Source organism: Ruminococcus sp. (assembly GCF_016287535.1).
Taxonomy (GTDB): Bacteria; Bacillota; Clostridia; order Oscillospirales; family Ruminococcaceae; genus Ruminococcus.
Map to the genome: position 1 here is coordinate 1 of NZ_JAEFAJ010000007.1, position 94755 is coordinate 94755.

Annotated in this window: 91 protein-coding genes, 1 tRNA gene, 1 pseudogene and 1 riboswitch; of the genes and pseudogenes, 27 read left to right on the forward strand and 66 right to left on the reverse strand. The window is 46.0% G+C overall.

The window, feature by feature from the left end; translation table 11 throughout:
• Nucleotides 1-18 precede the first annotated feature (18 nt).
• From QZZ36_RS04545 to QZZ36_RS04560, 4 genes are all read right to left on the reverse strand, one after another.
• Nucleotides 19-1077, reverse strand: coding sequence for a Tex-like N-terminal domain-containing protein (locus QZZ36_RS04545; RefSeq protein WP_295077523.1), 1059 nt, complete (start codon nt 1075-1077; stop codon nt 19-21).
• 50 nt (nt 1078-1127) lie between these two features.
• Nucleotides 1128-2135: an alpha/beta fold hydrolase gene (locus tag QZZ36_RS04550; RefSeq protein ID WP_295077526.1), complete on the reverse strand. Its 1008-nt coding sequence runs from the start codon at nt 2133-2135 to the stop codon at nt 1128-1130.
• 91 nt (nt 2136-2226) lie between these two features.
• On the reverse strand, nt 2227-2994 hold the full coding sequence (locus QZZ36_RS04555) for an MmcQ/YjbR family DNA-binding protein (RefSeq protein ID WP_295077529.1): 768 nt from the start codon (nt 2992-2994) through the stop codon (nt 2227-2229).
• A gap of 3 nt (nt 2995-2997) precedes the next feature.
• Entirely contained in the window at nt 2998-3564 is a 567-nt protein-coding gene (locus tag QZZ36_RS04560) for a 3'-5' exonuclease (RefSeq protein ID WP_295077532.1), read from the reverse strand.
• A gap of 264 nt (nt 3565-3828) precedes the next feature.
• On the opposite strand from QZZ36_RS04560, the gene QZZ36_RS04565 reads away from it, so the two are divergent.
• A complete protein-coding gene (locus tag QZZ36_RS04565) occupies nt 3829-5346 on the forward strand; it encodes a hypothetical protein (protein WP_295077535.1) in 1518 nt (505 codons plus the stop codon).
• 48 nt (nt 5347-5394) lie between these two features.
• Here the strand turns inward: QZZ36_RS04565 and QZZ36_RS04570 are convergent, their stop codons facing one another.
• Entirely contained in the window at nt 5395-8040 is a 2646-nt protein-coding gene (locus QZZ36_RS04570) for a GDSL-type esterase/lipase family protein (protein WP_295077538.1), read from the reverse strand.
• 543 nt (nt 8041-8583) lie between these two features.
• Nucleotides 8584-8655 (reverse strand) — tRNA-Arg (locus QZZ36_RS04575).
• A 92-nt stretch (nt 8656-8747) separates the two neighbouring features.
• On the opposite strand from QZZ36_RS04575, the gene QZZ36_RS04580 reads away from it, so the two are divergent.
• Nucleotides 8748-9299, forward strand: coding sequence for a hypothetical protein (locus QZZ36_RS04580; protein ID WP_295077540.1), 552 nt, complete (start codon nt 8748-8750; stop codon nt 9297-9299).
• Between the two features lie 289 nt (nt 9300-9588).
• Here the strand turns inward: QZZ36_RS04580 and QZZ36_RS04585 are convergent, their stop codons facing one another.
• Nucleotides 9589-10755 carry a stage II sporulation protein P gene (locus QZZ36_RS04585; protein WP_295077543.1) on the reverse strand — a complete coding sequence of 389 codons (1167 nt, stop codon included), beginning with the start codon at nt 10753-10755 and terminating at the stop codon, nt 9589-9591.
• Between the two features lie 113 nt (nt 10756-10868).
• Between QZZ36_RS04585 and QZZ36_RS04590 the strand changes: the two genes are divergently transcribed.
• Complete coding sequence (locus QZZ36_RS04590) at nt 10869-11747, forward strand: polysaccharide deacetylase family protein (RefSeq protein ID WP_295077546.1); 879 nt, start codon at nt 10869-10871, stop codon at nt 11745-11747.
• 38 nt (nt 11748-11785) lie between these two features.
• On the opposite strand, the gene QZZ36_RS04595 is transcribed toward QZZ36_RS04590, so the two are convergent.
• The 11 genes from QZZ36_RS04595 to QZZ36_RS04645 are packed head-to-tail and all read right to left on the reverse strand — an operon-like array spanning nt 11786 to nt 19932.
• Nucleotides 11786-12418 (reverse strand): hypothetical protein, encoded by a 633-nt coding sequence (locus tag QZZ36_RS04595; protein ID WP_295077549.1) that lies wholly within the window; start codon nt 12416-12418, stop codon nt 11786-11788.
• Between the two features lie 17 nt (nt 12419-12435).
• Entirely contained in the window at nt 12436-13383 is a 948-nt protein-coding gene (metA, locus tag QZZ36_RS04600) for a homoserine O-succinyltransferase (protein WP_295077553.1), read from the reverse strand.
• A 21-nt stretch (nt 13384-13404) separates the two neighbouring features.
• Entirely contained in the window at nt 13405-13785 is a 381-nt protein-coding gene (locus tag QZZ36_RS04605) for a hypothetical protein (protein WP_295077556.1), read from the reverse strand.
• A gap of 1 nt (nt 13786) precedes the next feature.
• A complete protein-coding gene (locus QZZ36_RS04610; protein ID WP_295077559.1) occupies nt 13787-14518 on the reverse strand; it encodes a pseudouridine synthase in 732 nt (243 codons plus the stop codon).
• A gap of 13 nt (nt 14519-14531) precedes the next feature.
• A complete protein-coding gene (locus QZZ36_RS04615; RefSeq protein ID WP_295077563.1) occupies nt 14532-15701 on the reverse strand; it encodes a D-alanyl-D-alanine carboxypeptidase family protein in 1170 nt (389 codons plus the stop codon).
• Between the two features lie 59 nt (nt 15702-15760).
• Nucleotides 15761-16195, reverse strand: coding sequence for a spore germination protein GerW family protein (locus QZZ36_RS04620; RefSeq protein ID WP_295077566.1), 435 nt, complete (start codon nt 16193-16195; stop codon nt 15761-15763).
• An 11-nt stretch (nt 16196-16206) separates the two neighbouring features.
• On the reverse strand, nt 16207-17124 hold the full coding sequence (locus QZZ36_RS04625) for a hypothetical protein (RefSeq protein ID WP_295077568.1): 918 nt from the start codon (nt 17122-17124) through the stop codon (nt 16207-16209).
• Between the two features lie 21 nt (nt 17125-17145).
• The gene (gene scpB / locus QZZ36_RS04630) at nt 17146-17727 is read right to left on the reverse strand and encodes an SMC-Scp complex subunit ScpB (protein WP_295077571.1); all 582 of its coding nucleotides are present in this window, start codon (nt 17725-17727) and stop codon (nt 17146-17148) included.
• Nucleotides 17697-18452 (reverse strand): segregation/condensation protein A, encoded by a 756-nt coding sequence (locus QZZ36_RS04635; RefSeq protein WP_295077573.1) that lies wholly within the window; start codon nt 18450-18452, stop codon nt 17697-17699. The genes scpB and QZZ36_RS04635 overlap by 31 nt, the downstream gene beginning before the upstream one ends.
• 33 nt (nt 18453-18485) lie before the next feature.
• Nucleotides 18486-19202 (reverse strand): site-2 protease family protein, encoded by a 717-nt coding sequence (locus tag QZZ36_RS04640; protein ID WP_295077576.1) that lies wholly within the window; start codon nt 19200-19202, stop codon nt 18486-18488.
• A gap of 22 nt (nt 19203-19224) precedes the next feature.
• Nucleotides 19225-19932 (reverse strand): site-2 protease family protein, encoded by a 708-nt coding sequence (locus QZZ36_RS04645; RefSeq protein ID WP_295077579.1) that lies wholly within the window; start codon nt 19930-19932, stop codon nt 19225-19227.
• Nucleotides 19933-20155: 223 nt separating this feature from the next.
• On the opposite strand from QZZ36_RS04645, the gene rpmB reads away from it, so the two are divergent.
• Both rpmB and QZZ36_RS04655 read left to right on the forward strand, forming a co-directional pair.
• Complete coding sequence (gene rpmB / locus QZZ36_RS04650) at nt 20156-20341, forward strand: 50S ribosomal protein L28 (RefSeq protein WP_019678047.1); 186 nt, start codon at nt 20156-20158, stop codon at nt 20339-20341.
• Between the two features lie 346 nt (nt 20342-20687).
• Nucleotides 20688-22028: an MATE family efflux transporter gene (locus QZZ36_RS04655; protein ID WP_295077582.1), complete on the forward strand. Its 1341-nt coding sequence runs from the start codon at nt 20688-20690 to the stop codon at nt 22026-22028.
• A 37-nt stretch (nt 22029-22065) separates the two neighbouring features.
• On the opposite strand, the gene QZZ36_RS04660 is transcribed toward QZZ36_RS04655, so the two are convergent.
• From QZZ36_RS04660 to QZZ36_RS04715, 12 genes are all read right to left on the reverse strand, one after another.
• Nucleotides 22066-22713, reverse strand: coding sequence for a CatA-like O-acetyltransferase, family 3 (locus tag QZZ36_RS04660; protein ID WP_295077585.1), 648 nt, complete (start codon nt 22711-22713; stop codon nt 22066-22068).
• An 87-nt stretch (nt 22714-22800) separates the two neighbouring features.
• Nucleotides 22801-23196 carry a pyridoxamine 5'-phosphate oxidase family protein gene (locus tag QZZ36_RS04665; protein ID WP_295077588.1) on the reverse strand — a complete coding sequence of 132 codons (396 nt, stop codon included), beginning with the start codon at nt 23194-23196 and terminating at the stop codon, nt 22801-22803.
• A gap of 43 nt (nt 23197-23239) precedes the next feature.
• Nucleotides 23240-24169, reverse strand: coding sequence for a cysteine synthase A (gene cysK / locus QZZ36_RS04670; protein WP_295077591.1), 930 nt, complete (start codon nt 24167-24169; stop codon nt 23240-23242).
• A 78-nt stretch (nt 24170-24247) separates the two neighbouring features.
• Complete coding sequence (locus tag QZZ36_RS04675) at nt 24248-24523, reverse strand: hypothetical protein (RefSeq protein WP_295077594.1); 276 nt, start codon at nt 24521-24523, stop codon at nt 24248-24250.
• A 21-nt stretch (nt 24524-24544) separates the two neighbouring features.
• A complete protein-coding gene (locus tag QZZ36_RS04680; RefSeq protein ID WP_295077597.1) occupies nt 24545-26554 on the reverse strand; it encodes a class I tRNA ligase family protein in 2010 nt (669 codons plus the stop codon).
• 136 nt (nt 26555-26690) lie between these two features.
• Nucleotides 26691-28325 (reverse strand): glutamate--tRNA ligase, encoded by a 1635-nt coding sequence (locus QZZ36_RS04685; protein ID WP_295077600.1) that lies wholly within the window; start codon nt 28323-28325, stop codon nt 26691-26693.
• An 866-nt stretch (nt 28326-29191) separates the two neighbouring features.
• Complete coding sequence (locus QZZ36_RS04690; RefSeq protein WP_295077604.1) at nt 29192-29467, reverse strand: hypothetical protein; 276 nt, start codon at nt 29465-29467, stop codon at nt 29192-29194.
• Between the two features lie 90 nt (nt 29468-29557).
• Nucleotides 29558-29821, reverse strand: a complete 264-nt coding sequence (locus tag QZZ36_RS04695) for a hypothetical protein (protein ID WP_295077607.1) — start codon at nt 29819-29821, stop codon at nt 29558-29560.
• A gap of 356 nt (nt 29822-30177) precedes the next feature.
• Nucleotides 30178-30390: a hypothetical protein gene (locus QZZ36_RS04700; RefSeq protein ID WP_295077610.1), complete on the reverse strand. Its 213-nt coding sequence runs from the start codon at nt 30388-30390 to the stop codon at nt 30178-30180.
• A 219-nt stretch (nt 30391-30609) separates the two neighbouring features.
• Nucleotides 30610-31116 carry a peptidoglycan-binding protein gene (locus tag QZZ36_RS04705; protein WP_295077613.1) on the reverse strand — a complete coding sequence of 169 codons (507 nt, stop codon included), beginning with the start codon at nt 31114-31116 and terminating at the stop codon, nt 30610-30612.
• 139 nt (nt 31117-31255) lie between these two features.
• On the reverse strand, nt 31256-32647 hold the full coding sequence (locus QZZ36_RS04710) for a peptidoglycan-binding protein (RefSeq protein WP_295077618.1): 1392 nt from the start codon (nt 32645-32647) through the stop codon (nt 31256-31258).
• A 3-nt stretch (nt 32648-32650) separates the two neighbouring features.
• The gene (locus tag QZZ36_RS04715) at nt 32651-33331 is read right to left on the reverse strand and encodes a carboxypeptidase regulatory-like domain-containing protein (RefSeq protein ID WP_295077621.1); all 681 of its coding nucleotides are present in this window, start codon (nt 33329-33331) and stop codon (nt 32651-32653) included.
• A gap of 141 nt (nt 33332-33472) precedes the next feature.
• Here QZZ36_RS04715 and QZZ36_RS04720 point away from each other — a divergent pair, with 141 nt between their 5' ends.
• The 4 genes from QZZ36_RS04720 to QZZ36_RS04735 all read left to right on the forward strand — a co-directional run bounded on the left by QZZ36_RS04720 (nt 33473) and on the right by QZZ36_RS04735 (nt 37357).
• Nucleotides 33473-35089 carry a fused MFS/spermidine synthase gene (locus QZZ36_RS04720; RefSeq protein WP_295077625.1) on the forward strand — a complete coding sequence of 539 codons (1617 nt, stop codon included), beginning with the start codon at nt 33473-33475 and terminating at the stop codon, nt 35087-35089.
• A gap of 22 nt (nt 35090-35111) precedes the next feature.
• On the forward strand, nt 35112-36242 hold the full coding sequence (locus QZZ36_RS04725; protein WP_295077627.1) for a hypothetical protein: 1131 nt from the start codon (nt 35112-35114) through the stop codon (nt 36240-36242).
• A 130-nt stretch (nt 36243-36372) separates the two neighbouring features.
• Nucleotides 36373-36867, forward strand: a complete 495-nt coding sequence (locus tag QZZ36_RS04730; protein ID WP_295077630.1) for a hypothetical protein — start codon at nt 36373-36375, stop codon at nt 36865-36867.
• Nucleotides 36868-36886: 19 nt separating this feature from the next.
• A complete protein-coding gene (locus QZZ36_RS04735) occupies nt 36887-37357 on the forward strand; it encodes a peptidylprolyl isomerase (protein WP_295077633.1) in 471 nt (156 codons plus the stop codon).
• A 62-nt stretch (nt 37358-37419) separates the two neighbouring features.
• On the opposite strand, the gene QZZ36_RS04740 is transcribed toward QZZ36_RS04735, so the two are convergent.
• Together QZZ36_RS04740 and QZZ36_RS04745 are read right to left on the reverse strand one after the other, a co-directional pair.
• Nucleotides 37420-38463, reverse strand: a complete 1044-nt coding sequence (locus QZZ36_RS04740) for an alpha/beta hydrolase (RefSeq protein ID WP_295077636.1) — start codon at nt 38461-38463, stop codon at nt 37420-37422.
• A 147-nt stretch (nt 38464-38610) separates the two neighbouring features.
• Complete coding sequence (locus QZZ36_RS04745; protein ID WP_295077639.1) at nt 38611-41754, reverse strand: GDSL-type esterase/lipase family protein; 3144 nt, start codon at nt 41752-41754, stop codon at nt 38611-38613.
• Nucleotides 41755-42059: 305 nt separating this feature from the next.
• Between QZZ36_RS04745 and QZZ36_RS04750 the strand changes: the two genes are divergently transcribed.
• Genes QZZ36_RS04750 through QZZ36_RS04760 form a run of 3 tightly spaced genes read left to right on the forward strand, consistent with a single transcriptional unit; the run spans nt 42060 to nt 43728 of the window.
• The gene (locus QZZ36_RS04750; protein WP_295077642.1) at nt 42060-42287 is read left to right on the forward strand and encodes a helix-turn-helix transcriptional regulator; all 228 of its coding nucleotides are present in this window, start codon (nt 42060-42062) and stop codon (nt 42285-42287) included.
• Between the two features lie 25 nt (nt 42288-42312).
• The gene (locus QZZ36_RS04755) at nt 42313-42996 is read left to right on the forward strand and encodes a JAB domain-containing protein (RefSeq protein WP_295077645.1); all 684 of its coding nucleotides are present in this window, start codon (nt 42313-42315) and stop codon (nt 42994-42996) included.
• A gap of 3 nt (nt 42997-42999) precedes the next feature.
• Nucleotides 43000-43728, forward strand: coding sequence for a JAB domain-containing protein (locus QZZ36_RS04760; RefSeq protein WP_295077648.1), 729 nt, complete (start codon nt 43000-43002; stop codon nt 43726-43728).
• Between the two features lie 30 nt (nt 43729-43758).
• Here the strand turns inward: QZZ36_RS04760 and QZZ36_RS04765 are convergent, their stop codons facing one another.
• The 4 genes from QZZ36_RS04765 to QZZ36_RS04780 all read right to left on the reverse strand — a co-directional run bounded on the left by QZZ36_RS04765 (nt 43759) and on the right by QZZ36_RS04780 (nt 48182).
• Nucleotides 43759-44190: a hypothetical protein gene (locus tag QZZ36_RS04765; RefSeq protein WP_295077651.1), complete on the reverse strand. Its 432-nt coding sequence runs from the start codon at nt 44188-44190 to the stop codon at nt 43759-43761.
• A 9-nt stretch (nt 44191-44199) separates the two neighbouring features.
• Nucleotides 44200-45384 (reverse strand): methionine adenosyltransferase, encoded by a 1185-nt coding sequence (gene metK, locus QZZ36_RS04770; RefSeq protein ID WP_295077654.1) that lies wholly within the window; start codon nt 45382-45384, stop codon nt 44200-44202.
• 60 nt (nt 45385-45444) lie between these two features.
• Nucleotides 45445-45549, reverse strand: a riboswitch (SAM riboswitch).
• Nucleotides 45550-46054: 505 nt separating this feature from the next.
• Complete coding sequence (locus QZZ36_RS04775; RefSeq protein ID WP_295077658.1) at nt 46055-47518, reverse strand: HAMP domain-containing sensor histidine kinase; 1464 nt, start codon at nt 47516-47518, stop codon at nt 46055-46057.
• A complete protein-coding gene (locus tag QZZ36_RS04780; protein WP_295077660.1) occupies nt 47505-48182 on the reverse strand; it encodes a response regulator transcription factor in 678 nt (225 codons plus the stop codon). Before QZZ36_RS04780 ends, QZZ36_RS04775 begins: the two co-directional genes overlap by 14 nt.
• 243 nt (nt 48183-48425) lie before the next feature.
• Here QZZ36_RS04780 and QZZ36_RS04785 point away from each other — a divergent pair, with 243 nt between their 5' ends.
• The 15 genes from QZZ36_RS04785 (at nt 48426) to QZZ36_RS04855 (ending at nt 67406) form a co-directional block, all read left to right on the forward strand.
• Nucleotides 48426-50708 carry a GGDEF domain-containing phosphodiesterase gene (locus tag QZZ36_RS04785; RefSeq protein ID WP_295077663.1) on the forward strand — a complete coding sequence of 761 codons (2283 nt, stop codon included), beginning with the start codon at nt 48426-48428 and terminating at the stop codon, nt 50706-50708.
• 30 nt (nt 50709-50738) lie between these two features.
• Entirely contained in the window at nt 50739-51821 is a 1083-nt protein-coding gene (locus QZZ36_RS04790; RefSeq protein WP_295077665.1) for an ATP-dependent 6-phosphofructokinase, read from the forward strand.
• Between the two features lie 278 nt (nt 51822-52099).
• A complete protein-coding gene (locus QZZ36_RS04795; RefSeq protein ID WP_295077668.1) occupies nt 52100-53815 on the forward strand; it encodes a phospho-sugar mutase in 1716 nt (571 codons plus the stop codon).
• 78 nt (nt 53816-53893) lie between these two features.
• Nucleotides 53894-55591, forward strand: a complete 1698-nt coding sequence (locus QZZ36_RS04800; RefSeq protein ID WP_295077671.1) for a DUF6311 domain-containing protein — start codon at nt 53894-53896, stop codon at nt 55589-55591.
• Between the two features lie 138 nt (nt 55592-55729).
• Entirely contained in the window at nt 55730-55933 is a 204-nt protein-coding gene (gene rpmE, locus QZZ36_RS04805) for a 50S ribosomal protein L31 (RefSeq protein WP_019678077.1), read from the forward strand.
• Nucleotides 55934-55984: 51 nt separating this feature from the next.
• Nucleotides 55985-56623 carry a YigZ family protein gene (locus tag QZZ36_RS04810; protein WP_295077674.1) on the forward strand — a complete coding sequence of 213 codons (639 nt, stop codon included), beginning with the start codon at nt 55985-55987 and terminating at the stop codon, nt 56621-56623.
• 98 nt (nt 56624-56721) lie between these two features.
• A complete protein-coding gene (locus tag QZZ36_RS04815; RefSeq protein WP_295077676.1) occupies nt 56722-57717 on the forward strand; it encodes a deoxyguanosinetriphosphate triphosphohydrolase in 996 nt (331 codons plus the stop codon).
• Nucleotides 57718-57726: 9 nt separating this feature from the next.
• The gene (gene dnaG, locus QZZ36_RS04820; RefSeq protein ID WP_295077680.1) at nt 57727-59463 is read left to right on the forward strand and encodes a DNA primase; all 1737 of its coding nucleotides are present in this window, start codon (nt 57727-57729) and stop codon (nt 59461-59463) included.
• 13 nt (nt 59464-59476) lie between these two features.
• Nucleotides 59477-60556, forward strand: a complete 1080-nt coding sequence (rpoD, locus tag QZZ36_RS04825; RefSeq protein ID WP_295077683.1) for an RNA polymerase sigma factor RpoD — start codon at nt 59477-59479, stop codon at nt 60554-60556.
• A 185-nt stretch (nt 60557-60741) separates the two neighbouring features.
• A complete protein-coding gene (locus tag QZZ36_RS04830; protein WP_295077686.1) occupies nt 60742-63480 on the forward strand; it encodes an EAL domain-containing protein in 2739 nt (912 codons plus the stop codon).
• Nucleotides 63481-63537: 57 nt separating this feature from the next.
• Nucleotides 63538-64632, forward strand: coding sequence for a redox-regulated ATPase YchF (gene ychF, locus QZZ36_RS04835; RefSeq protein WP_295077689.1), 1095 nt, complete (start codon nt 63538-63540; stop codon nt 64630-64632).
• 3 nt (nt 64633-64635) lie between these two features.
• On the forward strand, nt 64636-65001 hold the full coding sequence (locus QZZ36_RS04840) for a nuclear transport factor 2 family protein (RefSeq protein WP_295077692.1): 366 nt from the start codon (nt 64636-64638) through the stop codon (nt 64999-65001).
• 18 nt (nt 65002-65019) lie between these two features.
• Nucleotides 65020-65484: a GNAT family N-acetyltransferase gene (locus QZZ36_RS04845; protein WP_295077695.1), complete on the forward strand. Its 465-nt coding sequence runs from the start codon at nt 65020-65022 to the stop codon at nt 65482-65484.
• Between the two features lie 48 nt (nt 65485-65532).
• Nucleotides 65533-66828, forward strand: a complete 1296-nt coding sequence (locus tag QZZ36_RS04850; RefSeq protein ID WP_295077699.1) for a glutamine synthetase family protein — start codon at nt 65533-65535, stop codon at nt 66826-66828.
• Nucleotides 66829-66836: 8 nt separating this feature from the next.
• Entirely contained in the window at nt 66837-67406 is a 570-nt protein-coding gene (locus QZZ36_RS04855; RefSeq protein ID WP_295077702.1) for an ANTAR domain-containing protein, read from the forward strand.
• A 44-nt stretch (nt 67407-67450) separates the two neighbouring features.
• Here the strand turns inward: QZZ36_RS04855 and QZZ36_RS04860 are convergent, their stop codons facing one another.
• The 30 genes and pseudogenes from QZZ36_RS04860 to infC all read right to left on the reverse strand — a co-directional run.
• The gene (locus QZZ36_RS04860) at nt 67451-67732 is read right to left on the reverse strand and encodes a hypothetical protein (RefSeq protein WP_295077705.1); all 282 of its coding nucleotides are present in this window, start codon (nt 67730-67732) and stop codon (nt 67451-67453) included.
• Nucleotides 67725-68387 carry a zf-HC2 domain-containing protein gene (locus QZZ36_RS04865; protein WP_295077708.1) on the reverse strand — a complete coding sequence of 221 codons (663 nt, stop codon included), beginning with the start codon at nt 68385-68387 and terminating at the stop codon, nt 67725-67727. Before QZZ36_RS04865 ends, QZZ36_RS04860 begins: the two co-directional genes overlap by 8 nt.
• Nucleotides 68388-68415: 28 nt before the next feature.
• The gene (locus QZZ36_RS04870) at nt 68416-68871 is read right to left on the reverse strand and encodes a sigma-70 family RNA polymerase sigma factor (RefSeq protein WP_365685686.1); all 456 of its coding nucleotides are present in this window, start codon (nt 68869-68871) and stop codon (nt 68416-68418) included.
• A 115-nt stretch (nt 68872-68986) separates the two neighbouring features.
• On the reverse strand, nt 68987-69466 hold the full coding sequence (locus tag QZZ36_RS04875; RefSeq protein ID WP_295077711.1) for a CD1247 N-terminal domain-containing protein: 480 nt from the start codon (nt 69464-69466) through the stop codon (nt 68987-68989).
• Nucleotides 69467-69505: 39 nt separating this feature from the next.
• Nucleotides 69506-70063 carry an elongation factor P gene (efp, locus tag QZZ36_RS04880; protein ID WP_295077714.1) on the reverse strand — a complete coding sequence of 186 codons (558 nt, stop codon included), beginning with the start codon at nt 70061-70063 and terminating at the stop codon, nt 69506-69508.
• An 86-nt stretch (nt 70064-70149) separates the two neighbouring features.
• Nucleotides 70150-71214 carry an aminopeptidase P family protein gene (locus QZZ36_RS04885; protein WP_295077717.1) on the reverse strand — a complete coding sequence of 355 codons (1065 nt, stop codon included), beginning with the start codon at nt 71212-71214 and terminating at the stop codon, nt 70150-70152.
• A 10-nt stretch (nt 71215-71224) separates the two neighbouring features.
• Nucleotides 71225-71656 (reverse strand): type II 3-dehydroquinate dehydratase, encoded by a 432-nt coding sequence (gene aroQ / locus QZZ36_RS04890; protein ID WP_295077720.1) that lies wholly within the window; start codon nt 71654-71656, stop codon nt 71225-71227.
• A gap of 2 nt (nt 71657-71658) precedes the next feature.
• Nucleotides 71659-72186: a YqeG family HAD IIIA-type phosphatase gene (locus QZZ36_RS04895; protein ID WP_295077723.1), complete on the reverse strand. Its 528-nt coding sequence runs from the start codon at nt 72184-72186 to the stop codon at nt 71659-71661.
• A 78-nt stretch (nt 72187-72264) separates the two neighbouring features.
• Nucleotides 72265-72438, reverse strand: a complete 174-nt coding sequence (rpsU, locus tag QZZ36_RS04900) for a 30S ribosomal protein S21 (protein ID WP_009984057.1) — start codon at nt 72436-72438, stop codon at nt 72265-72267.
• 194 nt (nt 72439-72632) lie between these two features.
• Complete coding sequence (leuS, locus tag QZZ36_RS04905) at nt 72633-75065, reverse strand: leucine--tRNA ligase (RefSeq protein WP_295077726.1); 2433 nt, start codon at nt 75063-75065, stop codon at nt 72633-72635.
• Between the two features lie 23 nt (nt 75066-75088).
• Entirely contained in the window at nt 75089-75439 is a 351-nt protein-coding gene (locus tag QZZ36_RS04910; RefSeq protein WP_295077729.1) for a hypothetical protein, read from the reverse strand.
• A 3-nt stretch (nt 75440-75442) separates the two neighbouring features.
• Nucleotides 75443-75802, reverse strand: a complete 360-nt coding sequence (gene rsfS / locus QZZ36_RS04915) for a ribosome silencing factor (RefSeq protein WP_295077732.1) — start codon at nt 75800-75802, stop codon at nt 75443-75445.
• 21 nt (nt 75803-75823) lie between these two features.
• A complete protein-coding gene (locus QZZ36_RS04920) occupies nt 75824-77272 on the reverse strand; it encodes an LCP family protein (protein WP_295077735.1) in 1449 nt (482 codons plus the stop codon).
• A gap of 24 nt (nt 77273-77296) precedes the next feature.
• Nucleotides 77297-78490 carry a nicotinate-nucleotide adenylyltransferase gene (locus tag QZZ36_RS04925; protein ID WP_295077738.1) on the reverse strand — a complete coding sequence of 398 codons (1194 nt, stop codon included), beginning with the start codon at nt 78488-78490 and terminating at the stop codon, nt 77297-77299.
• 28 nt (nt 78491-78518) lie between these two features.
• A complete protein-coding gene (locus QZZ36_RS04930) occupies nt 78519-79214 on the reverse strand; it encodes an NAD(P)H-dependent oxidoreductase (protein ID WP_295077741.1) in 696 nt (231 codons plus the stop codon).
• Nucleotides 79215-79239: 25 nt separating this feature from the next.
• Nucleotides 79240-79542: a ribosome assembly RNA-binding protein YhbY gene (gene yhbY, locus QZZ36_RS04935; RefSeq protein ID WP_295077744.1), complete on the reverse strand. Its 303-nt coding sequence runs from the start codon at nt 79540-79542 to the stop codon at nt 79240-79242.
• A 1-nt stretch (nt 79543) separates the two neighbouring features.
• On the reverse strand, nt 79544-80125 hold the full coding sequence (gene rdgB, locus QZZ36_RS04940) for an RdgB/HAM1 family non-canonical purine NTP pyrophosphatase (protein WP_295077747.1): 582 nt from the start codon (nt 80123-80125) through the stop codon (nt 79544-79546).
• A gap of 427 nt (nt 80126-80552) precedes the next feature.
• Nucleotides 80553-81452 (reverse strand): annotated as a pseudogene (gene ftsY / locus QZZ36_RS04945) (signal recognition particle-docking protein FtsY); the annotation flags it as partial.
• A gap of 62 nt (nt 81453-81514) precedes the next feature.
• Nucleotides 81515-85087 carry a chromosome segregation protein SMC gene (gene smc / locus QZZ36_RS04950; RefSeq protein ID WP_295077750.1) on the reverse strand — a complete coding sequence of 1191 codons (3573 nt, stop codon included), beginning with the start codon at nt 85085-85087 and terminating at the stop codon, nt 81515-81517.
• Nucleotides 85088-85091: 4 nt separating this feature from the next.
• A complete protein-coding gene (locus QZZ36_RS04955; RefSeq protein ID WP_295077753.1) occupies nt 85092-86087 on the reverse strand; it encodes a radical SAM protein in 996 nt (331 codons plus the stop codon).
• Nucleotides 86074-86763 (reverse strand): ribonuclease III, encoded by a 690-nt coding sequence (gene rnc, locus QZZ36_RS04960; protein WP_295077756.1) that lies wholly within the window; start codon nt 86761-86763, stop codon nt 86074-86076. The genes QZZ36_RS04955 and rnc overlap by 14 nt, the downstream gene beginning before the upstream one ends.
• 4 nt (nt 86764-86767) lie before the next feature.
• A complete protein-coding gene (gene plsX / locus QZZ36_RS04965) occupies nt 86768-87775 on the reverse strand; it encodes a phosphate acyltransferase PlsX (RefSeq protein WP_295077759.1) in 1008 nt (335 codons plus the stop codon).
• Nucleotides 87753-89081, reverse strand: a complete 1329-nt coding sequence (gene trmFO, locus QZZ36_RS04970) for a methylenetetrahydrofolate--tRNA-(uracil(54)-C(5))-methyltransferase (FADH(2)-oxidizing) TrmFO (protein WP_295077762.1) — start codon at nt 89079-89081, stop codon at nt 87753-87755. Before trmFO ends, plsX begins: the two co-directional genes overlap by 23 nt.
• Nucleotides 89078-91159, reverse strand: coding sequence for a type I DNA topoisomerase (topA, locus tag QZZ36_RS04975; protein WP_295077765.1), 2082 nt, complete (start codon nt 91157-91159; stop codon nt 89078-89080). Before topA ends, trmFO begins: the two co-directional genes overlap by 4 nt.
• A 12-nt stretch (nt 91160-91171) precedes the next feature.
• A complete protein-coding gene (gene dprA / locus QZZ36_RS04980; RefSeq protein ID WP_295077768.1) occupies nt 91172-92383 on the reverse strand; it encodes a DNA-processing protein DprA in 1212 nt (403 codons plus the stop codon).
• A gap of 39 nt (nt 92384-92422) precedes the next feature.
• The gene (locus tag QZZ36_RS04985; RefSeq protein ID WP_295077771.1) at nt 92423-92914 is read right to left on the reverse strand and encodes a deaminase; all 492 of its coding nucleotides are present in this window, start codon (nt 92912-92914) and stop codon (nt 92423-92425) included.
• A 30-nt stretch (nt 92915-92944) separates the two neighbouring features.
• Nucleotides 92945-93733, reverse strand: a complete 789-nt coding sequence (locus tag QZZ36_RS04990; protein WP_295077773.1) for an RNA methyltransferase — start codon at nt 93731-93733, stop codon at nt 92945-92947.
• Between the two features lie 129 nt (nt 93734-93862).
• Complete coding sequence (gene rplT, locus QZZ36_RS04995; protein WP_019678114.1) at nt 93863-94216, reverse strand: 50S ribosomal protein L20; 354 nt, start codon at nt 94214-94216, stop codon at nt 93863-93865.
• 70 nt (nt 94217-94286) lie between these two features.
• Nucleotides 94287-94490: a 50S ribosomal protein L35 gene (gene rpmI / locus QZZ36_RS05000; protein WP_019678115.1), complete on the reverse strand. Its 204-nt coding sequence runs from the start codon at nt 94488-94490 to the stop codon at nt 94287-94289.
• A 13-nt stretch (nt 94491-94503) separates the two neighbouring features.
• The coding region (gene infC / locus QZZ36_RS05005) for a translation initiation factor IF-3 (RefSeq protein WP_295077776.1) at nt 94504-94755 on the reverse strand (252 nt) is incomplete at its 5' end.

The following is a 94755-nucleotide window of genomic DNA, read 5'->3' on the forward strand; positions in this document are numbered from 1 at the left end:
TACCTTTTTCTTTGCAGCCTAAACTGCGCCAGCTGAGCCCACCGGATATATTATAGCCGTATCGAGGCCCTTACCCGTACCATCTATTACTGCAGTCTTACAGCCGTGTGCGTATCCAGGGTCAAGACCGAGGATAATACTGCTTTTTAGTGGTGGCTGAAGAAGCATCTGTCTAAGATTAGCAGCAAATACTTTTATTGACTCCTCCGCCGCCTTTGCACTCATTTCTGAGCGTATTTCACGCTCGATTGATGGGAAAATAAGTCTCTTATAGCTGTCTGCGGCAGCCGCTCTTACAAGCTCACCGCACGAATTGTTAGCCTTGATATACTTGCCGAAAATAATATCTGTAGCAAGAGTCTCATCAAGAGTTACAGAAACCTTGAGGAAGTTCTCCTTTTCGCCTCTGTCAAGGGCAAGAACTCTGTGATTTGCTACCTTCGGGATAGCTTCAGCGTACTCATAATAATTCATATATACGCTCTCTGCCTCTGGATCTGCTGCCTTTGAGACAAGTTCACCCTTTTCACCTGCAAGGGCACGGAGTTTCTTTCTTATATCCGCATCATCGGAGATATCCTCAGCAATGATGTCCATTGCACCCTGCAAAGCAGTTTGAACATCTGTTATCTTCTTCTCCTCATCAATGTATGCTTCAGCTTCCTTCTCAGGTTCGGTTGAATTCTCCTGAGCCATTATCAATACTGCAAGTGGCTCGAGACCGTTTTCACGTGCTATGCTTGCACGAGTACGACGCTTCGGCTTGAAAGGACGATAAATATCCTCCACCTCAACAAGAGTTACAGCAGCACTTATAGCTGCCTCAATCTCTGGAGTCATCTTCTCCTGCTCAGTTATAGCAGCAGTTACCTCTTCCTTGCGCTTTTCAAGGTTACGGAGATACATGAGTCTGTCATAAAGCTCACGGAGAATCTGATCATCAAGAGAGCCAGTAAGTTCCTTACGGTAACGGGCTATGAAAGGGATAGTCTTATCATCATCGATAAGGGCTACGGTATTGTCAATCTGTTCCTGTCTGAGCCCAAATTCCTTTGCAAGTGTTTTATTGATATCCATAATATTTCCTTTCACCGTGCGTCAATTCCGCACTCTGTTGTTATACTTGATTATTCCTGAACCTCTTCTTCAATCTGCGGAGGCACTTCCTCAGTTGCAGTAGCTTCAACTTCTGCTTGTTTGTCGTTCCAACGGTCAAGCCATGAAAATAGAGTCTTTGCTATGTCTTTGTAGACATTGATATTATTCTTCTCCATCAGCAAATCATGACGCATACCGTCAAAAAGTCTGTGAGAAATGCTCTCATATCCGTTTTTTTCAAGCTTTTCCACCGTTTTCATGAACCTTTTCTCCGATATCATAGCAGAATCATCCTTACCCGATATAAAGCGTATGGGAAGAGTAGGATTATTAACATTCCACCCCTTTGATGAATCAGCCTGCTTTATCAGCCAAAGAAGCTCTTCATAACAGTTGAGGGTAGGCTTGAAGTTACAGAGAGGATCTTCGTTGAATGCAAGCACAGTGTCTGCATCGCTGCACCTCCACGAATTTATAGGGTCCTCAAAGAACTGTCCAAAGCCATGGTCAATGGCATCAAATATTTTTTCACTCCTGAATCGGCTTCCGGGACGTTTCGAAGAAACAGAGCGTATAGTTCTAACTACAGACGAAAACGGACTGTAGCAGATATTTCCCAGAAGAACCACACCGTCAACTGCGCCATCATGCTCCTTAAGGAAACACTTGGCGCCTGCCGCTCCGAGGCCACTGCCTATCATAAAAACAGGGACATTGGGATACGCTTCTCTTATTCTTTTGTTGAACTGAGCGATATCACTTACAAAGCCCTCTCCGCCGTTTCTGAACATAAATCCGAGATCATCGGATTCAACTATACTTTTGCCGTGGCCGCGGTTATCATGTATGACCGTGATAAATCCCTGCTCGGCAAGATAATCCATAAACGGATAATAGCGCTCCTTATGTTCATTCATGCCGTGGACCAACTGAACAATACCGTTAATCTCTCCCGACGGTACTGCAAGGACAGCTGAGATAACAAGCTCGTCGAAGTCAGAGATGAACTCAAATTCCTTCAGATCAGCATTTAACATATACTTCCTCCTGTCAAAAGCGGAAAATAATAACGTTACAAAGCATATTATATCACAAAGCATCCAAAAATGCAACCTTGCTTTGCTTCCCTTATTCCTTTGCGCATAGGTCTCTGAGCCTACAGCTCAAAGTATTTGGAACTCCCCTAGGGCCACGCACAGCCGATACGCCTAGCTCTCTCATAGCCGAAAGAGGCATATCATCTTCCGAAAAGCGGTGCAAGAGCTTAAGCTTTACCGCTTTTCTAATATGATAGCTACCGTTATCATACTTAAAAGGGATATTCACTTCAATTGCCATACATTTGTAAAGTATAGCGGAAACCGGAGCTGCCATATAAATGTATATGGTGTCTCCAACAATGTAGTTTGCAGTCTGTTTCCATATTATGGTTCCGTCACGCTTAAAATCCTGTTCCACATCATACATGGCAGGCGCAGCCGGAATAAGCCATTCTTTCGGTCCTGTTCGCATACGCTTGCCGCTTCCTGCCTGACACGAAAGCTCGTGACTCATCTCAAGCAGTGCTTTCAGTTGCTCCATATCCACACTGCCGTTAAGGAGCACCGATATCCAACTATCCTTGTTCATGTGGTAGGCAGGGAATATCCCATCCATAGCAAGAAGAGAACCTGTCATCATCGGACTGCACTTAACATTGACAATATCCACTTTTCCAAGATCAGGGCGTCCCAGCTTCGAACCGTCAACGTCCATAACTATGGCATACCATTTATCATTATTGCTACACCTCAGCACAGCACAGTCGGGGGTTCTGCTCCAAAGGTATTCCGGCTTAGTACCGAATCGTTCAGCTGCAAAGGCAAACAGCATATCTCTAATTTTTATAGATGCCACAACTCACTCTCCGTTCTGTTTTTTCATATCATCCCTTAGACGGATATAGCAAGCATTACATATCTCGCAGTCCTTTTCAGCACGGTGAGCTCCCAAAATGGATATACCATAATAATTGGCAACTGTGGTCTGCTTCCTATCTGGGAGTAATGGCAACACCTTTCTTGCAAAGCGAAGTACATCAACAAAATCATTGTCAAATATTATACCATGACATTGCAAAAGATTATCATATAAAAAGTTTATATCGAAATTCACATTATAGCCCATGATCATATCATTCCCTGCGAACTCATAAAAATCCATTATCGCCTGGGAAATATTAGGCGCGTCCTGCACCATGCTGTCGTTGATCCCTGTGAGCCCTGTAATGAAGGAACTTATATGATAATTAGGTTTTATGAGTGTAGAAAATACTGCCAATTTTTTGCAATTGCGATAGCGGACCGCTGCAATTTCGATTATCTCACTTTCTGAAGGGTCAAGCCCAGTAGTTTCAATATCTACGACACAGTAATCCTCAGGGAATGCTATTCTACTCTTTCCCTTTCTGCGCTTTACCTCACTCACCTGAATGCCCCCTCCAATATAATACGGTCAAATCATACACCTCATTATAATATACCTGACGATAATTGTCAAATCAGCAGGTGAAGCATGTTAATATGTAATTTATATACAGGCAATTCAACAACATAGTTAAATTATAATAATTTATAGCATTTAGACAAAATCTATTGATTTTTTGTTATAATTGCTGTATAATATAATTGTAAGATTGTACGTCCACATTAATCTGTATTTTATTATGAAAGTATGAAAGGGGCACCCGCCATGAAGAAGTTAATCGCGGCTGCAGCAGCTCTCACAACTGCTGTAAATGCCGCAGCATTATCAGCAAACGCAATGTTTGAAAACGTTCCCGCAGGAAGAATATGGGATGAGGAAATAGAAATGTTCCCTATGATGGAAAACGGTAACCTTGTTATCGACATCAATGGGGACGGCTCTTTCGGTCTCAAGGACTGCGCACTGTTCTACGGATATACACATTCGTATGACACAGATGCAGCGCTGGCTAAGCGCATTGAAAGCATAGGCGACTACGATGCGGATGGCAAGGTTGACGCCCTCGATGCCGAGCACCTTACCAGATTCTATCTCCTTAAGAACGGAATTTCCTCAAGCGATACCGATAGTGAGACATACAGCGATATTGACCTAGTTAAGGAAGATACATCAGGGTACTTCAGCTGGACATCCAGACTCTCCGATATGTTCATACAGGAGCTCAAGACTCAGTCTTTGTACCTGATGGCAGGATACACACTATTCAAGGAAACTGTTGAGAATGGCACTGTCAGCTGCGACGTAAACGATGACGGAGTCTATGATTATACAGACCTTGATTATCTCTGGGTATTCGGCTATAATTCGTACTTCTTTATGTACGATAATGTACCGGACAGCGATAAGCCTGTTATCTCAGACGAGATAAATATACGTTGTCAGGAACTCATAAATAATTTTGCAGAAGGTTCTGATACCAACTGGTTCTATGAGTATGCAGAAATGTACTGTATCGAGCAAAACGGTATCACTGACGAGCAGTTCAGCGAAGACTATTACGACAACCTTATAGAAGGCTCGGGCAAACTATTGCTTGCAAGATGTCTGAAGTATAATTACAGCGAGTGGATGCCAAACGACGAGTATCTCGAGTACAACGGCGCAATGTTCAACAGAGAATTCACTTCTTTCTGGGAACAGCTCAGTGCAGGCAAGGTTGAGCTCCCAGATACTAACGGCGATGGTACCATCAACAGCTCTGATGTTTTCAATGCCATGATATTTAAAGAAGACCTTCAGAATCGTGCAACTGCGCAGGATTCAGTGCTTCCCGCAAACGTATGGAGTTTCTTCACTGAAAACTGCGATATCAATGACAACGGCCTAAGCGGAGACATCCGAGATCTGGATATTATCAATCTCGGTTATTTGCTGTATATGCCCGAATGTGAAATTGAAAACATATACGACAATTTCAACGAAAGCTTAAACGATTATATAAACCAGCTCTCAGCTGTAAACGGTATTTCTGCCGTTAAGTACAGCTCCATGAGCATTGCCGCACCTGAGTTCAGCGAAGTCGACATAGAGCGTTCAGGCGACGCTAACGGCGACGGAAACGTCGATCTTTCTGACGCTGTTAAGATAATGCAGGCACTGGCTAACCCAAATAAGTATCAAATCTCATTTGCCGGCAGATTCAACGGTGACGTCTACAATACAGGTGACGGTATCACATTAGGCGACGCACAGGAAATACAATCAAGGCTCCTTAATTCTTGATTTAACAGTAACAGCCGATGTTCATAATGAACATCGGCTGTTTTCGTTTTATTCAGTTGCCTGGAATATTCCTCTTACGAAGCAATAGATGTGTGAGTGAATAGAGTCATCGCCGTGGTGTCCGTTATTTACAACATGCCATACATGAGGTACGTTGTTCTTTGTGAAGTTATTATGATAGCCCTCAGGTGTATTCAGACCTACTACGTCGTCCTGTGTACCGCCTGTTATCATTACAAGATATGGAGTTTCGTCAGGATTGCTCCACTTCCATGAGCCCGAAGCACCTGGTGCTGGACATATAGCGCCTACATAACCGAACTTGTCGCCATGCTTCATGCCTATCTGAAGTGATTCACGACCGCCCATTGAGAAACCTGTTACAGCTGTGTTCTCTCTGCCTGTAGCAACGCTATACTTGCTCTCGATATGCGGCATAAGGCTGTCAACGATATCATCAACGAAGTTATCGTATCCTTCATTTGATCCCTGATCTGCAAAACCTGTAGCATCATTCATAGTTGCACTCGTGAATACGAACGGAACAACTACGATCATGTCCTTAGCAGCACCCTCGGCAATAGCGTTACCGATTATCTGCTGAGTATACATCTGTCCGTTGCCCTGTGTTATCATACGGTTCTCATTCTCGAAGAAGCCGTGAAGCAGATAAAGCACAGGATACTTCTTGCTCTCATCATAGTTTGCAGGAAGAAGTATATTATATGGCTTATTCTTGTTAGCCTTCTTTGAGAAGTACGTCTCCCTCTTTAGCGTACCATACTGAACGCCCTGTTTCTTCATGTGTGAATCATTAGGTTCATTGTTTACCAGGGAATCTTGAACTTTTTTGGTAAGCTCCTCCATAGTGTATACCTGTGATGAAGATGAAACAACTGGCTCAGGCACCATTCCATTTCCGCCTGTTACAACTGCTGACTTCGTTCCTTCGGCGGCAATCATTACATCGTCAATATAGAAATTCATAAGATTGCCAGATTTCTCGATAGTCTCAACATAGAGCACTATATCACCTGAATTTTCAGGTATAGTGAATGATGTATTTTCTATCTTTGTCCATACGCCACTATCACATGATGCTTTGGCAATAGCCGTGTATGAAGCGCTGTTTCCATCACCCTGCTGAAGTGAAACCTGTATATCAACTGCCCCTCGTGAAAGCTGAAGAGCGGCCATACTTATACTGTATGTTTGACCGGCTTTAAATTCAGAACCAAGTGTAAGAGCAGCTCCGTTCCACTCAGAAGTTCTGCCTGTGACAGCAAGAGATTTACCTGAAGAACCGTAATAAGCATCGCTTGAAGCCTCAACAGAAGCAGCGCCTCTGCCAGACCAGTTTCCTATACCTGAATCGAAGTTATCATTTAAAGAAGCACTAATCACAGATTCAGTCGTAGTTGTAACGATTTCAGGAACAGTAGTTGTTGTATTGGTTGTAGTATTTGCTACTGTATCTAACTTATCAGAATAGCTCTCAGGAAGAGTTTTGATAAGACCTAAGAGATACTTCTGAATGACAAATGCGTCATTAGTTGTAATACCGCTGCCTGCCTCATATACGTCCGCATTGAAAGTTCCCTGATTTGTGAGGGTGTACTTGTTTGGATTAGCGAGAGCCTGCATGATAGCTACAGCGTCGCTCATATCAATAGAACCATCACAATTCGCGTCGCCCCATTTTGATACCTTACTTCCAAGTTCTTCCTTTGAATCAACCTGCTTTACAGATGTTGTAGTTGCAATCTGTGTAGTAGTCTTTGTTGTAGTTGTAGTCGTAGTTACAGCAGCGCTTGATGACTTAAGATAATCATCAACAATGCCAGCCCAGTATTTTCCCATTTTCTCATAGCCAGTAGCATTTGGATGAACACCATCACCCAAATCAGCAGTGCCATTGAGACAACCATGAATATCGGCAAATGTTACGCGCTTTCCGTTGCCATTATATTCGTTTGCAACCTTCTTTACAGCAGCATTATAATCTGCAATCTGAGCAGATTTGTTTCCGCCGCCAAACATACCGCCGCCAAGCTCGGGAATAGTTGAAACGAAAAGCATCGCATCTGAAGACAGCTCTTCAAGGAAGTAATCAATGAGATCACGAAGATCCTGTTCACAAGCACTTGTCGCGCGGTTACCATTCATATCGTTTGTACCGATAATAAGAAGAACGATATCTGGATTTGCCTGCTTAATAGCATTCTTCTGCTTGAGTACATCATATAAGCTACCAAAGCCAGAATTTTGTTTGATCGTGTATCCACTGTAACCAGCATGATTATCATCGTATGTAACGCTTTTGCCATTATAATTGAATGTTGCAGCGTTGTTACCCTCAGGACCTACAAAATCAATATTGTCATAGCCCTTTTCTTTAAGAAAGTAATCGAGATACTTTCGGTATCCGCCAGTATCTCCCATACCAAAAGTAATTGAGTCTCCAGCAGGCATAATCCTTATCATGTTCTCATTCTGTGAACTGTTAATAACATTGTTGTTATCAGGGACCGACTGACCACCGTTGAAATTACCAGTGTCACCGAAGCCACCCCAGTTCATACCACCACCAAAGCCTCCGAAGCCGCCTGCCGAAGTTGAGAGAGGTACGCTTGCTGTGAGCATCATTGCAGATATGATTCCACAAATGACTTTTTTGAAATTTGCAATTTTCACTAAAAATCACTCCTTTAAATTACTGCATAAGCAGCTTAAATTAGATTAAAATTTAGTAATCCTCCAATTTATCTATCTTTATATTTTAATTATACTATCTTAATATAAAAAAACAAGCTATTTATTGCTATTTTTCTTCTAATAATTGTTGTATATTTATGACCACCCCCCATTTTTCCATCAATATCTGTAACGCAATATAACCATTTAATTATTGAGGATTAATTTATTTTTATGCAATAGCAGCAATTCGTTATAATATTTCACATTTTTAAATTAATTTGGTAAAGTACTGTAGACTGATAATTTAATTAAGCCATTAACTTCTATTATACCTGAATTTATATTCTTTCTACCTTAATTACCGAATTGAACACACGCACTGCCTGAATGACAGTATTTCTTTTCAAAGCATAAAAAACGATATTCGTACTACACTTTTATTACACAAAACAACAAAAAAGTGATTATCCAATAAGATCAAGTACAAATCAGATAATCACTCTTTTAGTATTACGAGGCTTAATTCAGCCATTGATGGTATACGCCTGACTGGAATCGAACCAGCGCACACCGCGTCGGAGGCGGATGCTCTATCCACTGAGCTACAGGCGCTTTTTATAAGTACCATATAATTATAGCAAAAACTCTTGAAATTTGCAAGCTTTTATGATATAATTATAAAAAATATATTAGGAGGGAACGTTTTGAGGGACTATATCTACTTAATAGTTGCACAAACAGGTACCAGACCTGCGCGGTTCTTCAAGTTCTGTACTAAAAAACCGTTCAATCACGTTTCTCTTTCAGGGGATGTTGATCTTTCTGAAATGTACAGTTTCTGCCGTACATATAAACCTTTTCCGTTACCTGCCACATTTAATAAGGAGATAGTCGGACAGGGTACTCTCGGTCAGTATCACAATATACCGTGTGAAATATACCAGATAAGCGTAACTCTTGAGCAAAAGGAAGCCTATAACAAGCTTATTTCCCACTTTGCCCAACATCGCAAGGTCTATTCATATAACCTTCTTGGACTGCTTGCAGTATATTTTAATATCGAGTGGAAGAGAGAACGAAGTTTCGTCTGTTCACAGTTTGTCGCGTACATTATGGATAAAATAGGCATTCCTCTTGATAAAGCCTTCTCGCTTTATACTCCTGATGATTTCAGGAATTTCCCAGGTGCCAGTCTTATTTACGCAGGCGAGCTCAATACCTTCTATTACACAAGGAAATCCCAGCTATATACATAACGATATTATATACGTCGCAGTCCTTACCTCATCAGGTGCAAGTATATATATTCCGCAGTACGCTTTGCTATCAGGAGCTATCAGCGATATATCAAAATTATTACTGTGACCTAGCAGTTTCACTGACAGTTCCTCGTCTCTTAGTATAATTCCTGCAGGAGTTATGCTTTTTTGGCTTAGCATATTATATGAATTAGCATATGAATTTATAAACATCCATGAGCCGCCGCTCAAAAGCAGATACAGAAAAACTGCTTTCAGGGCGGTTTTTTTCTTTTTATAACGCATTTTATTTTCCTTTCATTGAATTCAGTAACTCCCCCAACGATCGCCCAAAAAGCTGCCCAGCAAACTGAACCTGCCCTAGAGTATTGCAGTGTGATCCGACCTCGATAAGCAGGCTTCCGTTGGTAAGATCCTGATTATAGTGCCTGTAATCAAAAAGAATAGGACGCGTAAATCCCTCATGGTCGGATTCAAGCTTATTTTGCAGAGTACATGCGAAATGAAAATTCTGAATATAATTCGGCATTCCTAAAGTTCCGTCATCGCACCCCGAAATTATCATTATCTGAGCCGCTTCCCTACCATCAACTTCAATAAACGGCTGATAAGCATATCCATCTCCTGAAATAGCATCTCTGTGGACATCAAGTACTACCTTTATACTTGGATATTTTTCAAGTATGGGAGTTATCGTTTCACGGCTTCTGCCATATGAACCGTTATACGAGGGATAATCATGTATCTCCTTAGCATGTATTACACCTATACCAAGTGATTCAAGCTCAGCCTGTATTGCATTCCCTACCATTACAACATTTTTTGTTTCATCAGTAGTCCTGTAATTAAATGTCGTGTCATAACTTTCACGTACAAAAGGCTCAAAACTCTCAGTTGTGTGTGTATGATAGATTAGCACAAGTGGATCGTCCGTATCATCTACTGTAAAATTTGGATAATATCCACTTTCGCAGAAAAGCTCCTCATTCGGGATATCTGTCTTGTTGTTGACTTGCCCACCACCATAAAGGTCAAAAAATGAATTCCCACTATATTGTCCGTAGGTAGTTCGAATTATCATGCCTCCATCACTCCATGACTCTGGATATGGCTTTGATCCTGCGTTATCACTTTTCATATCGAGAGGATCAGGCAACCTTACATATTCCCTATTCCTGTCATCTTCATCTACATAACCATAGCCCACTGACATTGTATTGGCTCCTGCAAGCATTTCATCTTCATGCTTTATACGCTTTATAACTTCTACGTTGGCATTTATATGATCTGCCGACGCTTTTTCCGTTATTTTCAACTTATAGCTGTTAGTTTCGTCAAAAGGCCATTTTATTACTGTTATTCCCTTTAATCCGAAAGCCACAGTTGCAGGCACAAGCACGATTGCAATACACCTTATCAAACCACATGTTTTTTTACGTTTATGGCGTTTCATATATTCACCTCTTTCACTGAAATAAATATATTCTGTAACGATGAACGATATGTCCGCTTAATCATGTCATTTCCCGACGAAAATCGGAATATAAATTAAAAGAGGTGAAAACGATGTATAAATGTCTTTTTGTAAACAAATCCATGTACAGACTACTCATTGTGCTATTTATAATATTGCTGTGCACTGCTTTTTTCATTGCAGGAAAGAAAATTTTTACGGTATCAGCTGAAAAAAGTTCCGAAAAAGCTGTCCTTCTACCTGTAATAATGTATCACAGCGTCTGTGAGAAAACACCATCAGACTACATAGTAAATCCGCAACAATTCAAAAACGATCTTGCATGGCTGAAAAACAATGGCTATTCCTCAGTAAGCGCCCATCAGCTTATAGACTATACTCATGGAATAGGCGAGCTTCCAGAAAAACCAGTATTCATAACCTTTGACGATGGATTTTACAATAATCTATCCCTCGCCCTTCCTCTGCTTGAAAAATTCGATATGTGTGCCGTTGTTTCTATTGTTGGAAGATATACCGATGATTATGCACCTGCTGACCCTCACGTAGACAACTATTCCTACCTTACATGGAGTGATATCTCAGAGCTTATAGCATCGGGACGAATAGAAATAGGCAGCCATACATATGATTTGCATTCAAACAAAAGCGAAAGACATGGCTGTACTAAGCTTGCAAGTGAGACCGTCGAAAAATACACAGAAATGCTAAGTACCGATATTGGTCTGCTAAATACTGAACTCATACAGAACTGCGGCATAGCTCCTGTAGTTTTCGCTTATCCATTCGGTGCACTAAGCCAAGAAAGTCTCCCCGTGATTCGTGACAATGGCATTCTTATGACCCTTACATGCCGAGAGGATATAAACCTAATCACACGGGATTCCGACTGTTTATACGGCATTTTTCGCTATAATCGAAGCGGTCTACTCACAACCGAAGAATTCATGGAAAAAATCACAAAAAATTAAGGCGTGATAATTTGATATCACGCCTTAATAATAATTATTTAAAATACAGGAATCAAAATCCTTGCTATCTGATCTTTATCGTTATTTTCAAATGAACTACTGTTGTTAGAATAACTACCCGAAGATGAATTAACGCCAGCATTGAAGCCCTCGATGAACTTTTCGAAGAACTCATCAAATGAATCATAGCCACTTCTCTTCCAGTACTTATCATACTTTGGATCGCGGTACTTCTCAAACCTTTCAGGAATAGTTCCATCCTCCTCATAATCTTCAACGATTTGATTCGCATTCGTAATAAAGTAATAATAATCTGGAGCGACCTTATATAAAATATATCCGTAATAAGCAAACAACAGACCTGCTAATAAGGAAAGGACTATGGCCGTTATAGCAAAAGCTTTACCCTTTCTCTTGCCAACAAGCGAAACTATAGCAAGAATAAGACAAAGCGGAACAGTAATTATACTCAAAGCAGTACAGCATGGAATAATATTTACAATAGCTATAACAAAAGCCGCTATTGCAAGTCCACTACCCTTAGGCTCTGAATAATCATTATTTTCACCGTAATCTCCTTTGAACTCTCCGTCAGGAAAGTACCCACGTCCGTTATCATTGGTGTAACCATTGTTATCATAATTGTTACCGTTGTTAAACATATCTTCCATTATTGAATCTCCTTACTTTATAAACTTGTTTCCCAGTTCCAGTTACGTACCTCAAGCTCCTCAAGATTATATGGAGTTTTCTGATAAACGCAGTAATTAAGCCAGTTAGAAAACATAAGGTTTGCAGTACATCGCCATGAGAAAATAGGCATATTCTCAGGATTGTCACCTGGGAAATAGTTATATGGTATCTGTATATCAATGCCCTTTTCAACATCTCGCCTGTACTCATTAGCGATAGTATCCCTGTCATACTCCGAATGTCCCGTGATAAAGTACTGTCTGCCATTTTTATTGGCAACTATATGGACTCCAGCTATATCCGACGAGGTAAGCACCTCAAGCTGCGGAATGCGCTCGATATCCTCTCTGCGAACCTCAGTATTTCTCGAATGAGGTACATAGAATATATCGTCAAAGCCTCTGAGTAGCTGACAATTGCTTACCTCTGCCCTGTGAGGGAATATACCAAACATCTTATGGTCAAGAGTATACTTCGGTATACCGTAATGGTAGTAAAGACCTGCCTGCGCAGCCCAGCATATGTATATGGTAGAGAAAACGTGTGTTTTAGACCATTCCATGATACTACATATTTCTTTCCAGTAATCCACCTTTTCGTAGTCAAGCAACTCAACTGGAGCTCCAGTGATTATCATTCCATCATACCTGTCCTCGGATATCTCATCGAAAGTCTTGTAAAAAGACTCAAGATGATGATGTGAGGTGTTTTTCGATGTATGTGAAGCCATTTGTAACAAATCAACATCAACCTGAAGAGGTGTATTGCTGAGAAGTCTCAGCAACTGGCATTCTGTTTCTATCTTTTTGGGCATGATATTGAGAATAACCACTCTCAGCGGACGTATATCCTGATGTTCTGCCCTTTCCTTCGACATAACGAAGATATTTTCATTTCCAAGAGTTTTGAAAGCAGGAAGCTCTGAAGAAATCCTGATTGGCAATCCTGATCTATCCTTTCATATTTATTCTTTCGTTTTTTTGCAGCTCTGGCAACCGTTCATAAAGCTGTCAAGGTCGCTGCACTGTCTGCTATCTCCATTCACAAAACGTAGCTTTTTTAAATCGTCAAATTTGGCACTATCATCTAGCTCAAACAGCATATGTTTTATGCCCTTAAGAACACTTTTGAGCATGACCGAACGGACAAGCCCATCACAAAGCATAAGGTCACCACCGTCGTCATAATCATAAACAACAGTTTTCTCGGCGCCGTAAGAATAGGCAATAAATCCGATAACGCTTTCCCTGTCAATAGCCTCCGTGATATGGAGTACAGCACTACCTGCGACTTCCTTAAGCTTTTCATAGCCGACAGTATCAAATCTTTCTTGTATCTCAAGCATTTTATTTCTCCTTGCCTATAGCGTTACGCAAAGCACGAAGTTCCTCGGCAGTCAGCTCTCGATAGGTACCAGGCTTGAGCATGCCGAGCTTAAGCGGACCTATGCTGATACGACGAAGTCTTGCAACCTCAAGTCCAACCGTCTCACACATCTTTCTTATTTGACGATTTCTTCCCTCTTTTATTGTAATAAGAAGAACGACTCTGCCTTCTTCCTTTTCCTTCACGACTACTGAAGCCGGAAGAGTCTTTTTTCCATCAATCTCAACACCTTCTGACAGTCTTACGAGCTGTTCATCATTTATATCAGGACGAACGGTAACTCGATAAGTTTTTGATATATGGCGACTCGGATGCATTATGCTATTTGCAAACTCGCCGTCATTTGTAAAGAGAAGAAGTCCCTCAGAATTGCGATCGAGGCGCCCTACAGGATAAACACGCTCCTCAACATCTGTGAGGAGATCCATAACGCATCTCCTGTCGAGCTCGTCCGATACTGTGGTAACATAGCCTCTCGGTTTGTTCATCATGAGATACAGGAAACTCCTTTTTCTCGGCATATTGATACGCTCGCCATCAATAGTAATGAGGTCCTTGAAGCCGCACTTGTCTCCAAGCTTTACGGGATGACCATTGAGCTTAACCCTGCCCTGTGCTATGAGCTCCTCGGCTTTTCTGCGGGAGCATACGCCGCTGTCGGCAATCATTTTCTGAATCCTTATTTTTTCCACTTTTATCCATTCCTTAATTAGAGAATACTCTCCCAAAAAATTCTTTTATTCTCGTAAACAGTCCTTTTTTGGCTTTCTTAGTATTTTCAGAATTAGTCTTTTCAGGTACTGTCTCGACATTCTCCGCTGCATATAGAGGAATAGTGTCAACCTCCTGCCCGGAATAGTATATTCTAAGGCTCGCCAACTCCTCTCCCTCTTTTATGGGAGCATACATAAAAGGCGGTTTCAGCACGATATATGTAAAATCATCATCATTTCCAGCCATAGTTGACACATTATATGTGCCGTTTTGAGTAACGAGTTTCAGCTTTTCCGAATCACCACCTACTATATCCGCAGTAATATCATCAGGGAGCGAAAGGTCTATCTGATTAACTTTTCTGAAACCGTACTCATACAGTACCATATGGTCGTTCCAATCGTTAGGATCATTAAGCGTTACACATATCAGCTTTTTCCCATCACGCTCACAGGCAGAAACAAGACAGCGCCCTGCCTCATCGGTATAGCCCGTCTTTACACCATAAACGCCATCATACATTGAAAGAAGCCTATTTGTATTTTTCAGCCATCTGTCATAAGGTGGATTGCCAAATCGCACTTTCATTTTCTCTTTAGAACATATCTCACGAAAAATTTCGTTTTTAAGAGCCTCGCGCGCAAGCAATGCCATATCCATCGCTGATGAACCATGTCCCACACCCTCAAGTCCCGAAGGCGTAACAAAAAATGTCTTTGAAAGTCCCATTTGTCGTGCTCGCTGGTTCATAAGTCTAACAAATGCTTCTATACTACCTGATATTCTTACAGCAGCCGCATTTGCTGCATCATTGCCTGAAGGTAACAGCATTCCGCAGCAAAGTGCATACTTCGTAACTTTATCCCCTTCGCAAAGCCCCATTGATGACCCCTCCACCTTTATAGCCTTGCTGTCAACAACGAACTCGTCATGTAGTCCGCCACTTTCAAGGCACAACAGAGTCGTCATTATCTTTGTAGTGCTTGCCATAGGCAACTTTTCTCTAGCATTGAACTCGTAAACCACTTCACCCGTATCGGCACAAATGAGCACTGCCGATTTGGCAGATATTTCAAAATTTTCTTCACCTAAAACCGTTGTATTACATATACATAAAAATGCAAATAGAATTGTCGTTAATACAGATATAATTCGTTTCAAATATACACCTCCGCATAAATACTATGCTAAAGGATATGTCAAAAACAACAGTTTTATGCTCAGTTAATTGGAACAGACCCATCAGTGATATCAGAAGTCTTTATCTCAGAGTTTCCACCCTTTTTCTTGCTAATAAAGCCACTAACCTTATCGATAATAGCTGGCATTTTCTCGATAGCATTACTGATAGGATCGTTTGATCCCTCCATATTGACCATTTTTGCTGATCCGTCGGGAGCTATAACAAGAAATCCTTCTGGCTTTATAGAAACTCCTGCGCCTGCGCCACCACCGAAAAGATCCTTATCATATTTAGAAGGGAGATCGGAGCCGCCCGACGCAAAGCCGTAGCTAACCTTTGAAACAGGAATTATGGTAGTTCCGTCGGGAAGCTTTATTGGTTCACCAATTATAGAATTTACATCAGCCATTTCCTTAATTTTTTCAATTGAAATACCTAAGAGATCGCTTACAGGTGTGTTATTTGCACTCATGATTATATACCTCACTTCTGCCTTGCGGCGGATTTTTTCATTTTGTGTTTTATTCTGAATCTTCTCAGTTTTTCAGGCAGGAAAGACCTGAAAAGATATGTTATCAGGAACCATGCTCCTGCAATAACCAATGTTCCAAGTCGGAAATACAGCTTTCCGGATGCGTCCCAACGTCCTTTTGATACGCCGAACTGTGGATGAACATCTATTGTTTTCAGCCTTACCGTGAAAAGCTGACTGAAAAAGGCTATTCCGTTATAGACCAGGGTGGAATACTTGCCGTATTTAAGTGCACAATCATATGCATCATCATCTGCTATAACAAAATCGATATACAAATCTTTAAGCTTGAACCCCTTGAATATCTTTAGCAATGGGCGTTGTGCACTCTCCCATATTCCTACGAGAAACTCCACCTTATCGCTGAGAGTCTTTTTCCCATCATCACTTTGAGAATTGTCCTCCTCCGCGATGTTGTCCTCGTTGATATCAACCTTTTTCTTATTTTTATCCTTATTTTTCGCTTTTTCTTCCTCAACGCTGTCCGAAACAGGATCGTTTATTTCGTTTTCGATAGTCTTAGCTAATGTCTCTGCCGAGGAAATATCATCCTCTATATTGTTCACGGGAATACTGTCAAGCTCATTTTCCCACTCATATTTTTCTCGTTCTTTTTTCTTCTTCTCCCTGATTCTTTTTGGTTTTTTAGGCTTTTCAGGCTTGTCTTTCTTATTGGCTTTACGCTTTTTCCACCAACCGTAAACGCCTCCACCATCAGAATCAATAAGGTTCAGTATCCACAACTTCACCTTATAACTAAATTTACCATCGATGTAACTGAACTCGCCTCCAGCCGGAGTTATCAGCACAAGAAGTAGTATGCCTAAAACGGCAAGAAGTAAATACAGCAGAATTTTCAGTATGATCATTCCTGCCGCTCCTTTCTATTATTATCTTTCCTGATTCGCCTCTGCGAGTTCTCTGTCCACAAACTCTTCCTCTGTCTCAAGAACCAAGTCACCCTGTCCTGGAAGAGGAGGAAGATCGGCAGTTGAGCTTAGTCCGAAGCTTCTCAAAAACACTGATGTTGTTCTATATACTATAGGCTTTCCAGGAACATCAAGACGTCCTGCCTCTTCAACTAGCCCCTTTTCAACTAGATTATTAATTACTGAAGAGCTATCGATGCCTCTAACATTCTCAACAAAGCCCTTTGACACTGGCTGGTTATAAGCTATTATAGTTAGAGCCTCCATAGCAGCATTTGAAAGCGGAGCAGCTCTTTTAGTTTCAAGAGCAGCTCTTATCTGCTCTGCATACTCATCTCTGGTACACATCTGATAGCTACTGTCCAATTTTTTAATGCAAATTCCGCTTCCACAGTCCTCATAGCGCTCATTGAGCAGTCTTATCATGGATGGAAGCGTTCCAGCATCAACTCCGCTAGCCTCCGAAAGGCGGTATATCTCAATGGGCTCACCACTTGCAAAGAGTATCGCCTCTAGTGCTCCGAGCCTGTCCTTGATCTCCAAGATTTCTTCACTCCGTTCTTTCTTCCCTTGAAGAATATCATCATATTATCGTCGCTTATGGTTATCCTTCCCGACCTTGTCAGCTCCAGGACTGCAAGGAAAGTAGCAACTCTCTCCGAGCGGTCGGTAACTCCGTCGTAAAGCTTATCCATATAGACTTCGCCTGTAGTGTACAACTCGCGAAGCACATGTACTACTTTTGACATTACCGAAACTATACGCCGCTTCACAACTGAATTTATCTTGTTTTCAACGTGAAGTTTTGCATGTTCAGACTTTATATTTTTCAATGATATAGCGCTATAAGCGATAGCAAGTCTCTCTGGCTCATGTACAAGAGTATACGTCATGTCAGCCTTTATTTTCATTGGCGCGCGAACGAAAATATTGCCGCCTACATATGCGTCTGCAAGTTGCTTTGCAGCGATTTTGCAGAGAGAATACTCTATGAGAGCACCCTCCAACTCGCGCTTCATCTGCTCAGCCTCCTCAGGCTGTGGCAGAAGTGATGCAGTCTTAATATATATGAGTCTTGCAGCCATTTCAAGGAATTCGCCCGCAAGCTCAAGATTCTGCTCATGAGCCTGATCAATATACAGCAGATACTGCTCCAAAAGCTTTGATATTTCAATATCGCAGATATTTAGCTTATGCTTTGCGATAAGACTAAGCAGAAGATCCAGAGGTCCTTCAAAGACCTCAAGCTTGAATGATATACTTTCCATATTTCACCGTATGAACTGAGATCATTCGCCTAATCAGCACCTAAAAATGATCTCTTCCAATATTGTTTGTGTAGTTTTCGAAAGCTCGGGATTAAAGAATATAAGTCGATCAAAAAGAAGTCTCCACATATATGAAAGAGGAGCAAATATGGAAAATTCACCATCGCTCACGCTTTCCAATAAAAATACTGCAAGAAGTATATATCTTGACCATTCAGTAATCTTCTGATAATTTGCAAAATACCAGCGTCTAAACTTCGGCCATGAGAACTGATAGAATATGTGGAATCCATCAAGAGGCGGGATAGGCAGAAGAGCGATTATACCGAAAAATAGTGACGAGAAAGCTGCTTTTCTCAGTATAAAATACAAACTTGCCAGGATGAATGATGCAGGATTTATGCCCAGTATCAACTGACTTATGTTCCTGAGGATTACATACATAATAAAATAAGTCACAGCCGAAGCAAGAGAAATAAACGTAACGTCACGCTTCATATTCTTCAGCCTTGATACATCGATATTGATTTCCTTACTCCAACCAAAGCCAAATACAAGTATCATAAGCATTCCAAACCAGTCTGTATGCCTTCGAAAATCTAATGAAAGTCTTCCCTCACCTGCGGCAGTCCTGTCGCCAAGCTTCATTGCCACCCAAGCCTTAATAAAGCAAGCAAGTGGCATTAAAGCGGTAAGCATAACACCTCGGCTGACTAATGTGAGGAAAACTCTATACAACTTAAATTCCATTTTATTCTCCCTAAACATCAGATTATGCGCCGAAAGTATCTGGTATCCACAATACAGCCTTCATCATTAGTCTGTAAAGATATTCAGAAGCTCTAGCAAGCGGAGAATACTGAGTTGGAACAAAATTCATAAGCAAGAATAATGCAAAGAAAACGTAAGTAATCTCTCTCTGATGCTGATATACCCAACGATCACACTTTTCAGGAATAAATGCACGAAGGATATTGAAACCGTCAAGGGGTGGAACAGGAATAAGATTGAAAAGCGCAAGTCCGATATTAACGATAATAAGGAACTGCAAAAGCATCAGCAGACATGACATAGTGTCTAATTGATTAGTAATAAGCCTTATATATGCCTCCTGTCCGCTTCTGAAACAAAGGATTATAGCAAAAGCAAGTGCTGAAACGAAGGATGCCAGCAAATTTGAAACTGGTCCAGCAAGAGCAGTCATCGCATAGCCGGCGCGATAATTCTTAAACCTCGTTGGATTAACCTCAACAGGCTTTGCCCAGCCGAAACCACCAAGCACCATAAGAATCGAACCAAATGGATCAAGGTGCACAAACGGATTAAGAGAAATTCTTCCTTGTCTCTGTGCAGTATCATCTCCCAACCACTTAGCCATAAGACCATGAGCTGATTCATGTAATGGTAAAACGAGTAGAAGCGTCGCTATTCTCGCAAAATACTTCAAAAAAGTCTGAATATCCAAATTGCCGCCTATCATATTTAAGTCCTTTCTTCGATGCATTATCATTGCATATTAAATGCAGATAGATATACAATATATATTATACTATAAACCGCTGTTTATTTCAAGTAAAAAAGTGTTTTTATGCTTCAAAAAAAATTTTTTTAGTTTTTTTTCAAAAAACACTTGCATTTTTTCTTATTATGTGTTAGAATAATCATGTTGTATTTTTACAGGTTAGTTAAGGAGGTGCAACCTAATGGCAAAATGTGATATCTGCGGAAAGGGCGTAACCTTTGGTATCAAGGTTTCTCACTCACACAGACGTTCCAACAGAACATGGAAGCCTAACGTAAAGCGTGTTAAGGCTATCGTCAAGGGTACTCCTTGTCATATCTACGCTTGCTCAAGATGCCTGCGTTCAGGTAAGGTTGAAAGAGCTTGATCGGTAAACATGGATATTTAAAGAGCGTTCCATTAGGAGCGCTCTTTTTTCATCCCCTTCCGCAGCATGGTTCTTCTGATCGTCACCTGACCTGACCACAAAGTTCAACAATAAAGCAAGCTTTTTTCTCCCCCTCATTGTATAATGTCGCAGATACTCAACTTTGTACAGTCTGCTTTTTCGTCATTCGTACAAACTTACAAAACGGGACTGTTTTTTTGGTAATATTGTGGTATAATATATTCATGTATTAGAGAAACAGTCAGTGAGGATGTTACCGGATCTTCACTGCACGCAGGTCTTTGAGGCCTGCTGCCTTCGTTTACAGGGGGGGTAAACATTTTTAATGGACAGAAGACCAATACGTAGTGATTTTTTCAGGTACATATTGGCAAATGTCATCAGCTCAGTGGGCGTATCAATCTATATACTGATTGATACGTTCTTTATTTCCAAGGGAATGGGGTCGGAAGGTCTTGCAGCCCTGAACCTGGCTCTGCCTGTGTTCAACTTCCTGAACGGCTTCGGTCTTATGCTCGGAATGGGCGGCGGAAGCAAGTTCTCAATGATGTACTGCAGGACTGAAAGGGAAGAAACTGACAGAATTTTCTCGAACGCTTTCATGACAATGCTGCTGATAGCGGCTGTGTTTGAGATACTGGGGATATTTTTCTCGAAGCAGATAACTCACCTTCTCGGCGCTGACAAAGCGGTCTTTGAGATGTCACACAGCTATCTGCATAAAATACTGTTGTTTTCGCCCGCTTTCCTTATGAATAACCTGCTGGCGTGCTTCATGCGCAACGACTGCGCACCGAGACTCGCTATGCTTGGTATGCTGAGCGGCAGCCTTGTCAATGTGGTTCTGGACTACATTTTTATTTTCAGATTGGATATGGGTATGGACGGCGCGGCTCTGGCTACGTGTATCGCTCCGTTCGTAAGTATGGGCGTTATGAGCATACATATAATCACAGGCTGGAACGCTTTCAGTCTGCGGCTCTCCGTCCCTTCGCCGAAGCTCGTCCGCGAGATAGTATCTCTCGGTATGCATTCATTCTTTACCGAGCTTTCCGGCGGAATAGTGATAATGATATTCAATCTCGTCATCTACCGCCTTCTCGGCAATACAGGTATTGCCGCATATGGCGTCATCGCAAATATAGGTATAGTGTTCACGGCTATATACGTCGGTATATCAAGCGGTGTACAGCCTCTTATGTGCAGATACCACGGCAGAAAGAACGACGAAGCTATACGTTTCCTGCTGAAGCTTTCAGTAGCAACATCACTGATATTCTCTGTTGTTGCATACGCTTTTCTCTTCCTTAACCCAAAGCGGATAGTAGGAATATTCAACAGCAGCTGCAACCCGACTCTGCAGGCTGTCGCCATGCACGGTCTGAGACTGTACTTCCTTTTCATGCCTTTCATGGGGATAAATACTATCATGTCTGTCTACTTCTCGTCAAACGAGAAGGCGCACACAGCGCAGATGATATCTCTGCTGCGGGGAACCCTTCTGGTCATACCCCTTGCTTTCCTCGCCTTCTGGCTCGGCAGCATAAACTGCGTATGGCTTACAGTTCCTGTATCTGAAATGATAACGGCAGCTGTGGGCTGCGGAGTATTCCTGTTTGACCTCAGAAGGATACTTAATGAAAACTTAAAACTTGCATACAGATAAAACAAAGCCATGAGCACATATGCCCATGGCTTTTCTGTTAACCGCAGAACTTCTTTATCTCCTGTTCAAGCAGACGGTACACGTTTGCGATAAGGTATCCGTCCGCTATGGCATGATTCATCCTTACGCTCACCGGCATCATCAGACGGCCGTTTTCCTCACGGTATCTTCCCCAGTTGACTATGGGAGCAAAGTAAAGATATCCGTCAGGCAGCTCTATATTCAGTGAGTCATATGACAGCCACGAAATATACGAGGCATCGAACCAGTTTGGATGATTTGCCGCATCAAGGCCGTACTCTCTTGTCTGCTGCGCCCGTTCCACATCAGCAAGGGCGTTTTTATAAAAAGTCTCATATTCATCACTGTAGTATGTATACACAGGAGTACAGGTCTCTGTATCCTCATGGAAAACGTACTGGGTAGGGTTTATGGTATCATAGCAGATTATCTCGTCAGTCTGCCAGAGATAGCCCATACGGTAGTCGTCACGTGAGTTGAGCACCTTTGAGAGTATATAGAGGAAATTGATATAGAACTTCGTTCCGCTCCTTTTTGAATACTCCGCAAGCTCCGTAACGTCCACTCTTGCAGTCATGGATACGGAGCATTTGCAGTCCTCCGAAAAATGCCTGAACACTCCTTTTCTGTAATAGGTATCCTTGTTTATTATCCTGTAGTCCATATTATCACCGTTTGTCCTTTGTAATCGCGTATAGCCGGACCATAAGCCGAACAAAGCCATGAAGCTTTACTTCATGGCTTTGGCTTTTTAAAGTATCTGTTCCGGCTGTCCCATCTGAGGCATAATGAATGCCTTTGCTTCCTCAAGATGGAATATCTTCATTTTGAAGCCTGTCTTCTCGTTGTAGATCTCTTTAAGAAGAGGGCTTGTTGCGAACATGGCTTCCTCATACTTAGGATCCTCGTCAAAGACTACCTTTCCCGTGTAGCGGAGCCATAAGCCGTCAGGCTTGCAGGCAACTATCTCGCAGAGAGGGTTTGCGAGCATCTGTCTGTAGACAGCCTTGAAGTCGCCGACTGCGAAATAAACGGTTCCGTCCACCTCAATGTGTGCTCCGAAAGGTCTGAGCTTAGGCTGTGCTCCGTCGGTTGTCGCAACATAGAAGATTCCTGCTTCCGTAAGAAAATCGTTAATTTTGCTCATGATAAATATACCTCCTTATATTAACGCCGTTCGGGCGTCTTAATCAGTCTTCAAAAAGCGGCGTCGAGAAATACCTTTCCGCAGTGTCGGGAAGTATCGTTACCACGGTCTTGCCCTCGCCCAGCTTTTCGGCAAGCTTCAGGGCAGCAGCTACATTTGTGCCGCTTGATATACCGCACATTATACCCTCCTTTGAGGCAAGATCCTTTGCGGTCTGTATTGCTTCCTCGTCAGTAACTATGTATATATCGTCGTAGATATTCTGATTGAGTATATCTGGGATTATCCCGTCGCCTATGCCCATCTGCAGATGAGTTCCTATATCTCCTCCTGCCAGTATGGCAGCGTTCTCAGGCTCCACAGCCCATATCACCATATCGGGATACTGAGCTTTCAGAGCTTCACCGATTCCCGTGATAGTGCCGCCTGTGCCTATTCCGGAACAGAAACCGTCTATCTTTACTGCGGTCTGCTCCAGTATCTCCAGGGCTGTATGATACTTGTGAGCCCCTATATTGTTCACGTTTGCGAACTGCTGCGGAACGAATACATTTTCGTCCTCCTCTGCCATTTTCAGGGCAGTATCAAGGCACTCCTGTATGCATTTGCCGATATCTCCGTCGTCGTGTATCAGCATTACCTCAGCACCATAATGGTTGACCAGCTTTCTGCGCTCCTCACTGACGGAATCGGGCATGATGATTATAGTTCTGTAGCCCTTGACAGCTCCAACAAGTGCAAGACCTATTCCCTGATTGCCGCTCGTAGGCTCTACGATTATCGTTCCCTCGTGTATCTTGCCTTCCATTTCCGCATGGCGTATCATGTTGTAGGCTGTGCGGGTCTTTATGGAACCGCCTACGTTGAGTCCCTCGAACTTTACGAGGACGTCTGCGCTTCCCTTTTTGTTCATTCGGTTCAGCTTTATCATCGGAGTATGTCCGATAGCCTCCAGAACGTTGTTGTATATCATTGGTCAATAACTCCTTTATGAGTTGAAAATTATAAACAGCTATTTTACGGTTCTTCCGCTTTGTCAGTCATCGTTCATTTAATAATGAACGACCTTGTTTTCGTCCCATTTCTCTGTCTTTTCAATATCCCATAATTCTTCGTAGTTCTTGAAATTGTCGGGGAGCAGAAAAACGGAAGTCTTTTCGTACTTCGCATTGTCCAGAAGTACACGCCACCTGACTACCTTATACGTCAGAGCCGTATACATACGTGTGCCGCCGTCCTTGTATGCTCCTGTGGGTACAGGTACGAACAGAACAAGAAGAATACAGACTAATATCACTGAAACGATGGATTTGGTCTTCTTTTTCACAGCATCTCCTCCTTAAAAAGATCACTCTTCAGCAGAAGCAAACTGGCTCTCGTGACGGGTGAAGAAGTCCGTTCTCGGAGGCAGGAATTTCAGCTTATGATCGCTTCCTGTGAAGTATGTAAGCGGCTCAAGGATAGTATCCCATGACCATATCCTCTCGTCAGCATCAAGGTACTCACGGAGCTTCTCAGTACCGAAGGGAGCCATCGGGTGCAGGAGCACACCTGCTATCCTTATCATGTAGAACAGATTGGCAAGAGCCTGCTTTAAAGCCTCCTTGTCGGGATACTCGCCGTTAAGCGCCTTTGCCATATACTTGCTTCCGTTGCGGATATAGCTGTCAAGTACATAGGTACACTGATGGAATGCAAACTTTGACATATGCCTCTCATACTCAAGGACTGCCTTCTTAGCTTCCTCAATGAACTTCTCCTCGGGAGCATTGTCCGGCATAACGCCGTCAAGCTCCTTCTGAGCTGTATAGAAAGCAGTACGTATCATGCGGTTGAATACGTTTGAAAGGAGCAGACCGTCCTTTACTACAGGATCAGCGTCCTCCGGCTTTGCATCAGGATTATATGGCTTGGGCATGAAGCTTACCGAGCGCTGTCCCAGACCGAGACCCAGCCAGTGCATACGGAGCTGCTCAGGAGTATAGTGATTAAGCAGGTCGTCAGCCATAGGCGGCTTTACAGCGCCTGAGCTTGAAGCCTTCTTGTCCAGGAAGAGTATGTGATGATTTGCAACGATAACAGGGAGCTGAAGCTCTCCGTCGGCAGGTGAAGCGGTCTTTGTATCGCTCTCCTGCTGTGCCATCCACATTGCAGGCTCTGCGATACCGTAGAAATAAATATTATCCTGACCTATGAACTGGTATACTGTCGCGTCCTTGCTGCACCAGTAGTCTCTCCACTCCTCCTTGTCGTGACCGATAGATTCGAGATAAGTCTCAGTAAAGGAGATAGGAGCCCACAGCGACTCAGGCCATACCCATACGGTAAGTCCCTCAACGCCGTCCATGACAGGTGCTGGAACTCCCCACTCGATATTTCCGGTAAGGCGGAAGGGTACAAGGGTCTTTCCTGTTCTGTAGCGTATACCGTTCTCAGTGAGTATTCGGCAGGCTTCATCGCAGTCCGAGAGCTTGCTGAACTCTATAGTAAATGAGGGCTTTTTGGGCTCCTCTATGTAATTATGCTCCGGCATGGAGGTTTTCAGCTCCATGTACTTCTCCTCGAACTCACGCTTTATGTAGATGACAGGATTCTTGAGGAACTCGTCTATAGTCTTCCATACAACAGGACGGATATCCTTGCGCTTTTTCAGCTCCTCCACCCATTCCTTCATAAGCTGCTCGTAGTCACGGAGCTTGAAATACCAGTTGGTAACAGGCTTCATGGTGGGAGTTTCACCTGTGAGTGTGCTGACAGGGTTTATAAGGTTCTCAGGCATATACTGATGTCCCATGTCGCACTCGTCGGCATAGCCCTTTTCGGAAGTACAGCCGTCTACGGGACATTTTCCTATGACCTGCCTGCCGTTGAGGAAAACTCCTGCCTTCTCGTCAAAGAACTGCATGGTAGTTATCTGATCCAACTGTCCTTTTTTGTGAAGTGAGCTGATGAAGCGGTCTGTGACAGAAGCGTGTATCTCCTTGGAGCGTCCGAGACCTGAAGCCGCAAAAAGGTTCGGAGCTATACCGTAAGCGGCAAGAGTCTCCTTCTGCTTGTTGTGGTTTCTCTGTACGAAATCCTCAAGAGAGCCTTCAAATTCTCCGTTCTTGACCTTTACTCTCCAGCCCTCTGCGATAGGAGAGCCGTAGCAGTCCGTACCGCTGACAAATATAACATTTTCCTTGCCTATGCGGTCTCTCAGGAAGCGTGCATAGGTATCCGCAAATACCAGCATACCACCGACGTGACCGAAATGGAGCTCCTTGTTGCCGTAGGGCATACCGCCTGTGACAACAGCTCTTTTCGGGAACACAGGACGGGGTATCTCAAAATTTTTCTTTTCTTTATTGTCTGACATTTTTATTACCTCTTTATATAATTCGGAATTAGGATTTCGGAATTAGGAATTATCGGTATCGCTTACGCGATAATATTTAAATCAGTCTTCGATAGCGAACACTGTTAATTCCGCATTCCGCATTCCGAATTCCGCATTATGAAAAAGCCTGAAGGCGCTTGCGTGTGATCTCCTCGCCGAGAACGTGGCTCACTTCCCAGATATCGGGTGCGTTTGCGTGTCCTGTCAGAGCTATACGGAGCATATTAGTGATATGTACTATGCTTCCCCTGAACTGGTCGGGGTTCTTCTTGTAGTCCTTGGGCTTTACTGCGAAGCCCATTTCCTCTGTGATAGCCTTTACCTTGGTGAACCACGCCGCAGAATCGTCGCTGTGGTCGTAAGACGCAAGGTATCTTCCGAAGAAATCCTTTACCGTAGCCTCATCGCACTCCTCCGGCATATCGTCCGTTACTCTGAAGGTCTCGTCGTAATAGAAGCTCATGAAGTCGCAGGCCTGCTTCCATGTCTCGATGTCACGTCTTGGCTTTTCGCCGCCCCTGCCAACATTGAGGGCCGCAAGCGTCCTCTCCGGGTACTTGTTTATCAGCTCTGCGAAGTCCTTATTGTACTCGCTGCACCATTCCAGCCAGCCGTCACGTACCTGCTCTGCGGTCATGCGGCATATTACGTTCTTGGATATATCCCTCATTTTATCGAGGTCAACAAGAGCTCCCGACACAGACATCTTTTCCAGTGTGTATGGGAATTCGTGATAGTCGGCTTCAGGATTGGCAATACGCCATTCCTCATAGTTGGAATTCAACAGGGTGAGAAGAAACTCCCATACAGCGTCCTTGCTGATTCCCTCCTGCTGGTAGTAAGCCAGTGCAAGCTCTGGATCCTTTCTCTTGGAGAGCTTTCTCTTGCTCTCACCGTCCATTTTCATAAGAGTAGCGGTATGACAGTATATTGGCTGCTTCCAGCCGAGAGTATTGAAAAGCTCTACGTGCATGGGCAGTGAGGATATCCACTCCTCGCCGCGTATAACATGGGTGGAGCGCATAAAATGGTCATCTATTACGTGAGCAAAGTGATATGTGGGGATACCGTCGCTCTTCAGAAGCACAAAGTCCATATTGTTGCGTGGCATTTCAAGCTTGCCGCGGATAGCGTCCTCGACAGCGATAGTTTCATTGGTCTCCTGACCTCTGAAACGGAGGACCCACTCTCTGCCTGCTTCGATATTTGCCTTTACATCATCAAGACTGAGGTCTCTGCACTTGGCATACTTACCGTATACTCCGGGATTTTCCTTATTGGCGGTCTGCTGCTCGCGGACTGCCTCTATCTCCTCTGCCGTCATAAAGCATGGATAAGCAAGTCCTCTTTCAGTTAGGAGCTTTGCGAAAACGTGATAGATGTCCTTGCGCTGTCGCTGACGATATGGACCATAGCTTCCGTTGTCGCCCTCTGCAGTAGCACCCTCATCAAAGTGTACGCCGAAGTAGTCCATAGCGTTTATAACTGTCTCAACAGCCCCCTCAACCTCACGCTTGTTGTCCGTATCCTCTATCCTGAGGTAGAAAACACCCTGTGACTGGTGAGCTATACGCTCGCCGATTATAGCGTTGTAAAGGTTTCCGAGATGAACGAAGCCCGTGGGACTCGGACCAATACGTGTGACATTGGCTCCTGCCGGGAGCTGTCTCTCCGGGAAACGTGCCTCTATATCCTCAGGAGTTGCCGTAACATCGGGGAAAAGGTAATCTGCAAGTGCTTTATAGTCCATATTATCAATCCTTTGTAGTTTTTCATTCTGTCCGCTGACAGACACATTTAATTTATTATATCACATTAACTGTATAAAGTCAAATACAAATCAACTGTAAGACTGTTCCGTAACAACAATAAAAAAGGCTGAGATCCGGAATTACATTCCCATTACCTCAGCCTTTCGTCATCAATTCTGTCATTATAATAAACTCTTTCAAATATAATCTTAACATAGTATCATCTCCTCCTTTAAGAAATGATATCAAGGGATTTGTAAAATTTTGGGTTAAGATACGGTCCTAATAATAAAAATAACTGAAACTTAATGTTCTCATCTCAGCCTTTCATCATATTTTCTGTAATCATATTCGTCTTCATGTTTGAAGTCGAAGTATTCGGATTCGTCCGGATAATCATATTCAAAATTCAGGTACTTTTTTTACGAAAGAAAATTTTAATGATAAAAAAGATAATAACACCAAAATTGACAAGATTAATACCTGTAAAAAAAGAGGCTATCATTAGCGCAAATATCATTAAATCAAATTTTATTATTTTTTTATTACGCTCTCTATGGGTTATGCGCATTATTCATCTTCTCCTTAAAAAAGCGCATCGTTTATGAATCTGTAAATCGTAACAGCCCTCAGCCATTCATAAACGAAGTCGTTTCAAACTGAGGGCATTTTGAACCCTTTTTAAGTTCATGTGATTATTATATCGTCTGAATCTGTATTTGTCAAGACCTTTTCTGCACTTTTTCAAGCTATATGTAAAAATCGTTAGTATATACATACATATATATATAATACTATCTATAGCATGAACGCAGTCTTTTGCCGGAACAAAGAAAAGCTCCCCTCATATGAGGGGAGCTTATCATCATTTAACATTGTATTTCCAAATACCGTTTTCCTGATAAAACTCTACATCTTTACCGCTTGACGAAACTCCAACGAGCTTGTCACCTTCAAGCCAGTAATCACCGACTTCACCGTTCAGCGGACCTTGTACAAATACAACAGTCGGTTCCGGTCCCGGTCCATGTCTAGCCCAGTCACTTTCACCTCTGAACAGTTCGTCGCCGCATGAAGCAAGAACTGCCATTGAAACAAGTCCGAGAATCGCTATCGAAATCAATTCTTTTAACTTTATCATAGTATTTTCTTCCTATCATGGTTTAATGATGCTCCCCTCATATGAGGGGAGCTGTTTTATTACATTTATCGTCAGTTAGAGTTCAGATTATCACGTACCCCATACATACTGACCAGGAGTATATCCAACAAACTGGTTGCAGCACTTGCAATACTTTGCTGTCTTCCTATACTTATGTCCTTTCCATGAGTAAGTATATGTTTCGCCATAATAACAATTATCAATGTAATATCCGTTCTGATATGTACCATGGTGATACTGACAAGCTGCATTTGCTGTCATAGATGCTCCTGATACAAGGAGTGTGGCTGCCGCTGCTAAGATAGTGAATGTTCTTTTGATTGCCTTTTTCATTGTTTTTTACTTCCTTTACTTTAAATTTAAGACCTTATGGTCTTATTGGTGAGATTGGTGAATGAAAATAGTGTGATGCTTCCCTTATATCATGTTGAGTGCAGTTATCCGTTTGTACGTGCCGGAACAAAGACGGCTGTAAATACCGTTTATGTGTACGGCTTTATGTTATGTATGATACAACATTTTATGTTGATTGTCAATACTAAACGTGTATATTCAACAAATAATCACCCAAAGGTGGACAATGCGAAAAACTTTTTGAATTTTTTGTTAATTCTGACTACAAAAGCATTAACATATAAAAAAGCTCCCCTCATTATAAGGAGAGCTCATTGCTTATTTTATTTTCTGAATCATGTGGTATATGTCCAGAGTAAGTGACCACAGCAGTTGCTGTATACGCCCATAACATTGTGTGTACCGGTAAGGCATCTGATAACTCTTGTGGTTGTGCCTGAACAACAACAGTGATTATGTGCAGCGTTTGCTGTCATAGAAGCTCCTGATACGAGGAGTGTGGTTGCTGCTGCAAAAATAGTAAATGTTCTTTTAATTGCGTTTTTCATTTGTTTCATATCCTTTTTAAAATATTTAAAACCGGCCAGCTTTATGTGCTAATTATATAACAATAAATTCACTTTGTCAATACTAAAGGTGTAAAATCAATAAATTATATCCCTCAGGTGGATAATATGATGATTTATGTTCAATTTTTTACGAATATGTGTAAAATCACCATTTCTTACTTTACACACTCTATGCAGGCGTTTCAGAGGACAAAAAAGTCAATAACTCACCTCAAGGAAACGCACAAGCATATTCCATGTAAGGCAGTCAACTGAGCTGTCCGCAGGAAGTCCGCAGCAGCTCCTGAAAAAATCCACCGCTCTGGCTGTTGCTCCGTCGTACTCACCGCTTACTCTCACCCTCGGCATATTGTCAAAACGCCCTGCCGCCTTCCAGAGCATAGCCTGTATGATATAGACCAGTTCGCCGCTGTCGCCCTCACAGACTATGAAGCTCCTTGACGGGAAAACATGATAAGCCGCCGGTGCTCCCTCAAGATAATCACGGTATATTGCGGCTATCCTGTCCCATGTGGCTGTATCCGTCTCACCTGTTTCCGGAAGCCCGTAGGCTCGCTGAAAAGCTGCCACAGCCTGCTCAGTGTACTTATCGTACACACCGTCCGGAACTATCTGCGGTACACGCTTGTCAAAGAGAGATATTGCATAAAGATAGCTCTGGAGCTCTCGTATATGTTCCTTTTTCTGTTCCTCTGTATATGGCACAAAACCAACTCCGTTCCTAAAAATACAGTATCCGCTTTCGCGGGCTTAATGCCAGGGGAATTTTTTATTGTCAGGTGTACACGGGCGGATAATATCCGCCCCTGCAAACTAACGGCTCGGAACGCCGGAGAGACGTTCCCTACTTTATAGTATAGCCGGGATTCTGGTAGGGACGCTTGTCGAAGCCATAGCGCAGGTCTGAATATACTCCTGCTATCCTGTCCCATGTAACAGCTCCCACTATACCCGTAGGATCAATTCCGAACTGTCTCTGGAACGCCGTCACCGACTGCTTTGTAAGAGGTCCGAAATAGCCAGTATCGCTCACCGCGGGTATATTGTTATAGCTCCTGTTTATATAGGTAAGATACTGCTGTATTATCTTCACGGAATCTCCGCTGGCTCCCTCTCTCAGAACCGTTCCCGGATATAGGGCGACATAGGTATACTTAGGCGGCACGCTCTCAACTATGCCCTGATACGCCCGATAGAGATCGTTCCGTGTGGCTCTGTCGGCGATACCCGTCTGCGGTAGTCCGAAAACACGCTGGAAGGACTTCAGGGAACGCTCTGTCTGCTCACCGAAATATCCGGTCATCTCCACAGGTATTACCGCTTCGTAGTATGCGCCTATAACTGCAAGATAATACTGTAGCATACTCACCTCTACCGACTGCATACCTATGCTCAGATCCTCGGTGAACCGCGGCATTATATCCTCGAAGCGTACACCCTCGGAATCCAGCTCCGCAAGACGCTTGACGCTGGTATAGATATAGGTTATCCTGTACCATGTCGAGGCATCGACCGTACCTGTGACCTCCAGTCCGAATATCTGCTGGAACTTCCTCACAGCAGCCTCGGTAGGTGTGTCGAATATACCGTCTGCGGCAGGTATCTTGGGTATCGCAGGAAAATTTCCTGATATGCGGTTAAGCCATACCTGCACGAACTTCACATCATTTCCGAAATCGCCGTTTTTAAGCTCATTTCCCGGATATGACGGCATTGCCGTCTTCACCGGAGCGTCCTGCACTATCTCTATATCATCACCGTAGTAATATTTCAGTATCTCCAGCGAATCGTATCCCCTCTCCGCAAGGGCTTGAGTGCCCCACTGTGAAAGACCGCTGCAGGTAGAGGTGGTACCGTTGCAGAAGGAAGTGAAAAGAGGCTCAACACTCCCCCTCCGCCTCACATAGTCGTTGAACAGGTCGTCAACGAGAAAACTGATATTCTCGAAGTATTCCCTGCCGTTTATGAACTTCTGATCGTATTGTGTAGTGGAGGTTATGTCGAAATCATACCCCCGCGAACGGTACCACTCGGTATATATGCGATTCAGCGCAAATGAAACTATAGCATAGATATTGGCTCTGAGGGCGCTGACGTTCCATGTGGGGTATATCTCACTGGAAGCCACATTCTTGATATAGGAAGCAAAGTCAACCTCCACATTCGGAGCAGCTGAATCAGGAAAGCCCAAATGTACAGTAATAGTTTCCGGTATAAACGGAGTGCCTGTAAGCATGGCTCACTCCTTTCCGCCGCGGAAATCCGGCTCAGCATTGTAATATGTAACTGTTTCGTCGCTGCTGTTCATCATCAGCGGAACAGGTACGAGGTTGAAGTTCTGAACAGAGGTTATACCTGAAAATACGGGAACGTCCACGCTCCTTGCCCTGAAGAATCCCTCCGCGTACACGCTCACATCGAACAGATTATAGGGACGTTCCGCAGATCCCGGAGACTGTGAGTGCTCAATGTCGGGAACAGGCAGCGAAAACCTTGGTGAAACTCCGCTGCTGTCGGTCGCTCCGGAAGCAAGTATGAGCCTTTTTCCGTCAACGACCGCCGTCACCTCCACGGAAGCTCCCTCCACAGCTGAAGAATCGTCTCCCGTCCTCACATTCACAAGTATATAGCCTCTGTCGGTGCCGATCAGGTCATTGCTGTCATACTCAGGCGGCTCGGCGTCCTCCGTCGAAGCAGTTCCGAAATCGGTGTCAAGCTCTGAAAGATCCGGCTCCGGATAGCGGCTGTTGTAGTCCTCCTGCTCCGTACTGTCAGTGAACTCAGAATAGGCTGTATCGTCGGGAGCTTCCTCATTGACTTCCTCCGGGAGCTTTTCGTCCTCTCCTCTTGAAGCGCTCCTGCTGTAGAGCTTCATAAGCTCCTGTCTGTATCTCTCCGTATCGGGAACTCTGTTATCCATAATATCTCCTCCCGATAAAGTCTATGCCCGAAGCCTGCCGATTATACCACTTTACAACTCCACCTCATTTGTGATATAATTGATTTGTTATCGGCTCTTGAACGATACACGCTGACAACCTGATAAAATAAGGAGATATATATGAAGAATAAAGCTGCACCACAAAAAAAGCCGCTGCCAAAGATACTGAAAAACAAATGGTACCTGTACATGACCGAGTTCTTTGCGGGTATGTCCGTCATGGCTGTCGAGCTTGGGGCAAGCAGACTGCTTGCTCCGTACTTCAGTTCCTCACAGATCGTATGGACCATTATAATAGGTACGATAATGATAGCCATGGCTCTCGGAAACATTTACGGAGGCAGGAGCGCTGACAAGAATCCCGATCCTGACAGACTTTACGGCCGGATACTCGTTGCCGCTGTATGGATAGCTGCCGTACCATTCGCAGGCAAGTTCATAATTGCCGGCATATCCGGACTGCTCGTCCTCACCGTCAATACAAATTTTCTGATATGGGCGGCTTTTCTCACCTGCATGGTAATCTTTGTTTATCCCCTGTTTCTGCTTGGCACCGTCACTCCCTCGCTTGTCAAGTATACCGTTGACTCCCTCGACGACAGCGGCAGGACCGTGGGAACTCTCGGTGCTTTCAACACCATAGGCTCGATAATTGGCACCTTCGTCCCCACCTTCATATCCATACCTGCTGTGGGAACAGCCGTTACATTCCTCATATTCGCAGGAATAATGCTTGTGATAGGTCTTGTGTACTTCATCAGCAGCAGGTGCGGCGCTGTAAAAACAGTTACAGCGTCTGTCCTCTTCTTAGTATGCTGCTTTGCCTCGCCCTCAATGGGCTTTGCGTTCTGGGAAAAAGGGCTCACCTATGAGGGCGAGTCGGTATACAACTATTTACAGGTATCCGACGACGCAGACCACACCTACCTCTCAACAAATGTACTCTTCGGGGTTCAGTCGGTATACGTGAAGTCCGGAGAACTGACAGGTATGTACTACGATTACGCTATGGCTGCTCCCCTTATGACAGCTTCACCCGATACCGCTGATATACTCGTCCTCGGTATGGGAACAGGCACCTACGCCAAGCAGTGCATGACCTACTTCAGCGGTGTGACAGCCGAAGGAGTTGAAATAGACGAAAAGATCACAGACCTCGCCCACAGATACTTTGAGCTCCCTGATGAGGTAAAGGTCACTACCTACGACGGCAGGGCTTTCCTTGCAGCCTGCGGGAAAAAGTACGATGTAATACTTGTTGACGCCTATCAGGATATTACCATCCCATTTCAGATGTCCTCAGTGGAATTCTTCCGTCTTGTAAAGGAGCATCTCAACGAGGGCGGCGTAATGGCAGTCAATATGAATATGCGCTCCGACAGCTCCGACGGAATAAACGGTCATCTTTCCGACACTATCTCAGATGTGTTCGGTAATGTATACACCGTAGACGTACCCAACTCAACAAACCGCGAGCTCTTTGCCTCTGACAGCAGCGATATGCTCTCCCTGCTCAGCCGGAATACCGAAGCCATCGAAAATGCTCCCCTCAGGGAGCTTATGGACAAAGTTCAGCAGGAGCTCGTACCCTATACCTCAAAGGGCAGGATACTCACAGACGACAAAGCACCCGTTGAGCTTCTCGGTATGCAGGTCATCGACGACCTTATAAAAGACGAGCTTGTATACTACAAGAAAGCCTTTGCTGAAAAAGGAATACGCGGACTTATAGAATAATTCGCTGAAAGGAATAAACAAAATGGATCACAGAGTTACTTATTCACTCATAACGGAAAAATGCCTCCCGGAAATCAAGTCTCAGCTCATGACACTGCCGGAATTTGAAAAGCTTTCCATTGAAGATCAGGCAAAGGAATTAAAAAGAGCGATAGAAATTTCAGGCGCAGACAAGTCAATGATAAACTACGCCTATAATATGCCTTTTGAAAAAAAGAAGGCTCCGCCTTCATCTCCCGGTCTGATGAAAATAACAGCCATTTCAATGATAGCCGGATTTATCCTGATATGCGGTGCTTTCTTTTTTTATAGTTCAGACAAGGAACTCGCCGGGCTTATTATTGCGACAGGTCTTATCCTTGCTGCCGGTGTGCCGGCGGTATGCTACTTTATAGACCGTATATTCGGAGAAAAAGCCATGGAACGTGAAAAAAAGGAAATAGAGCTCATTTCCGGCAATTCCGCCGACAGCGATGATGACATTTCCGATACCAATTATGCCGGTATAACTCCGCCGAAGGCTGTTTTATGGGAAGGTGCGGCAGGGATAATAATGATATCCGCTGCGCTCGTACTTCTGAGCCTGCTTAAAGGCACGACCCTCGGCATAGTACAGGGTATCCTTTTCTTTGCCGGCTTCATGCTTCTTTCCATAAGCCTGAAACAAGTAAAAAGATACGATATTGCATTGCTGCTGATTATACCTGCATTGCTCGGACTTACACTTCTGATATTCAGTCTGACCGCAGTCCTGTTCCCGGATATTCTTGTAATAGCGCTCTGCTGCTCATTGATAGACTGCGGCATACTTATCCTGCTCATGCCAGCTGTATACAACATTGTCAAGAAACGCCGCTGCACGGAGGAGATCACTGCCGAATGCGTTTATGTGCAGTATTTACACGGAAGGTACGGCGATCAGTACCGCCCTTACTGGTCATATACATATAACGGTATATACTACACTCACAAGGATCTCATGTCACGCCGTGCAGTCTCTGTGGGAGAAACTATAAATCTCAGGATAAATCCCTCCGCACCGCATGACGTATATCGTTTGACGCTTCCGCGTATCTGTTCATATCTTATGCTTATATGCGGATTCTCAGCATTCTTCGCTTTAATGGCTGCAGCAGGCTTCCCGCTGTCGTAAAGCCCTCCGGCACTTGACAATACACAGTTATTGGATTATAATATAGTGTGTCCTCAATGACCGCTTTATGGCAGTCATTGCCGTGGACAACTCAGAATATAATTTTCCCCTATCCCAAGGAGCTGTTATCATGCAGAAAAGATCTTTACTGGCGCTCTGTATCGCGATCCTGGCAGCAGCGTTGATAATATTTGCAGGCAAGTCCTGCGCAGAGGATATAAATACTATAAACAACCAAAACCGAAGCAGCAAGTCAACTACCTATCCTGACGAGCTCTTCACAAACAGTCCGACTCCGCCGGCTCTGCCGGTAACTACAACAACCGAGCCGGATACGCTCAATTATGTAGTCATTACAAATATGCTCGGCGACATCATCGAAACAGTCCCGATAACTACTGAGTCTGTAACAGAGGTGCAGTACGCTACAGTAACAGATATGTTCGGCGACGCGATCGGTCTTGTACCGATTGATCCTGACGAGATCCCGACGACCACTCTGTCCATACTCGAACAGTATGAGGCTACAATGGCTTCAATGGAAGCCGCTGAACGCGCAGAGCGCCCGACTACCGCAGAACCTGTCACTGAGATAAGGACTGACTTTACAATCGTACTGAATTAAAAAAACGGAGGAAAAAATTATGGTAATCATCGAAATGGAAAACGGAAAGAAGATAAAGATAGAGCTTTATCCCGATATCGCTCCTATCTCCTGCGAGAACTTTGAAAAGCTCATAAAGCAGGGGTTCTATGACGGACTCACCTTCCACAGAGTTATCCCCGGCTTCATGATACAGGGCGGCTGCCCCAACGGCACCGGCACAGGCGGTCCCGGCTGGCATATCAAGGGAGAGTTCGCTGCAAACGGAGTCAGGAACGACCTCAAGCACACAAGAGGTGTACTCTCCATGGCTCGTTCAATGATGCCTGATTCAGCAGGCTCCCAGTTCTTCATCATGCACGAGGACGCTCCTCATCTTGACGGAAACTATGCCGCTTTCGGCAAGGTAATAGAGGGCATGGAGGTAGTTGACGAAATAGCAGAGTGCGCTACAGACTATAACGACAAGCCAACAACTCCTCAGGTAATGAAGAAAGTCACCATAGAATAAGATACATGACAAAAGCCCGAAGGCATTATCGCTTTCGGGCTAATTTTTATTATATTCTTTGCTTACGCAGCTTCCTCATTGTTCTCTGAAACTGTTATACCTGGACCGGCAAAGCATTCCCAGCCGTACATCTTGCTGAGAAGTCCGTCAAGGTTTGTATGATGCAGATAGTGGGTACCGTCGATACTTACCACTCTGCTTTCCGGGGCGGTAACAAGCTCCTTGTGCATGGGCTCCCACTCCGGCATCCTGTCGCAGTTGTCATTTGCGAGAACGTAAAGCACCGGTACTGTTTCCGGGAATTTCATATCGTAGCAGGTCTCTATGCTCTTTCCGAGCAGCTTCAGTTCATTCATCTGCGTATCATTCATTGGAACTGAACAGTTCATTGCACATACAATATCCCTGTCCGCTTCGGTAAGTGTGGGTATCTGTTCCATAAGAGCGTCCATACCAAGCTCTGTGACCACACGGTATATGCCTGTTTTTACAAATGCCGCTCTCAGTACCTTATATACCTTGTACTGATTGTCCGGCTTTGCCATCCACTCGTCAGAGTCTACCTGATGCGGCACGGAAGCGTCTATGCCTATAAAGGCTTCCACCTCATCAGCATACTGATTTGCGTAGTAAAGCGAATACAGTCCCGCAATGGAATGACCGATGATAGTATACCTGTCATAGCCGAGATATTCCATAAGTCCATGGAGTTCCGTGCAGTAGTTCTCAACAGTCCTTGGAGTATCGGTCTCGTCACTGAGTCCGACTCCTATCGGATCGACTATCACAAGCTTGTAATCGCCGTTGATCCTCTTTGCGAAGGTATCAAATTCGTAATGAGCTGACGCAGAGCCGTATCCCGGAAGTATCACCGCAACTCTGTCTGAGCTGCTGTCATAGAATGTATAATTGATCCTGTCGCCTGAATCTGTCGTGTAGTATTCTCCGTAAACATCTGCATAAAGCTTTTTATCACTCTTGCTGAGTATGCGGTTCCTTATGGCAAGTATCACTACTGCAATGAGTATAACTGCGAAGATTATCCCAAGTACTTTCAGTATCGTCCTGAGTATCCTGTGCTTCTTCTTTGGTTTTGCTGTTTCCATCCTGTATCTCCTTATAATATATAGTATTGTATTTTATACTGAGTATAAAGCACTTAGACATTATACCCCTTTTTTACACTCATGTCAACATAAAACGGCACAAAAAAGGCTCCACCTGAGTGAAGCCTTTCTGCTGTATGCTGACTGTTATTTAAGATATGAAGCAAGACCGCTTATGCCCTGTTTCTTTATTTCTCCCGCAACAAGTCCGGCAACGATATTCGCGCCTTTCTCGCAGAAGTGGGTACCGTCCGTAGAGCCGGAAACCGCTCCCATAAGGTGATAGCTCTTTGCCGTATCATAGCCAACGGAGTTGTAATGGTTAACCATAAGGGTATTAAGATCTATGCAGGGTATGCTGTACTTTCCCGCAAGGTTGTAACAAGCCTCGTTGTAGTTGGTATAGCTGTTCTCGAACCTGCCGTTTGAGTAAGCCTTCATACCAATAGTCGTGGTTACAAGTATGGGAGTTGCTCCCTTGTCCTTTGCGGACTTGATGAACTGAGTCATATACCACTCATATGAGCCCGATGAAGGATTGTCCACGTTTCCGCAGGTAGGAGCGTATCTGTCGGCATTTGCAGAGCCTGCGTCATTGATCGCAAACTGTATCATTACGAAGTCGCCCTCTCTGAGACTGTCTGCAATGGTCTGCCACCTGCCCTCGTCATAGAACTTCTTGGAGCTTCTTCCTGCTATAGAGTGATTTGCAACAGTGATATCACCGTTGAAGTAATCCTTCATATAATAGCCCCAGCCCTGCTGCGGAGCGTATGACTCACGGTAGCTCTGTACCGTTGAATCTCCTGCGATATAGAGAGTGTGCTGACCGCTTCCGGAGCTCTGCTGCTCCTGTGACGGGTCGTATATCTCAGCGTAGGGCTCGTCCGTGATGATAAGCTCGATATAGTCGATATTCGGAGCTCCCTCCGACATTGCCGACTGCATGAGGATAGTGTTGTTACCTGCCTTCAGTGGCAGAACGATTCCGTATTCCTGCCAGTCAGTCCATGAGCCTGTGCCTGGGAAGGACTGCATCCAGCACAAATCAAGATTATTATTTACAAAAAGCTTCATTTTACGGTCACTGGTGGAGCCGTTCGCAAAGCGGATATGGGTCATATAGTTTCCGTCAGAAGAAACATTCACCGTAAATGTAATGTTGCTGTCAGTGTTGTTGCCGAGGTTCACATAGCCCTTATCGCAGGTATATCCGGAGTTTACCGTCTCGATGATACCGTCGTTCCATGTCTGGTCTGCCGCGTAGTACTTCACCGGAACAGGCGCAGTAGTTGTGGTGGTGTTGGTCGTAGCCGTAGTGGTAGTAGTTGTCATCGGTGCAGCAGCACTTGTCGGAAGATCGTTGAGACCGAGGAGATAAGTCTGTATGAACAGCGCGTCTGCAACCGTCATGCCGTCGCCGTTGCCCGTAACGTCTGCATTGCGCACACCGTCAGCAGTTATAGCTCTGCCGGTGCCGCCGATACCGTACTTGTTTGGATTTGCCAAAGCCTGCATTATGAGCACAGCGTCTGAAAGATCAACTCCGCCGTCGCAGTTCGCGTCACCGTACTTTATTGAGATATCGGGTACATAAGAAGTTGTGGTCTCGGTCACAGTGGTCGTAGTTGTTTCAGTGACCGTTGTGGTAGTCGTTGGGACCGTTATAACGATATCATCGACCTCTATCATTTCCCACTTCTGGCAGGCGTGACCGTTTACCTCCCACTGCTGTACATTGGCTCCGCTGCTGGTGGAGGCGCTTCCCACCTCTACCGCAGAGGCATCTCTTGAAGCCCTTGTGAGTATGGTAACTGTACCGTCGCCGTTGTCGGAAAACTTGAAGAACTGGTCGCTGTAGCCATTCTTATCCGCAACCACTATATTCGCGCCGTTGTCGCGGCTGCCGTTGTCAACATAGAGGCAGAGCTCGGAATCAACGGGCTTTATGTAGTAATAATCGCCTGTAGCCTGTATGCACTTCCATGTATTATGGAGCTGTGAAACACCGCCTGACTGTCCCTGCTGAACATTTGCGCCGCTTGTCAAGTTTCCGTCAGCGACCTCCATGTAAAGACCGCTGTTGACGTTCCTGAACATATAGCTGACGTTTGCGTCAGGGTGTACGGGCTCTCTTGCGCCTGACTGTATCTCCTCCAGCATAATCTCCGCTATCTTCTGAGCGCCCATTTTGCTCTGGTGGAGATCATCAGCAGAACCATCGTTCTTTATGGCATAGTATGAAGCCATTCCGTCATAGCCCACGGAAAGGCCGAAATTCTGCCACCTTGTGAACAGATCAACTACCTGAACGCTCTGCTCGCTGCCTATCTTATCGAGAGAGCCGCCGTACCAGCGTCCGGTCAGTTTCGGGCTGCGCTGCAGATCGCCTCTCCTGCCCTGCTGCTTTACAAGGACTACCGTCATGCCCTTAGCCTTGGCACGCTTTACCATATCGGTGACAGTGTTGTAATACTCCGTTTCGTTGGAGTAGTTTGAATCGTTTATGCCTATGGAGATTATGTAATAGTCTCCGGATTTTCCGTAGGTCTCTATAGGTGCGAACTGTCCTGCGTCCACAAAGCCCTTGGCGTACTGTCCGCTGGTAGCCATATTGCGGACATCGTATGCAGTTCCGCCGAGCTTGCCGCTGAAAAACTGTCCCCAGCCATGCTGCGAGGTGTCTGCGCAGTTATAGTAATTTGCAACTGTTGAGTCTCCGCATATCCACACAGTAGGCGGCATTTCCCCGGTATCATTGAGCTGTGTTATCTCCACGGCAGCTATAGACTGCTCGCGGTTGCTCATACCCTCCACAGCCTGTATATTCAGCTGACCGTCGGTGACGGGGAGCTTCACAGTCTCGGTCGCACCTGAACCTGTGAGGTTCATCATTTGCACCATGCTCTCAAGCTTTATGGTAGTACGCGGAGCATTTCCCACAGTTACCTTTACCTCGTAAAGTCCCTTCGGCAGATCAACATTGAAGGTATTGCCTGTACCATAGTCCTTGAACTGCACTGCGTCTGCAAGAACTCCGCTTCCGCCAGCATTCACATTAGCCACGTTCCATGTCTGTGCGAAGCCGTAGCCTCTTCCAGAATTATAGCCGTCTGAAGCTGATACGCCGGTATAGCCTCCGGCTGCGCCGCTGCCGCCGAAGTCGAACTTCCAGCTTGCGGCCGCCTGTGCAGCGAACGGCTTTGTAAACTCAGCAGCTCCGGGTCCAGCAAAAGCGGAAACAGAAAGCGCCAGCGCCGCAAGTCCGCTCAGGATTTTTCTGAATCTCATTTAAACTCCTCCAATTCCGTACAAAGTACGCATAATTATCTACTGTAATTATATCATTGTTAATAATTCAAGTCAACGCTTCCTGTATGCACTTTTGAATTATTTTTACGTATTTTTGTATCATTTTAACAACTATTCTACATAAAAATATACGACTGTAATTAGGGCAGACTATAGTCCGCTATGACGGTAAGACATTTTTTAGTACCAATAAGTACTCAAAGCAACATTATCTCCGATTAATGTGATAAAGTCATTAGTACCGAAAGGTTCTAACTTCACATTATACTACAGGAGATGATTATATGCATTTTCAGAGGCTGAAAGATCTGCGTGAAGATTCCGACCTGACCCAAACAAAGATCGCCGAGCTTCTTCACACGAGCCAAACTGTATATTCGCGCTATGAACGCGGATTTCAGACTATTCCTGTTGAACATCTTCTGATACTTGCTGACTTTTACGGTGTTTCCGTTGATTATATCCTCGGAAGGACCAACGTAAAGGAAACCGGCAGGCAAATAAAGAAATAAAACACAAAACGGGGGGGGATATGGAATGAACGGCAAAAACGCTCACGCAGGACACAGGGAGCGTATGAGAAAGCGCTTCCTTGATTCGGGACAGGAGGGTCTTTTCGACCATGAGCTCCTTGAACTGCTCATGTTCTACGCTCGTCCCGTAGTCAATACCAACGGCATTGCCCACGCACTTGCGGACGAATTCGGAAATACCGCAAAAGTTCTCTCAGCCGGTTCCGATATGCTTATGAGCGTAAAGGGAGTCGGTGAAGCCGGTGCTGCCTTTCTGAAGCTGATGTACGATTTCGGTACGGATTATCTCCGGAACTCCCACAGCAGCGAGACACTTTTGTCGAATGAGCAGCTCTTCACCTGTATCGCCGAGCAGTTTTCAGATTCTTCATCTGATATATGCACCATACTCTGTCTCAGTTCTAAATATGAGCTTCTGAGAGTCGTAACTGTTCCCACCGGGGATATCCTCACAGGCAGGATATCGCCAAGAGAAATGGCTGCGATCATACTCAGAAGCAACGCTTCCTCAGTTTGCGCCGGAATAAACCACGGATACAGAATACCTGTTCCTGATGACCGTGACTATGCAACAGTCCACTTTTTCGGTGAGCTGCTTTCAGCTGTCGGAATAAGTTTCAGGGACTTTATAATAGCAGGCGGCGGCAGTTTCTTTTCCATGCGCGGAAGCGGTGCATTTACCTTCTGAGCCATGCAGGACAATAATAAAAAGCTGCGCAGACAGCAGCTCCTTGATAAATACAAAAGACTCGGCTTTTCAGGTCTTTCCGAGCATGAACGGCTGGAACTCCTGCTTATTTACGCACGCTGTGAGAATGCTGCTTCTCTCGCTTCGGATCTTCTGGGAGAATACGGCAGCGTAAACGCCCTCGTGAACGCCGATCCACATCTTCTCATGAAAGACAGCCGCATAAACGAAAATACGGCAGTCCTGCTGAAGCTTATCCCATGCATCAGCCGCTCTCTCTACACAGAGCGCTTTGTGATCAGGACGATAAGCGATACAGACTCTGCCGAAAGATACTTTTCAAGCCATTTCATCGGAGCGGTGGGTGAAAAGCTGATAATTACAGCTGTCAGCAAAAAATTCCGGGTATGCAGTTCAAAGATCCTCGCCTCCGGCACGACTGACAGGGTATCGGCTTCATACCGTGATATTGCTGATTTCGTCGTAAAAACCGACTGTACCATATTTTTTACTGCCCACAATCACCCTGGCAGCAGTTCCGCTCCGTCTGAGGCAGATATCGTATTCACAAGCAATCTCATCGCTTCCCTTTCAAAGCTGGGAGCTGTCCTCGCAGACCATATAATAGTCGGAACAGACGGATCGCTATCTCTGAGGAAAAGCGGACTTATACGTGAAATGACTGCCTCTCCCATCAAAGGCTACAAGCTCAGTGAACAGAAAGAGCCATAAAGAAGAACAAGCTTCTTTATGGCTCTGTTTTTATTTCCCGGAAAAAGTCTCCGTACTGCGCGTCCTTGATATAGTCACGTCCTTATGCGTTGTTCTGATACCGCCCGGAGCTTTCTCGTCCGCTTTTTCAGAGTGTACAATCATACGTATATCGCTGAATCCGTCAAGCACCTGCGACAGCCTGTATACAGTCTCGCGGAGAATCTCCCGCTGATGCGCCCTGTATACCTTTCCAACAGCTGAATCCGGATTTGTCTCGAAGAGAACATACATTAGACTGAGAGTCTCTTCACAGGTGTCGGGAGCATTAAGTATCCCGTTCACCATTCTGAATGTCATACTTACGGAACCGTCCTCTGCAACAAACTCAGCCATTTCCGAGTTTGAGGCATATCTGCCGAATATCTCAATGAACACCGCATTGGTAAATCTCAGTACAAGGTAATTACGAAGCTCTTCCATATTTATGCCTTATGAGAGAGCTGCCCTGAGTGCATCTGCTCTGTCTGTCTTCTCCCATGCAACGCCGAGTTCCTCGCGTCCCATATGACCGTAAGCGGCAAGCTGTCTGTACTGAGGCTTTCTGAGGTCGAGCATTTCGATGATAGCTGTCGGACGAAGGTCGAATACCTTTGTAACTGCCTCGGCGAGCTCCTCTTCGTCAACCTTGCCTGTGCCAAATGTATCAACAAGTACAGAGATAGGCTTAGCAACACCGATAGCATAAGAAAGCTGTACCTCGCACTTGTCCGCGAGACCTGCTGCAACTATATTCTTTGCGATATAACGTGCTGCATAAGCTGCGCTTCTGTCTACCTTAGTCGGATCCTTTCCGCTGAAAGCTCCGCCGCCGTGACGTGAATATCCGCCGTATGTATCAACGATTATCTTACGTCCTGTAAGACCGCTGTCGCCCTGAGGACCGCCTACTACGAAACGTCCTGTAGGATTTATGTAAATCTTTGTGTTCTTGTCCATGAGCTTTGAAGGAATAACTGCCTTTATAACGTACTCCTCGATATCCTTTCGGAGCTGCTTGAGGGAAACATCCGCGGAGTGCTGTGAAGAAACGACAACCGCATCGACTCTTACAGGCTTGCCGTCCACATACTCAACAGTTACCTGTGACTTTCCGTCGGGACGGAGATAACGGAGAGTACCGTCCTTGCGGACCTCGGTGAGCTTTATGGAGAGCTTGTGAGCAAGTGAGATCGGAAGGGGCATGAGCTCAGGGGTCTCGTTGCAGGCAAAGCCGAACATTATTCCCTGATCTCCGGCACCGTTTGAAAGGCCGTCAGATTCGCCGTTCTCTTCTCTGTATTCAAATGCCTCGTTAACGCCCATAGCGATATCAGGCGACTGTTCGTCGATAGATGTGAGCACAGCGCAGGTATGACCGTCAAAGCCGTACTTTGCTCTGTCGTAACCGATGTCGATAACTACCTGACGGGCGATCTTTGGGATATCGATATCTGCTGAGGTCGTTATCTCGCCCATACAGAGTATCATACCGGTTGTAACGCAGGTCTCGCAGGCAACTCTTCCGAGCTTGTCCTGTTCGAGAATAGCGTCAAGCACCGCGTCAGAGATCTGGTCGCAGATCTTGTCGGGATGTCCCTCGGTCACTGATTCAGATGTGAAAAAGCATTTACTCATAAAAAAACCCTCCTGAAAATAAAAAAACTTCTCTATCCGAGAAGTCATGATCGCACAAAGCCCTCATCTTCCGGATAAAACCGCAGGAATTAGCACCTTCGACTCATTACGGTCAGGTTGCTGCGGCTTCACCGGTCCTGTTACCTCCGCCGCTCTTGATAAGGTTATGAAAGTATTATACACCTTTGTCGGAAATATGTCAATAGGCAATTGCATGAATGCAACAATTTTTTGCACAAAACAAATGAGCCTCCTTTTCAGGAAGCTCATCTGCCATGATATAGGGATTATTGGGGATTTAATAATTTAATGTTGGGGTAAACATTAAACTACCATGAAAATCAGCCTCGGGATATTCTCCCTCAGCATTTATATTATATCACATATTTATGTATTTTGTGTGAAAATGTTGATCGAGCAGCAGAGAAAATTAAGGCGAATAAAATTGCTTTTTTGTTAATACTGCACAAGGTGTACTGTAAATGTCCACTTATATAATACTTGGAGTATTATTTTGTAATTGAATCATAGCCAGTTATCACTTTTTATGCTTATAAGTAACCTTTAATAGTTCTCATGAACGGAATCACGGTGATACGTTCTTTTCTAACGCCGATATCAAGCCTTTCATGCCGGTTTACGAAAAGTATACCGATAAAAAAGCGTTGTTTTATTCAGAATTCTTCTTAACATTCCTGATCTTGAACCAGAATGTCGAACCCTTTCCGAGCGTACTGCGGACACCGTAATCAAAATTATGCATCTTCAGCACCGCCTTTACTATGGAAAGACCAAGTCCGGTGCCGACTACCTCTCGCTTGTGGTTCTCAGAACGGTAGTATTTATCGAAGATCAGCTTTATCTTGTCCTCCTCGATGCCGTCGCCGGTATCCTCTATCTCGACAAGCACACCGTCCTCCTTGTTTATCTGACGGACAAAGACCTTTTTGTCCTCTCCGGTATAATTCAGCGCATTGTTTATAAGATTGTATATGACCTGTTCTATCTTGACGACATCACAGTATACTATCCTTTCTTCATCTGGAGTAAACATGATATGGTAGCCGTTTTTCTCGGAAAGTCCCTTGAAACGTTCTATTATCTCTCCCAGCTTGCCGCTTATCCCGAATTCGGACGGAGTGAGTTTCTGCTTTCCGCTCTCCAGCTTTGAAAGGTCGAGCATATCGTTTACAAGCAGCGCAAGACGGTCTGTTTCACTGATTATTATTTCCAGATGCTCGTTGCGCTTCACAGGGTTGTCTCCTGAAAGGTCGCGTATCATCTCCGCATAGGCTTTCAGCATCGTCAGCGGCGTCCTCAGGTCGTGAGACACGTTTGCGATCAGATCTCTCTGCATGGTGTCGACTCTTGAAAGCTCTTTCTCAGCGTATGTAAGAGTATCAGCAAGCTTCTTAGCTTCAAGGTATCCCCTTCCGTCGAACTTTGTACTGAAATCGCCCTTAGCAAGCCGCTCCGCTGACTTTGTTATCCTGTCTATCGGCATTGCGATTCGCTTTGCAAGATACAGTGAAATGACGAATGCCATTATCACCAGTACACCAGTTATGATCATGAGCTGACGCTTGATGATATTTACCGTAGCGCCTACGGGTTCAAGGGTAGAGTTTATGAGCAGATACCCCTGGGTATTGGAGGCAGTTCCTATCCTGCATCCGCAGATAAGCATTTCCTTGTTTGTGTAGGGATTGATCATCGGTCCTTTAATGACGCCGTCGTCGTCCATGTCTATATTGTCAATCAGTTCGCGGTTTTTGTTGTTCCTGTCATGTATTATGCATTTTCCTAAAATATGCTCCTGTGTTACAGGTCTGCCGAACTTGTCAAGTATAGATATGCACTGTTCGTTCTCTCCCGCAACACTGCTCAGGGTCTTGTAAAAGAGAGTCTTGTAGCCGTTCTTGTAATCATTTTCATAGGATTCAACTATCGTATCCATGCTTTTCATGGCAGAACGGTAAGCCATTCCCTTATAGAACCTTTCAAGGAAGAATATCTGGAATACCCACAGCAGGGCGAATACTATCACCGTGAATATGATAAAATAAAGCCATATCTTGAATTTAAGCGGAATCCTGCTCTCTGCGTGTCTGATCCTTTTTTTAATCAGCTTCAAACTTGTATCCCATTCCTCTCAGTGTAACGATGAACTTGCGGTACTCTCCAAGGCTGTTTCTGAGCATTTTAATGTGGGTATCAACAGTACGGTCGTCACCGAAGAAGTCATAGCCCCACACCTCTTCAAGAAGCTTGTCCCTTGAAAGTGCGATATTCTTGTTCTTGACAAGATAGAACAAGAGATCGTACTCCTTAGGAGTCATGGACGCCTTAGTACCGTTTACATATACTTCTCTTCCGGCGATATCGACTTCAAGTCCCTCAAATGAGAATTTGTCCTGAGATACAGTCTCCTCCTGATGTGTGTTTCTCTTCAGTACGACCTTTACTCTTGCCATCAGCTCCTTTGGCGAAAAGGGCTTGACAACGTAGTCGTCGATACCTATCTCAAAGCCGAAGAGCTTGTCATATTCCTCGCCTCTTGCCGAAAGCATGATAACGGGTATGCTCTTCGTCTTGTGTATCTCCTTGCAGGCAGAATATCCGTCGAGCCTCGGCATCATTACATCCATTATGATCAGATCAAAGTCATTGTCATGGCAGAGATTGACAGCTTCCATGCCGTTTTCGGCTTCTGTAACCTTATATCCTTCAAATTCAGCGTATTCGCGTACAACATTGCGGATATTCTTTTCATCGTCAACAATAAGAATATGTGCCATATTTTACCTCCGTACATTTATTATTGATCAGGTAATGTCACCATTTTGCAAAACCATTCCTGATATATTCTTCTTTACTATTATAACATTATATTTGACAAAAGTGTATATTACGTGAAATATTCTTGTAAATTTCCGTCAATTTTATCAAATTTGTTAGAGCCTGTAAATTTTTAATTGACTTTTTCAGTTATTATTGCTATAATATATTTAGGTAAATATGTTGGAAGGGAGGCGGTATCTATGAACAAAAGACCGGGCCGACATAAGAACAACAAGAGAAATACTGTTAAAAGAGTTTCAAGCAGTTTCAATCCCCTTGCAGCAGCTATCATCATAGTTACCGCAAGCATACTTGTAATAGGATACTGTATTCTGTATCCTGCCAACGCAAAGTCTACTCTTATAATATATGTATGTACGATGGTCTGTGCCACGCTCATACTTGCTATATCAGGCTGGATATACCAGAACAAGAAAACGTCCCTGGACGAATCCGAAATAATAAAGGTCACGGAAAACCTGAATACCGAAATGATAATCTGGTCCGATGACTTTGCTTACGTCTACATTAATAAGAAGCTCCGTGATCTGCTTGGCATAACCGCAGATTACTCGGACAAGATGGAAGGCGTATGGACAGCATTCGGCATAACCAATCCCGATCCCCTCGCACTTGAAAAGATAGTGGGCAGCAATTCCTACGAATCCACATTCCGCAATCCCGCAGGCTCACTTATTTCAATTGCATGGAGTACCTCGATGGTAAAAAAGACGAGAAAACACGCTCTTTTCCTCAGTACGGGATTCAACCTCACGGAGCTGAAGAAAATGCGTGTGAACCTCGCAAGCGCGAATGATTTCTTCCACTCCTCAATGGAACTGGCAGAGATCGGTCTTATAATGAGCACTGACAGAAAGGTGTTCCGTGCTTCTCCCGAACTTGCACATATGCTCGGTCTCAAAAACGGTACAATAAACGTAAATGAGCTCCGTTCGATAATCCATCCCAACGACAGGCTGCAGTTCGACGGGGCTATCCGCAACAAGGACATATCAGCCGCAAAGACCATAGAAATGAGGGTAAAGAGCGCTGACGGCGCTTATCGCTGGTATTCATTCCGACTGAAATCCATACTCGGCTCCGGAAACAATTCTCCCCTCTTCGGCGGAGCTGTTATCGACGTAACACAGAAGCACGAAAAGGATATACTCATCGAGAGACTCGCTTATATAGATGATGTCACTGAAATCGCAAACCGCAACAAGCTCGTTGTGACCGGTCAGGAGATATATGATTCATGCAAGATACTGGATTATTCATTCTGGATCATAGTTCTCGATATCGACCGCTTCCACATAATCAACGATACCTGCGGATACAGCAACGGAAACTATGTTCTGAAGAATTTTGCTCATATACTATATAAGTATGTTACTCCTGGCGGACTTGCCGCAAGAATAAGCGGCGATAACTTCGCTCTTCTCCTCAGGGACTACGGCGACGAGGAAATGCCTACAAGAACAGTAAAATCCATACAGGAGGACTTCACAAAGCTTGCTGTTGACGATTTTGCTTCAATAAGCCTTACCTGCTCTGCCGGTTTCTCCAAGATGCCCGAAGACGGCGGCTCCTTCCTTGAGGTAATGGAGCACGCTGAATTCGCCCTCAAATCCAATACCGGTATACAGGGCAGCGTCTGCGGATATGAGCCGAGTATGCACGATTCGATCATAGGCAACACCGAGCTCGAAAAGGCTCTCGCTCTGGCAATAGACAATAACGAGCTCCAGCTCTTCTATCAGCCTAAAATAGACCTGACATCAGGCAGGATAATGGGCGTTGAAGCTCTCATACGCTGGATAAAGCCTGACGGAACTATAATCGGTCCGGATTCCTTTGTCCCTATCGCAGAAAGTTCTCATCTCATCGGCAAGATAAGCGAATTCGTACTCAACGAAGGCTGCCGTCAGAACAAGCTGTGGCAGAAAATGGGCTATCCGCCGATAGTAATGTCTATCAACTTCGCTTCTTCCGACTTCTACCAGACTGACCTCAAGGAAAAAGTGTTTGAAGCTCTTGCACGTTCCGCCCTCGATCCTCAGTGGCTCGAAGTTGAGCTTACCGAAAGCCTCGCTCTCAGCGATATCGATTTCGCCGTGGATCAGATGAACAAGATCCGGGATCTGGGAGTAAAGCTTGCTATGGACGACTTCGGAAAGGGATACTCTTCACTTAGCTACCTGCAGGTGCTTCCCATTACTCTCCTCAAACTCGACCGCTCGTTCATAACAGATATCGAGCATGACAATATCGCCTACGAAATAGTTTCAGCGGTAATCCGTATCGCAAAATCCAAGAAGATAGAAACTATAGCGGAGGGTATCGAGAACAATGTTCAGGAGTCCATACTCCGCATGGCAGGCTGTGACTACGGTCAGGGCTTCCTCTACGGGCAGCCTATGCCGCCGGAAAAGATACTCGACTTCTTTGAGAAAAACGCAAAACGCGATATGAAAAGATAATGCACAAACTACAATACGGAGGTCATAAATATGAAAAGACGAATAGGTATCCTTACGAGCGGAGGCGACTGCCCCGGACTCAACGCTACGATACGCGGAGTTGCAAAGGCCTGCTATGAACGCTTCGGGGAGGACAATGTCGATATAGTCGGCATATCGAACGGATATTACGGTCTTATCAATAATCTCTGCAAGGATATGTCGCCGTCTTCGTTTTCCGGTATACTCACGCAGGGCGGAACTATTTTCGGCACAAAGCGTCAGCCCTTCAAAATGATGCAGGTGATCGGCGAGGACAATATCGACAAGGTAAAAAATATGAAGGAGACCTACAAGAAGCAGAAACTCGACTGTCTCCTGACCCTCGGCGGAAACGGCACACACAAGACCTCAAAGCTCCTTGCGGACGAAGGTCTCAACATAATCGGACTTCCTAAGACAATAGACAATGATATATACGGCACCGATGTTACATTCGGCTTCCATACGGCAGTCGATATTGCGACAGACGTACTTGACAGGCTCCATACTACAGCCGCCAGCCATTCCCGTGTACTTCTCTGTGAGATAATGGGAAATAAGGCAGGCTGGCTCACCCTAAATGCAGGTATCGCAGGCGGTGCTGATGTTATAATAATCCCTGAGATACCATACGATATTGACAAGATATGCGACGCAGTGATGGCAAGAAGCGCAAACGGAAAAACATTCTCCATAGTTGCGGTGGCAGAGGGTGCATTCGATGTCAATGAGGCTCAGCTGAAAAAGAAGGAACGTGCAAAAAAACGTGCGGAAGCAGGCATACTCACCGCCACTAACCGAATTGCAGCTCAGATACAGTCAAATACAGGTCTTGAAGCCCGTGTCTGTGTTCCCGGACATATGCTCAGAGGCGGAGCTCCCAGCGCATATGACCGCGTACTTTCAACACAGTTCGGCGTCCACGCTGCCTACCTCATCGCTAAGGAGCGCTACGGCAGGACAGTTGCAAAGATCGGCAACAAGATAACCTCAAACAAGCTTGAGGATATCGCAGGAAAAACAAAATTTGTCGATGTCGAGAATCACCTTGTTATCGCAGCCCGTGATATAGGCGTTTCCTTCGGCGACTGACATGATATTAAAACGATCCCCGGTACGGCTTTTACAGCTGTTCCGGGGATTTTTTATGACCACAACCGTCATCATGCACATATACTGCTTGTATTATATATAATATAAAATACTAATATTATAAATAGATATGATCGGGATACGCCCCTGTATTCAGCCATTAATCAGCTGCTTCCGCTCGTTAAAACATAAAATAATCCTGTTTTTTCAAAAAAACTATTCCAAAAACTTATAAAGTGTGATATAATAATTATATATCTGTTCAGGAGGTATTAAACATGAAAGAAATGGAACTTTACAGCCTCTGGTGCGAAAACGCAAAGGAGGATCAGGATCTTCAGACTGAGCTCATGGGGATAAAGAGCGACAGCGACGGTATAAAAGACAGGTTTTACCGTGATCTTGAATTCGGTACAGGCGGCCTGAGAGGGGTAATAGGCGCAGGTACGAACCGTATGAATATCTACACTGTAAGACGCGCTACACAGGGTTTTGCAGACTATCTCAACCAGGAGTACAAGGATCCGAGCGTCGCTATTTCCTATGACAGCCGTATAAAGAGCGACATTTTCTCAAAGGCTGCAGCAGAGGTACTTGCCGCAAACGGAATAAAGGTACATATATATAAGGAGCTCATGCCTACTCCCTGCCTTTCATGGGCAGTCCGCTCACTTAAATGCCAGGGCGGTATAATGGTGACTGCGAGCCACAATCCTGCCAAGTACAACGGATACAAGGTGTACGGCGAGGACGGCTGTCAGATCACTCTAAGAGGCGCTGAGATAATACTCGAAAAGATCAATTCACTCGATATCTTCAAAGATGTAAAGAGATCAGACTTCGATGAAGAGCTCAGAAAGGGCAATATCTCATACATCAGTGACGATATCACAGAAGCATTCTATCAGCGCGTTCTCGCTGAGGGAATAAATACTGACCTCTGCCCTTCAAGTGGTCTGAAGGTTGTATACACTCCCCTCAACGGTACTGGAAACAAGCCTGTACGCGAGATACTCAGACGTATCGGCATTACGGACGTTACCGTAGTAAAGGAACAGGAAAATCCGGACGGAAACTTCACGACCTGCCCCTACCCCAACCCGGAGATACGCGATGCTCTCCAGGTAGGTCTCAGCTACTGCGACAAGGTAAAGCCGGATCTCCTTCTTGCTACCGATCCCGACTGTGACCGTGTAGGTATCGCTGTTCCCGACGGAAACGGCGGCTATGCCCTCTTCTCAGGAAACGAAGTCGGAGCCATGCTCCTCGAATATATCTGCGAACAGAGGATCAGAAAGGGTACTATGCCAAAGGATCCTGTTGCAGTAAAGACCATCGTTACTACCGATATCGTAAATCTCATCGGAAAGGAATACGGCGTTGAGATAAGAGAAGTCCTCACCGGCTTCAAGTTCATCGGCGAGCAGATAGGCTTCCTTGAAGCAAAGGGCGAGGAAAATCGCTATGTATTCGGCTTTGAAGAGAGCTACGGCTACCTCTCCGGCGGATATGTCAGGGACAAGGACGCTGTTGACGCTTCAATGCTGATCTGCGAGATGGCTGCTTACTACCGCACAAAGGGCATAACACTCATGCAGGCAAGAGAGAATCTGTACAAGAAATACGGTATGTTCCTCCAGACTCTTTACAGCTTTGAGTTCGACGGTGAAAGCGGAATGAAGCACATGGAAGAGATAATGACAAGTCTCCGTCAGGCTCCGCCTGCTGAGATCGGCGGTCTCAGAGTTGAGCGCTTCGAGGACTACAAGGCAGGCACTTCAAAGGATATCGCAACAGGCAAGGTAAAGGAGCTCACACTCCCCAAGTCCAATGTACTCGCGTTCTATCTGGAGAACAACTGCAAGGCAATTGTTCGTCCTTCCGGCACAGAGCCAAAGATCAAGACCTATATTACTGCAAAGGCAGCTTCAAAGGCGGAAGCCGAAGTTATAGAGCAGAAGATATATGCTGACTTTACACGCAGCATGAAATAATGTCAGAGGGCGAACTTTGGTTCGCCTTTTGCATGAATAATGAAACAATATTTTACGACAAGGAGTACATACTTAAAAATGTCTAATTCCAAACCAACAACTGAAAAAAAAGGTATATTCACAGATCACGGCAGCAAGATCACATTTCTGATCGGAGCTGTACTCGGTGCTCTCACGTTCATTGTGATATTCGGTGCTTCCATGGTATCACCCGCAAATACAGACTGGATATTTGCCTACACAGGCGATGCCACACAGCATCACCTCGGCTGGGTATTCTTCAGGAACAGCCCGTGGACATTCCCGATCGGTCTCACTGAAGGACTTACCAGCAATGGTGCAGTTTCGTGTATGTACTCGGATTCTATCCCCCTTTTCGGGTTGATATTCAAGATTCTCTCCCCGATTCTCCCCGATACATTCCAGTTTCTCGGTCTATGGGGAATGATATGCTTCGCACTCAATGGCGGCTTCGGAGCTTCCCTGCTCTACCGGATAAAACCCGATATAGTATTCTCATCAATCGGCTCTCTGTTCTATGCAGCCTTTCCGGCGGCAATAAAGCGTATCACTCACCATAACTCTCTCGGCGCGATATGGCTTTTCATCATCGCTATGATACTCTGTCTCGACTATAAAAAAGAGTACAAGCACAAGTTCACTCCCATGGTACTATGGGCAGTTGACTGTATGCTCGCCGTTCTGATACACAGCTATTTCGTTCCGATGGTATTCATGGTCATGATGGGATACGTGATACTTGTTGTATTCAGAGACAAAAAACTTAAAAAGGCAATTGCAGTGTTCGGTACTTCGGTGGCTTCGACCCTGCTGACCTTGTTCATCATAGGAGCCTTCTACGGACCGGGCAGCTATATTGACGGCGGCTTCGGCGGATACTCTTCAAACCTCAATACATTTTTCGACAGCCATGGAATTTCAAAGTTCCTTCGCCAGCTCAACTCCTTCGACGGACAGGGAGAAGGATTCGGATATCTCGGCCTCGGCATGATAGTGTGCGTTGTCATCTCATTTATAATCCTTTTAAATCTTATTGAAAAAAAGGAAGGAAGATTCATAAAAACCGCACGCGGACTGCTTAAAAAATACAAAGTCGAGTTCTGGGCGTTTACAGCTGTATTTATGGTCAGCTTCTGCTGGGCTGTCAGCAACAGGATAACCCTCAACGGAAGGGTCCTCCTTGAGATACCTCTCCCCCGTCTTGTAAGAGGAGGATTAAGTATATTCCGTTGTTCGGGACGTTTTATATGGGTTCCCGGCGTGCTTATCATGACAGCCGCTATGGCACTTGTTTCAAAGTTAAACAGGAAGACTGCGATAGTCACAGTTGCCCTTTGTTTTCTCATTCAGGGTCTGGATATCCGAGACTTTTGCAGAGGACTCCATAAGCAGTACAGTCAGCCCCCTGCTTATGAATATGCTCTTAAAGATGAGAAGTGGGAGGAACTGACAAAAGATACAAAAGAGATAATCTTCCTGCCCATGAAGGACGCTTACGGTCTGTATATGCAGATGTACTTCGACTTTGCACAGATGGCAGCTAAAAAGCATTTAAGTCTGAGCAGCTTCTACCTTGCACGTATGGACCTTGAATCTGTCAGAAACTACGCACAGGAGCAGTACGATCAGCTCAAAGCCGGAAACGGCAGAAGTGACGTCCTTTATGTATTCTTCGACAAAGAGGACGCTGTTGAGGAAACCGACAATACAAAGGTTTATGAGATCGACGGTTACACTGTTGCCAAAGTTAAATAATAAAATAAATTTTACAAAGGCTTGACACATAGCTCAGCCTATGATATAATTAATAACTGTAATGTATATTCGGCACTACTGTCTAAAGGAACTGATGGGCTGCTCGATTTGCAGAAAAAATCGAAAGAGGTGACAATCGTGAAAGAAGGAATCCATCCTGAGTTCAAGAAGACCACTATTACCTGCCACTGCGGTAATGTGATCGAGACTATGTCTACAAAGGAAAACATCAAGGTTGAAATCTGCTCAAAGTGCCATCCGTTCTATACCGGAAAGCAGAAGCTTGTTGATACAGGCGGACGTGTTGACAGATTCAAGAAGCGTTTCAATATGGACAAATAAGTCACAAGCCCCGTCACTGACGGGGCTTTTCGTCAATAAGGTTAATTTATTATGAACTATTTCACTATTTCCGCCAATGCCAAGGCTTCATTCATAGAAAAGCGCTCGGAGTTCATAGGCTATATAGCTCCCGTAAAGACAAACAACGAGGCTGTAGCATTTATAAATTCCATCAAAGCCGAGCACCGGAAGGCCAAGCATAATGTATACGCATATATCCTGCGCAATGACAATATTTCCCGCTATTCAGATGACGGTGAGCCTCAGGGCACTGCTGGAGTCCCTGTTCTCGATGTGCTCCAGAAACGCAGACTTACCGACGTTTGCGTGGTAGTGACCCGTTACTTCGGCGGTATACTCCTCGGCGGCGGCGGACTTGTCAGAGCCTATTCCCATGCGGCTTCCCTTGCCTGCGACGCCGCGCATATAATGAATATGTGCCTTTGTCACCGCATCAGAATAACCGCAGATTACGGTATGTACGGCAAGATATCCTATCTGCTGCCAAATTTTGACACTATCACAGTAAACTCAGACTTCGGCAGCGATGTTGTCCTGGAGGTCCTTGTTCTCACCGAGAAGCTTGAAGCTCTGAAAAAAGAGATAACAGAAGCTACCAACGGTTCTGCGGATATAACCGACTGCGAAGAGCTTTTTGAGGATTTTTCCTCTGTGAAAAATTTTTCTTGAAAAAATAAAGGGTTTTTTGTCCCGTTTTAGTATAAGTATAATAGACGCTGTTTTCAGGAGCATTTCCTGAGAAGTTTTTTATGTCAGGGGGAGTTAGTATGACAGTACGCGAACAGATAGAAATAAGCGAGGCAGGTATCCTCAGCAAATTTGCCTGTGCAAGCATTGATACAAAGGGCACAGAGCGTGAGCGCTATGAGGACAAATGCCCGTACAGAACAGAGTTCCAGCGTGACCGTGACCGCATACTCCACTGCAACTCCTTCCGCAGACTGAAGCGTAAAACACAGGTATTTCTCTCGCCCGTCGGCGACCACTACAGGACAAGACTCACTCATACCCTTGAAGTATCACAGATAGCAAGGACTATCGCAAGGGGTATGCGTCTCAACGAGGATCTCACCGAGGCTATAGCTCTCGGTCACGACCTTGGTCACTCCCCTTTCGGTCACTGCGGCGAAAGAACTCTTGACGAGATATGCCCCCACGGCTTCAAGCATTACGAGCAGAGCGTCCGCGTGGTTGAGGTACTTGAAAAAAAGGGTAAGGGGCTTAATCTCACTCATGCAGTACGGAACGGTATCCTCTGCCATACAAATATGATCGCTGATACCAAAGAGGGCAATATAGTCCGCCTCGCAGATACCATCGCTTACATAAACCACGATATCGAGGACTCTATCCGCGCCGGGATACTTGATCCCAATGAGCTCCCCCGTGACTGCGTGATAACGCTCGGCAATACAAAAACGAAGAGAATAACTACTCTCATTGCCTCTGTTATCGAACACGGAGCGTTTGATATAGACTTTGCGCCGGAGATACGCAAAGCCCATGATGACCTGAAAAAATTCATGTTTGAAAAGGTTTATACAAATCCTACAGCTAAGCAGGAGGAAAGCAAGGCTGAACAGCTGATACGGAAAATGTACGCTTATTTCATTGAGAACAGCAAAAAGCTTCCCGATGAGTACCGCAGTATTATGAAGGATTCAGACGCCGACCGCGCCGTCTGTGACTATATATCAGGAATGAGCGACGAATACGCCGTCGATCTCTACACCGAGCTTTTCGTGCCGAAATTCTGGAAGTGAGGGTGAATAATGCCTCAGAACGACGAATTTCTCTATAATCTCCGCAATGCCAATCCCATAGAGACAGTAATGGGCGGCTATGTTAACCTTATAAGGCGAGGGCGGAATTATGTATGCTCCTGCCCCTTCCACTCGGAAAAGACCCCGTCATGCACTATATTCACCGATACGCAGAGCTTTTACTGCTTCGGCTGCGGCGCAGGCGGCGATGTCATAACCTTTGTAATGAAAGCGGAGAACCTTGATTTCCAGGAAGCCGTAAAGCTCCTCGCTCAGCGTTCAGGTATGGAAGTACCGGAATACGGCAATAAGGACAGCGGCTTCGCAAAGCGAAAGACCCGTATCTACGAAATGAACCGCATTGCCGCGAACCATTTCTATACCAATCTTTTCAAGGGTCCGGACAAAACGGGACTGCAGTACTTTGCAGACCGAAAACTAACTCCGCAGACCATAAAAAAATATGGTCTCGGCTACGCTCCCGACTCGTGGAACGATCTCACCGATCTTCTGAAGTCCAAGGGCTATTCCGACGACGAGATCACCGATGCATGGCTGGGCGGTCAGAAAAACGGACGTACCTTCGATATGTTCAGGAAGAGAGTAATGTTTCCTATAATAGACCTCCGGGGCAATATAATCGGCTTCGGCGGACGAGTCCTCGACAACTCGCAGCCTAAATACCTGAATACAGGAAAAACCCCCGTATTCGACAAGGGCTCCAATCTCTTCTCCATGAACTTCGCAAAGAATTCCAACGCCAAAAGGCTGATACTCTGCGAGGGATATATGGACGTCATAGCCGTTAATCAGGCAGGCTTCGAGAACGTGGTCGCCACCCTCGGAACCGCCATAACTCCCGATCAGGCAAGGCTCATCAGCCACTATGCCGAGGAAGTTGTAGTTGCCTATGACAGCGACGGCGCAGGACAGAAGGCTACTCAGAAAGCTATCAATCACTTTGCGGACGTCGGGCTCCGCACTAAGATACTACACATGGAAGGCGCAAAGGATCCGGACGAGTATATCAAAAAGTTCGGACGTGACCGCTTCCGTATGCTCATAGACGATTCCAACGACGCCAACGACTTCATGCTGGACAGGTGTGAAGAGGGTCTCGACCTTTCCACAGAGATAGGCAGAGTAGAGCTCCTGAAGCGTACCTCAAAGGTACTTGCAGGTATAGAATCACCGCTGGAACGTGAGGTATATATATCGCGCACCTCAAAAAAATGCGATATACCTGTGCAGGTCCTGAAAACACATATAGATTCCATGCTCGAAAAGAACAGCCGCAGCGCCAGAAAAAACGAATGGCGCACCATAAAGGCAAAAACATCTTACATACGTGATGATATAAACCCCGACGCAGTCTCCAATAAAAAAGAAGCCCGCGCCGAGGAGACCATAATAAGCTATCTGCTGAAACGTCCGCAGGAATACGAGGATATTGAAAAGCTCGTTCCGCCTGAGTGCTTTGTGACCGCTTTCAACAAAAAGGTCTACAAGGCTCTGCTGAACGCAATGAAAATTTCGGACAAGTTCTCGATATCACTGCTGTCAGATGAATTTTCTCCTGAGGAAACGGGAAGAATAAGCGGAATAGCCGCAAAAAAACGCGAAGTCGCAGTTACAATGGACGTAGTTGCCGACTGCGCTGAGGTACTCAGGAACAGTACGCCTAAAACTGACGGAGAGCTGAGCAACGATGAGCTGCTGGAGCTCTTCCGTTCCAAAAACAAGTAGGAGGATAAATACAATGGAAAAGAAAAACACCATAGAAGCTCTTATGGAACAGGGTAAAGCCAACGGCAGGCTCACTACCAAGGAGATAACCGACGCTCTTGAGGAGCTTGATTTCAGCGTCGATCAGATCGACACCTTCTATGAAAACTGCGAGAATCTCAATATCGAGATCATTGAGGATATGAACCTCGACGCCGACCTGAAAATCGGTCTTGACTCAAATATGACAGACGACCTTGAAATGGCTCTCTCAACAGAGGGTATAGCTATTGACGACCCTGTAAAGATCTACTTAAAGGAAATAGGAAGAGTTCCCCTCCTTACAACAGAGGAAGAGATAGAGCTCGCGCAGAGAATGGCAAAGGGCGATCCCTATGCTAAAAAGCGTCTTTCGGAAGCCAATCTCCGTCTTGTTGTATCTATTGCAAAAAAGTACGTAGGAAGAGGTATGCAGTTCCTCGATCTCATACAGGAGGGCAACCTCGGTCTTATCAAGGCTGTTGAAAAGTTCGACTACACAAAGGGCTTCAAGTTCTCCACATACGCTACATGGTGGATAAGGCAGGCTATAACCCGTGCTATCGCCGATCAGGCAAGAACTATACGTATCCCCGTACACATGGTCGAGACCATAACCAAGGTAAAGAAGGTGTCAAGTCAGCTCCTCCATGAGAACGGTCACGATCCCAGCCCGGAGGAGATCGCTGAAAAGCTCAATATGCCGGTTGACAAGGTACGCGAGATCATGCGCGTAGCCCAGGATCCCGTATCTCTCGAAACACCTATCGGTGAAGAGGAGGACAGTCACCTCGGCGACTTTATCCCCGACGATGACGCTCCGGCTCCTGCTGAAGCAGCTTCACATACTCTCCTGAAAGAGCAGCTCAATGAAGTCCTGTCAACTCTGACAGACCGTGAAGCAAAGGTCCTGAAGCTGCGTTTTGGTCTTGAGGACGGCAAATCACGTACACTTGAGGAGGTAGGTCAGCGCTTTGACGTAACACGTGAGCGTATCCGCCAGATCGAAGCAAAGGCACTGAGAAAGCTCCGTCACCCCAGCAGAAGCAAAAAGGTCAAGGACTTCCTTGACTGATGCCCGGACAATATTTCCGAAGCCGCCGAAAATGGCGGCTTTTTTATTGACATTCACGCCCCGATGTAGTATAATAAAATTGTATAAATGTACGTTATCACGGTCTCCTGCTGACCGTTAAACGCAGGTGCCGAAAGGGCTGTTCTTCTCTGTTCTGAACAGCTCACGCGGTATAAGGGGACATTATGAGTATATTTGATTTCAGCACAAATCCTCCCGCGCTTAGTCATGACTGGCAGGTCTTTCAGCAGTTTGTCGGCAATATCGGAGCTTTTACCTATTTAGCCAAGGAAAAAGCCGCTTACCTTGATTCGGTCGCCTGTCATATCCTCGGCTGTCCGAGTGAAAAGATCAATGAATTCGAGTTCTTTGACCTACTCGAAAAGATCTCAAAGAACCCCGTAGAAGGACAGAAGCATATTTATAAATTTACAGACGGAAATACCTCACGCTATGTGAAAATGAATGTCTACGAGAGCAGCGACGAGTGGATCGGCTTTATACAGGACTTTACCCGTCAGATAACCGAATTCAACGACCGCAATTCCTTCGTTGAATACGACCCTGTTACCCGTCTGCCCTCCTACCCTTCATTCTCACAGAAGATAAAAAAGATCCTCCCCGATGTTCAGCAGGCGTGTCTTGCCACTATATTCATCAACGGCATAGACAAGCTCGGTTCCTATCTCACAGTTGACAATACCAACAGCTGCATAACCTCTGTTGCGGAAGCGCTGAAGAGCTTTGAGAGCGATACCATAATCATAGGCTCGAAGTCCAACTATGAGATATGCGTATTCTTCTGCGACTGCGACAAGATGAGCATATACAACATACTCAACAGTATGGGTGAAGCAGTACAGAACTGCACCCTGACCGACGACTTCGGCGAGATAATTGACATCTCAGACAAGAGCCGCATAAGCCTTTCCATTGGCTGTGCGTCATATCCCGAAGAAGCTACCGACTTCAATATGCTTATGAATTTCTCGGAATTCGCGCTGTTTGAAGCAAGAACGGACAAGCGCTCTGTAATCAACTGGTACTCAGAGGAGAACTATATCCGCGAAAAGGATTCCTACCGCAATGCTCAGACCTTCTCCCGCATTGTGCAGGACAATCTACTCACCTACTATCTCCAGCCCATAGTTGAGGCTCAGACAGGAGAGATAGTCGGCTATGAAGCTCTTATGAGAACTGTCGGCGATATCAAGATGGCTCCCACTCAGATACTGAAGATAGCTGCCGCTCAGAACGACCTTTACTCCATTGAGAAGCTCACGTTTTTCAATACTCTGAAGCTTCTCAGCGACAATCAGCAGATATTTGAAAAGCGCAAGCTCTTCATAAACTGCCTTCCAAGTCATCTTCTGAGCGACGAGGAATTCAATGAGCTTTACCTTACATACGGCGAACTCCTTGAAAAAACTGTCATTGAGATAGTTGAAGAGACCGCTGCTACAGATGAGTCCATTGAGCTTCTCAAAAAGCGCTGCGGTTTTGCTCATTGCAAGCTCGCTATCGACGACTACGGTTCAGGCTATTCAAATTCCTCGAACCTGCTCCACTATTCGCCTGATTACATTAAGATAGACCGCTCCCTTATAAGCGATATCCACAATGACCTCAAAAAGCAGCAGCTCGTTACAGCTATCATAGAATTCTGCCATGAGAACCAACTGCAATCGCTGGCTGAGGGCGTTGAGACCGTTCAGGAGCTGAAAACTGTGATACGCCTCGGCGTTGATCTCATTCAGGGATATTATACTTCAAAGCCCAAGCCCCTCTTCCTCAACAGCATCTCTTCGGATATCAAGGACGAGATAATCAAGACCAATCTTGAGATACGTCCGGAGGGCGTAAAGAAGATATATGCCGCACAGAACGATACTGAGCTGGATCTTCTCAAACTCGCGCTCGAAAAATATACGGATATACACATCTATCAGAGCAAGCTCACCATCGTCGGCGACCCCGACAAGCAGGTGAAGATGAACATATCCATCATGGATAATCACAGCTGTGAGCTGACGCTGAAGAATGTCAATATGATAAGCGGCAACAGCAAGCCTACTATCACCGTGGGCGAGTATGCACGTCTTGTCCTCAATGTTGTCAAGAGCAATAAGCTCAGCTATTCCGGTATCTATGTACCTATGGGCTCGCAGTTCGAGCTTGGCGGCAAGGGCAGTCTCACTATAGATTGCTATGCTTCTGAGGGTATCGGAATCGGTAATGACTACGACCACGGCTACGGCGATATCACTATCGACTTCGGCGGAACCCTCGAAATAATTTCCAACAGCGTTGAAGCGCTTTGTATAGGCGGCGGTCATAACGATGACGACTCCGATATCAAACTGATCTCAGGCAAGATAAAGATCTTCATGTATTCACATAACGGTCTTGCTGTCGGAAGCTTCAACGGTGACGCAAATATCGACATCGGTGAGAAGTGCTCCCTGGATATCACTATATCCGGTATCAAGGTAACAGGCATAGGAAGCTGCAAGGGCATATCCACTATCAGCTCCGACGCTGATATCACTATGTCATGTACCGGCGCCCAGGCTGTGGGAATCGGCGTCCTTGAGGACGGCGAGGGCAGCATATACATCAGGCAGGGCAAGATAAGCATGAAGATGCGCTCTGCAAAACACTCCTGCATAGGCGCTGTAAAGGGTAATATCAATACCAAGATACAGAATGCTTCCATCACTATCGACTCTGAGGGCGATGAGGTAACAGGTATCGGTGACGCAGCCGGCACAGGAAATGTAACTATCGTCGATTCCGAGGTATCAATGGTCGTTAATGCAGGTAATCCCAAGGATATCGGTACAGCTACAGGCGATGTACAGATACAGAATTCCAATGTTACTTCGCTTGTGAACAATAAGCGTACTACCTACGCTAATAACTAAATCAATCCTCCCCGCCTCAAAGGGCGGGGAAACATATGAGAAAGGTAAGAAATAAATATGAAGCTTGGCATGGTTGGTCTGCCCAATGTGGGCAAAAGCACACTCTTTAACGCACTCACTAACGCAGGTGCTGAATCCGCAAACTACCCCTTCTGCACTATTGAGAAAAACGTGGGCATAGTTTCTGTTCCCGACGAAAGACTCGATAAGCTGGCAGAAATGTACGAGCCGGATAAGTTCACTCCCGCTAACCTTGAATTCGTTGACATCGCCGGTCTTGTAAAGGGCGCTTCAAAAGGCGAGGGTCTCGGAAACAAGTTCCTTGCGGATATTCGTGAGGTTGACGCTATCGTTCACGTTGTAAGGTGCTTTGAGGACCCCAATATCATCCACGTTGACGGAAGCATAAATCCGCTCCGTGATATCGAAACTATCAATCTGGAGCTTATATTCTCGGATATAGAAATGGTGGAAAGACGTATCGACAGAGCTAAAAAGGCTGCCAAGGGAGATAAGAAATACCTTGCGGAAGCTGAGTTCCTTGAAAGGCTGAAGGCTCACCTTGAAGAAGGAAAGTCCGCAAGAGGCTTTGATTTCACAGACGAGGAGAGAGAGCTTATCAAGTCAACTCCCCTGCTGTCTGCTAAGCCTGTTATCTATGCGGCTAATCTCAGCGAGGAGGACTTCACCAATAATATCGACACCAACGAGAACTACAAGGCTGTATGCAAGCTTGCAGAGGAGGAGCACTCCGCTGTACTTCCTATCTGCGCTCAGATAGAGGCTGAGATATCGGATATGGGCGACGAGGACAAGGCTATGTTCCTCAGCGAGCTGGGTCTCGAGGTATCGGGTCTCAACCGTATCATCAAGGAGGGATATGCTCTTCTCGGACTTATCTCCTACCTCACCGCAGGCAAACAGGAGGTTCGCGCATGGACTATCACAAAGGGCACAAAGGCTCCTCAGGCTGCGGGTAAGATTCATACAGACTTTGAGAAAGGCTTTATCCGTGCGGAGGTCATCTCCTACGACGACCTTATGGCTTGCGGAAGCATGGCTGCTGCCAAGGAAAAGGGACTTGTACGCCTTGAGGGCAAGGAGTACGTTATGCAGGACGGAGATATAGTTCTGTTCCGTTTCAATGTATAAAGAATGGAAGAAATTTTAAGGCGGTATTTTCAGGCATGGTTAGACAATGATATTTCCGCATTAAATGAAACTTTTTCAGACAATTCCGTATATATTGAGTGTTACGGTCCGGAGTATCACGGTCTTTCTCAGATACTTAAGTGGTTCCATGAATGGAACAGGCACGGAAGAGTTCTGGAATGGACTATAAAGCGAACTGTCACCCATGACAAAACACTGGTCGCAGAATGGTATTTCAAATGCGATTATGAGGGAAATATCGACGGCTTTGACGGAGTGACGATAGCTGATTTTGATAATGATAATAAGATCATAAGGCTATGCGAATTCCAGTCCAAATCAGAACATTATTTCCCTTTTGGCGAATGATCTTCGGAGAAACAATAAATGATAGAGCAGATTTTTGATAAAGACGAAAAACGCAAAATAGCAAGAAAAGTCCTTGAAGCGCTCAGAGAATGGTTCGAGGTGGACGAAAGCCGCGAACAGTACATCAGGGACTGTGCTGAATGGATATTTATTGCAGCTAAGGGAAACGGAGAATATGTGGGCTTCCTCTGTCTGAAAGAAACAGGAAAGGATACCGCTGAACTTGCTGTCATGGGTGTGCTGAAAGACTATCACCGCGAGGGCATAGGTCGTCAGCTCTTTGAAAAAGCCAAAACTATAGCTGCCGAAAGCGGTTATTCCTTTATGCAGGTAAAAACTGTTCAGATGGGCAAGTACCCTGACTACGACAAGACCAATCTGTTCTACCTCAGCTGCGGCTTCAAGGAATTCGAGGTATTCCCTGAATACTGGGACGAGGATAACCCTTGCCAGATATATGTTATGTCATTGAACAAAATATAACGGGCGGATAATATCCGCCCCTACAATTATTAAAATGGAGGTCTTTCAATGAGCTTTTCTCCTAAAGAGATACTGAAATTCGTTGAAGAGAACGACGTAAAATTTATAAGACTTACTTTCTGCGATATGTTCGGCAATCTCAAAAACGTGGCTATCATGCCGAATGAGCTGCCGCGTGCATTTGAATACGGCATCCCCTTCGACGCCTCATGCATTGCGGAGGGCTGCTCCGACCTGCTTCTCGTTCCCGATATATCAACGCTTTCCGTTCTCCCCTGGAGACCTAAGTCGGGACGTGTCGTCCGCTTCTTCTGCTCGCTGAAAAACACCGACGGCAGCGACTACGTGGGAGATATGCGTACAGAGCTGACAAACTATATCAATCAGCTCCGCCTCGACGGCTATTCCTGCGAAATGGGTACAAAATGCGAGTTCTACCTCTTCGAGCTGGATGAACGTGGCGAGCCTACCAAGATACCTCACGACAAGGGCGGCTACCTCGACGTGGCTCCCCTTGATAAGTGCGAGAACGCAAGACGTGAGATATGTCTCTCCCTTGAGGAAATGGGAATGAGCCCCAAGAGCTCCTGCCATAAGCATGGTCCTGCGCAAAACGAGATAGAGTTCCGCGAAAGCGAGCCTATAACCGCTGCTGACAATATGGTACACTACAAGACTGTTGTTAAGTCCATAGCCGCACAGAACGGTCTTTTCGCTTCATTCATGCCGAAGCCCCTCCCAGATGAGCACGGAAGCGCCCTGAGTATTTCAATAAGCCTGAAAAAAGGCGGAGATAATATCTTCGGCAACGATATAAACGCTATGCCCCATGAGGGAAAATGCTTCATATCAGGAGTTCTCAGCAAGATAAGAGAAATAACTGCCTTTCTCAACTGCACTACCAACTCCTATAAGCGCTTGGGGATAGGCTATGCGCCAAAATACGTTAACTGGTCTGCCGAGAACTGCTCTCAGCTTATCAGAGTTCCCAAACCTGTGGGGATAACTCCACGTATCGAGATACGCTCTGCTGACGCCTGCTGCAACCCATATATAACCTTCAAGCTCATACTTGCTGCAGGTATAGGCGGTATACAAAAAAATGATTCATCTCTTTTCGAGAGCGCTATGCACAGCGACACAGCAGACTCTGTTTTTCAGCCGCTTCCGTCCAGCCTCGAAGAAGCTGCTGCCGCCGCAAAGGCAAGCGATTTCGTAAAGCAGACACTTTCCCCGGAAATACGCAGCAATATCTTCGCTCAGCTCGACAGACAGATACACGATTACTCCGAAGCTAATGACAAGGAAAAATTCGAGGAAGAGTCATACTTCAAATTCGTGTGAGGCAATAAATGGAAAGAGCACTTATAGTATCCTCAAACAATGAGTTCGCCGAACTCGCAGAACTTCTTCTGCGTATAGAAGGCTGCAGCAGAACAGCTGTAGCGGCAAGCGGCAATGAAGCCCGCCGTCTTGTAAAAAATGAGACCGAACCTGAACTGGTCATAGTTAATACGCCTCTGTCTGATGAATTCGGACAGGATCTTGCGGAAATGATAGCCGATTCCACCTCTGCCGGTATAATCCTTATTTGCGGCAGCGATGTGGCTGATGATATCGCAGACCGTGTTTCCGACAGCGGTATTAACGTAGTAACCAAACCGGTTACAAGGGAGCTTCTTCAGCGTACTATACGCCTTATTATCGCTGCAAGAGTCCGCATGGCAGAAGTAAAAAAGGAAAGCCCGGATATTCTAAGCCGTATAGAGGAAATGCGCACTATCAACCGCGCCAAGACCACTCTTATGAAATACCTGAAATTCACGGAGCCTCAGGCTCATAAATACATCGAAAAGCAGGCAATGAACAACCGCCAGACCCGTCTTGAAGCGGCGCAGAAGATACTTGCGCAGTATGAATGAATACAACTTTGCCCCCTCGGTTCCATGCTGAGGGGGCAGTCATTTTATTTAGGTCCTCCAAATATCAGACGCATAAGCCAGTAGCTGTTATATCCGCCCTTTGTGCCTGTGTATATCATAAATGCAATAAACGCACCTGCGACCGCAATAGTAACGATACAGACAGCTGCTGGTATCAGTATAAGATACTTTTCACGCAGCTTCACTGAAATAATTATTATTATGACCGCGAGCACTATCCCTTCAACGGGGAATCCGAAAAATCCGACCGCAAATGAAGCAGCGGCAAGCAGGATAAGCGGTATACTGAACTTTCTCTCAATCATTATGATCACTCTCCCATAAAATATACTCTTTATCGTTTACATCATCGTAATAAAAGATCTTTTCAATATTTTTTTCCTTCAGCTTTTCGACAGTGCCTATCTGATATGCAAATGGATACTCATTACCGAAGTTAATATACGAAAAGCTTGATATTTTGCGCTGTTTAAGAGTATATCCTATGCCGTTCTTGCTGTCCTTGTCGTACTCCTTGTCATAGGACAAATGATTTCCGCTGCTGTCACTGAACGTCGGAAATACGAAATCGAAGCTTGCTGCATCACCTTTTACGCAGAACAAAAGCATACCGTCCCACTCTGTAACATAAACATTGTCCGGGATATCATATCTTTCTACGTCCATCGAGCAGTCCCAATTTATCAGGTAAAAAAGCGTTCCAAGCAGTACAAACACAAGCACTGCAGCGCTTATAAGCCCAACTGCAAGCTTTTCAATACGCAGGCGTCTCTTTATACGTTTTAGCACCTCACCGTCTTTCTGAGGACTTATACTCACATTTTGACGGAGCTTTTCAAGCTCTTTTTTACAGTCGGGACAGCTGTTGAGATGCTCCTCGACTGCTTTTCTGCTCTCCCCGCTGCACACATCGTCGGCATACAGCGGAAGCAGATCCTTTACTATATCACAGTTATTCATTTCTGTACCTCCAGTTCTTCTATTATCTTCAGCTTTGCACGGTGAAGGACACTCGCGCCCAGCTTTCGGTCCTGCCGAAGATATCCCCTATCTGACGGAAGCTCAGTTCACCGAAAACTCTCAGAGTGAATACCTCCTTGTAGGGCTCGCTAAGAGTATGCAGCACTCGGTGTATCTCCATACTCTGCTCTCCGTCGGCGACCAAATCTTCAATGGAAGGTTTTGAGTCAGGCAGCGTCTCAGGTATATCTTCTCCTGTGGAGCGACTGCTTTTTTTGCTGTGGGTGAACAGCAGATTTTTCGCTATCTGACACAGCCATACCCTTATATCGCAGTCTCCGCGGAAGCTGTCAACGGACTTCATCGCCCTGAAAAATGTCTCCTGCGTTATATCCTCGGCAAGATGTTCGTCCGCCGACAGTGATCTTATATAAAGGTATACATCATGGAAATAATCTTTGTAGAGCTCTTCGACTTTGTCCAAACTTCTCACCGCCTTCAACTATAAGACTACGATATATCACTTTCGTTACAGAAAATAATAAAAAAGCTGCGGAAAGATATTCAATCCGCAGCGTATTTGCTCTTTTACGGCAATATTACTTCTTTTCGGGAGCTTCGTCCTTGTCCTCGAAATCCTCGATTGTAAGATCGTCATAATCAAACTCAAGGAGCTCATTGCAGTTAGGACAGTTCATTGAACCCTCTTCGATCATGCCCTCATCGAGAAGAATAGTATCTCCGCAGGTTGGACAGGTAATCTCATAAAGCCCATCGTCATCTTCATCGAAATCAAAGTCATCGTCGTCCCAGTCATCATCATCGTCGCAAGTGTCACAGTCGCCGTCACACTCGCCGCAGTCATAGAAATCGTCCTCGACCTGTCCGAGATCTTCATCAAGGATATCACAGAGCTCTGTAAGCTCGTCTACCTGTGACTGAAGATCGTCAACATAAAGCACAAGCTCGGACATTACCTCTGACATCTGGATAAGCACCTTTCCTTCCTTTGTGGAAGTGTCGATCTCAAGACCGTCGATAAGTCCCTTTAAATATGACATTTTCTCGGTAAGCTTCATAACAAGCTCCTCCTCTCAAATTATAGTAAAAACATGAGCTTATGCTCTGGACATATACTCGCCTGTTCTTGTGTCTACCTGAATGATCTCGCCTTCGTCGATGAAGAGCGGAACCTTGATCTCAGCACCTGTCTCAAGTGTTGCAGGCTTTGTTGCGTTAGTTGCTGTATCGCCCTTGAAGCCGGGATCTGTCTGAGTGACCTTGAGCTCTACGAAGTTGGGCGGCTCAACGCCGAATACGTTGCCCTTGTATGAGAGTATCTTGCAGATCATTTCTTCCTTGACGAACTTGAAGCTGTCGCTGAGGATAGAAGCGCTGATCGGAACCTGCTCATATGACTCAAGATCCATGAAGTAGTAAAGATCGCCGTCATTATAGCTGTACTGCATATCCTTTCTCTCAACGAAAGCTGTAGGGAACTTTGCAGTAGGGTTGAAGGAAGTTTCAACAACTGAACCTGTGATTACGTTCTTGTATTTAGTTCTTACAAAAGCGGCTCCCTTACCGGGCTTAACGTGCTGGAACTCGATAACCTGTACTACCTGTCCGTCAAGCTCAAAGGTAACGCCGTTTCTGAAATCTCCTGCTGAAATCATTATAAATACCTCCGTATTTTTTCAAATTAATATGATACTAAATTATACCATATTTCAGTCTGTTTTGCAATACCTAAAATGAATTATTATAATGTAATTAGACTTTTTGCGCTTTTTGTCAAGTTTTCGCAGCCGTTTTCGGTCAAAATGACAAAATCTTCTATTCTGACGCCGAATCTGCCGGCTATATATACTCCGGGCTCTACAGTAACTACCGCTCCTTCATTCAGCGGCAGCTTATAATTCGGCGAAGCATTCGGCTTTTCATGTATCTCCATGCCTACACCGTGTCCGAGGGAATGTCCGAAACAGCTTCCGTAACCTTCACGTTCGATGATATCCCGTGCGATCCTGTCAAGGTCGCTGCCTGTCATACCTGCCTTTGCTGCTTCAAGAGCTGCAAGCTGTGCGCTGAGAACAGTATCATACACCTTTTTCATCTCGTCATCAGGCTGTCCTACGCACACAGTACGTGTCATGTCACTGTGGTAGCCGTTGTACACTGCACCGAAGTCCATGAGCACGAACTCGCCCTCTTCTATCTTCTTGTCCGAGGGAACTCCGTGGGGCATGGACGTATTTGCTCCGGAAAGCACGATAGTATCAAAGGAAAGATCCTCTGCGCCGAGCTCAAACATAAGACGGTTGAGCTCAAGAGCAGTCTCTCTTTCAGTAACACCGGGCTTTATGAACTTCAGTATCCTGTCATATGCGGCTTCAGCTATTGCCTGAGCCTTTTTTATACATTCGATCTCGTCCTTATCCTTCACCGCACGAAGCGCTGATATGGCTGTACTCAGCGAGTCATCATACACAAAATGCATCTGACTGAAAAAATGCTCATACGCATTGAGTTCCTTGACAGTCATTGTTTCGGATTCTATGGCTATTGACTTTGCATCATGCTTGTTCAGCAGCTCCATCAGCTGCGGGTAAAGCTTTTTTGCCTCTATGACCTCAGCATCAGTGACCACAGCCCTCGCCTTTTCGATATACCGGAAGTCTATGAGAAGATACGCTTTTCCCGGAAATGCTATAACTACTCCTGCCGATGACTTCATACCGGTAAAATACCTGCGGTTAATATCTGAAGTAATCAGGACACAGTCAGCCCCTTCAAATGTTTCAAATAGTTTGTCGAATCTGTTCATTCCGCACCTCTCAGAGCTCCGCCAGCGCCTGAACTGCAAGATAGTAGCTTCCGAATCCGAAGCCGCTTATGCTGCCCTTGCAGACAGGAGCGATCACCGAGTTTGAGCGAAATTCATCACGTGCGAAAACATTGCTGATATGTACTTCTATAACTGGTATCTTTATTGCTGCTATCGCGTCACGTATCGCATAGCTGTAGTGGGTATACGCTCCTGCGTTGATTATAACGCCGTCAAAAAGCTTTCTTGCTTCGTGGAGCTTGTCAATTATGGCTCCCTCATGGTTAGACTGGAATATCTCGCACTCCAGCCCCTTTTCCTTTGCACGTCCGACGATATTGCTGTTAAGGGTGTCTATGCTCATATCACCGTAGATACCGGGCTCTCTCTCTCCGAGAAGGTTAAGATTCGGACCGTGTATAACAAGTATTTTCTTTATCATATTTACTCCTTTTTGTCGTCGACAAATTTATTTGGAAGAAATGGTTTTTCAAGCACTCTCTTGAAGCGGATAAAGCGCTTGCTTCTTGGTTCAGGCTCCATAGGCTGAACGAATATCATCCTGATACGGGAATGATTGGCTCCCCATACGTCGGTAAAAAGCTGATCTCCCACAGCGGCTGTCTCCTGAGCGCTAAGCCCCATTTTTTTCATAGCCGCAATATATCCCCTTTTCAGCGGTTTGCCGCCGTCGCAGACATAATCAAGTCCGAGAGGAGCAGCAAAACGTCTGACACGCTCATCGTGGTTGTTTGAAAGGATTATCAGCTTTATCCCGTTTTTTCTCATATCATCGAGCCAGCTGGGTATCCCCTCAGCAGGCACCGGATTATCGTGAGTCGTGAGCGTATTGTCAACATCAAGGACAAGGCCCTTTATCCCATGTTTTTTCAGAAATGACGGAGTTATATCCACAGTCCTTCTGAATGCGAAATCAACGCCGGTTTTTGTAATCTTGTGTTTTAAGCCCAAGCTATCTGTCAACTCCGTTCAACAAATGAAAAAGCGAGCCGCAGCCCGCTTTTATCAACATTAATCAATTCCGCAAGATCAATACTTACGCTTACGAGCTGCCTCAGACTTCTTCTTACGCTTTACCGAAGGCTTCTCGTAGTGCTCTCTCTTACGAACCTCAGCAATTACGCCATCCTTTGCACATGATCTCTTAAATCTTTTAAGAGCTGTGTCTAAAGACTCGTTTTTGCCAACACGAACTTCTGCCACTAAATTTCCCTCCCTTGTTCAGAGGTTGCACGGAGCATTGCTCCATAGCATCTATACTAATCGCCCTTGTGGACGTCAGTCAGCGCATACCCCAAAAAACAGCAGATACACAAATATAATCATATAGAATATACTATAAGTTTACCACATTTTCTGCCCGTTGTCAAGCATTTTTTTATTAATTAAAATTTTCGTTACTTTGCAACAATATTAACAAGCTTATTTGGTACATATATCTGCTTGACTATATTTTTGCCTTCAACTGATTCTCTGACCTTATCATCACTGAGCGCCATAGCGATTACAGACTCCTGTTCCGCATCGACCGCAACATTCAGCTTTGCCTTCAGCTTGCCGTTTACCTGTACAACGATCTCAACGGTTTCTTCCGCAAGATGGGCCTCGTCATAAGCCGGCCAGCTCTCGTAAGCGATCGTGTCATTATGACCCATAATGCTCCATATCTCTTCGCACATATGAGGAGTGATGCATGAAAGCATCTTTACAAGTCCCTCGGCATACTCCCTTGGGCATGAATCGTTCTTGTATACAGCGTTTACGAATATCATCATCTGGCTGATAGCTGTATTGAAGGCAAGCTTCTCGAAATCATCAGTTACCTTCTTTACAGTCTGGTGATATACCTTGGTAAGCGCTCCGTCGTTATCATCAGTAATGTTGCCTGACTCTGTGAAGAAGTTCCATACTCTCTGTACAAACCTCTTTGCGCCCTCTACGCCGTTCTTGCTCCAGGGCTTGCTTACCTCAAGAGGTCCCATGAACATCTCATACAGACGGAGAGTATCCGCACCGTAATCCCTTACGATATCAGAGGGATTTACAACGAACTCAGGAAAACGCTTGCCCATTTTTATGCCGTTCTCACCCAGTATCATACCCTGATGCACAAGCTTTTTAAAGGGTTCCTTAGTGGGAGCAAGTCCCTTGTCGTAGAGATATCTGTTCCAGATACGTGAATATATAAGATGTCCTACAGCGTGCTCCGGACCGCCTATATAGAGGTCTACCGGCATCCAGTGCTTCAGGAGCTCCTGATCTGCGAACTCCTTGTCGTTGTGGGGATCTATATACCTGAAGTAGTACCAGCTCGAACCTGCGCTTCCGGGCATAGTTGATGTCTCGCGTGTACCCTTTACGCCGTTTCTGTCGTACTTCTTCCATTCTGTCGCATTTTCAAGCGGAGCCTTTCCGTTCTTGCCCTTGTAGTCATCCAGCTCCGGAAGAATGAGGGGAAGCTCTTCATCGTCAAGAGCGTGGATAGTTCCGTCCTCGCAGTGTACCACGGGAACAGGCTCGCCCCAGTAACGCTGACGGGCGAATATCCACTCGCGGAAGTGATAGTTTACAGTGCGCTTTGCCCTGCCCATTTTTTCAAGCTTCTGAGTTATGGCTTCCTTCGCTTCCTCAACGGTAAGACCTGTGAACTCTTCGGAATTTATGAGCTTGTAGCCTTTTCCGAGATACTCGGTCTTCTCCATTGCGGCTTCGGAAACGTCAATATGTCCGTCCTTGCCGTCAATAACCTGTATCATGTCGATATTATGGGCAACCGCATACTCAAAGTCACGCTGGTCGTGGCTCGGTACAGCCATAACTGCGCCGGTACCGTAACTTGCAAGTACGAAGTCGCCTATGAACATACGAACTTCCTTGCCGTTTACGGGATTTATACAGGTAACGCCCTTGAGCTCACAGCCTGATTTTGTCTTGTTGAGCTCGGTACGGTCCATGTCGTTCTTCTTTTTGGTCTCGTCAATATATGCCTGTACCTCTTCCCTGTTCTGTACACGGTCGAGGAGGCTCTCTGTTATAGCTCCGTCGGGAGCGAGCACCATGAATGTGATACCGTAGATAGTCTCGATACAGGTGGTAAAGATAGAGAACTTTCCGCCGCCTACTATATCAAATTCTACCTCTACGCCGGTAGATTTGCCTATCCAGTTACGCTGTATAGCCTTTGTGGACTCCGGCCAGTCTATCTCGTCAAGTCCCTCAAGGAGCTTCTCAGCGAATGCAGGCTGATCTATTACCCACTGCTTCATGTTCTTTCTTACAACAGGGAAACCGCCGCGCTCTGATTTGCCGTCGATGACCTCGTCGTTGGAGAGTACCGTTCCCAGCTCCTCGCACCAGTTTACAGGCATATCTATGTACTTTGCGTAGCCGTCCTTATAGAGCTGCTTGAAGATCCACTGAGTCCACTTATAGAATTCGGGATCAGATGTTGCTATCATCTTTGACCAGTCATAGTCAAAGCCCAGCTCTTTCAGCTGCTTTGAAAAGGTCTTGATATTCTCCTGAGTGAAGCCGTTGGGATGATTGCCTGTATTTACGGCATACTGCTCGGCAGGAAGACCGAATGAATCGTAGCCCATTGGGTGAAGGACATTATAACCCTGCATACGCTTCATACGTGAAACTATATCCGTAGCTGTGTAGCCCTCTGGATGTCCTGCGTGAAGACCTACTCCCGAAGGATAAGGGAACATATCAAGCGCATAGAACTTGGGCTTGCTGAAATCCCACACATTGGTCTTGAAGGTCTCGTGTTCTTCCCAGTATTTCTGCCATTTGGCTTCAACAGATGTGAAATCATATCTGCTCATTATAATATCATTCCTTTATTTATTTAATTATTAATAGTTATTGTTTTTGAAAAATGTTCCCTGACGTCCTTGTTTACGCAGAGCAGCACCGCACAGCCTATATCTATGATACCCTCAATGAGATATATCCAGTTTGAGCCGATATTTGATATGTTGTCCGGCAGATGTATCAGTGCTATAACGGCAAGAACAGCTGCCGCAACATAATTCAGCCCCTTTATGCCGGTGAGCATTATCACTGTAAGACCGGCAGCTATAAATATACCGACGAAATCAAGGCTGCCGCTGAGTATCATGTTCAGCACTGCCTTCGCTATGAAATAGACGCTCATCGCAACGCATATCATACGTCCCTTTGGATTGCTGGTCTGCATATGTTACTCCTTGGTGATGAAATCGCTTATATCCATCTGCTCACCGTCAGCCCACAAGCCTTCCAGCTTGTAGAAGTTTCTTGTATCCTTGTAGAATACATGAACTATGATGTCTGCGTAGTCAAGTATTATCCATGTATTTCCTGTATCAGCCTCTCTGCGCTGAGGTTCTATGCCCTTCTGCGAAAGCACAAACTCAACCTCGTCCGCGAGAGTTCTTGCGTGGGTGTTGCTGGTACCGTTGACTATAACGAAGTAATCGGCAAGTATAGTCAGATCGGATATCTTTATTGCCTGAATATCCTCGCCTCTTTTGCTGTCAAGAGTTTTTATGATAAGTTCAAATTTTTCCTGCTCGGTCATTCGTTTCACCTTTCCTCCGGTTTAATAATAATCTGTGGAACGCGGCGGCTCGGTAGCCTTTTCAAGCTCCTTGAAGGTAGCACCGGTATCGTCGTAGTCATTGTAGCTGTAATTGTACTCGTCAACGAACTCAACTATATTGCTCTCCGAATAGAGCAGCGGACGCTGATACGGTCTGAAATACTCGTTGAGCATATCTATTGTAGCTCTCTTGTGGATAGAGTAGATACTGTAAAATTCCTCATTGTTGATATAATAGTCCGCGTCCTCACCGGGAACCATGGTTACCATTACATTATCCATTTCAAGCACAGAACCGAAATCCGCAAGCTTGCTGAGATCCTCTATGCTCATATCAGTTGCTATCCACTTGTTCTTGTAGATAGTATAGAGATATTTGTTCAGCTTTATTTTTCCTTCGTCCTTTACAATGCTGAGCATCTTCTGCATAGCAGCTCTCATAAAACGGCGCTGGTTCTGTACACGTCCGATATCGCCCTGTAACCAGTCATGACGGAAGCGGACGAACCATTCTGCCTGATCGCCGTTGAGAATAACAGGATCTCCCGCAGGTATTATCTTGTCAGCCTCGTAAACGATCTCATTGTCGATAGTCATAGGGATTCCGCCTACAAGATTAACGATATCCCTGATATCAAAGCAGGCTGTGGTGATATATGCGTCTATCGGTATGCCGAAGCAATCCTGAACGCAGTTTACGACACGCTGGATATTGCTTATCTCAGGGTCGCCCCATGCGTAAACACTGTTCATTTTTGTAGTGGGATTGCTTGTGTAATACAGCATCGAACAGTCGCGGGGCACCTGAAGGATATGAAGCTTTCCGCCTGCGATATCGAACTGACATATCCATATTACATCGGTATTCTCAAGCTCTTCGTCGAAGCCAAGGAACAGCACTGTATACTGTCCTTCAACAAGCTGCGGAAGATCAAGTCCGTCAGTAAAGTCCTCTGTTACGATATCTGTATCGATATTGAGTTCGATCTTTGGCAGATTGAGCTCGCCCTCGATCTCAACAGTAGGCTGCCAGCGCTTGAAATAAGTAAGAATTGATACTCTCTCATCGGGCTGACCACTCTTTTTATACCAAAGTATAGGCATATTCAGGCAAAGCGTTATGATAGCCGCAATACTCAGCAGAACAGACGTTATTTTTATTATGACATCCTTTTTACCGCTTTTTTTATTTTCATCATAAATCTGATTATCATCCTGTTTGTCCATGCTCTTTTCGTGCAGTCCGTGATATGTCTGCTGTTCGGGAATGCGGTCTTTTTCCTCGTCGCCTATGCTTATATCGATTGACGGTGATTCGTGAAGTCCCTGATATTCAGGTATTATTTTAGGTTTCTGATCTATTCTGTTAAGCTTTCGCAGCGGCTTCACCGGTTTACGGGCGCCTGCTGCGCTGTTATTAAGCTCCTTGTTAAGTTCCTCTCGGTTCATTTGACTCCTCTTTCCAAAATGCCGTTATTTTTTCTCTTCTTTAAGCAGTCTTGTATAAAAATTATACCCCTCGACGGTACATATCGGTATCACGCCGCCTTTTTTTATTACAGACTTCATGGAAAACGCAAATGCTTCCAGCATTGCCGAATTCAGGTCGGTATATGCCAGCTTGCGCATTTTATCAACATCCTTATAGTCTCTCTCGGCGGAGATAAGGTCGCCGATATAGACTATCTCCTCAAGGCGGGACATACCTGCCCTGCCAACTGTATGGAATCTTACGGAATTAAGGATATCTATGTCCTCAATACCGAATTCTTTTTTTATATAATATGCGCCTGCGATACCATGCAGGAGGGAACGTGTTTCCATTTCCTCCCGGCATACGGTATAACCGCTTTCAAGGACGAGGGCTCTCTGCTCCTCGTCAGGCAGTTCCTTGCAGATATCGTGAAGCAGTCCGGCAAAATATGCCTTTTCAGGATCTTCACCGTACTTTTCCGCAAGCTTCATGCACTCATCCGCCACATTGAGCGAATGGGTATACCTTTTTACGGTCAGACGCGATTTTAATATCTTCTTCTTATCTTCAGGGTTATACTGCAAAACATCTTCACCTCGAACTGAATATAATCCCCTGGACCTTATATATTGTACTACATTTTCATTAAGATAGCAAGTGAAATCCTCATTTTTTGCAATTTTTTTTCTTACATCCGTACTGGACACCTCAGTCGGAGGCGCCTCGGAAACAAGTATTTTACCGTATTTTCCAAGCTCCTCAGCCTTTTTCTTCAGCGCAGGAAGGTCTCCTCTCTCACGGGATACCACACATAGAGTTACGTTACGGAGAATTTCTTCAAAACGGTGCCACGTATCAAAGCTGAGCAGCATATCGCTGCCTACCAGCAGGAACAGTTCGTCCTCAGGAAATTCCCTGCGGAAATGCTCAACTGTATATATAGTATAGCTCACACGGTCGCTTTTTATCTCGTAATCGCTGACAAAAAGCTTATCGTTTACCTGTGCCGCGAGCCGCAGCATCTCAAGCCTGTCAGCGTCGGGAGCGTACTCGGCCACAGAACGGTGTGGAGACTTTTTTGAGGGTACCAAGTACAGTCTGTCAAGTACGAATTCCTTTACGGCTGTCTCCGCAAGGTGGATATGTCCGTTATGTACGGGATTGAAGCTTCCGCCGTATATACCTGTCCTCATTATGCACCTCCTGTTGTAATCCATAGCCTCATTTCCACGGGCGTTTGCAGCCTGTCCAGCCCATTTCCTTCCAGTAGTCCATATCAGCCTTGTTCCAGCCTTTTTTCTGTAAAAGCCCCATTATCTTGAAAAACACCCTTGTTTTTATGCCGACAGGGACTTTCCCCTGTCTTTTCAGTATCTTTTTTGCGATACTGTCAGCCTTTGCGCTGATACTGTCCTTTATCTCCGGCTTTACACTCTGCCAGTCAGTTGCCGCAACCGGTCTGCCAAGCCTGTAAATCTGAGGTATGCCCCAGAAGAAGCAGCTGTCCGCCATATCCTTCATTGTTGACTTGACACCTGCTCCCGCAGCCGTTGAAACCACTACCGCCTGCTTGCTGAACATTCTACCGTCTGGACGGTGTACCATCCAGCGCCAGCCGTAATGATCCAGTAATGCCTTCATCTGTCCTGTACAGTGATAAACATACACAGGTGATGTAAGGATAAGCACATCGGCAGAGTCGATAAGCTCAGTTATTGGCTTCAACTTTGCAAAGTGCGGACAAAAGGTCTCGTTCTTTGTGAAGCAGTTTGTGCAGCCGCAGCAGAACTCGTCAAAATCACGTGGCAGGAACACTTCACTGATGTTCTCCGATGACGTGATCTTTTCAGCAACTATACGCCCGATACTGTAGGTCGAGCCCTTATTGTCCGTACCGCTTATTATAAGGACTTTCATACCGCACCTCCTGAAAGATACAGCTTTACTTAGCCTTTGGGATATTCTCTATTACGGGTTCCTTTTCGTTGCGCTTGAAAAGCACGAATTTATTGCCGATGACCTGTACCACATCAGCACCTGTCTGCTCTGCGATAGCGTCGGCGGCTTCCCTTGCGGTCCAGCCGGAGTTGTCAAGGACTTTCAGCTTGATAAGCTCTCTCTTTGTGAGAGCCGCCTCGATGTCCCTGCACATAGCCTCGGTGACGCCGCCCTTGCCTACCTGATATATGGTCTCATAAGTTGAAGCTATACCGCGCAGGTATGCCCTCTGCTTGCTTGTAAGCATATTATTCACCAAATCTTTCTTTCAGATACTTGTACAGTCCTCTCAGCGCTGCACCTCTGTGGCTTATTTCGTTCTTTTCATCGGCGGTAAGCTCAGCCATTGTACGGTCGCCCACCATGAATACGGGATCGTAGCCGAAACCGTTGGTTCCGCGCTGCTCATAGCCGATGTGTCCTATACAGCCGCCGCCTACAACTTTTATTTCCTTATCGTCAATATAAGCGATACTGCACTCAAAGGAAGCTGTTCTCCTGTCATCGGGAACGTCCTTCATCTCCTCAAGGAGCTTCGCACAGTGCTGTCCTTCGGGAGCGTATCTCGCAGAGTATACTCCCGGTCTGCCGTCAAGAGCCGCTACACAAAGACCGCTGTCGTCAGCTATAGTGGGGAGCTTTACAGCTTCGTATACCGCTCTTGCCTTGATAAGAGCGTTCTCCGCAAATGTGGAACCGTTTTCCTCAGGATCGCAGTTTGCGCCTGCTTCGCGCTGTGACAATACCTCTATACCGAGGGGAGCGAGTATCTCCCGCGCCTCCCTGAGCTTGTTGGCGTTGTTTGTCGCCATAACGAGCTTAGTTATCATCTTCGTCGTCCTTTCTGCCGAAAAGTCTGCTGAAGAAGCCCTTCTTTTTCTTCTTTTCAGGCTCTGGCTCGGCTTCCTCCTCGTCTGATTCGTCCTCGTCGTCCACGTTCTCTTCGTCTGTCAGGCTGCTGTCCGCAGCTTCTTCAGACTCTTCCTCAGACTCGGTATTAGCTTCGGTGAAGGACTGCTCTTCTTCCTCTTCGTATACGGCAGGAGCTTCCTCGCTCTCTTCCTCCTCGGACTCTTCTTCTGACTCCTCGTCATACTCCTCGTTCTCCTCTTCCTCATAAGGAATGAATGCGCCGTACTCGTTGTAATAGCCCTTTACGCCGTCAACCTCAGCCGTATCATCGGCTTCATCTTTATCATCGGTGTAGTCCTCTGTCTCTTCTTCCTCTTCGTCCTCCTCAGGTTCTTCGGAGAAGGTAAAGAGAGCGTCAACGAACATATTGCTGTCAAAGGGCTGGAGATCGTCGATCTTTTCGCCTACGCCTATGAGCTTTACAGGTATTCCGAGCTCGTTCTTTATGGAGATAACGATACCGCCCTTTGCGGTACCGTCAAGCTTTGTGAGTACGATTCCCGTAATGGGAGCTGTCTCGCTGAAAAGCTTTGCCTGATTTACCGCATTCTGTCCTGTTGTTGCGTCAAGGACAAGAAGTATCTCCCTTGAACAATCTCCAGCCTTGCTGTCGATGATGCGGTTTATCTTTTTCAGCTCTTCCATAAGGTTCTTCTTATTGTGGAGACGTCCGGCAGTATCTATGACTACTACGTCGCACTCCCTCGCCTTTGCAGCTTCAAGTGCGTCATATACTACCGCTCCCGGATCAGAGCCCTCTGCGTGCTTTACTATATCAACGCCTGCACGCTGAGTCCATACCTCCAGCTGGTCTATGGCAGCTGCACGGAAGGTATCTGCGGCAGCAACAAGGACTTTCCTGCCCTCCTGCTTCAGCTGGTGACAGAGCTTTCCGATAGTCGTGGTCTTTCCTGCGCCGTTTACGCCTATGACCATGATGACCGCCGGAGATACCGTAAGGTCAAGTCCCGTATCGTCGCCCATTATCTCGGCGATGACCTCATGGATAAGTCCCATTATCTCCTTTGGATCGGTGATACCGCGCTCCTTGATCTTCTTCCGGAGCCTGTCGCATATCTCCTCGGAGGTCTCAACTCCGATATCGCTCATTATCATCTGTTCCTCAAGCTCGTCAAAAAGCTCCTCGTCAATTACGGTGAATTTGTTGAGAACTCGCTGTATGCCGCCGAAAAGAAACTCCTTGGTCTTTTTCAGGCCGCTGGAAATTTTAGAAAAAAGTCCCATTTATATCCTCCAAACCGGTTCCATTATTCATATCGCAGCAAGCTGCGAAAGTGTGACAAATATTATTGTACGTCCGCAACGTCTTCCTGGAAATCCACCTGCTCCATCTTCAGAAGCTTTGAGATACCGTCCTCCTGCATGGTGACGCCGTAGAGCACGTTTGCTTCCTCCATAGCGCTTCTTCTGTGAGTTACCAGCACAAACTGGGTAGTATCGGTGAATTTTTTCAGGTACTGAGCGTACTTCCTTACGTTTACTTCATCAAGTGCCGCGTCTATCTCGTCGAGTATACAGAAGGGAGCGGGTCTCAGTTTGAGTATTGCAAAATATATCGCTATAGCTACAAATGACTGCTCTCCTCCCGACAGTGAGATCAGGTTTTTTATGACTTTTCCGGGAGGCGCTACGCTTATCTCGATACCCGACTCCAGAACGTTTTCGGGGTCTGTGAGTATGAGCTCCGCTTTTCCGCCGCCGAAAAGCTCCACGAAAATGCTCTTGAAGTTTGAATTTATTATCGCAAAGCTCTCGGAGAATATCCTGCACATCTCAGAGGTAAGATCGGTTATTATCTTTTCAAGCTCTGCCTTTGACTTCTGTACGTCGGCTATCTGCTCCGACATGAAGCGATAGCGCTCGGATACCTCCTTGTACTCCTCGATAGCGTCAACATTTACGCTTCCGAGGGCGCGTATTTTGTTCTTGATAGTTGTGAGCTCCGCCTGAGCCGCGTTCATATCCTCTATCTTCTCCGCAAGCTGTACTGCCTCCGAGCGTGTAAGCTCGTAGACCTCCATGAGCTGCCTGATAATATTGTCCGTATCACGGCAGACTGTCTCCCTGCGCTCTTCAAGACGTGTAACATCAGCGGAGAGCTTCTCCTTGGTCTCGTTTATTGCCTTGAGACCGTTCTGCATCTCGTTGACGAGACGGTTCTGCTCAGTATGCGTATCGTGACAGCGCTGTATCTCTGCATTGTAAACAGCGGTATTGTCCTTGAAATCAGCAAGCTTCTGCTTCAGCTGAGCTATCTCGTTCTCCTTCCGGGATATGATATCCTTCTGACGGGATATCTCCTCCTCAAACTGCTTTGCGCCGCTTTTAAGCTCTTCTTCCCTGCTGTCGATACGTGAGAGCTCAAGCTCCTGCGCCTGAACGTCCTTTGCAAGCTCCATGCCCTTTATTTTAAGCTCTGAAAGCCTGTCGGACAACTCCTCACGCTGTAATCTCAGCTTTTCACGGATATCCTGTCCCTCTGCCAGCTTCTCCTCGGCTGCCTTTATCTCCGCGTCAGTATCTGCCAGACCCTTTTCAGAATCGGCTATATTCTGACGTGCTGCGGCAATGCGCTGCTCTGTCTCCGAAATAAGCCTCCCGGAGTCCTCGGACTGTGTGCGTAGCTGCTGGGAAAGTGAATCAAGACTTGTAAGCTCTGCTCCTATACGGACGCGCTCCGCCTCGCACTGTGTCTGCTCTTCCTTTGCAGCCTCCGTATCATAACGCAGCTTTTCAGACTCCGCACGGAGCTTTTCAGCCTTTTCGCGGAGAGCGTCCCGCTCGTATTCAAGCTTCGATATCTCGCCGTCAAGGGTGTCTATCTCGTTCTTTCTGGTAATTATACCTCCGGAGCGCTGCGCAGAGCCTCCGGTAAAGGAACCGCCTGCGTTTATGACCTGACCGTCGAGAGTAACTATCTTGAACTTGTAGCCGTACTTTTTTGCAATCAGAGTTGCGGTGTCGATATCCTCGGCTATTACTATACGTCCGAGCAGCGAAGCGATTATACCGCTGAACTTCGGATCGTAGGTCACTATCTTGTTAGCGTTGGCGACAAAGCCCTCGCAGCTTTCCAGCCCCTGCTCACGGAGCTCGTAGCCCTTTACAGAGGTTATTGGCAGGAATGTGGCTCGTCCGCCTTTCTGCTCTTTAAGGAATCGGATACAGCGCTTGGCTATGTCCTCATTCTCAACGATTATATTCTGCATTGCTCCGCCGAGAGCTGTTTCTACAGCTACGGCGTATTCGGGTTCAACTCCGATATTCTGAGCGACAGTTCCCATCACTCCGCCGATACGTCCCTGCTTTGAAGCCTTCAGCACCTGCTTTACACTGCCTGCGAAGCCCTCCATATTGTTTTCAAGGTCGGTGAGTATCTTACGGCGCTGCTGCTTGTCTTTCAGCTCGTACAGCGCACGCTCAAAGTCGTTCTTTGCCTGCTCGAAGCCCTCACGGCGGGACTTGTAAAGCCTTTCAAGTCCGCTGAGCCTGTTGCGTATCTCCTCAGCCCTTGCGGAGTTCTTTTCGGACTCCTCCTTTATTGAAGCAGCCTGTGCATCGTACTCCTCAAGCTTTTTACCGAGATTTCCGCTGCTCTCACGGAGAGCGCTGAGGCGCTCCGTCTGCTCCTGTATCATGGACTTTGAGGATTCTATGGTAAAACGGTACTCGCTCTGTCTGATGTACATACCGTTTATCTCGCTGCCTGCCTTGTCGACCGAGTCGCCCAGCTTTGAGCTTTCATCCTCAGCCTTCTCAAAGCTCTCCTCAGCTTCCTTTATCTCAGCCTCCAGTGCTTTTTTGCGCTCTTCAAGCTCTGCAAGACCATCAAGGACTGTCTCTCTCTCGTTTTCGAGAGCCTTTTTGGCTTCCTCGGCGTTGTCGATATTCCTCTGTGCGGCTTCAACAGCCTCATTGCAGTGCTTTATATCATTTTCGAGAACTGCTATGCCCGACTTCATATCGGAAGCGGTCTGCTCCTCCTCCAGCATCTTTCTGCGGAGCTCGTCGGCACGCATGGTGCTCTCCTGCATCTTTCTGATACCGTCGGCTATCTTCTGCTCCTCGCGCTGAATGTCGTTCTCGATATTCTCGTATTCATTCTTGCTTACCAGTATTTTTCCGTCCAGCTCGTCAAGCTTCTGCTTCATCTCGTCAAGACGGCTGACCCATACGGATATCTCCAGCTTCTTGCGCTCCTCCGCAAGCTTTATGAACTTCTCAGCCTTCTGCGACTGTATACGCAGCGGCTCAACTCTGCCTTCAAGTTCAGCAAGTATATCAGTAAGGCGGAGAAGGTTTTCCTGTGCGGCTGTAAGCTTTCGCTCAGCCTCCAGCTTTTTGTATCTGAACTTTGAGATGCCTGCCGCTTCCTCAAATATATCACGGCGTTCCGAGCTCTTGGCGCCTACTATCTCCGCGATTCTTCCCTGTCCGATAATGGAATATCCGTCACGTCCGAGACCTGTGTCCATGAAGAGCTCGTTTATGTCCTTCAGGCGGCACGGCTTTCCGTTTATGAGATACTCGCTCTCACCGCTGCGGTAAAGCTTACGTGTGACCGCTATCTCTTCTCCGATGTCCGGTATAGTATTGTCACGGTTGTCGATATTCAGCGTAACTGCGGCAAATCCCATAGGCTTTCTGGCAACGGTACCTGAAAAAATTACGTCCTCCATCTTGTTTCCGCGGAGAGTTTTAGTGGACTGCTCTCCAAGCACCCAGCGGACAGAATCGCCTATATTGCTCTTTCCGCTTCCGTTTGGACCGACAACAGCGGTAAGTCCCTTGTCGAAGGTCAGGCTTATCTTATCAGGAAATGACTTGAATCCCTGTATTTCCAATGATTTAAGGTACAATCGCTCACCTCCTCAGTTCGCATTCATACTTGGGGATATCTTTGTCCCCCACTAACTTTATGTTCACACCGCGCTCCTCAAAGAAGGCAATGTTTGATCTCTTCTGTCCTGCCGCCTTGCTGATACATCTGTCATTGACTGCTATAACGGCACTGCCGCTCACATTTTCACTTTTCAGGACGAATTCAATATTATGGCGGTATATAAGGGCTTCGCAGAGCTCACGGAAAGCAGGATGGTAAAAGCCTCCCACCATATCCTGCTCCACAAATTCGGAAGCGTGAAGACCGCATTTTATCACTCTTATGCCGCTGCCCTCAAACATGACCATAGCCGCAGATGCTACCTCCACAGCCTTTTCAAAGCTGAACGGCTTATACTCGCCTGAGAGAAGAAGTTCTCCCAGTCTTGTATTTCTCAGCACCACGACAGGGTATATCCTTACGGTATCCGGTGCCAGAGCAGCTATCCTTTCGACAGAAGCCCACTCCTTTTCCGGAGTGCTGCCGTAAAGACCTATCATCATCTGCAAGCCCAGTTCAAAACCAAATGCGCGTATGAGTACGCAGGCATTCTCAACGTCAGCCGAAGTATGACCGCGCTCGTTCAGTTCAAGGACGTCGTCGTCCATTGACTGCGCGCCAAGCTCTATCGCCGTAACTCCGAAGCCCTTCAGAAGCTGCAGTACCTCAGGGTCAATGCAGTCGGGACGTGTTGAGCAGCGTATCCCTCTGAACTTTCCCTCGCCCACGAACTCATGAGCCGCACACAGGAGCTCCAGCATATAATCATGAGGGACCGCGGTAAAGCTGCCGCCGAAAAAGGCTATCTCCGCATTTTCCGGCTCCTTCACTTCACTGAGCGCTTTTCGGCATATCTCCCTGACCTCGTCCCCTGTAGGAGCGTGCTGCGCGCCGCTTATTGTACGCTGGTCGCAGAAGCTGCACAGATGAGGACAGCCGATATGCGGAACGAATATAGATATGTTACTGTGCTTCATAGCCCATCAGCTCAAGAGCTTCCTTAGCAGCAAGCTGCTCGGCTTCCTTTTTGCTCTTACCGGTGCCCTTGCCTATGACCTGATCGTTAAGGCACACCTCCACAACAAAGCGCTTGTTGTGGTCGGGGCCCTCCTCGCCGATAAGCACATATTCCACCTTTTCTTCCGGATTCTTCTGTACTACTTCCTGCAGGACAGTTTTGAAATCATTGAATACCGGCTTCTTTGCATGGCGGATATCCTTTGGCATGAAGCGCAGGATATGCTTCGATACAGGCTCCATTCCGCCGTCAAGGTATATTGCGGCTATAACTGCCTCAAAAGCGTCCGCAAGTATTGAGGGACGCTCTCTGCCTCCGGTATTTTCCTCACCCTTGCCGAGACGGAGAAACCTTCCCAGCTCTATCTGCTGCGCAAATATATGCAGTGACTTCTCGCATACAAGCGAGGCTCTCATTTTTGTGAGCTCCCCCTCTGCGACATTGAGGTTTTTATATAAGAAATCAGATACAACTATCGAAAGGACGCTGTCGCCGAGAAATTCGAGGCGCTCATTGCTGCCGTTGGGGCGCTTCTTCTCGTTTGCATAGGACGAATGGGAAAGCGCCTGCTTCAGCAGCTGTATATCCTTGAATTTATATCCGATTATTTCCTCAAATCTTTCAAGTTCTTCCATAGTATCACTCCTTGTCCGCAAGCTCCATACCGGACACAAAGCTCTCTATAACGCCTGTGACATTACCCTCAACACAGCGCTTTGCCTGCCTGACAGCGTTGAAGAACGCCGTACCGTCAGAGCTTCCGTGAGCTTTTATGACCGGCTTCTTGACACCGAGAAGCGCCGAGCCGCCCACTTCCTTATAATCCATCTGCTTGCGGAACGTCTGAATCTTTTTGTAAGAAAGCAGAGCTCCGAGCTTTCCTGCTCCGGAGTAGAGCCATTTTACCTTTTTGGAGAAAAAGCTGCCCATTCCTTCATAAAGTTTCAAAGCTATATTTCCGGTAAAGCCGTCGGTAACGACGACCTGCACCTCGCCCTTGGGCATATCCCTTGCCTCGATATTGCCCACGAAGTTCAGCCCTGACTTTTCAAGCAGCTTGTATGCTTCTATTTCAAGCTCCCTGCCCTTTGTCTCCTCAGAACCGATATTCAGCAGGGCGACCTTAGGGTCATCTATTCCCATTACTTTTTCCATGTAAGCGCTTCCCATTATTGCGAACTGCACCAACATCTCAGGGCGACACTCTGTGTTCGCACCTGCGTCCACAAGCACGAAGCTGCCCTTATCCGCCGGCATAACAGGTGAAGGCGCTATCCGTTTAATGCCTTTGATACGCTTGACGATGAAGGTAGCACCCATAACAAGAGCTCCCGTACTTCCAGCGGAAACGAAGGCATCGCCCCTGCCCTCTGCAAGAAGTCCGAGACCTACAGCCATAGAGGAATTCTTTCCTGACTTGATTATCTCCTTCGGTTCTTCATGTATATCAAAAACATCATCGGTATGAACTATCTCGATACCGTCAAGGCTGAGACCGTTCTTTTCGGCGCAGCTCCTTATCTCAGACTCTCTGCCTGTAAGGACTATGCTAACGCCGAGCTCCCGGACTGCCCTTTCGCAGCCCTTTATAACTTCCAGAGGAGCATTGTCTCCTCCGAAAGCGTCAACTATTACCTTTACTGCCAATTCTATCCAGCTCTCCTCTCAGCGACCTGACCGCACGTTCCGCATAAGCGCCGTAGCGTTCCTTTTTATCCTTTATCCTTACGCCGATATCGGGAAGTATACCCATATTCGCCCCCATTGGCTGGAAATTCCCGCTGTTGAACGGGTCGCTGACATACCGTGACAGCGCTCCTGTCATAGTATCAGCAGGGAGCTGAATGGGTTCAAGTCCTTTTATTTTCCTTGCAGCGGCGATACCTGCTATCAGACCGCTTGCCGCACTTTCCATATAGCCCTCAACACCGGTTATCTGCCCTGCAAAATATATCTCCGGACGGCTCCTCATGGAGAAATCGCTGCTGAGCAGCTCCGGACTGTTTATGAAGGTATTCCTGTGCATTACGCCGTAGCGCATGAACTCGGCGTTTTCAAGTCCCGGTATCATCGAGAATACACGCTTCTGCTCGCCGAATTTCAGATTCGTCTGAAAGCCCACAAGATTGAAGAGAGTTCCCTCGCGGTTCTCCTTCCTGAGCTGCACTACCGCATATGGCCTTCTGCCTGTGCGCGGATCGTCGATACCTACAGGCTTCATGGGACCGAAGCGCATAGTATCAACTCCACGCAAAGCAAGCTCCTCTATAGGCATACAGCCCTCATAAACGCTGAATGGGTGGGTCTCGAAGTCCTTGAGCTGCACCTTCTCGGCAGCAATGAGCGCATTGTAGAACGCAAGGTACTCTTCCTTGTTCATGGGGCAGTTCACATAATCCGCGTCTCCTCTGTCATAGCGTGAAGCAAAGAACGCCTTTTCCATATCTACGCTCTCCGCAGTCACAATAGGAGCGGCAGCGTCATAAAAGCTGAGCCCCTCGCCGCAGAGCTCCTTTATTATATCAGCCATTGCCCCCTGAGTGAGTGGACCTGTGGCTATTATCACCGTACCCTCCGGCAGCTCTGTGACCTCGCCGCCGATAACCTTGATAAGAGGGTGGCTTTTTATCTTCTCCGTAACCGCGTCGGAGAACTTCTCACGGTCTACCGCAAGAGCTCCACCTGCCTCAACGGCATTCTCCTTTGCGCATGGAACTGTTAGTGAGCCGAGCATTTCCATTTCGTGTTTCAGAAGTCCGGCAGCAGATTCAAGTCTTGCAGCTTTGAGCGAATTAGAGCATACCAGCTCCGCAAAGCCGCCGTATTTATGCGCCGGCGAAAACTTTTCCGGCTTCATTTCATAAAGCCTTACGTTTATACCGGCTTCCGCAGCAGCCCATGCGGCTTCACAGCCTGCAAGTCCTGCGCCGATAACACTTATGACCGCACTCATTTTTTCAGCTCTCTTTCGTAGCCGCAGCCATCTGTCTCACAGACGAGCTTTCCGGATTTTCCGCCCTTCATAAACAGTGTCTTGCCGCACTGAGGACAGAGCTCCGATGTCGGTACGTTCCATGTCATGAAGCTGCACTCCGGGAAGCCCTCGCAGCCGTAGAAGCTCCTGCCCTTCTTGGACTTTTTCAGCAGCATCTTCTTTCCGCAGCGCGGACAGCTTCCGTCTGTCTCGGTAACTATCTTCTTGGTGTTCTTGCACTCCGGGAAACCGGGGCAGGCAAGGAATTTTCCGTACTTGCTGTACTTTATTACCATATTTCTTCCGCAGAGCTCGCATACAACGTCAGTCTCCTCGTCGGGGACCTTTACGCGCTTGCCGTCCATAGCTTCCTCAGCCTGTTTCAGAGTCTTTGAGAAATCGTCGTAGAACTCGCGGAGAGTGCTGACCCAGTTCTTTTCGCCGTGCTCGACTTCATCGAGGTTGTTTTCCATTTCGGCAGTGAACTTTGCGTCAACTATCTTTTTGAAGTGATCCTTCATAAGCTCGGTTATGACTTCGCCAAGGTTTGTAGGCTTCAGCGCCTTGCCCTCATGCTCCACATAACGGCGCGATGTGATAGTTGTAATTGTAGGGGCATAGGTACTTGGTCTGCCTATTCCGTTTTCTTCAAGAGCCTTGATAAGAGATGCTTCCGTATAGCGCGGAGGAGGCTGTGTGAAGTGCTGATTTCCGGATATGGATTTCAGCTTCAGCTTATCGTCGGCTTTGAGATCAGGCAGCATTTTCTTAGCTCCGTCCTCAGAGTCCGTGGACTCAACATACAGCGCCATAAAGCCGTCAAACTTTATGGAATAGCCTGAAGCCCTGAATGTGCAGCCGTTTGCCTCAATATCAGCCGAGACAGTATCAAGGAGAGCGTTTGCCATCTGACTTGCGATAAAGCGCTCCCATATCAGCTTGTACAGCTTGTACTGATCCGCACTGAGGCTGGACTTTACCCTTTCCGGAGTAAGCTCCGGAGTTGAAGGACGTATAGCTTCATGAGCGTCCTGAGCGTTGCTCTTTGTCTTGAAGCTTCTCGGCTCCGGCGGCAGGTAATCGCTGCCGTAAACCGTGCCTATATACTCTGCGGCAGCCTTCTTTGCCTCATCGGATATACGAAGGCTGTCGGTTCTCATGTAAGTGATAAGACCTACTGCGCCCACTCCCTGTACATCGACACCTTCGTAAAGCTCCTGCGCCGCTTTCATTGTGCGCTTCGCACTGAAGCTGAGCTTTCGTGAAGCCTCCTGCTGGAGAGTAGATGTGATGAAGGGAGGTGCAGGCTGTTTCTTTGTGACACGCTTCTTGACGGATGTCACTGTATACTCGGCGCCTTCAAGCCTTCTGAGCAGATCGTCTGCTTCAGCCTGATTGGCTATCTCAAGCTTTTCGCCGTCAACAGCAACAAGTGCTGCGTCAAATACCTTCCTTGACGACGGAGCTGTGAACTTCGCGTCGATGGACCAGTACTCCCTGGGTACGAATGCTCTTATCTCGTTCTCACGGTCAACTACAAGACGTACAGCCACAGACTGCACTCTTCCTGCGGACAAGCCTCTCTTGACTTTTTTCCAGAGGAAAGGACTGAGCTCGTAGCCCACAAGTCTGTCAAGGATACGTCTTGCCTGCTGAGCGTTCACAAGATCAACGTCGATCTTATGAGGATTGCTCATACCGTTCTTTACGCCCGTTTTGGTGATCTCGTTGAAGGCAACACGGTTGTTGTCGTTCATATCGAGCTTCAGCATCTGCGCTATATGCCATGATATAGCCTCTCCCTCACGGTCAGGGTCGGTAGCGAGATATACTTTATCGCACTTCTTGGCGCGTTTTTTCAGCTCTCTGATAACGTCCTCCTTGCCCTTCATATCAGTATACTGCGGCTTGAAGTCGTTATCCTTGTCAACGCCCATCTTTGATTTCGGAAGGTCGCGGACATGACCCATCGAAGCGATGACCTCATATCCTGTTCCAAGATATTTCTGAATAGTTTTTGCCTTTGCAGGCGACTCTACTATAACTAAATCTGACATCGGATTATCCCCTTATCTTATAAGTTCAAACATTTTGCCCGGCAATGAACGGACAATGCCGAATATCTCAAGCTCTGTGAGCTCGGTCATCAGCTCTGACGTGTCAAGCTCAAGTCTCTGAGCAAGCTCATCTGCGTGAAGAGCACCATTTTCAAGTGCCTCCGCTATTTGCGTCTGCCGCTCGGAAAGATCATTCGTGAGCTCAGTTTTCACAGCTTCACGGGAGGGCTTTTCCTGACCGGCAGGTATATTGTTAAGTTCATACATTGCTTCGGTTATAAACTCCTCATCATCCGGAGTATAAGCGGAAGGCAGCGTTTTTGTCGTATATGCAGCGGAAAGCTGTTCTTTTCTGCCGATTATGCAGTCCATTACGTCGGAAGCGTCATACATAGGTATCGCTCCGTCGCGGAGCAGCTTTATATTGCCTGAATATTCACCGCTGAAAATATCAGCAGGCGGCAGACACAGAACTTCTCTGCCCTGCGCAGCAGCAAGGTTGGCAGTTATCAGTGAACCGCTCTTCAAGCCTGCCTGAAATACCACAGCAGCCTTGCCGAGAGCTGCAAGCACCCTGTTCCGCTTGGGAAAGTTTGCGGAATAAGGCTGTGTCCCCGGCGGGAACTCCGATATAAAAACTCCTCCCGCCGCAAGTATGGTATCCCTGTAAGCGAAGTTCTGCTTAGGATAATCCACATCGACTCCGCAGCCCATGACGCAGGCAGTTGGTCTGCCCATCTCAGCCGCAGCCATACTACAGGCAAGGTCTATACCTACGGCGAAGCCGCTTATTATGACAGCCCCTCGTGCCGAAAGCTCTGAACATACCTCCTTTGCCGCTTTCAGGCTGTACACGTCCGCCTTTCGAGTTCCTACCGCCGTGACGGTAAGCTCGCTCCTCAGGCATGAGATATTGCCCTTGTAATATATAACTGACGGCGGATTGTATATATGCTTCAGCTGCGAAGGATACTCAGGGCTTTTACAGCATATTACCCCTATCCCACGCTTTGCGCAGTTATCAAGAAATACCTCTGCATTGTGCAGCGGCACACTATGTACATTTTTATTCTCATTTTCACTGAGGCTGACCATGGTGCTTCCCTCGTTCAGTGCAAGGTACGCCTTTTCAGCCGTGCGGAAGAAGTTTATTACTTCCCAGATACGATGATTTCCTGTGCCGAATACCATATTCAGCCACAGCCAGTATTTTAACTCGTCCATAGCAAAGCCCCCTTTGTTTTATAAAAGTATAATATAATGTCAATATCCCCTTGTTCCGTCAAGTGATTCGTCATTATCAATCCATTCGCCGACGGATATTATCCTGTAGTTCTCCTTGTCATCTCTTACGATGACCTTGTCTATACCTGCGTTGATTATAAGTCTTTTGCACATTGAACAGCTGTTGGCTTTTTCAATGTATGTACCGTCAGCTGCTTCCTTTCCAACAAGGAAAAGTGTCGAATCCAGCATTCTTTCTCTCGGTGCGGATATTATGGCATTCGCCTCAGCGTGAACGCTCCTGCACAGCTCGTACCTCTCACCGCGGGGGATATCAAGTTTTGCTCTTATGCAGTAGCCAAGGTCGGAGCAGTTGGCTCTTCCTCTCGGCGCTCCCACATAGCCCGTTGAAACTATCTCATCATTCTTTACGATAACAGCGCCGTAGTGTCTTCTGAGGCAGGTACATCTTTCCGACACCTTTTCAGCTATATCAAGGTAGTAGTTTATCTTGTCCCGTCTTTCTTCCATTACAGCACCTCCTGCCGCGGAATGAGTGTATTACCTGCTAAGCTCCCACATTAGTATCCCGGCAGCCATTGCTGCGTTGAGAGAGTTTATGCTGCCATGCATAGGGATTATGACCCGCCTTGTGCAGCGCTCCGCGATATCGCCGGGAAGTCCGTTGCCCTCGTTGCCGATGAACACAGCCTGGGTACCCTCAAAGCTGCACTCAGTAACAGGTACTGCGTCCTTGTCTATGACAGCTGCCGATGTTACCGCGCCTGCTTCTTCCAGTTCAGTGAAAAGGACGCCTGCGTCATTTTCAACTGCTGTCTTCATTCTGAATACAGAACCCATGGTAGAACGTATCACCTTAGGGCTGTAAAGATCGCAGCTTCCTGAAAGTATCACTCCGTCAATACCGAGAGCGTCCGCAGTCCTTATCATCATGCCGGCATTTCCCGGATCCTGGACTCCGAAAAGCACCAGATACTTTCCGCCGCTTTTCATTATGCTGCTGACGCTTCGCTGCACAGGTATCCTGCACATTGCAAATACTCCCTGTGTGGTATCTGTGGACGCGATCTTATTTCCAAGCTCATTTGAAATGACAATAGTTCTTGTGCTCCTCAAATCAGCCTGTAAAATCTCCTCACCGAAGCGCTCCTGCGCTTTCCGTGTAAGAATGAGCTGTGTAATGCCGCTTTCCTCACGGAGAGCGTCCTCAACTATCCTGAGCCCCTCCAACACGAATAAGCCGTACTGAAGTCTTTCTTTTTTTGAAGAAGAAAGCTTCTGATACAGCTTGACAGTAGGATTATCTTTTGAAGTGATGATGTTTTCCAACAGCACAACACCGCCTGTATTTATTCGTAATGCGTAACCGCAGCCATTGCTGCAAATTACGCATTATGAATCCGAGGATTAACAAAAACACGCTCTTAACGTAATTAAGAAGCGTGTTTATTATATGAATTAAAGAGCAGCCTTTGCTTTGTCAGCAATTGCTGTGAAGCCTGCTGCATCGTTGATAGCGATCTCGGAGAGCATCTTTCTGTTGAGAGAGATGCCAGCCTTCTTGCAGCCGTTCATGAATGTTGAGTAGTTCATGCCGTTGAGCTTTGCAGCTGCTGAGATTCTTGTGATCCAGAGCTGTCTGAACTGTCTCTTCTTCTGCTTTCTTCCGATGTATGCATAGTTACCTGACTTCATTACAGCCTGCTTGGCCATCTTGAAGTGTTTGCTCTTAGAGCCCCAGTAGCCCTTAGCAAGCTTTAAAGTCTTGTTTCTTCTCTTACGAGTCATCATTGCACCTTTAATACGTGCCATAGTCTTTTACCTCCAAAATTAAAATTACGGGAATTAGCTCATGCTGTACGGAACTGTATTCCGCCTCTGATTACATATAGGGAACGAGCTTCTTGATAGTAGGTGCGTTTGTGCAATCAGCAACACCGGCGTTACGAGCGATTCTCTTGCGCTTTGTGTCCTTCTGAGTAAGTCTGTGTCTCTTGTTGGTGTGCTGATACTTTACCTTACCGCTTCCTGTAATCTTAAAACGCTTCTTAGCGCCCGAGTGAGTTTTAACCTTTACCTTTGCCATTATATGATCCTCCTTACTTAGCGGCTTTAGGGGAAACGAACATAACTATGCTGCGTCCCTCCATTTTAGCCGGCTTATCCACAGTGCCTGCCTCAGAAACTGCTTCCTTGAAGCGATCAAGCAGTTCGCTTCCAAGTTCGGGATGTGCAATAGCTCTTTTACGGAATCTAACCGAAACCTTGAGTTTATCGCCGCCCTGTAAAAATTTGACAGCCTGATTTACCTTCGTTTCAAAGTCGTGAGTATCTATCGTGGAGAACATTCT

What these genes read in the sequence shown, in the direction of transcription:
- QZZ36_RS04545 (WP_295077523.1), bottom strand. Translation starts at nt 1,077, where the DNA reads ATGGATATCAATAAAACACTTGCAAAGGAATTTGGGCTCAGACAGGAA.
- QZZ36_RS04550 (WP_295077526.1), bottom strand. Translation starts at nt 2,135, where the DNA reads ATGTTAAATGCTGATCTGAAGGAATTTGAGTTCATCTCTGACTTCGAC.
- QZZ36_RS04565 (WP_295077535.1), top strand. Translation starts at nt 3,829, where the DNA reads ATGAAGAAGTTAATCGCGGCTGCAGCAGCTCTCACAACTGCTGTAAAT.
- QZZ36_RS04585 (WP_295077543.1), bottom strand. Translation starts at nt 10,755, where the DNA reads ATGAAACGCCATAAACGTAAAAAAACATGTGGTTTGATAAGGTGTATT.
- QZZ36_RS04590 (WP_295077546.1), top strand. Translation starts at nt 10,869, where the DNA reads ATGTATAAATGTCTTTTTGTAAACAAATCCATGTACAGACTACTCATT.
- QZZ36_RS04595 (WP_295077549.1), bottom strand. Translation starts at nt 12,418, where the DNA reads ATGGAAGATATGTTTAACAACGGTAACAATTATGATAACAATGGTTAC.
- QZZ36_RS04605 (WP_295077556.1), bottom strand. Translation starts at nt 13,785, where the DNA reads ATGCTTGAGATACAAGAAAGATTTGATACTGTCGGCTATGAAAAGCTT.
- QZZ36_RS04620 (WP_295077566.1), bottom strand. Translation starts at nt 16,195, where the DNA reads ATGAGTGCAAATAACACACCTGTAAGCGATCTCTTAGGTATTTCAATT.
- QZZ36_RS04625 (WP_295077568.1), bottom strand. Translation starts at nt 17,124, where the DNA reads ATGATCATACTGAAAATTCTGCTGTATTTACTTCTTGCCGTTTTAGGC.
- QZZ36_RS04635 (WP_295077573.1), bottom strand. Translation starts at nt 18,452, where the DNA reads ATGGAAAGTATATCATTCAAGCTTGAGGTCTTTGAAGGACCTCTGGAT.
- QZZ36_RS04640 (WP_295077576.1), bottom strand. Translation starts at nt 19,202, where the DNA reads ATGGAATTTAAGTTGTATAGAGTTTTCCTCACATTAGTCAGCCGAGGT.
- QZZ36_RS04645 (WP_295077579.1), bottom strand. Translation starts at nt 19,932, where the DNA reads ATGATAGGCGGCAATTTGGATATTCAGACTTTTTTGAAGTATTTTGCG.
- rpmB (WP_019678047.1), top strand. Translation starts at nt 20,156, where the DNA reads ATGGCAAAATGTGATATCTGCGGAAAGGGCGTAACCTTTGGTATCAAG.
- QZZ36_RS04655 (WP_295077582.1), top strand. Translation starts at nt 20,688, where the DNA reads ATGGACAGAAGACCAATACGTAGTGATTTTTTCAGGTACATATTGGCA.
- QZZ36_RS04660 (WP_295077585.1), bottom strand. Translation starts at nt 22,713, where the DNA reads ATGGACTACAGGATAATAAACAAGGATACCTATTACAGAAAAGGAGTG.
- QZZ36_RS04665 (WP_295077588.1), bottom strand. Translation starts at nt 23,196, where the DNA reads ATGAGCAAAATTAACGATTTTCTTACGGAAGCAGGAATCTTCTATGTT.
- cysK (WP_295077591.1), bottom strand. Translation starts at nt 24,169, where the DNA reads ATGATATACAACAACGTTCTGGAGGCTATCGGACATACTCCGATGATA.
- QZZ36_RS04680 (WP_295077597.1), bottom strand. Translation starts at nt 26,554, where the DNA reads ATGTCAGACAATAAAGAAAAGAAAAATTTTGAGATACCCCGTCCTGTG.
- QZZ36_RS04685 (WP_295077600.1), bottom strand. Translation starts at nt 28,325, where the DNA reads ATGGACTATAAAGCACTTGCAGATTACCTTTTCCCCGATGTTACGGCA.
- QZZ36_RS04690 (WP_295077604.1), bottom strand. Translation starts at nt 29,467, where the DNA reads ATGATAAAGTTAAAAGAATTGATTTCGATAGCGATTCTCGGACTTGTT.
- QZZ36_RS04695 (WP_295077607.1), bottom strand. Translation starts at nt 29,821, where the DNA reads ATGAAAAAGGCAATCAAAAGAACATTCACTATCTTAGCAGCGGCAGCC.
- QZZ36_RS04700 (WP_295077610.1), bottom strand. Translation starts at nt 30,390, where the DNA reads ATGAAAAACGCAATTAAAAGAACATTTACTATTTTTGCAGCAGCAACC.
- QZZ36_RS04710 (WP_295077618.1), bottom strand. Translation starts at nt 32,647, where the DNA reads ATGCTTACAGGCACTCCGTTTATACCGGAAACTATTACTGTACATTTG.
- QZZ36_RS04715 (WP_295077621.1), bottom strand. Translation starts at nt 33,331, where the DNA reads ATGGATAACAGAGTTCCCGATACGGAGAGATACAGACAGGAGCTTATG.
- QZZ36_RS04720 (WP_295077625.1), top strand. Translation starts at nt 33,473, where the DNA reads ATGAAGAATAAAGCTGCACCACAAAAAAAGCCGCTGCCAAAGATACTG.
- QZZ36_RS04725 (WP_295077627.1), top strand. Translation starts at nt 35,112, where the DNA reads ATGGATCACAGAGTTACTTATTCACTCATAACGGAAAAATGCCTCCCG.
- QZZ36_RS04730 (WP_295077630.1), top strand. Translation starts at nt 36,373, where the DNA reads ATGCAGAAAAGATCTTTACTGGCGCTCTGTATCGCGATCCTGGCAGCA.
- QZZ36_RS04735 (WP_295077633.1), top strand. Translation starts at nt 36,887, where the DNA reads ATGGTAATCATCGAAATGGAAAACGGAAAGAAGATAAAGATAGAGCTT.
- QZZ36_RS04740 (WP_295077636.1), bottom strand. Translation starts at nt 38,463, where the DNA reads ATGGAAACAGCAAAACCAAAGAAGAAGCACAGGATACTCAGGACGATA.
- QZZ36_RS04745 (WP_295077639.1), bottom strand. Translation starts at nt 41,754, where the DNA reads ATGAGATTCAGAAAAATCCTGAGCGGACTTGCGGCGCTGGCGCTTTCT.
- QZZ36_RS04750 (WP_295077642.1), top strand. Translation starts at nt 42,060, where the DNA reads ATGCATTTTCAGAGGCTGAAAGATCTGCGTGAAGATTCCGACCTGACC.
- QZZ36_RS04755 (WP_295077645.1), top strand. Translation starts at nt 42,313, where the DNA reads ATGAACGGCAAAAACGCTCACGCAGGACACAGGGAGCGTATGAGAAAG.
- QZZ36_RS04760 (WP_295077648.1), top strand. Translation starts at nt 43,000, where the DNA reads ATGCAGGACAATAATAAAAAGCTGCGCAGACAGCAGCTCCTTGATAAA.
- QZZ36_RS04765 (WP_295077651.1), bottom strand. Translation starts at nt 44,190, where the DNA reads ATGGAAGAGCTTCGTAATTACCTTGTACTGAGATTTACCAATGCGGTG.
- metK (WP_295077654.1), bottom strand. Translation starts at nt 45,384, where the DNA reads ATGAGTAAATGCTTTTTCACATCTGAATCAGTGACCGAGGGACATCCC.
- QZZ36_RS04780 (WP_295077660.1), bottom strand. Translation starts at nt 48,182, where the DNA reads ATGGCACATATTCTTATTGTTGACGATGAAAAGAATATCCGCAATGTT.
- QZZ36_RS04785 (WP_295077663.1), top strand. Translation starts at nt 48,426, where the DNA reads ATGAACAAAAGACCGGGCCGACATAAGAACAACAAGAGAAATACTGTT.
- QZZ36_RS04790 (WP_295077665.1), top strand. Translation starts at nt 50,739, where the DNA reads ATGAAAAGACGAATAGGTATCCTTACGAGCGGAGGCGACTGCCCCGGA.
- QZZ36_RS04795 (WP_295077668.1), top strand. Translation starts at nt 52,100, where the DNA reads ATGAAAGAAATGGAACTTTACAGCCTCTGGTGCGAAAACGCAAAGGAG.
- QZZ36_RS04800 (WP_295077671.1), top strand. Translation starts at nt 53,894, where the DNA reads ATGTCTAATTCCAAACCAACAACTGAAAAAAAAGGTATATTCACAGAT.
- QZZ36_RS04810 (WP_295077674.1), top strand. Translation starts at nt 55,985, where the DNA reads ATGAACTATTTCACTATTTCCGCCAATGCCAAGGCTTCATTCATAGAA.
- QZZ36_RS04815 (WP_295077676.1), top strand. Translation starts at nt 56,722, where the DNA reads ATGACAGTACGCGAACAGATAGAAATAAGCGAGGCAGGTATCCTCAGC.
- dnaG (WP_295077680.1), top strand. Translation starts at nt 57,727, where the DNA reads ATGCCTCAGAACGACGAATTTCTCTATAATCTCCGCAATGCCAATCCC.
- rpoD (WP_295077683.1), top strand. Translation starts at nt 59,477, where the DNA reads ATGGAAAAGAAAAACACCATAGAAGCTCTTATGGAACAGGGTAAAGCC.
- QZZ36_RS04830 (WP_295077686.1), top strand. Translation starts at nt 60,742, where the DNA reads ATGAGTATATTTGATTTCAGCACAAATCCTCCCGCGCTTAGTCATGAC.
- ychF (WP_295077689.1), top strand. Translation starts at nt 63,538, where the DNA reads ATGAAGCTTGGCATGGTTGGTCTGCCCAATGTGGGCAAAAGCACACTC.
- QZZ36_RS04840 (WP_295077692.1), top strand. Translation starts at nt 64,636, where the DNA reads ATGGAAGAAATTTTAAGGCGGTATTTTCAGGCATGGTTAGACAATGAT.
- QZZ36_RS04845 (WP_295077695.1), top strand. Translation starts at nt 65,020, where the DNA reads ATGATAGAGCAGATTTTTGATAAAGACGAAAAACGCAAAATAGCAAGA.
- QZZ36_RS04850 (WP_295077699.1), top strand. Translation starts at nt 65,533, where the DNA reads ATGAGCTTTTCTCCTAAAGAGATACTGAAATTCGTTGAAGAGAACGAC.
- QZZ36_RS04855 (WP_295077702.1), top strand. Translation starts at nt 66,837, where the DNA reads ATGGAAAGAGCACTTATAGTATCCTCAAACAATGAGTTCGCCGAACTC.
- QZZ36_RS04860 (WP_295077705.1), bottom strand. Translation starts at nt 67,732, where the DNA reads ATGATTGAGAGAAAGTTCAGTATACCGCTTATCCTGCTTGCCGCTGCT.
- QZZ36_RS04865 (WP_295077708.1), bottom strand. Translation starts at nt 68,387, where the DNA reads ATGAATAACTGTGATATAGTAAAGGATCTGCTTCCGCTGTATGCCGAC.
- QZZ36_RS04875 (WP_295077711.1), bottom strand. Translation starts at nt 69,466, where the DNA reads ATGAAGCTTACCGAGAAAATGTCATATTTAAAGGGACTTATCGACGGT.
- efp (WP_295077714.1), bottom strand. Translation starts at nt 70,063, where the DNA reads ATGATTTCAGCAGGAGATTTCAGAAACGGCGTTACCTTTGAGCTTGAC.
- QZZ36_RS04885 (WP_295077717.1), bottom strand. Translation starts at nt 71,214, where the DNA reads ATGAACAGATTCGACAAACTATTTGAAACATTTGAAGGGGCTGACTGT.
- aroQ (WP_295077720.1), bottom strand. Translation starts at nt 71,656, where the DNA reads ATGATAAAGAAAATACTTGTTATACACGGTCCGAATCTTAACCTTCTC.
- leuS (WP_295077726.1), bottom strand. Translation starts at nt 75,065, where the DNA reads ATGAGCAGATATGATTTCACATCTGTTGAAGCCAAATGGCAGAAATAC.
- QZZ36_RS04910 (WP_295077729.1), bottom strand. Translation starts at nt 75,439, where the DNA reads ATGCAGACCAGCAATCCAAAGGGACGTATGATATGCGTTGCGATGAGC.
- rsfS (WP_295077732.1), bottom strand. Translation starts at nt 75,802, where the DNA reads ATGACCGAGCAGGAAAAATTTGAACTTATCATAAAAACTCTTGACAGC.
- QZZ36_RS04920 (WP_295077735.1), bottom strand. Translation starts at nt 77,272, where the DNA reads ATGAACCGAGAGGAACTTAACAAGGAGCTTAATAACAGCGCAGCAGGC.
- QZZ36_RS04925 (WP_295077738.1), bottom strand. Translation starts at nt 78,490, where the DNA reads ATGAGGACAGGTATATACGGCGGAAGCTTCAATCCCGTACATAACGGA.
- QZZ36_RS04930 (WP_295077741.1), bottom strand. Translation starts at nt 79,214, where the DNA reads ATGAAAGTCCTTATAATAAGCGGTACGGACAATAAGGGCTCGACCTAC.
- yhbY (WP_295077744.1), bottom strand. Translation starts at nt 79,542, where the DNA reads ATGCTTACAAGCAAGCAGAGGGCATACCTGCGCGGTATAGCTTCAACT.
- rdgB (WP_295077747.1), bottom strand. Translation starts at nt 80,125, where the DNA reads ATGATAACTAAGCTCGTTATGGCGACAAACAACGCCAACAAGCTCAGG.
- QZZ36_RS04955 (WP_295077753.1), bottom strand. Translation starts at nt 86,087, where the DNA reads ATGAAGCACAGTAACATATCTATATTCGTTCCGCATATCGGCTGTCCT.
- rnc (WP_295077756.1), bottom strand. Translation starts at nt 86,763, where the DNA reads ATGGAAGAACTTGAAAGATTTGAGGAAATAATCGGATATAAATTCAAG.
- trmFO (WP_295077762.1), bottom strand. Translation starts at nt 89,081, where the DNA reads ATGAGTGCGGTCATAAGTGTTATCGGCGCAGGACTTGCAGGCTGTGAA.
- topA (WP_295077765.1), bottom strand. Translation starts at nt 91,159, where the DNA reads ATGTCAGATTTAGTTATAGTAGAGTCGCCTGCAAAGGCAAAAACTATT.
- dprA (WP_295077768.1), bottom strand. Translation starts at nt 92,383, where the DNA reads ATGGACGAGTTAAAATACTGGCTGTGGCTGAATATGGTATTCGGCACA.
- QZZ36_RS04985 (WP_295077771.1), bottom strand. Translation starts at nt 92,914, where the DNA reads ATGGAAGAAAGACGGGACAAGATAAACTACTACCTTGATATAGCTGAA.
- rplT (WP_019678114.1), bottom strand. Translation starts at nt 94,216, where the DNA reads ATGGCACGTATTAAAGGTGCAATGATGACTCGTAAGAGAAGAAACAAG.
- rpmI (WP_019678115.1), bottom strand. Translation starts at nt 94,490, where the DNA reads ATGGCAAAGGTAAAGGTTAAAACTCACTCGGGCGCTAAGAAGCGTTTT.